Source organism: Solibacillus sp. (assembly GCF_040273735.1).
Lineage (GTDB): Bacteria > Bacillota > Bacilli > Bacillales_A > Planococcaceae > Solibacillus.
In genome coordinates this window covers 1-115,343 of sequence record NZ_JBELZM010000012.1, presented here as the reverse complement: position 1 = coordinate 115,343, position 115,343 = coordinate 1, and the positions used below count along the sequence as shown (strand labels likewise).

Sequence of the window (115,343 nt, the reverse complement as noted above, 5' to 3'; positions counted from 1 at the left end):
CGATTAGGGAAACAAAAGAAGAATCGGGAATAGATGTGGAGATACTCAAATTCTGCGGTATTTTTCAAAATGTAGAGAAATGTATTTGCAATACGCTATTCTTAGCGAAACCAATCGGGGGGAACTTCTCCGGAAAGTTTGGAAGTTGGGTATTTTCCGATTGAAGAGGCTCTTGAAATGGTGACAGCCGGAAACTTTCGACAGAGAATAGAATATTGTTTGGATGCAACGAAACACCCGTTTTTTATAGATTTTTAAATGGGGGAAACTTTAAACGATATGGTTCGCAAAAGGGAGGTTTTTCTATGAAGCAGTTATTCTTTGGATTGGGTATTTCCCTGCTATGTTTAACAGGATGTTCTACAAATGAAAACCACCCTGTATCCATTGGAAGTAAAAGTTCGCAAACGATGGGGCAATACGAATCGATCGCGGCTAATTTAGATGCACCGTGGGCAATTAACAAACTAGGGGACACTATATACATATCAGAGCGAACAGGGCATATTGTAAAAGTTGTGGAAGGAGAAGTGACAAGGCAGGAAGTAAAACTTGAAAAAACTCTTTCCACTGCTTCAGAGGCGGGGCTGCTTGGCTTTGTATTAGCACCGGATTTTGAACTGTCAAATGAGGCATACGCTTATTATACGTACGAAAATGGGAGCGACCAGTTTAACCGGATTGTATTGCTTTTACTTGAAAATAATAGCTGGCTGGAGAAACGCGTAATTCTCGATGAAATCCCTAGTGGTACATATCATCACGGTGGACGTGTAAAAATCGGATCAGATCAAAAGCTTTATGCGACAGCAGGTGATGCATCGAATCCGCAAACTGCACAGGATTTGTCTACACTCGGCGGAAAAATATTGCGCATGAATTTGGACGGGAGCATTCCGGACGACAATCCTTTTTCAAATTCATATGTGTATAGTTACGGACACCGAAACCCGCAAGGTATTACTTGGTCACCGGACGGGACAATGTATGCAAGTGAGCATGGGCAAAGTGCAAATGATGAAATTAATAAAATTGAACCAGGGCAAAATTATGGCTGGCCTTTAATAGAAGGGGAAGAAAAGCAGGAAGGATTCATATCACCTTTATTTACATCAGGTAGTGAAAATACATGGGCCCCTTCAGGTATGGCATTCTACGATAACAAGCTGTATGTTGCGGCACTACGGGGAACAGCAGTGCATGAATTTGATTTTGAGTCAAAAGAGGTAAAGGAAATCGTCAATAATATGGGGAGAATCCGCGATGTATGGATTGAAGAGAATGCATTGTACTGGATAACGAATAATACGGATGGGCGCGGTACACGAGGAGAAAAGGATGATCAGCTGTACAAGCTTGAATTATAGGAGAAGGGAGTGTAAAAGTGAATTAACTTTTGCACCCCTTTTTTGTCGTTGCCGTTATTCGGATTGTTCATCCCAGAATAGTTCATCCAATGTCTTGTTTAATGATCTGCATATTGCGATACAGACACTTAATGTCGGATTATACTTGCCAAGCTCGATGAGTCCGATTGTTTGACGTGTAACCCCAACTTTCTTTGCAAGTTCGTCCTGCGATAGATCATGTTCAATTCGAGCCATTTTTAAGCGAATATTTTTCATCGGTTTCGCCCCGCATCATCATCATCTTCAAGCATTTTGCTGTTCACTTTTTGGCTTTTATTCAAGGCGCTTTTATAGGCAGCAAATAAAAGCAGTAAATAAAATGGAACGTAAATTATGAGCGAAACAATAAATACTAAAAAGAAATATTCAATTGCCTGAGAAGAACTGTCGGCATATTGGTAAGCACTGTTAATCCCCATGAAAAGTGCAATCGTCAGACCCAAGCCTATACCGATGATCAGCTGTTTTGTGCTATATGAAAACTTACTGTTGGCATCATGAAGTTCAACCTCATCCGAAAATACCCCGAGTTGTGATGAACGGAAACCATAGTATAAACTGGCGCCTATTAAAATGACCAACTCTGTAGCAACAGACTCCATACTTACTCCGGAACGGTAAAATTTAACCCCGATCGAAACGATAACAATGATCATTGTAAGTATATAGATTTCCCGGTAAATTTTATTTTGCATATTGTACACACGCTCATCCACCACTTTTTTGTTCCAAAACCCCATCTTATCCCCTCCAAATTGTTATTGTTAAACCTATTATACATTATATAAAACATAATGCAATTTATATATGTCATTATGTAATTTATTTTATACAAATCAAATAAAAAACCGCGATGCTAATTAAAGCAATCGCGGCATACCTGTTTCTCGGATTATTTAACTAAACCTAATGAGTCGAGCGGATAAAAACGGATAGATGTGGAGCCAAGAATATGTTCTTTTGAGACTAGACCGATGCGTGGATCTCGGCTGTCACTACTTTTACGGCGGTTATCGCCCATAACAAAATAATAGTCATTTGGAATTTCTGAGACACCAACTAAATCTTCCAGCGTGAAATCAGGAGTCAAGTCGCCAGGATCGTTAAGGGCAGATTTGTATTCATCCAGATAGGGCTCGTCGAATTCCTGACCATTTATATATAGTACATCGTCCTTGTATTCGATATGATCACCTGGAAGTCCGATAATCCGTTTAATAAAATATTCGCTTTCTAAACCATCGAACACTATGACATCGAATCGATCAAAATTATGAATCGATTTCCCGATTTTATTGACGATAATTCGGTCCCCGTCTTCATATGTCGGCATCATGGAAGCACCTTTCACGTCAATCGGAGTGAAAATAAACATGCGAATAGCTACAACAAACAAGGCGGTTATGGCGATAACTTTAATCCATTCAAAAAGCTCATTTTTTTCTTTTTTCATTTTCTATAACTCCTTAAAGAACCTGGCATTTCAAGTCAAATTATTTTACAACCCCATGAAGCTTCAAAGCTTCCACAAACACATCGGCAATATTCAACATGGACTGTTCATCCACATCGAATCTTGGGTGGTGATGCGGGTATACTGCATTAATTTCCGGATTGCCGCCACCTGTGAAGAAAAACGTGCCGGGCTTTTCCTGTAAATAGTAGGTGAAATCTTCTGCCCCCATGCGAGGTGGAGCATTCAATACTTGCAAGTCTGGTAAATTTATTGAGACAGCTTCGCGAAGCATAGCTGTTTCAGTCGGATGATTATATACGGCATCATAGCCGCGAGTATAGTTAAATTCAAGCTTAGCACCGTACTGAATTTCAATCGCTTTGCATAAATTGTTTAACTTTTGCTCTACCATATCACGAATCGCCGGATTGAATGTACGAACAGTCCCTGTTAAATGAGCTTTATCAGGAATGACATTACCAACTGTTCCACTTTCAATTTTTCCGACTGTAATAACAGCAGATTCAATCGGGTCAGTATTTCTGCTGACGATTGGCTGAACACCAAATACAAACTGTGCCGCTGCAACGATCGGGTCTATTGTTTCGTGTGGAGATGCGCCATGTCCGCCTTTACCTTGAATAGTGAGTTCAAAAAAGTCTGCAGCCGCCATTGCGTAACCTTCACAAAACAGCACAGTGCCTAATTCGCTCCAAGATGAAACATGGGAACCGTACACATAGTCAACACCGTCCAGGCAACCTGCCTCTACCATTGCCTTTGCACCACCTGGTACGACTTCTTCCGCAAATTGATGGATGAATACGACATTGCCATGAAGTGTGTCACGGTTACCAGCGAGTGATTTTGCCAAACCGAGCAGTGCGGCTGTATGGATATCATGACCACAAGCATGGCTTATTCCATCGACTTTCGATTTGTAAGGTACTTCTTTTTCATCTTGAATCGGAAGTGCGTCAAAATCTGCGCGGAACGCTATTGTCGGTCCATCAAAAGCACCCTCTAAATAACCTACAACCCCATTTCCTCCAACATTTTCTTTCACATCAATCCCATAAGAAAGTAGCTTTTCGGCAACGAGTTTTGGTGTATTGACTTCTTTAAATGAAAGCTCCGGATACATATGCAGATGTCTTCGGATTTCGACCATGTCCTCATAGTTTGCTTGCAGTTTCTCTTTTACGCTCATCTTCTCCACCCCTGAAAATTTATTCGTTATTCAATGCTTCCCATTCTTCTCTAAGTAGTCCCATGCGAATCGAGTCATAATAATGCCCCTCGTAATAGCGAACTTTACGAATTTTTGCTTCTAGCTGCATCCCTAGTTTTTCGCCAACACGAATCATGCGTTCATTGCCTGACCATGTCGTAAAACCAACACGCACTAATGGCATCGTATGAAATAAATGCGCAATCCATAATTTTAATGCCCGTGTTCCAATACCTTTTCCCCACGAATGCCCCTCATGCAGGACTATGCCTATTTCAAGCCACTTAGACGGTTCGTGTTCCCAGTAGTAGGAGATAATTCCGCGAACGACGCCGGATATTTCAATAACCCACATGCTTTTGTTGCCGATCCAATCCTGCATTGTCTGGATAAATTGTTCATAAGGAATCGCTCTATGCGGATAATACGGCGCATCCCATTTTTTCCATTCTGGCTGCTCATCTTTATAAATTAGTTCCCATAAACGTTCCATATCTTGCTCAATTATTGGTCGGATAGTTAATTCCTGATCTGTATACATCGTTTTCCTCTTTTCAAATAATTTTATGTTCATTGGATTGAAAAGAGTGGAAAGATTACTTTTCAATCACTTTTATAAATGTTTTCATTTCTATCAATCCTTTCAATGGCAATTACTATCATTTTATCAGAATATTCCAGTAAAAGCAGAGGGAATTGAACATTTAATAGAAAATTTTGATAAATTTTTTCTGGAAAATTTCAGAAAAAAAACGAAGACATAAAAAAAGATGAGAAAAAGTAAAAAATCACAAAAAATAGTCGAAATTATCTAAAAGAACTACTAAAATTATTAACTAAGAACTATTATTATGGCTTGAAGAATGTAAATTTTTAGAAAATGCACTAGAAAAGAATCACTAAATAGAAGTTGGTGGATAGATGGTGAAAAAAGAAGATACAAATGTACTAAGTTCAATGCAACTAACCGTAGAGGAATTACAAAATATTAAAGTTGCATTAGACGAGTCGTCCATTTTGGCTGTTACAGATCAACGAGGTATTATTACAATGGTAAACGACCGATTTTGTAAAATTTCCAAATATGAACGTTGTGAACTCATTGGTAAAGATCACCGACTTTTAAATTCAGGCTATCATCCCAAAATTTTTTTCAAGGAAATGTGGCGTACGATAGGTTCAGGTAAGACTTGGAATGGAGAAGTATGCAATCGGGCAAAGGATGGTTCAATATATTGGGTACAGACGACGATCGTGCCTTTTTTGAATGAAAAAGGAAAGCCCTATCAGTATATTTCGATTCGTACAGATATTACTGCACAAAAGAAAATTGGGGAAATGATACATATTGCGCACCATGATGATATGACAGGACTGCCAAATCGACGGATGTTGCTTAATGATTTAAAAACGCTGATAGATATTGAGCAACAGCCATTTTCACTTATGTTATTTGATGTGAACCGGTTTAAAAATATTAATGACGGCTTGGGCCATCGCGTTGGGGATATGTTTTTAGTAGAAATTGCGGAGCGGACAAAAAAATTGAAAAGTCCGCTTACGACTTTTTATCGTTTAAGCGGAGATGAATTCATCTGCATATTAAGAGATTCAGCACTCCTCGAAAGTACTGCAGAAGATATACAAGTGCTATTTAAACGCCAATTCGATTTAAATAACTATGCGTTTTATGCATCCATCAGTATCGGAGCGGTAAATTACCCGGAGCATGGTCACTCAGCACAGGACATATTAAAATATGCAGATATTGCGATGTATGAGGCAAAAAAAAGCAATAATAAAGGTTTTGTCATTTATAAAAAACAGCAGCGCTTTTCACATAACCAACTACTGACATTGGAAACAAAGTTACATGATGCCATTAAAAATCAGGCATTTGAACTATATTACCAACCGAAAGTGAATCTACAAACAAATAAAATAGAAGGTATGGAGGCACTGATTCGCTGGTTTGACGATGAACTTGGTTTTGTACCACCGGATCAGTTCATCCCGTTTGCAGAAGATTTTGGACTGATCAGTGACATTAGTGAGTGGGTTATCGCGAAAGCCGGTCGCCAAGTAACAGAATGGAATAAGCAATATAATTTAAATCTTCGTGTGGCTGTTAATATTTCGCCAAGCCATTTGAAGGCGGATAATTTTATCGAGCGTTTAAATCAGATTTTACAGGAGCATGAAATTTCACCAAGTGCACTGGAAATCGAGATAACAGAAATGAGTTTTTTAGATCAAAATTCAGATTTACTCAATACAATCAAGCATTTAAGTGAAATGGATATTACGTTAGCTATTGATGACTTTGGGACAGGCTATTCCTCATTAAGTTACTTAAAGAAATTTCCGGTAGATTTATTGAAAATAGATCGTACGTTCATTCACGAAATGTATAAAAATAGCGCAGATATTGCCATGGTTTCCGCGATGATTTCTCTGGCACGTGCCCTTAATTTAAAAGTAGTGGCGGAAGGCGTCGAGGAGCATGAGGACTTGCACCTTTTACGGGAGTTTGATTGTGAGTTTGTACAGGGCTACTATTACAGCCGTCCATTAACGATTGATGATTTTTCGCAACGTTTAAGTGAAAAGGGGATACTCGTGTAAAGATCCACGCAGATTGATCATTCAATTTGCGTGGACTTTTTTATGATTTGACTGTAATACTTGGATTGATTTCAAGAAGCTTTTTTACAAACAGCTCCCTTTCCTTTGGAGATACAAGAATGACCTGAATATGCGGATCAAATGTTATTTCAATACGATCGATTGACATAGCCGGAGCCGATAGGGGATTTTTCGTTGGACGCAGGCTGCGTATTTGTTTAATTGGGATTCGCTTTTTATAAATACCGCCGTAAACGATGAGTTCTTCCTTTTCGATGACGTATTTTGTACCAAAAAACAGTATGCATAATAAGACAATAATGAATGCCGTAACAAGCAGCAAAACAGCACTTGGCTCGGTAATGACCCCATATATCATTGAGATTGGCACAAAAATAAATATAATAGCCATCCAAATATCGACCTTCGATTTAAAAACCATGAAGAAGCCCCCCTTCTACTTTATAGCTTATAACAAAGAGGCAATATTTAAAAATACAATTAATAGAGGCTTTTGGTTATTTAATTCCATATTTCCGATCCAAAGTCACAAGACGTGCATCGTCATTTGGGCGGTTCATGACTAAATCGGCAATAATTTGAGAGCCAAGCATGCTATAAACCGTGCCGTTACCTCCAAATCCAAGCAGGTAATAGTGATTTGGCTGTTCAGGATGCTGACCGATAAAAGGGAGATGGTCTAATGACTCGCCGAAGGAAGCGCAATATTTATACGGTGCATGAAAGGTTTCGTCCGGCAATAATTCATGAAGTTTATCAAGTAGCACGTTTGCCATTGCTTCCACTTTTGTTTCATGCTTGGCAGGATCAGCTCTCTTTTCGTCTAATCCCCCAATTATAATACGGTGATCCACTGTTTTTCGCATATATAAATATGGGCAAGCAGTTTCCCAAATCAGTGCATTTTCATACCAGCCCTCAAAGCAGGGTTTTTGCTCTGTCACTATTGCATAAGAGCGGTTAATGTCAGCACCCTTCATTTTTCCATAAGGAAGACGATCGTAACCGGTCGTGTATACAATACGGGAAGTTTTAAAGATTCCGTTCATTGTATGCAAAATGATCTCATTACCTTCATCCTCAATAATATTGGCATACGTATTTTCAAATAAGTGCAGCCCTTTAGTGATAAGCTGCTCAGTTAGTGAAACAACGAATTTAAAAGGATTCATCTCCGCATCATTATGTGTATACAAAGCAGCAGACGCTTTAAAAGGCAAGCGCTTTTCTACGACAAGTTCATTCCAAAATTCAGAAGGGAATCCATGCTTTACTAATATTTCACATTCCTTTTCAAGCTTTGACACATCTTTTTTTTCACTGGCAAAGCAGATGCTTGGACGTCGAATAAAATCAGCCTGATCTTTTAAAGGTTGCGCAGCTTTTTCGAGCTGGTCAACTGCTTCATAGCAAAGTTTGTAAAAACGTACAGCATCCTCCTCTCCGATTAAATCACTTAGTTCATGTAGCTGAATATCATTTGAATATTGAAGTAGTCCTGTATTGGCGGAAGTACTGCCGGAGCCGAGCTCGTTCCGTTCTAAAACTGCTACCGTTAAGCCTTCATCAATTAGTGCTTTCGCCGTCAGTATTCCACTCATTCCGGCCCCTACGATAATTGCATCATAATGAGGTTTAATTGGTGGGTTAGAGTGTGGTTCTTTTAAAAGTGTCGTTGGCCAAAATAATAAACCATTGTGTAATTCCATAAATAGTCCCCCTTGTATTATCTAAAGAATATTTCCCGCTCCTTCCCGTTTCTAATCTTAGAATTTTTAATAACTTAATTTCGGGGTAAAGGGGAAAGAATAGAAACTAAGAGGAGGGGTATGATGGATCCTTATATTTTCGGATTTTTCACGATTGCCTATATTGCCATCTTCGTCTGGGGAATGGCAAAACATAAAAAAACTGCATCTGCCATTTTGTTTTTAGTTATTGCCGCCCTGATTTATGATAATGCAATATTAGCGTTAGGCCATGTCATCGGAGAGGGAAATCTTCTCGAAACCCTAAGCTATGGCCGTTTTTGGCTCCATGCAATATTTACACCTACTTTAATACTTTTCTCATTGTTTGTAATGAAAGAGGCAAACCTTCATTTTGCCTTTAAGAATTGGGTTCCTTTTACATTTGGTGCTTTATGGATTGTTGCCATGATTATTGAATATTTTGCGGAGCTGAGTGGGCTGGAACTAGCTCCTGAGGAATCGTATGGTGTACTTAGCTACAGTACAACAGAAGCAGCATCCGGTCCGCCACCAATGATTGTGATTGTCCTTGTCGCCTTATTAATCGCCGCAATCATGCTTGCCTGGAAAAGAAAATGGTGGTGGATGCTCGTTGGTACAGTTGTTATGACAATCGGTAGCGCATTTCCGATTGATATTGGCAGTGACGCGATTACAAATGCCTTTGAGTTAGTGTTAATTGCGACTCTAATGTGGACAGCGATCCACTTTTCGAACGACAGACCTTATAGAAGGTTTTAATGAATAATGGTTGTGCTAAGGAGATAACTTAGCGCAATTATTTTTTGTACACTACCTTGCAATGAATAGTAGTGTTTGTTACACTATTGTATATTAAATAGTAGTGAGGTGGAATAATGAATCCTCAATTTAAAAAAGGCGTGTTGAATTTATGTGTCCTCGCCTTATTGGAAAAGAAAGATATGTATGGATATGAGCTCGTGCAAGCAATTTCTACACAAATCGAAATATCAGAAGGAGCGGTATACCCGCTGTTACGCAGATTAACAAAAGACGGACTTTTTACAACATATTTAATGGAGTCCACAGAAGGCCCGCCGCGTAAATATTATCAAATTACCGAACTAGGGATTGAACAACTACAGAGCTTACGTAATGAATGGGAAAGTTTTATCTCAGGTGTAAATACTTTAATTCAAGGGAGAGAATAAAAATGGACGAACAACAATTTTTAAATTTACTTGATAACCATTTAGCAAGATTACAACAGCAGGAAAGAGATGATATCCGCAGAGACTTTGAAGAATACTTTGAAAATGGCCGTGCAGAAGGAAAAACGACAGAAGAAATTATAAAATCATTTGGAAGTGTTGAAGAGCTTGCAGAAGAACTTCTTGCTTCATATGATGAAGAGGACTTCATGGAAAATATTGCGATTGTGAAAAATGATAAGCCAATCCCGTATCAAAATGTAGAAATTGAGGCTAACGGTGTGAATGTTGTAATTGTTCCAACTGGCGCTGATGAAGCTCTTATTGAAACAAAGGATAAGGATCAAATGACAGAAGCAACCATGCAAATAAAAGATGACACTCTTTTCATCTCTATAAAGCGTCAGGAACAGGTCCGACGTTTTTGGTTTATTACAATAATAGGAACGGTCAATACAATAGATACAGTTGTTTATCTGCCTAAAAAGCAGTATGAAAAGCTTGTGATTCATAATGACAATGGACGGATTAAGGTATCTGAAACAATCGCACAGCAATTTTATCTGAAATCAGATAACGGCCGTATTTTAACAGACAATATTCAAGGGAAAGTTCTTGATGCTCATTCGGCTAACGGACGAGTGGTGCTTACAGAAACCAATATTGAACATGTAAAGGCAAGTTCCAATAATGGCCGGATTATCGCAGAGGATATGATGGGTCAAGAGCTTCAGTTAGAGTCAGATAACGGACGTGTTGAGATTAAGAATGTGTCAGGTAAAATCAATGCACAGTCACGAAATGGCCGAATTGTCGCACAGTTGAAAACTGTCCAATCTCCATTAAATTTTGAATCGGATAATGGCCAAATAATATTGAGTACAGAAGGAAAACTTCAAAATATTGAAATTGATAGTTGGACCGCTTGGGGATCCGTATCTATTTATAATGAAAAAACATCGCATTATTCGCATGGCACTAAAGAAAATACGATACTACTAAAAACAAGTAATGGTAAAATTACGGTTGAGGATCTTTTAGCTCAGTAATCTTTGTAAAAGTTAGAAATTCATCGGCACAATCCGTATAATAAAACTAATGATAGTTGAAATGGAGTCGTTAATGATGAAAACATATAGCTTTAAATTATTTGGTGGCTATAAGGTGATACTAGATAAAACGGATATAACAATTGACTATGCTGGCGAAAAGTTTCTATTTATAAACAAATCAAAACCCCGGATGAAGACTATTTCATACAATGACATATTGAGAGTTGATTACAAGGAAGCCGGTATGACATTCGGTTATGTACGACTTATTACAGCAGAAAATGCCCCATACGTAAGCAGTACGTATGTTGCTCAGCATGATGAAAATGCCTGGATGGTCGAAAAAGATGAGATTAGTTTTTTAAATGAAGTATTGGATATCCTGAAAAAACATTGTAAAGATATACAGTTCGCTCAACTGAAAGCTTAAAATTCAAATACAGCACGTCAAAAGTAAATTGACTTTTGGCGTGTTTTTATATAGCAATAAAAGTGCTGCGAAGTTTTCTTCGGAGCACTTTTCACTCTAATTCATTTGCATTTTTGACCAAAGCTGTTTGTAGTATGAATGGGAATTAATGAGCTCCGCGTGTGTACCTGAGCCTGACAGGTGACCATCTTCAAACAGTAAAATCTGGTCGGCGTTTGTAATTGTAGAAAGGCGATGTGCGATAATGACGGTCGTTCGGTTTTGCATTAATGTCTGTAAAGCGAGCTGGACTTCACGTTCGGATTCATTGTCCAAATTCGATGTCGCTTCATCAAGCAGTAATATTTGAGGATTGCGTAGAATTGCACGGGCAATCGCAATCCGCTGCTTTTGTCCTCCTGACAGTTTAATGCCGCCTTCACCAACTTCTGTTTCAATTCCTTGTTCAAGTCCAATTACAAACTCGTAGGCATAGGCAGCCTTCAATGCTTCAATTACTTGTTCGTCTGTTGCTTCGTGTTGACCATACAAAACATTTTCACGGATTGATCCATTCATAAGGGGCGCGTCCTGCGTCACATACCCAAACAATTTCCGCCATTCATATAAATCATACTGTTCAATATTTGTCTGTCCATATAAAATTTTGCCAGCTGTCACTTCATAAAAGCGTTCGATTAAAGAAAACATCGTCGTTTTCCCGCCGCCGCTACTGCTTACAAATGCCGTTGTTTTACCGGAGGGAATCGTGAAGTTCATCCCTTTTAAAATAGGCTGCTCGGCATATTGAAACTTTACATTTTGAAAAATGATATTTTGTGCCACCGTAGGAGTTGAAAGACCGGATAACTTTTCGGTTGTCTGAGCAATAATCGATTGAATACGTTCTGTTGCACCAAGTGCTTTCTGTAAGGCTGTGAAAAAAGTTGCCATTTGTGTAAAGGGAATGATGATTTGTACAAGATAAATCATAATCGCAACAAGCTCCCCTGAAGAAATTGCTCCTGAAGATACCTGTGAGCCCCCATATCCGAATAAAAGAATTAGCACAATCATCATAATGAGCGTCATAATCGGAGATAAAATAGCGAGGATTTTTGCCTCTTTTAAACCAAATCGGTAAAGCTGCTCAATCCGGTTTTCACCCCGTTCTTTTTCCAATGGTTCGGTTTGCGAAGACTTTACAAGTCGGATATTTGATAATACCCTTCCAAGATGTCCACTGAATGAAGCCAGTTCATCTTGATTGGCTTTAGCAATTTTATGCATTTTCTGTCCAAGCGGCAATGTAACAAAAATCGCAAGCGGTACGGCTATTAACATAAGAAGCGTCATTTTCCAGTCAATCCACAGTAAAATTGCAATCGCACCAATTATAGAAAAAATGCCCGATACAAAGCTTACTAAATGGTCTGTTACAAGTTCTTTTACGACACTTGTATCTTGTGTAATACGGCTCATCGTTTCCCCGGATTCGTGGGCATCAAAGTAAGGGGTTTTTAAATGTAAAATATGCTGCCAAAGTGTATTTCGTAAATTTGCAACAATTCGTTCCCCAAGCATACGCATTAGAAAGTAAGTTAAACCACTAAGCACCGCCTGTATGACTAAAATTAGAGCAACGGCAGTGACCGCTGTCCAAGCAAAACCTGTAGTCGAAAAATCGTTGATCATATTCATCGTAAATAGGGGGACAGCAAGTGAAGCGAGTGTTTCGATAATACTTAACACAAAAACAATGATGACGAGCTTTTTGGGAAATTTGCTTTTTTTAATGAGTTCCCATAATTGCTTTAGCTGAACGTTCATGTAATAACCCCCTCTAATATGTTTAATCGTGCAGCTTGATCCAAGAGCCAATTTTCTTCCTCACTAGAAAGCGGAATCGTAAATAACCAATTATCAAAATCAATATTTGCATGTTTTTCAAATTCCTGCGCTAAACTTTTCGTTAATTCTGACGGGATAATGGAAAATAACTGTTCGATTAGTTGTTTTAGTTTCGCGTCTTCTGGCGGATGCAGGAAAGCCTGTTTAATTCCATGGAGACTTTCAATGTAACGTCGATTAATTTCGATAAAATTCATATCTAAAAAACTGTATATCCTTTCAATGAGCGGCTCCGGAATATACTGTCTTAAATAATCCTTTTGGGCATCCTCTGTCAGCAGACTGTGAATGATGAGCAGTAATGTAGTGGGATCGACAGCTGTATTTTTCTGGTGAATGTGAATGGCTGTATCAATCGTTGCAAGCATTTGTTCCAGCTGTTTTTTCTTTTTTAGTAACTGCAACTTTTGATGTTCCAAAGATTGAAGCAAAGAATCATCTTTTTTAAGCAGCTCTTTAATTTCCTCTAGAGAATAATCAAGATATTTGAAAGTCACGATCTTTTGGACAGTGATGATATTAGCATCATTATAATAGCGCTGTCCGCCTTCAGAAATACGGGCAGGTATTAATAACCCTTTTTCTCCGTAATAACGCAAAGTCCGAATTGTAATGCCGGTCTTTTTAGAAAATTCCCCGATTGAATACATCTTCCTCACTCCTTATATGTAGTATAAAAGCTGACGTAACGTAACATGCAATGAAAACATTTGAAAAATATTAAAATGATGAATTTGCGATAAAAAAATAAAGTATCGATTTCTTTTTTAATACAAAAAAATAATGTGCAAATTTATCGAAAGTTGTCACATTATGTTCCACGTGAAAAAAATTCAACTAAATATGAACCAATTATGTAAGAAGAAATAATAAAAATTTGTAAAAATCAAAAATATTAAAGAAATAGCATAGAAAAAAATTACAATAAATACTATTATTTAGAAAGAAAGGTAAGGGTGTATAGAGATAGATAGGTGAATTTTATATTATGGGAGGTTAGGGAAAAATGAAGAGTAGGAACATAAATAGAATGGGAAAAATTTTACTTCAAATTGGGGTAATATGTTTCCTGTTAGCAGCGGCAACAAATACAGGTTATGCCCAAATGTTTTCGGATGTAAAAAATGATTCTAAATTAAACGAAGAACTTACAGTGTTAAATAATTTGGGTGGAGTGGTACAATTGCCAAATGATAATTTTCGTGCAGATGATCCAATTACACGCTATGAAGTGGCCGAGTTTATCGTACGCACACTGCAAATTGATTTAGAGATGAGTACAATTCCTACATATTTAGACATTCCTGCAGATGATCCGCGAATGCCTGTCATTGCAGCAATAACTGAGCTTGGCATGATGACAGGGTTTGAAGGGAAATTTAATCCGGAAGCAAAATTATCTCGTGCACAGGCGGTAAAGATTTTGGTACCGGCGTTTCAGTTAACCGGACAGGCGGCAACTTCATATACGGATATAGGAAAAAACCATAGTGCCTTACCAGCAATTCAAGCATTAGTAGCAAATAAAATTGTATACCCAGCAAAAAATCAAAAATTCAATCCGAGCGATATGATGACTCGCGGGGATTTTGTTTCATATCTTGCAAGAATTATTGAGCCGTCAATAAGACCTACTGAACCTGAACAGCCTGTATTCAAAAGCTGTGTAAAAGAAACGGCGAAAAAACGTTATGTAGTTGATGTCGCAGTAACAAACTTATGGAATAAACCTAACCAGGCGCGTGCTGTTGATTATCCTTCGACAAAAAATCCGGTAGAAATGCAAAAATGGATCTCATCATTAAGTTTGTCTCAAAAGAAATGGCTTGTTGGACGTACAGATACTCAAGCGTTGTATGGCGATGAAGTATCATTGCTTGAAACAAAAGGAAAATGGCAACGTGTCGCGGCAAAAGATCAATATGTACCATATTTAAAGGCAGGCTATCCTGGATGGGTTCCACAATCTCATGTTGTGGCAACGAACAAAAATTATGATGATTGCGGCATTGCGATTATTACTGCAGATAAAACGAATCTGTTAGAAAAAGACGCAAAAACGAAATTTTTACAAATCAGCTATGCAACTATATTGCCGGTAATTGATGAGACTGCAAAATATTATTATGTAGAGACACCGGGCGATGGGGTTAAACTACTAAAGAAAAGTGCAGCAAAATCGTATGCATCCTATAGCAAAGTTCCAAAACCAACAGCTAATACAATCATTAATGAAGCGAAGCGTTATTTGGGATTACCGTATCTATGGGCAGGGACATCTTCTTGGGGCTATGATTGCTCAGGTATTTTATATGCAGTATTCCGTACACACGGAATCATGATTCCGAGGGACTCATTCTATCAGGCAACAGGCGGTAAAGCTGTTGCGAAGAAAAATTTAAAGCCGGGGGACCTTGTATTCTTTGCATATAATGGCGGCAAGGGGAAAGTGTACCATGTTGGCCTTTATATTGGTGACGGTAAAATGTTACATGCACCACACTATGCTTCAAAAGTAAAAATTGAATCAATGAACAATGGTGTTTACAAAAAGAACTACTCAGGTGCAAGACGTTATTTATAAAAGGGCAAGTACATTAAAATAAAATTTTCCGTTTCTTTTTAACTTACATGACAAAATATTTAGTGTATTGTTAGGAGTAAGTTGGGTATATGTAAGGAATAAAGTAATTTTAAGGAGGCATATTTTATGAATCCGTGGTTAATAGCAGCTCTCGTTATATTGGGAATTGCTGTAGTTCTGTTAATCGTCTGTATTATTGTTGTAATTGGACCAATAAAAAAAGTTGTTACACTGCTATTGGCACATGCTGAAGGAATTAAAAAACAGCTGAATCCTATTCAAACCGAAACAACGAAATTAACAACAACAGTCAATCGTATGATGGCAGATATCGAATATAAAAAAGAATCTGTCCAGTCTGTCATTCAATCTGTCAAACATACAAGCGATGTATTGAACCAAGTGAGCGATGTGTCACACGATGCGACTACGAAGGTTATGAAGAAAGCACACAATGATCCACAACGACAAGCCGAGGTAGAACGTTGGACTAATACCGCAATGGGTATTATTCAGCGAAAAGCATAATCGTAAAAGGGATGTATAGAATTTCTATACATCCCTTTTTTAATTTCAGATTTACAGTATTGAAAATAAAGAAACTGCCAAATAAATATGAACATAATTTTTTATGTAAGCGCTGTTATTCTGTACTAGAACAGAACTTGCTGGTTTATCTTCTATTCTTCTGTTTTTTGTTTAAAACATGAAATTCAGGACTTTCACAAAGTGTTCAAAGATATCAGATAAATTATGAACACATTGTGAAAAGAGGGATTAGAAGGTTTCTTTTTAATTGAAATGGAGTAAAATAGAAAACAGGAAGCGTGTTATATAACAATCTGCAACTGTCACGGGAGAATCGACTATTTATAATACAGTTTTATAAAAAAGGAGAAATGAAACATGTGGGTAGTAACAGTATTTAACAATATAAACGATATTCGTATATTCGAATATACGACGAAAATTGAAGCGACTTCAAAATTAGAAAAATATACAAACGCAATATTATCATATACAAAATAAAAAAAGGAAAGGGAGCGGTAATACATGTGGGTAGTAACAGTGTTCAATAATCCTAATGACATTCGTATGTTCGAATACAAAACTAAAAGCGAGGCGGCTGCATTTTTAGCCAAGTACAAAAATGCTGTTTTGTCGTATACCAACTAGTTAATGGAAGGTCTATGTAGAAAGTGAAAGCTTTCTGCATAGGCTTTTTTATTTGGAAGGAAATATTGAGAGTAGATGGGTCCGTTTTTCTCGTTTATTAGATAGAAGATACGTTAAACGAGAATGGTGTCTATTAGAAAGAGTCTATGTTGCTAGTTATAGGGGGAGCGGAGAATGTTATAAATTTAATAACTATACTTAAATAGATTGAATATACAAAAATAACGTTTTAAAGACATAATTTTGTTTTCAAGTACTTTTTTTATACGTATAAATTCAATCCTTGTTAATATATGACTAGAATATGTGATTTCTAAAGAAGAATTCACTGAAATTGAGTACTAGAAGGTTGACGAAATATTGTTAATATAAGATAATTTTAGATGGTAATAATAATTATTTTATAATAATTATTTCATTGATATTTATATAGGAGGAATTTTAAAATGGCATTAATCGGTAAAGAAATCGCACCATTCGCTGCGAAAGCATTCCAAAAAGGCGAATTCATCGACGTAACTTCAGAAAACTTTAAAGGACAATGGTCAGTAGTATGCTTCTACCCGGCAGACTTCACATTCGTTTGCCCAACTGAATTAGAAGACTTACAAAACGAATATGCTACTTTAAAATCTTTAGGAGTAGAAGTTTACTCAGTATCGACTGATACACACTTCACTCATAAAGCATGGCATGATACTTCTGAAACAATCGGTAAAATCGAGTACATCATGATTGGTGACCCATCTCATACTATTTCTAAGGCGTTTGACGTGTTAAACGAAGAAGATGGTTTAGCAGAGCGCGGTACATTCATCATCGATCCAGACGGTGTTGTACAAGCGTTAGAAATTAATGCTGGCGGTATCGGCCGTGACGCTTCAATTTTAGTGAACAAAATTAAAGCAGCTCAATATGTACGTAACAATCCAGGTGAAGTTTGCCCAGCTAAATGGGAAGAAGGCAGCGAAACGTTAACACCAAGCTTAGATCTAGTAGGTAAAATCTAATCTGAGTAGTAAATAACAAACAAGTAAGCGACAAAAACAACCGTTACGGCTTGGTTTTGTCGCTCTGTTTTTAACTAGATAAAAGAAAGGTAAGCTCTCTATCTTCTGAATTTAATATGAAAGAGGTGAAGGGCTAGCTGTATTTGAGGGAGAATGGCCGCTTATTTTTCGGGAGAGATCGATAAGAGGTATTCATACAGCAGCTTGTACAGTGTTAGATAATCAGATTAAAGCACAATTACAGCAGTATTTATCAATGCTGGAAGGTGATTTATTAATTAAAGTGAGTGTTAATGACGACAAAACATCGCAAGAAATGCTCAATTTAGTTGAAGAGTTGGAAAAGATGTCGCCTCGTATTACGGTACAACACGCTTTACTAGAACGTACACCGAGTTTCAGTATTAATAAAGTAGGCGAAGGGGACTCCGGTATTACATTTGCTGGTTTACCACTTGGTCATGAATTTACATCATTAGTTTTAGCGCTTTTACAAGTTTCAGGTCGTGCACCGAAAATTGATGCAACAGTTGTTAAACGCATTCAAGCAATTAAGCAGCCGTTGAAGTTTGAAACGTACGTAAGTCTAACTTGTCACAACTGTCCGGATGTTGTGCAGGCATTAAACATTATGACGGTTTTAAATCCGAACATCTCGAACACGATGATTGAAGGTGGGGCATTCCAGGCTGAAATTAAAGACCGAGACATTATGGCAGTGCCTACTGTATATTTAAATGGCGAAAACTTCGGTGGCGGTCGTATGGAGTTGGAAGATATTTTAACGAAGTTAGGTGAAGTATCGGACGGCTCAGAATTTGCAGATAAAGAAGTTTTTGATGTATTGGTAGTAGGTGGTGGTCCTGCAGGTTCGGCGGCTGCTATTTATTCAGCACGTAAAGGGATTCGTACGGGTATCGTAGCTGAACGCTTCGGTGGCCAGGTTAACGATACGTTATCAATTGAAAATATTATTGGAACAAAGGCAACAGAGGGTCCTGCATTTGTCTCAAGCCTAGAAGCGCATGTTTTAGACTATGATATCGATGTGATGAAGTCACAGCGTGTAGCGAAAATCGAGAAAAAGGATCTAATTGAAGTGACGTTAGAAAATGGCGCGGTATTAAAAGGTAAAACAGTTATCCTTTCTACAGGGGCTCGTTATCGTCAACTTGAGGTACCTGGTGAGGAAAAATTTAAAAACAAAGGCGTTGCGTATTGTCCACATTGCGACGGCCCGATTTTCAAAGGGAAAGATGTTGCAGTAATCGGTGGCGGTAACTCGGGTGTAGAAGCGGCTATCGACTTAGCGGGTATTGTAAATCATGTAACGTTAATACAACGTAACAGTGAGTTGAAGGCGGATAAAGTGTTGCAAGAGCGCGTTCGCAGTCTAAAAAACGTTACAGTTATTACAAATGCATTAACTACTGAAATTACTGGAACTGATAAAGTAAATGGTTTAACATATAAAGACGTTACGACAGGTGAAGAAAAGCATGTTGAATTACAAGGTGTATTCGTTCAAATTGGTTTATTGCCAAATACAGAGTTCCTTGAAGGGACAGTAGAAATGAATGCGCATGGTGAAATTATTATAGATAAACACGGTGCAACTAATATTCCGGGAATCTTTGCTGCGGGCGATTGCACAGACACAGTGTATAAGCAAATTGTTATTTCAATGGGCTCTGGGGCAACAGCTGCTTTAGGCGCATTTGACTATATGATCCGTAATGTTGATTCACGTGAATTTATAGAAGCATAATTATAAAATCCGTTGTACGTAAAATCGTGCAACGGATTTTTTTAAAAGGTAGGATAAAGGTGATTAGATAAAGATTTTAACTAAAACAGGAGTTGATGTGAATGGTGGAAAGGAAACGGACATTGCGTATTTGTCCAATGGGGCACCGGTATTATAAAAGTACAGATTGCGGAACTTGCCCTAAATGTGAGCAGGCGAGTAAGCCGTCAGAAGGATTCTTATCTCGTTTATCCTCACCTGCGCGTAATGCATTGATAAAGGCCGGCATCACCGAGTTGGAGCATCTTGCTGAATATACGGAAAAGGAAATTTTACTATTGCATGGGATTGGACCTTCTTCATTGCCTATATTAAAACATGCGATGGCCGAAAAAAACGTAGATTTTAAAAGATAAAAAGGTTATTGCTTTAAAGTAAAAGTGTAACCATCTCTATTTTCGGGTAATAGATAAAAGACTATTCGAAAAGGAGGCTTTTATAAATGAAAGACAATAAAATAAAGCATAAAAAGCTCGACAATCCGGATTTATTGAATACCGAAAAGGAAAGCATTTTCGATATAGATGAGGAAATGAAATTTGTGGATCCAATTCCGATGGAAGAATTGAATGACCAAGTAAAAGATGAGAAACATCGTGCGAACACGAAAACTACTTCCGGTAGTGAGCGTAAAAACCAGCCGGATGAAACGAAAGACGCGTAAACTTCAAATAAATAATTATTAATACAATCCATAGATTGACCAATTTGCAAATCAGGCAAAGTGGTCAATTTTTTTTGCATCATAAAAATAATCAGCAAAAAGCTCGCTGTAAATAGAAATACAGCGAACTCGGTATTGAACGTTTCTAGAGATTAGCAGGAGGAAGGATATCATCAATTGTTCTTGCTAATTTTAATGCTTTTAATTGGAACTGTTCATAAAAAAGTTCTGTCCCTGCACCACCAATATAAAAAGAAATATGCTCGTGAACTTGTGCCAATTTTTCGAGTGTGTAAACGGACTGGGCAAATTCATTGTAAGCAATCTCGGTAGATCCTGTTAGCAGTACAATGGCTGGCTTCTTTAAAGCGATAGCAGATTGAATCGCTGTTGGAGCCGGTGAAGGACCGAGCATTAGTGTGCGGTAACCCCGTAGCATACATTGGATAAGCAGTATTTGCATTGGGATTTCATGTCTCTCTCCAGGTAGACAGCTCCCTAATGCGAGTGGTGCATCGTCCGAAACATAAAAATGTCGACGAAGGTGGCTTAAAAAGTCACGCACTGTTTGACTGCTTATTGCTTCTTGGTATTCACCCCATGCTTTTTCGCACCAAAGCTGTCCGACTTCATGAAGGAAGGGAACGACAATATCCCGAATCAGCTTCTCTACACCGAATTTATGGTGAGCCTGTTCAAGCAAATGCAAAATTTCGTGCTCATTTGCTTCGGTGCCAGCTTGAATTAGTGCTTTGTGGAAGAACGATACAGGGTCAGCTTCTGGTACATCTTTATTATTGATATAGTGATCTACCGCTTGTTTGATCGTCATACCGCTATTGATATATTGTTTCAGCTGTATTAACGTTTGAACTTCATCTTCTGAATATACGCGGTAGCCATTGTCTAATCTATCAGGTTGAATGATTTGGTAGCGATCTTCCCATTTTCGGATCAGTTGTTTAGAAAGATTCGTTAAGTTAGATACTTGTTGTATCGAATAAGTTTTCTTAGTCATATTTTACCACCTCCTAAAGAGATCCTTATTAAACTCTATTCAACCGAAAAAGAAAGTACTTGTCAAATGTTTTTCGTGTATTGTACAATGTTTGTATAACTTGGAATAAGGGTATTATTAAATGGCACGATTAACTTGTAATATTTGGAAGTTGAAAAGAAGAAGGAGGCTATGTGATGTCTAAACATCCATTGGAAAAATGGGGAAGTGTAATGGGCGGTAAGAAAACACGTTGGGTCGTTTTGGCTTTATGGATTATGTTTGCAGTTTTATTTGCACTTATCTTCCCACAAATTAATAGTGTTGAAAACTTTGCGGGTGATGAAATCCCTGATACTTATACATCAATTCAAGCAGGAAATATTATGGAGGAAGAATTCTCGTCTGATAGTGGTATACCGCTATTAATTACTTGGTATAACGAATCAGGTCTTACAGAAGAAGATTTGACAAATATTCAAGGGTTATACAAACAACTGGCGGATGAACCATTAGATGGGCAGGAAACAATACCGCCATTCCATGAACTTCCCGTTAGCGCATTGATGGGGTCACTTTCCGAGAACGGTGCAGCACTTGTCACACCGGTTTTCTTCTCAACAGAGAAAAATTCAGATGTTTTAAAAGAAAATTTAGCGATTATTAAAGAACGTACAGAAAGTCAATTTGGCGAAAATCCGTATGATACAAATTTAGAGGATGATGGACTACATGCCCGATTCTCTGGACCAGTTGGTATCTCGATTGATGCGACAGATCTTTTTAAAGCAGCTGACGTACAACTAATGATTGCCACTGTAATTATCATTTTAGTCATCTTATTAGTAATTTATCGTTCGCCAATTTTAGCGATTATCCCCTTAGTAGTAGTAGGAATAGCATATTTAGTTGTAAGTCCTTTACTTGGCGCGATGGCTGAAAATGGATGGATCGATAAAGATGCGCAAGCGGTAGCAATTATGATTGTTTTACTGTTTGGTGCAGGTACGGACTATTGTTTATTTTTAATTACACGCTATCGAGATATATTGTTGACTGAAGATAATAAATTTACGGCATTGGCATCGGCTGTTCGTGAATCAACAGGCGCAATCGTAATGAGTGGCCTAACAGTTGTAATCGGTTTAGCGACATTGGCATTGGCGGATTACGGCGCATTCCAGCGTTTTGCCGTTCCGTTTAGCTTTGGTGTATTAATTACAGGATTTGCTGTAGTTACATTGCTCCCTGCCGTTCTAGGTATTTTAGGCCGTGCAGCATTTTGGCCGTTTGTTCCTCGTACGGAGGAAGCTGAAAAAGCAAATGCAGAAAAGAAAAACAAACCATATAAACAACGTAAACCTAATCACCGTTATATGAGAGCGGTCGGTGAGTTTGTTACTTCTAAACCATGGCTTGTCATTATTGTAGCAGGAGCAGTCTTAATCGGTTTAGCATTCGCTTCTACAAATATTAAATATAATTACGATTTAATATCTTCATTCCCTGAAGATATGCCTTCACGTGAAGGATTTAAAATCATTGAAGAAAACTTTACACCAGGTGAATTGGCGCCGGTTCAGTTATTAGTAGACAGTGAAGGTACTGATCTGGACATTACAGAACAACTGTTAAGGCTTCCATATGTCGGTGTAGTGAAAGAAATGCGTACAGGTGAAACAAATAACAATATTCAACTTTATGAAATCGATTTGGATAAAAATCCATATTCGAATGAAGCAATGGATGATGTTGAGCAAATGAAGGACGATGTTAAGGGAATTCTTGCGGATAGCAATCTGGAAGATGGCCAATTCTGGATAGGGGGCGAAACGAGCTCTCAACTAGATACAAAAGTTGTTCAGTCGGGCGATGAAAACATTATTCAGCCTGTCATGATTATTATTATTTTTATCGTATTATTAGTTTACTTACGTGCTCTAATTACATCAATTCAATTAATGGTAACAGTAGTGATTTCCTTCTTCTCTGCTTTAGGTGCAGGCTGGCTGATCATCCATTACGGTTTAGGACACGAAGCAATGGCAAGTTCGATTCCGCTATATAGTTTCGTATTTATTATCGCATTAGGTAACGACTATAATATTTTCATGATTTCCGATATATGGAAAAACCGCAAGCGTGGTATTGCGCATAAAGAGGCCATTTCAAATGGTATTGCTTCAACAGGTGCAGTTATTACGTCAGCGGGTCTGATTTTAGCAGGTACATTCCTAGTATTAGCGTCATTACCAATCCAGCTATTAGTACAATTCGGTATTGTTACAGCGGTTGGGGTACTGCTTGATACGTTTGTCGTACGTCCACTGCTCGTTCCAGCCCTCATTACTGTATTTGGTAAGTGGTCATACTGGCCAAATAAAAAGCTTAAAGAATAGCAAAAAGCGTACAGCTCCCGAATAAGGGGGCTATACGCTTCTTTTTTATGAAGAAGTTAATGATCCGGATTGCAGGCGATACATAAGTTCATATTTACCGCCAAGTGCGACAAGTTCATCATGGCTGCCTTGTTCAACAATCTCACCACGGTCCAATACTAAAATTTTATCTGCATTTTTAATAGTGGAAAGTCGGTGGGCGATAATAAACGTTGTACGACCTTTTTTCAGTACATCCATTGCATGTTGAATAATTTCCTCTGTTTCTGAGTCGATATTCGATGTCGCCTCATCCAGAATAAGAATAGCCGGATCAAATGCAAGCGCACGCGCAAACGAAATTAACTGGCGCTGACCAGAAGAAAGTGTACTTCCTTTTTCGATTACAGGCTCATCAATTCCTTTTTCAAATTTTGATAAGACACGTTCGCCTCCGACTGCTTCAAGTGCTTTTTCAACGGTTTCTCTTGAAATTCGCTTATCATTGAGGCTAACGTTCGAAGCGATCGTCCCGGTGAACAAATACGGATCCTGCAATACGATTCCCATATGCTCACGAATCGCTTGGCGCGGAAGCTTCGTAATATCTTTCCCGTCAATGATAATACGGCCTTTTTGCGGATCATAAAAGCGGAACAGTAAATTCATAATCGAACTTTTCCCCGAGCCTGTATGGCCGACAAGTGCGATTGTTTCGCCTTCTTTTGCTTCAAAGTGAATATTTTTTAATACATATTCATCATTTTTATAGGCGAATGAGACATGATCAAACACAACATTTCCTTTATAACGTTCAATTCGTTCTGTACTTACAGCTTCCCCTTGCTGATCAAGCAGTTCAAATACACGTGAACCTGCTACAAGTGAACGTTCAAGCTGAGAGAACTGGTTGACTAAGTTTGTAATCGGATTGAACAGGCGTGTAATATAATCAACAAACGCATACAGCGTACCGGCTGATACTGCTTCTGGCATTGTCATTGATTGGGTGCCGAAGTAATAAACGAAAACTGCAAACATTCCAAGACGTAAAATATTTACGAGGTTATGTGATGTCGCGGAGTCCAGCAATAGAAGCTTTCGGTTGTATTTGTAATGTTCATCATTCATCTCGTCGAACTCTTGCTTCATCTGTTCTTCACGGCGGAATGCCTGAATTATCGTCATCCCATTAATCGATTCGTTAATCATTGCGTTAATGTCCGCAATTTTTGTTCGAATAATATGGTTGTACTGGGAAGCGAATTTCCGATATAAAATCATCCAAGTATAAACAATCGGAACAAGCAATAGAGCAAACAGTGCCATTTTCCAATTTAGTATAAATAAAGCTATATATACCCCTGCAATGGTAATAAAGCTGTTCGCAAATTGCGAAAGTACAGTTACATACAGATTGCGGATTGCCTCTGTATCATTTGTGACACGGGCTACAACTTTCCCGGCTGGCAGGTTATCGAAGTATTCAATTGGCAGCTTTTGAATATGTCCGAATACATCTTTCCGTAACTGCTGAATTACGAAGTTTGCACCACGTTGTAAAAAGATGAACATTAAGTAACGGAACACAGCAGTCAGCACAGATAATAAGAAGAAAATCGACAGCAGTATCGCAATCGGTTCTACTTGCAGATTACCTGGTTCCATGTAATGGTCGATAATATATTTTGCGATGAACGGTCCTGCAATATCAGTTGCGACCGCAATTGTTAATAAAGCTAAGCCGATTAAAATCGGTTTTTTAAATTTTAAAGCATACAGGTACAGTCGTTTTGATGTACTCATTGCTCCACCTCCTCAAGCTGCTGGCGGTCAAATTGCTCTTTGTACCAACCACCTAAGCGTAGAAGCTCTTCATGTGTACCTCGTTCAACGATATAACCATCATCCAGCACGATTATTTCATCCGCATGTTGAATACCTGACAGGCGGTGAGTTGAAATGATCGTCGTTTTTCCAGCGCGCTCTATTTGTATATTTTCAATAATTTTTGATTCTGTTTTAGCATCGACAGCAGATAAAGAATCGTCCAAAATTAGAATTTCCGGATCTTTAATCAGTGCACGTGCAATTGATACCCGCTGTTTTTGACCACCAGATAAAGATACTCCTTTTTCACCGACAAGTGTTTCAATGCCAAGCGGTAAATTTGATAAATCTTTTTCAAAGTCTGCCAGTCGAATCGCTTCTTCGATTTCACTGTTCGTAGCATCTTCTTTCCCGAATAAAATGTTTTCACGAATTGTACGGGAGAATAGTACATGGTCCTGTGGCACATAGCCGATCCAGTCCAATATTTGTTCTTTTGTCATTTGTGCCAAGTCCGTATTATTAATGGCGATTTGACCATTGCCTAACGGATATTCACGCAACAGCTGACGAATAAATGTTGTCTTTCCTGAACCTGTTTTCCCGACAATACCGAGTGTTTGCCCTTTTTTAAGGTTCAGTGAGATTTGCTGCAAGTTTTTCACCTGAGATAGAGGATACTGGAATGTAAATTCAGAAAACCCGATAGAATTTGGTACTTGGTGCGACATTGGTGAAGGAGGGTTTTGAACATCCGCTTCATATTCCAATGTATCCTGTACACGGTCAAGTGAAGCACTCCCTTGCTGCATGACATTGATCAGCTCGCCAATCGCAAACATTGGCCAAATTGCCAGACCTAAATATACGTTGAATGAAACGAGCTGACCGACCGTTAGCTCAGAATTTGAGACAAGAACAGCACCATAGCCCAATGCGATTACATAACAAATGCCAGTTCCGATTTTTGTAATTGGCATAAAGAGTCCGTTAATATAAGCGACACGCATGTTTTTTGCAAAAATATTTTCGCTCATTTCAGCGAATCGTTCTTCATCTTTTCCTTCTTGAACGTACGCGCGGATTACGCGAGTTCCAGCAACAGATTCCAACACATTGTCATTCATCTCCCCGAATGCATCCTGTGCTTTCATATAACGTTCATGAACAATTTTCCCTAAATATTGAATGATTAGAGCCATGACAGGAATTGGGAGCATCGCGAAAAATGTCAGCTTCCAGGAAATAAAAAAGCCCATTGCTAAAATGATCAGTGCCATATAGACCGTCGAGTCAATGAGTGTCATAATACCAAAGCCAGCAGTCAATGTTACGGCATTCAAGTCGTTTGTGGCTTTTGCCATTAAGTCACCGGTACGGTTTTTTTCATAAAATGTAGGAGTCATTTTTAAAAATTGGTGCATTAATTTTTTACGTAATATACGGTCCAGTGCAATCGAACCGCCAAACAGCTGGTATTGCCATATGAAGTTTAAAGCATAGCTAACGATGGCAGCGCCTATAACGAAACCTACATACTTCAGCAGCTGCATCTGATCCATATCTCCATTTGTCATGTCATCAATGGCTTCCCCTAAAATCCATGGAGGCAAAACTTCAATAAAGCTCGCCAGCATAAGGAGCACAATCGCAATTGTATATTGCTTACGGTACAGTTTTAAAAACCATTTTAATTTCACAAATACATTAAACATTACGTATACCTTCTTTCTTTATTGTTGATCGTGTTGCTACCCATCATCGTATCGATCCATTTTTAATAGTTTTCGCTGTAAAAAGATAGTCATATAAAGCCCTCCTAAAATTGTTGTTACACTAAAATGCATCGTACATTTTTCGGATATTTAAAAGCCGGCCGATGCAAACAAAAAAGACACCTATTCCGATTTTTCGAAAAGGTGTCAAAACGAAAAGGGCACAGGGAAGTCCACACCTGTGCCTTTTATTTACAAGTACGTGCGAAATTAAAACAAAAGTTCAGGTTAGGGCAATATGAAATTGTCGTTGTTGAAATAGGTAACTTTACAATTGGTGTCATCATATCCCTAAACTCCTTTCCTTGTTTTAATTTATTTAGTGTTCCTTAATAATATTGGAGGTAATTACCGTTGTCAATATTTTTTGAAAACATTTTATTTTCAGTGTTGTAATTTATTGGATTTATTTTGATTAAATAGACTTAGCCGTATTTCGACTATAAAAGTACTTGGAAAAAGCCGCCGGAAGTTTGAAAATTGTTTGTTTATTCTGTATCTTGAAAGTAATACATCAAAAGGAAGGAGCGAGACAACGATGAAGAAATTATTATTAGTAATGCTATTTGCGCTTTTGCTCGCAGCATGCGGGACAAAAGAGACGAGTGATGATGTAAAAAATGTCCCGGGAAATAATTCAGACAATGTGACACAGGGTAGCCCTGGAGTGAAAGAGGAAAAGATTACTTTATATAAATCAGATGAGAATGCTGAAAAAACGGTTCCATTCGATGAAAACTTTGATAGCGGTGAAGAAGAACTTGTACCGTTTATTTTTTCAAAAGTAAATGAACATGATGTAGAACTCTTGGATTATACGATGGAAAACGAAGACAAAAGTTTAGTGCTTAATTTAGGTGATGATATTTATACAATTCAAGGTTCTGCAGGTGCCAACATGTTTGTTGAAACGTTAGCGCGTTCTTATTTTGAGAATTTACCAGAATTGCAGGATATAACGTTTCTTTACAAAGGATCGGATGAACCAATCTTAGATCATATGAATATAGGACTACCATATAAACGACAAGATTTTGATATGTAGAAGGGGGATAGCTGAAGATGAAGCAACTATGGACTAATGGCACAATATATACGATGGAACAAGAAGGGGCGACTGTGCAGGCAGTACTTGTACAAGGTGGTAAAATTGTGGAGACAGGAGCTTTCGACGATTTACTAGTCTATGCAGATGAGGTTATCGACTTGCAGGGCGCAGCTATGTACCCAGGCTTTGTAGATAGTCATCTCCACATGATTGGACACGGTGAAAAGTTGATGCGTCTTGATTTGACAGTAGCGACAAGCGGTGAAGAGCTTCTGCAACTGGTGAAAAATGCGGCAAGCCAACTACAGGTTGGGCAGTGGCTCATTGGGGACGGATGGAATGAAAATCAATTTACAGATGGCCGTATCCCAACGAAAGAGGAATTGGATGCTGTCACTAATAACCCCATATTCCTTAATCGTGTGTGTCACCATGTTGCTTTAGTCAATTCAGCCGCACTCCAATTGGCGGGGGTTACAATAAATACCGAAGATGCGGCAGGCGGAAAGATTGGCCGTCATGAAAATGATGAGCTAAACGGATTGTTGTACGAACAGGCAACGAATCTAGTATCTTCACTATTCAAACAAGAGGGGGAAAGCTATATCGAAAGCTTGGCGCAGTCCTTGCAGCTGGCTATTGAACATATGCAATCCTATGGTTTAACTGGCGGACATACAGAAGAGATGAGTTATTATGGTCACTTTATGAATCCATTAACTGCCTATCATAGCGTAATAGGTGAACGAAAACATTTCCGTGTCAATTTATTGCGCCATCATGCGGTATTTGAGGAAATGATTACGAATCATGCGCCATTTAGTGAGCCATATATCGAGCCTGGTGCGATGAAAATTTTTGCAGATGGTTCATTAGGCGGCTCTACGGCTGCACTATTGGCTCCCTATGCAAATGATGAACATAATAAAGGGATGCTTATTCATACGGATGCTCAAATGGAAGCACTCATTCAATTAGCGCGAAAATATAATGAAGCGGTAGCTATTCATATAATCGGTGATGGCGCAATGGAACAGGTGCTTCAATATCTAGAAAAATATCCTGTAGCTGACGGGAAGCGCGATCGCCTGATCCATTGCTGCGTCGTATCTGAAGAACAGCTTGCTCGAATGAAAAAACTGCAGGTTATATTGGATTTGCAGCCGGCCTTTGTTACATCAGACTATCCATGGGTAACTGAGAAACTTGGTGAAAACCGTGCTGGTCATCATTATGCTTGGAAAACTTTTATAGATGAAGGTTTCATATGTGCTGCAGGTACCGATGCGCCGATTGAAGCAATGAGTCCATTTGAAACGATCTATGCGGCAGTAGAGCGAAAGAAGCCAAAAGATATACATGAAGGTTATAACAGAGAGCAAAAGGTTTCCCGTTTTGAGGCAGTGAAAATGTACACGGTTGGAAGTGCAGAGGCAATTTGTAAAGAAAATGAACGCGGGTATATCCGCAATGGATATGATGCAGATTTTACAGTACTTGATACCGATTTAATGAAATGCAGCTCGGAAGAAATTCTCCAGACAAATGCATTGTTAACTGTCGTTGGAGGAACTATCGTCTATAAAAGAGAATAAGATAGTAAAAGAATCACATATAATAATGTGGTTCTTTTTTCTTTTGAACTATTTAACCTAGTAAACTTATAGTATTTGTATAATGATGGGTTGCTATTATTTCCAATAAAAGTTAATATATTAAAAACAGAAAATTCAGTTATAAAGGGAGGAAGGCAAAATGAAGTTACAAAAAGTATGGGTGATATTATTATTCTCTTTTGTCCTCATAATGGCTGCATGCAGTAATGAAGAGGATACATCTACAGATAGTTCGGCCGATTCTAAAGCCGAAACGGATGCTGGTAAAGATACAACTACAGAGAATGCGGCATCAGAAGGTGGCGAGCTTGTGATTGAAGTCCTTTCAGAAGCAGTTGAATTGGATCCGCACGGCTCAAATGATGTCCCTTCCTCAAATGTACAACGCAATATTTTCGAAACATTAGTTGTACGTAATTTTGATACTGGAGAAATCGAACCTCTATTAGCCGAGTCGTGGGAATATCTCGATGATTTAACACTGCAATTAAAACTTCGCCAAGGGGTAAAGTTCCATGATGGAACAGATTTCAATGCGGAAGCGGTTAAAGTGAATTTAGACCGTCTGCTTGATCCGAATATTGCATCACCTCGTCTTTCTAACTTTGAACCAATTAAAGAAGTAATCGTTGTCGATGACTATACAGTACAAATTAAAACAGAAGAGCCTTATGGACCGTTGCTGTTTGCCTTAACACATCCTGGCGGCAATATGATGAGCCCTGCGGTTATTGAAGAAGATTATAAACGTATGGAAAGTGGGGGTGAAGCACGTGCGTACGGAAATGAAAATCCGATCGGCACTGGCTTCCTGAAGTTAGAAAAATGGACACCAGGTCAGGAAATTCGTCTTGCAAAAAATACAGAATACTGGGGCGAGCAAGTAGCCTATGATTCAGCCGTATTTAAAACAGTACCGGAAAGTGCAACACGGGCAGCTGATTTGGAAGCAGGCTATGCTCACATTATTGACCCTGTACAACCAACAGAAGTACCGCTTGTCGAAGGGTTTGCCCAAGTAGTAAAACAGCCTTCTGTTTCCATTTCATATTTAGGCTTCAATACAGAAAAAGCTCCATTCGATAATCCGAAGGTTCGTCAGGCAATTTCAAAAGCGCTTGACCGCGAAGCTATTTTAAAAGGTGTTTACGATGGCTTTGGTGTGCAGGCATTCGGGCCACTATCACCAATGGTATGGGGATATAACGAAGAAGTGGCGAAGCAGGATACAAATATTGAAGAAGCAAAGAAACTGCTAGAAGAAGCGGGCTTCCCAGATGGATTTAAAACGACAATATGGACAAATGATAACCCGCAACGCCAGCAGATTGCGATTATCCTGCAAGAAACGTTAAAGCAGCTCAACATAGAGGTGGAAATTGAAGTAATGGAATGGGGCGCTTATTTAGAAAGAACATCTAAAGGCGACCATGATATGTTCATGCTTGGATGGGCTCCGTCTACCGGAGATGCGGATGGGGCACTATACCCGCTATTCCACACGTCTGATATCGGTAACAACAACCGTACACGTTATAGCAATAAAGAATTAGATGAGCTATTGGAAGTCGGACGCATTGAAACAGACGAAACGATTCGCATGGATATTTATAAACAGGCACAGGATATTATTATTACTGAAGCACCTGCAGCATTTATCCACCACCAAGCTTATTTAACAGGCTATGCCAATAGCGTTACAGGCTTCTCAATCGATGCTACTGGAATTTATCAGATTCAAAACGTGAAAATTTCACAATGATTTAATAAGTACTGTTCACAAACCAGGCTATTTGGTTTTGTGGACAGTATTTTTGTTTGGAAAATTTATTTATAATAAGGCTGACAATAGTGAAGGGATTGAAAACGATGGAGCCAATCAGAAATATATTACCTCCAATTGTGGATGGAAAAACTAAAGTGCTTATCCTTGGATCGATGCCAGGAAAACAATCACTGGAAAAGCAGCAATACTACGGCAACCGACGGAATCACTTTTGGCCGATTATGGGAAGGCTTCTAGCAAACGAAATTCCGGAAGACTATAACGAAAGAATTGCACTTCTTCGTAAACATCGTATAGGGCTATGGGATTCGATTGAGAGCTGTGAACGTGAAGGAAGCCTGGATGCAACAATAAAAAATGAAGTACCGAATAACTTTTCGGAACTGTTTAAAAAATATCCGCAAATACAGCTTGTCCTATTTAATGGCGGGAAAAGCTTCGATGTTTTTAAAAGACATACCGGACTCGAAGTATTGGACGGACGGGCGTATAAAAAAATGCCATCAACAAGTCCAATTCCAGGGAAGAATATTAAAACCTTTGATGAAAAAGTTGAAATATGGAGCATCGTGCTGGATTATTTATTTTAACGAAAAGTCTTAGCTGTTGATTGATAGCGCAATGCCATCTTATTCGGTATGATAAATACAAACCGTAGTAAAGGGGAATTAATTATGTATCGTGTAGCTGAAGATTTTGTAAAAGATTGGGCGATTTCATCAAAAGGTGCATTGAAAGTAATGGAAGCTGTTCCAAATGACAAAATGCATATCGCCATCGTAGATGAGCACAATTCATTAGGATGGTTATCGTGGCATTTAGTAAGTGTAGCAGGCGCATTCGGCCATTTTGCAGGATTGCAAATTCCGGGTCCAGGTCCTGATATGCCACAGCCAGAAACAATGGCTGAAATTATAGAGAAGTATGAAATGGTGCGCGAAGCGTATAAAAAAGAAGCGGCAGCATTAACAGAAGAACAGCTTTTAGAAGAAGTACCTGCTTTCGGCGGTATGATGAAGCGCGGTGAATTACTTCGCACAGTGATTACACATCAAACACATCATGTTGGTCAAATGACAGTATTACTTCGCCAGGCGGGCTTAGCAGTGCCTCCGGTAATGGGGCCTACAAAAGAAATGCAATAAGAAATAAGCCCCGAACATGTTTCGGGGCTTATTTTAAAAAAAGATGTCCAAGTTTAAGTTGGACATCCGGTATAATTATTTCAAGAAAAAATCATAGCTATTTTTTGCAAGTAATGTAATCGTGACGATGATGAAAAGGACACGCACATAGCCGCTTCCACGCTTAATTGCAAACCGCGAACCGACAATCGCTCCGACAATTTGGGCGGCCCCCATAATCAAGCCATATGTATAATTGATTTGCCCTAAATAGATAAACATTAAAAGCGCTCCAATATTACTCCCGAAATTAAGGAGTTTTGCATTACCAGCTGCCTTTAAAAAATCATAGCCAACCATCAGAAATGCAAATATCAGGAATGACCCAGTACCAGGACCTAAAAACCCATCATAAAAACCAATCAGTGAAATCACTAAGAAAAATAACAGATACTTTGTCTTTGAAAGTGATTTGACCGCTGAAATACTGCCCCAATCTTTTTTGAAAATTGTATAGACAGCTACTGCTGCCAGCATAATCAGCATTAAAGGTTTCAACAAATTTGGATCAAGTAAATGGACAATCCAAGCCCCGATCATCGAGCTAATAAAAACCCATGGAAAATACTTCATGACAGATTTAATATCCAGCTTTCCAGACCGATAAAAGGTAATAGTACTCGTTAAGGAACCCATTGTCCCGGCGAGTTTGTTTGTTGCAACAGCTGCAGAGGGACTTAGCCCTGCAAACATTAATGCAGGCAGTGAAATAAGGCCGCCGCCTCCCACAACCGAATCGATAAATGCTGCTAAAAAACCAAAACAAATTAAAATAATAACTAGTTGTGGGTCTAACTCAAATCCCATAAAAGAACCCTTCTTTCTTCACATAGAGCAATACACTCATGCTATCGAAAATTAGGAGTAGTGTAAATAGTTAAAATTATGATTTAATTATAATAAGGTAATATATCAGTATAATGGAAACGGAGAATACAAATGAAGAATTATCAATTTTTACTGTTTGACCTAGATGATACATTATTGGATTTTAAAGCGGCAGAAAGGTTAGCCTTGCCGAAATTATTTGAAGCACATCAGTTACCATTAACGCCTCAAATCGAAGCTGTTTACCGAGAAATTAATACGGGTTTATGGAGCTCGCTTGAAGAAGGGCTGATTACTCGAGATATTTTAATGGAAAACCGTTTCGGCAAGACATTCGAGCATTTTGGCGTCGAAGTGGATGGCAGGGTATTGGACGCGGAGTACCGTGTTTATTTAGCAGAAAGTAAAGTGTTTGTTGAAGGTGCATTGGAGCTAATTCAAACATTGGCACCTGAATACGAATTGTATATTACATCGAATGGATTGGCGGAGACACAGATAAAACGCCTCCAAGTAACAGGGTTAGCACCTTATTTTAAGCAAGTCTTCGTTTCCGAAAATACAGGCTATCAAAAACCGATGAAGCCATTTTTTGATTATGTGTTTGAACGGATTCCGAATTTCGACCCGAACAAGGCGATGATTATCGGTGATTCCTACAGTGCAGATATTATCGGGGGCGCAAATGCCGGCATCGATACATGCTGGCTTAACCCGTTTAATGCAGTACCAGCAACAATTCAGCCAACTTATGAAATACAAAAGCTGGCTCAACTTTTACCGATTTTAAACAGTAATAAAGCCATTAATCCACAGCCATTAGGAATTTAATAAAGGCATTAGTACTATATAAAATGAAATGCGATGATGCAGGCAAGGAGTGAGCGCAATGACCTTATTTATACTGGTCGTCCTAATTGCGATTATAGGTTACTTTATATTTAAACTATATAGTCATGACAATACAACATTTTACCAATTGACCGGCTATTCGTATTTTGACGTCCTTATGAACAAAAGTGTCCGAACATCCTATCAGATTGTAAAAGAGCTGGAGCATGTTCAAGGTACAAAAAAAATAATGGTGAATCTACAACTTCCTGTACACAATGAAGTTCAAACTATTGACGCTCTTTTACTTCATGAATCAGGAATTTATGTAATGAATGTGAAAGTGAAATCAGGATGGATTAATGGACGGGAACAGAGCTTCGAATGGATTGAGCTATTACATAAAAATCAGAAAAAAGTATTTAATAATCCAATCCATGAAACAAAACGTTTGACCCATATATTAAAAGACAAGCTGCCGGAAGTAGATGGCGAACTTTTTGAAACAATGGTAGTTTTTACGAATGATTGTTCATTCCAGCAGATTGAAATTCATTCTGCCAATGTTGAAGTGCTGAAAATCGCGGAATTAAAGAAATGGGCAACAACAATTGAAGGAAAACGTTTATCAGATACAGAGATTGAAAATTTGTACGCAGTATTAGAAAACTTTATGCATGGGAAAAATACGACATTACGTTCAAAGACTGTCAAAACCGCAAATTAATAAGACAGAAGCAGAGTAGTTTTTCAACTTTGCTTTTTTTATGGGAAAAATATATAAAAAAATCCAAAATTTTATTAACTTTTTGCTCTCTTAATACGTCTAATAAATATAAGAGGAAAGGAGGGTAGTAGAATGGGCAAAAAAATAACAGTGCTCAGCATATTATGTGGAATATTAATAGTTGTCGGATTTCGTCTATGGATTGATATTCCGTCAACTTATGCAAGTAATAAAACGGTCGCGGTGAATGCTACTAATAATAAGCCATCATTCTCCAATGATTATATAAACAAGCCATCCGGCAGCTTAAATAAAATGATGCCGTATTATATGAATGACGGAGGGTTACCGGGCAGAAATTGTACAACATACATAAAGGTTGAAAATATATTGGATAATAAGGAGGCCGATGTTGTACAAGAAAATGACCAACAGCAAAAACCAGCTGAACAACAGGCCAGTCATAAAAGAATTGCACTTACGTTCGATGACGGCCCCCATAAAAATGTGACCGATCAAATTTTAATGACACTGCAAAAGTATGAAGTGAAAGCAACCTTTTTTATGCTTGGTCAAAACGTTGCAAAGTATCCAGATATCGTGAAAAAAGCGGATGATTTTGGTCATGAAATTGCCAATCATACATGGAGCCACAAAAACTTAACGAAGCTAAACGCACAACAAATGCGGGCGGAAATCGACCGGGCAAACGAGGCGATTTGTGATGCGACAGGAAAGACGCCTACGATGTATCGTCCACCGTTTGGGGCATTGGATGATAAAGTACGGGAGTCGATTGATTTAACGCCAGTGCTATGGAATATCGATACACTTGATTGGCAGCATAAAACACCTAAAAAGACATTGGCGAATTTAAAAGCACAAGCAAAGGACAATGGCATTATTTTGATGCATGATATTCACCAGCAATCCGCAGACGCATTAGAGGATGTCATATTGTATTTGAAAGAAGAAGGCTATGAATTTGTGACAACGAGCCAACTATTATAGATTGAAAGTATTTAAAGGGAGTAGTGACCACTATTTCCTTTTTTTATTTGAATGAGTTTATGGTACGATACTAGCGAACACATATGAAGGAGGATCCATAATGGGTCTATTATCAAAACGAGCGTTAAGTATTAAGCAGTTTCAATTCAATAGTCGACTTTTTGCTTGTCCTATTTGTAAACAGGAAATAGAAATAAGTAATGAAGGGAAAATGAGCTGTCTATCGAATCATACATTTGATGTGGCAAAACAAGGCTATGTTTATATGTTAAACCGTCCTGTCCAGTCCATGTATGGAAAAGAATTATTCGAATCTCGCCATACTTTCATTCAAGCAGGAATCTATGATCGGTTACAAGCAGCAATTGCCCGGGAAATCACGGTAGAACGACCGGTTATTTTAGATACAGGTTGTGGCGAGGGATCACATTTACAACGTATTTGCCAACAGCTTGATCGCCCTGTCGGTGTAGGAATCGATATTTCAAAAGAAGGGATAATCGCAGCGGCAAAGTATAATGGCGAGCAGCTATGGTGTGTCGGTGATTTAGCGAATAGTCCATTCAACGAGCAATCTTTTGATGCGATTTTAAATATTTTATCCCCTGCAAATTATGATGAATTTAAGCGGCTATTAAAGCGAGGCGGCAAAGTAATTAAAGTCGTGCCACAGGAAAATTACTTAAAAGAACTGCGTAAACAGGCCTTTGCAGATTCGGAAAAGGAAAGCTATACAAATGTCCAAACTGTAGAGCGTTTTAAAGCAAGTTTTTCAAAAACAGAAGTTAAAAGAATTACGTATACAGTACCGCTTCAAGCACATTTAGTACAAAATCTGCTTGAAATGACACCGATGGGCTGGCATATTGACGATAAAGAAAGTATTCAATTACAGGAAATTACAATTGATGTAGATTTATTAATTGGAATGGAGTGATCGTAGATGAAGAAAATCTTAGTATTAGGCGGGACACGATTTTTTGGCCGTAAATTAGTGGAGCTTTTATTGGAGCAGAAGCAAGAAGTAACAATTGTCACACGCGGAATGTCGGAAAACCCTTTTGGCGATGCAGTGGAGCATATTAAAGTCGATCGTAAAGATACAGCGGCATTTGAGAAAGCATTGGAAAACCGTACTTTTGATATAGTGTATGATAATATTTGCTATTCTCCAAACGAAGCAAAGCAGCTGTGCGATCTGTTTAATGGAAAAATCGGCAAGCTTGTTTTCACATCTACATTAGCTGTATATGATGCAGATGGCAAGCCGCATTCTGAAGAAGATTTCGATCCGACTTCATATGGCATCATCATGGGGGACACACATGAATTTACGTATGGTGAAGGAAAGCGTCTGGCAGAGGCGGTATTTTTTAAATTTGCCGAGTTTCCTGTAGTCGCAGTTCGTTTCCCAATCGTAATGGGAGAAGATGATTATACGCGCCGTTTACATTTCCATATTGAGCGCATAATTAATAAGGAACCGATCGGATTTTTAAACATGGATGCGGAAATGTCCTTTATTCAGGCAACGGAAGCGGCCCAATTCTTACAGTGGGCAGGTAATGATAATGTGGAAGGCCCAATTAACGCGACAGCAAATGGTGTCATTTCTTTAAAAGACCTCATTTCTCTTATTGAAGAAAAGTCAGGCGAACGTGCCAAAATAGCGTTGCTTGGGACAGAGGAAATCCGTTCACCATACGCCATTCCCGCAACATGGTATATGAGAAATGACAAGGCGGAGCAATTAGGATTTCCGTTCAGCCAGCTTGAAGATTGGCTGCCTCCATTAATCGAGCAAATTGCAGGAACTACGGCGAAACAGTAGTCATTGAATGAAGGTATTACTTTCAATTAAAATAAAGTGAGATTAACGATAAGGTAGGAATGAAACGTGTATAAATTTATTGCAAGAGTTGTATATGGAATTTTAGGGGTTAACGGGTCAAAGGCAAAGGTATATGGGAAAGAAAATATACCGAAAGAAGGCGGCTTTGTCGTTGCCTGTACACATAATGGCTATATCGATATTTTGAACCTGGGGATTTCCATGCTGCCAAAAGAAGTACATTTTATGGCTAAGAAGCAACTATTCGATGTGAAAGGATTAGGCTGGCTAATATCGAGATTGAATGCATTCCCGGTGGATCGTGACAATCCGGGACCAAGTGTTATTAAAATCCCTCGTCAGCTTATTAAAGAAGGAAAAGTAGTCGGAATCTTCCCGAGTGGAACGAGAAGTTCTGAAAACTCGGAATTGAAAGCCGGCGCAGTGACGATTGCTCAGCTGGCGAAGACGGAAATTTTGCCGGCTGCTTATATCGGTCCGAAAGATGCGAAAGGTGTTTTCAAACGTCAAAAAGGCTATTTAATTTACGGAAAGCCATTTACGGTTGGCTCAGGAAAAGAAGGCCGTGAACAATCCGTTCAATTTTTGGAAGATGAGCTGAACCGATTAACAGAGCATTTGAAAGAAATGCACCCGGAAGTAAAATAACAGAAGCTGCGCGGAATCTTTCGTGCGGCTTCTTTATTAGGAGTGGAAAATAGAGATGAAGCAAGTACTATTCGTATGTTTGGGCAATATTTGCCGTTCTCCTATGGCAGAAGCTGTTATGCGTGATTTAATCGCTAAACGCGGTTTAACGGATAAAATTACAGTCGACTCAGCCGGCACGAGCAATTACCATATTGGAGAACCCCCGCATAAAAGGACGATGGCGAAATTACAGGAATACGGAATTATGACAACAGGCATGCTTGCAAGACAGTTGCGCACTTCCGATTTAGACAGCTTTGACTACATTGTCTGTATGGATGAAAGCAATGTGAAAAACACGATTGAAATGCTTCGCGCAGAAGCAGATGCAAAGGTATTCCGTTTCCTTGATTTGACGTCACATCAAAAAGATGTTCCGGATCCTTGGTATACAGGGGATTTCCAGGAAACGTACAATCTATGTTTAGAAGGCTGCGAGGCATTGCTGGAAAAAATTGAAGCGGATTTATAAGGAAAAGCGAAGTGGACATAATCCGCTTCGCTTTTTTATTATTCTTTGGCTGTTTAACTAATGTTATTTTCTACTGACTGTTATAAGAAGCACTGTTAAGGGTAATTATATGGCAAAGTATGTAAAGATTCATATGGAGGGAATAGCAATGGATGTGAAGGGAAGACGTAAAAGCAGCAATGTGGAAGATCGTCGAGGGATGAGTGCCGGGAAAATCGGCGGAGGTCTTGGCGGTGTCGGGATAATTATTGCCATTATTTTTACATTGCTCAACGGTGGAGATGCAGGGGATGTTGTTTCGGAAGTATCAAAGAGCATTACGCAAAACGGTGCAACTTCTGAAAACTATGAACCGACCGCTGAAGAAGAGGAACTGGCTGAATTCGTTTCTGTAGTACTTGCGGATACAGAGGATATATGGCAACAATTGTTTGCTGATAATGGGCTGACCTACGAAAACCCGACGCTCGTATTATTTACGGATAGTGTAAGTTCCGGATGCGGGATGCAAAGTGCTGCGGTTGGACCGTTTTACTGTCCGGCAGATTATAAGCTTTATATAGACTTAAGTTTTTATAAAGAATTAAGAAACCGTTTTGAAGCACCGGGTGATTTTGCGATGGCCTATGTAGTCGCACATGAAGTTGGACACCATGTTCAAACATTATTGGGCACTTCCGGACAAGTACATGCGTTGAACGGAAAAGTATCTCAAGCCAAGTACAATGAAGCAGTGAAACGGCTGGAATTACAGGCGGACTACTACTCGGGTGTATGGGCACACCATGTCCAGGACAAGGGCTATTTGGAAGAAGGCGATTTTGAAGAGGCTTTAACTGCAGCAAATGCTATTGGAGACGATACATTGCAGATGGAAGCGCAAGGCTATGTCGTTCCGGAAAGCTTTACACATGGTACAAGCGAACAACGGATGCGCTGGTTCAAAAAAGGCTATAATGCCGGAACACTCCAAGGCGGCGATACATTTAACTTAGAGGCTTCCCAACTATAAACGTGACCTATAGCATAGAAAAAATGCTATAGGTTTTTACATTTTTTTTAGACAGAGTAATTTAAAATCATTTCAAGTTTATGTATAATAAATAAGTTAAATATATTTTTTCGTTTTTAAATAACGTTACTAATAGAGTATGAAAGAGAGTGAACAAAATGGGTCGTAAGTGGAATAACATTAAAGATAAAAAGGCTGGGAAAGACGCAGCAAATAGTCGTATTTATGCTAAATTCGGTCGTGAAATTTATGTAGCAGCAAAATCAGGTGAACCAAACCCGGAATCTAACCGTGCACTAAAAACAGTTTTAGAACGTGCGAAAACTTACTCTGTACCAAAACATATTATTGAAAAAGCAATTGATAAAGCAAAAGGCGGCGGCGATGAGCAATTCGATGAGTTACGCTATGAAGGTTTCGGTGTAGCAGGAACAATGGTAATCGTTGATGCATTAACAAACAACGTAAACCGTACAGCTTCTGAAGTACGTGCAGCATTCGGCAAAAATGGCGGTAACATGGGCGTATCTGGTTCAGCGGCGCATATGTTCCAAAATACAGCTGTATTCGGAATTGAAGGTAAATCAGAGGATGAAATTCTTGAAATTTTAATGGAAGCTGATTTAGATATGCGTGACATTATGGATGAAGAAGGCACAATTATCGTTTATGTTGAGCCTGAACAATTCTATGCTACACAGGAAGCATTTAAGGATGCAGGCATCGAGGAGTTTACTGTAGCAGAATTAACGATGCTGCCAATGACAGATGTTGCTTTAACTGGTGATGATTTAGTGAAATTCGAAAAAATGATTGATGCATTGGAAGATTTGGAAGACGTGCAACGCGTATACCACAATGCTGATTTAGGCGAATAAAAAATGTAAGCCCAAAGATGATTCTTTGGGCTTTTTTTGTGCTTCCAATCTATGCTGGAAACTAATGGGTAAGTGATAGTTCTATTTACTTATTATTCATTAATAATATATAGTATTCATTAAAAGACATTGCTTTTAATTAATCTTTAATTCAAAATAAATTTAACAATTAAATATTATATTAGGAGATTAAATAGGCTATGAAAAGAATGGATAAATTAGGTAGTAGAATCATATTGATGATTGGCATTATTTTCGCCGTTATTTTACTATTAACAGTTATTATGCTTCAATTTAATTCCGCGCGTTCAGTTCAGTCATCAGTGAAAGAACGTACGATAGAAGTAGCTAGTAATATCGTAAATTACATAGATGTACAAAAGTATGAGCAGCTTATTGAAGAACCAGAGGAAAATGCAACATATTGGGAATTACGTGAACAGTTAAATGAATTACGCGAATACAATGGTGTCATGTATGCCTATACCTATTTTGTACCAGAAGAAAATGGGGAAGTCACGTTTTTAGTTGATGGCATGCCGGCAGATGATACTGAAAATGCCGGGAAGCTGGGTGAGGCATCGGGTTCTACAAAGTACGAGCATATTGAGCGTGTTATTGAAGACGGTCAATTTGCATCAGACCTTCTAAGCAGTGATTTTGGTAAATATATTACAGGTATTGTTCCGGTTAAAAATGATGCAGGAGAAACGATTGCCTATTTAGGTGTTGATATTGATGCATCGTATGTTTCTTCGTTAACAGAGAATGTAGCAAAAGAGATTGTCCCAATTATTGCGCTCATTTTCATTATTATTTTTATAGCAGCTTTAATCGGTATTTATACTTATATCCGTCGAGCGTTATCCCCATTACAAACATTGAATAAAGCAGCAGAAAATCTAGCGTCAGGTGATATTGTTGAATCACAGGCTATGTTGGATAAGCTGAATTTTAAAACAAATAATGAAATCACAGCATTCGCAAAAAATTTCCAAAGCTCGCTTGTCGAGTTATCAGCTACTTTCCAAGTATTGAAGGAACGTACAGATGGGCTGGGAGAAGTAGTCGATCTAATCGAAACATCTACAGAACGTGTGAACACATCAAATGAAAAAATGGTGGAAAATATCGCCACGATTTCACACAGCGGGACATTACAGCAAGTAAGCAATAATGAAGTAAATGCTGCGATGAATGAAATGGCAATCGGCATTCAGAAACTGGCCGATACATTTAATGAAATTGCTGAAATTTCTTCCGATATGACGAGCCTTGTAGAAGATGGTGCACAAAGTTCCGGTAAGGTAGTTGACCAGATTCAAGGAGTAGAAAAATCGGTAGAAAATACGGCTGTGCTTGTGAAAGAAATGGGTGAAAACTTCCACTCGATTAAAGAAATGGTGACAGTCATTACGAATATTTCGGATCAGACGAATTTACTGGCGCTTAATGCAGCAATTGAAGCAGCACGTGCCGGAGAAGCCGGAAAAGGATTTGCGGTTGTAGCCGATGAAGTGAAGAAGCTTGCTGAAATGTCCCGTACATCCGCGGAGGAAATTTCGGGTCATCTTCAAAAATTCTCGCATATTACTGACCGCTTGCTAGTTGAGATTGATATGACGACAACAGATGTCAAAGAAGGAACAATGGCAGTTGGCGAAATTGGTCAACGCTTAGATCAAATTTTAAATTCTGTATTGAATGTCAACAATCGAATTCAGGACGATTCAGCAGTTGTTGAGCAAATGTCAGCAGGTGCAGAACAAATTTTAGCTTCGACCGAGGAAATGAGTCGTTTAGTAAATGATACTTCCGACTATGCAAAACATTTGGCTCTTGCTTCTGATGAACAAACACTCGTAGTCGATGATTTAACTAAAGCGGTTGAAGAATTGGATAACCATTCACAACAAGTTGTTTTGGAAATGAATAAGTTTAAAATATAAAGACTGGCATAAGCAGCAGAGACCTTTTCTCGGCTGCTTATTTTTATGTCCATTAACCTAAAATAAAGCTGGATAAATATTCTGAAAATAATTGCAATTTCTGCCATAATCATAAATAATAAAAGAGGGAATTTCGAATTCCGAATGAAATGAACAGATGGGGTGAATGAGTTTGGTAACATTTAAAGACTTTGATTATAAACGTCCGGATTTAGAACAAATGAAAGAACAGACAGCTGCATTATTAGAGGAATTTAAAACTGCAACTACTGTAGATGAACAAAGCGAAGTTATCGAAAAATTAAATGCGATTCGCAACACATTTTCTACAATGGCTAATATCGTCTATGTACGTGCATCAATCGATACAAATGATGAATATTACCAAAAAGAGCGTGACCATTTCGATGAAGTAAGCCCAATGGCAGATGAGCTTGTATTCAATTACTATACGGAACTAGTGAAGTCGCCATTCCGTGCACAACTGGAAGAAAAATGGGGTACGCAACTATTTGCATTAGCTGAAAACTTATTAAAAGGTTTCTCTCCTGCAGTAATCGAGCTTATGCAAAAGGAAAACAGATTAACGTCTGAATACAGCAAGCTCGTTGCTTCTGCTCAGATTGAATTTGACGGCAAAACATTGACGCTGGCACAGCTGGGACCATATGCGGAATCGACAGAACGTGAAGTACGTAAAGCGGCACGTGAAGCGAGTGCGGATTTCTATGCTTCAAACAAAGAAAAGTTCGATCAGATTTATGATGATTTAGTGAAGCTTCGCCATGAAATAGCGACAAAATTAGGCTTCAAAAACTATGTAGAACTTGGCTATGTCAATATGAACCGCGTTGACTACAATGCAGAGATGGTCGCAAAATTCCGCGAACAAGTGCGTGAAAGTATCGTGCCGCTTGCAACAAAACTGTATGAGCGCCAAGCAGAACGCATCGGTGTGGAAGACTTTAAATTCTATGATGAAGGCTTAACATTCTTAACAGGAAATGCCGTACCTCAAGGTGACCCGCAATGGATTATCGATAACGGTAAAAAAATGTACGAAGAACTATCTAAAGAAACAGGTGAGTTCTTCAACTATATGATCGAGCATGACCTCATGGATTTAGTTGCGAAAAAAGGTAAGGAAAGCGGCGGATATTGTACGTTTATCGAAGACTACGAATCACCGTACATCTTCTCGAACTTTAACGGCACATCTGGAGATATTGATGTACTGACACATGAGGCAGGACATGCATTCCAAGTGTATTCAAGCCGAAATATTGGGATTCCGGAATACTTATGGCCGACATATGAGTCAGCTGAAATCCATTCTATGAGTATGGAATTCTTTACATGGCCTTGGATGGAGTTATTCTTCGAGCACCAAACAGATAAGTATAAATTCTCGCATTTAAGCAGCGGGTTACTATTCTTGCCATACGGTGTAGCAGTCGATGAATTCCAGCATGTCGTATATGAAAATCCGCAAATGACACCGGCTGAGCGCAATGCTGCCTGGAAGGAAATCGAGGCGAAGTATTTACCGCATCGTAATTATGACGGTCATGACTATTTAGAATCAGGAGCTTTCTGGCAGCGACAAGGCCATATCTATTCATCTCCATTCTATTATATTGACTACACGTTAGCGCAAATTTGTGCATTCCAGTTCTGGAAACGTTCACGCGAAGACTTTGATGGTGCCTGGAAGGACTATCTGCATTTATGCAGTCTTGGCGGGTCATTTGCCTTCACAAAACTTGTTGAGGAAGCGGGCTTAATCTCGCCATTTGACGACGGCTGCGTGGAATCAGTTGTAGAGACAATCGAAGACTATTTAAATTCAATTGACGATAAAAAGCTATAAAATTTAAGAGGTTTGATTCGCAAATATTATTTTGCGAGTCAAACCTTTTTTATTTTTTGTATTTTATGAAGCTTTATGGCATGCTAAAACGTACATAGTTATAGTGAAAATTAAAAGTAAAAGAAAGTTTGAGAAAGAGAGTGAGCCGATGACTAGAAAACTGTGGTTCCAAGTTGGCGTAGGTATACTTATTACATTATTAATTATCAAATATTTTATTGAAATCCATTCTATTTTTAATCCGATTATCATAATTTTTACGACAATCCTTGTACCGTTATTACTCGGTGGGGTGCTCTATTATATTTCGGAGCCGTTGCAGCGTATATTGGAAAAACGGGGAATGCCGAGATGGGGAAGTTTAATAACGATTGTTCTTATAATTGCGGGTTTATTCGCGAGCTTTCTGATTTTGGTTGGTACTCCAATTGCCAACCAAGTAAACAGACTTGTTGAAAATGCACCGACAATCGCGAAGGATATTGAAGAAGCAGCAGATTTTATTTTAGATAATAAGGAAAATATTCCGATGCTGCCACCGCAAGTAGAAGAATTTATAGGATCTGTTACCAATTCGATACAAGACATTGCTGTCACAAGTAGTAAATACCTTGTTTCTTTCTTAAGCGGGGCAGTAACCGTCACATTAACATTAGTATTAGCGCCATTTTTCTTTATTTTTATGTTGAAAGACCATGAAAAATTCGCTCCCCAAATTTATGGTATATTTTCCGGGGAACGTCGCACATGGGTGAAGAAAACTTTAGAAGACATCGATAACGTATTGAGAAGCTATGTACAAGGACAAGTATTGGTCAGCTTTTTACTCGCAATCATGATGTACATTGGCTATTTAATCATTGGTTTAGAATATTCATTATTACTTGCTTTGTTTGCATTTTTCATGAATATGATTCCATTTATCGGTCCGTGGCTATCCCTTGTACCGGCAGTGATTGTAGCACTTCTTAATAATCCGTTTGACGTTATTTGGGTTGGTGTTGTAACGCTAGTCGCACAGCAAGTAGAGAGTAACTTGATTACACCGAATGTTATGGGGCGATCTTTGGATATTCACCCGTTGACAGTAATTTCGATCGTATTGGCAGCAGGAAATATTGCAGGCTTTATTGGAATTTTAATTGCCATTCCTACGTACTGCGTGATTAAAGTAATCGTCCAAAATATTTATGAAGAACGCAAACAAATTAAAGAGACTGCCAATAAGACGGTATAACCTATTTTGTATTGCTAAATTGCGGGGCATATGTGATAAGCATATGCTTCGCTTTTTAAATTGCGCCGGACACGGTATACTTAATAATTGAAAAGACATTTAAAAGGAGCAGACAATGCTAACATTTGAACAAAAACAAGAAATTATCGAATCATTTCCTCAGTTGACGAAAAAGGAAATTTCATTAAAACGTGTGAATTATCATTTTGAAGGAAGCCTTTACGAAAAATCGATTGTTGTAGAAAAGTTGCATCCAAACGGCAATGGCTTTGTTTTCGTAGGTGACTTACTGAAATATGAAAAAGAAGCGGGCGACAACGGGCTAGTCAACATTCGTGACTACAACGAGGAAGCGTTACGTGAAATAGTGCGCGACTCAATCAACTATTTATCTGAAGAAGAAGAAGAGATTTTACCGATTGTCGAGACATGGACATCGCGTGAAGGAACGAAACTAGAGCTGGAGTTTAATGATCGTTCTTGGAATATTTATCATCAAGGAAATTTAGAGGAATCTTTCGGTACGCGCGAAGACGCTGTCGCTTATTTACGTGAAGAAGGTTTCCGACTTTCAAAATAGAAAAGTGAGGGAATTGAAGAATGACACAACAGAAATCATCGAAAGAAATGTCCGGAAATAAAATGGTCAAAATTATCGTCGGCACAATTTTAGTGGCATCCATTGTTATTGTCATTGTAATTCAAGCATTTTACATGTTGTGGGAACCGAAAGATCCGAAACAAATTGAGTTGAACAAAAGTGAAGAGTCGAGCGATGTAAATTCAGTTATGCTTCCGTTTGAAGAGCAACTGTATTTAGGTTAGGCTGATTGCTTCGATTTCTAAATCCTTTTCGTCGGCATTGCGGCGGAGGGATTTTTTGTTTGGGGTTGTGTGGCGGTGGGCGGTTGATGGTTGTGGTGGTTTTCTAATAAACAGGTGGAATGTTCTAATATATTTTAATATGTTCTAATATAAGTTCGATTTTCTAATATCTTTGCTTAATGTGCTAATAAGTGTTCGAGATTTTCTAATATAGTGGATGGATGTGCTAATATCCTGCCAAGTTGTTCTAATATATGCGCAAGATATTCTAATAAACTCAAAACCGGTCACCCGGAACCCCTTTAATAAAAGGAAAAGCAGCATCACCGTTACCCGTTTCATCCGGTTTTCTAATAAAAGCTACGGAAGTTCTAATATCCCCGACAATTGTTCTAATAACAGAAATAAAAACAGCCGCCCAGCCCATGTCCAACAGGCCGGACGACTATTTATTGATCACTATCTCGTATTCTTCCTAAACGGCAGCCACCAGTTCCAGTCGCCAAACAGCTTCATGAAACTTGGAACGAGCATCAGGCGGATGATTGTTGCGTCAATGGCAATCGCAATCGCAATACCGACCCCGATTTGCTTTACGGGCATAACATCCGTAAATGCAAACGCGCCTGTAATGACAATCATAATAAGCGCTGCCGATGTAATGATTTTACTTGTCGAGACAAGTCCATCGACCGTTGCCTTTGTATTAGTTGCCCCTTTTAAATACTCTTCCTGAATACGGGATATTAAAAATACTTCATAGTCCATACTTAAACCGAACACTAAGCAGAAGGTCAGCACCGGAATAATCAACACAATTGTCGTCGCTTCCAAACCAAAATGCCCATACTGGAAAATGTAGACAAGGATACCGAATGTCGCACCTAAGCCAAGGATGTTCATTAAGATCGCTTTCAGCGGAATTAAAATCGAACGGAACGCAACCATTAAAATAAAGAAGGTAGATACAATGATGATTGAAATGGCAATGAGTACTTTGCCGGCAATCTCATCAAAGATTTCCTGATTGAACTTCGCTTGACCGGACAAAGCGAAATTGACCCCTAAGTCTTTTTCACTCCAGTCGCGCACAAAATCCTGAGCTTCGAATGAAGAGCCTTCTGCATTTAAATAAGCGACCATATACATTTTATCTCCCTGAATAAAGTTTTCCGCCACTTCATCCAGTGCACCAGGTGCTTGCGGGTTGCTGTTTGCCATTTCCCACATTTCAACAGACTCAATATTGGCTACAGTAAACATTGATGTTACACGATCGACAAGAGGGTCATCCAACAGCTGCTGCTGAATATCGAATATTTTCTCGCGTCCTTCTGTCGAATCCCAATCACCGGCATCTTCATTTTCTGCCAGAAGGAATACCGGTGTATTATCGCCAAGCCCAAACTGTTCATCTAGCGTATCAAATGTTTGGCGCGATTCATATGATTCCGGCAATGATTCCGTAGAAGGGATAGTTAACTCGATATCTTTTATCGGCACCATTGCAACACATAACAAAAGGATGGCCACAACAATAATTGTGACAGGTCGTTTCATGACAAAGGCGGCGAATTTCTGCCAACGAGAGGCAGTCGGTTTTATTCGGAAAACACGGCCTTTATTTAAACGGTCACCAAGAAGCATCAATGTTGCCGGTAAAAGTGTAATACCTGTTAATACAGCCAACAACACAACTATTGATCCGCCAAGCGCGATATTCATGAAAATTTCCACATCAATTACGATCATTGCACCAAGACCGATCATGACACAAAGTGCTGAGAAGATAATCGATCGTCCGGCTGTTTGGATGGCAATTTGAACAGACTGCTCAATCGATTGTGTATTGCGTTCTTCACGGTAACGATTAATAAGCAGCAATGCAAAATCAATACTTAAAGCCAACCCAAGCATTGGGACAATATTTAATACGAAAATAGATAAGTTCACACCGTCTCCTAAAAGAGCCAATAGACCAAGTGTAATGACAACCGTGGCACCGCCAACTAAAATCGGCAGTAAAGAAGCTACGATCGTACCGAATGCTAACAATAAAACGATTAAAGCAATCGGAAGACCAATCGTTTCTGCTTTAATTAAATCATTTTGACTTGCGACATTAATATCCTTTGAAATAACTGGTTCACCTGTAATGGAAATGCCGTTGTTTTCGCCGAGCTTTTCACGCAGCTCATCGATAATAGGGAAGTAATCATCCACCGAATTATCAAACTCCAGCATCCCATAGGCATAGCCGTCTTTATTTAACTCTTCGACACCTACAGGAGATGTTATAGTTTGAATTTCTTCAATTGTTTCTAAACTTTCAAGGGTAGACGAAATTTCCTCATCTGTTTTATTTTCGAACAATACAAAAATCGTTTTTGCGGGTAAATTGAATGTATCCGATAGTTCGTTCGTTACATACGAGTGGTCACCATCATAGAAAAACCCATCCCCTTGAAGTTTAGAAGGGAGTTGAAGCGCAAAAAATGCTAGAACAACCAATATTGCACACCATAGTAGAACAATCGGTTTTGCAAATTTTGTAATGAATGCTGCGAACTGTTTCATAAATTACCGCCTTTCTTTTTCCATAAATACAGTGTAATGGATTCGTAGAAAAAAAGAAAAGAGGGAGGTTTGTCCGAAAAAAATTTCGGAAAATACCTGCCCTCTTTATTAGAAGAATAGATTTAATACTGTATAAATAATCGCTGCCATGACAGCAGAAATAGGCATTGTAATAATCCAAGTAGTGACTATTTTACGAGCCATACCCCAGTTTACGCCTTTAACATTTTGAGCTGAACCAACACCCATAATTGCAGAAGAGATAACATGTGTTGTTGATACAGGCAAGTGAATTAACGTTGCACCGAAAATGATGGATGCAGAAGCAATATCCGCAGCTGCACCGTTTACAGGACGGATTTTCATAATTTTGCCGCCAACTGTTTTAATGATTTTATAACCGCCGATTGATGTACCAAGACCCATTGCTAAAGCACAGGCGAAACGTACCCAACCTTGTACATCATCCGTTGTTTGCCAATTTGCAGCAATAAGCGCCATCGTAATAATACCCATTGCCTTTTGAGCATCGTTCGTCCCGTGGGTAAAAGATTGAATGGCAGCAGTGAAGATTTGCATAATACGGAAACCTTTATTTGTTTTATATAGGTTCATATTTTTAAAAATGAATTTCATTAATGTCATCATTAAGTAACCGGCACAAATCGCAATGATTGGTGATGCTAATAAAGCAATGATGATTTTTGTGAATCCGCTATAGTTTAAAACCCCGACTCCAGATGCTGCAATGGCAGCACCTGCAATCGAACCGATCAATGTATGAGAAGAACTCGATGGAATTCCAAAATACCAAGTGACTAGGTTCCAAGTGATTGCCGATAATAGAGCGGCTAAAATAACAACAGAACCGATTAATGGTGCATCTGGTGTAGATAATGAAAATGGATCAACAATATCGGAAGCAATTGCTTTTGCTACTCCAACGAATGTAATGGCACCTAAAAAGTTCATAATGGCTGCCATGATTACCGCTACTCGAGGAGGTAGGGCACGTGTTGAAACGGATGTTGCAATCGCATTTGCAGTATCATGAAAACCATTAATGAAGTCAAATGCAAGAGCGAAAAAGACTACTAGGACGGTAATGATAAGTAGTGTATTCATTAAAAGGACCCCTCATTAATTACGCGTTACGCATAATAATTGTTTCGATTGTGTTAGCAACTGTTTGACAGTAGTCGGCAATTTCTTCTAACTGCTCATAAATATCTTTGAATTTAATTAGACGAATAGGATCTTTTTCGTTTAAAAACAGCTTTTTAATAGAAGAACGTAAAACTTCATCACATTCACGCTCATAATCTTTAATTAAAATTGCGTGCTGGCGCATCCCAACAAGATCTTTTTTATTTAATAGTTCCATCGCTTTAACGATTTCATCAGTTGATTTAGCGATATATGCTAGGAAATCGCGCATCGATTCATCGATTTCTGTTAATGAAAACATTTCGAAATGTGCAATCGTACCTTCTGCGCCATCTAGCACATCATCCATACGAATTGCTAAGGATAAAATATCTTCACGCTCGATAGGCGTCATAAATGATTTATTAAGCATGACGATTAATTCATGAATTAATTTATCACCCGCTGTTTCGTATTGTTTCATACGAATGCTGATTTCCTTTAAGTCTGCAACCGTTTCAATGCGGAAATCATTTGCATAATGGATACCTTCACGCATATTTTCAGCAATTTTCAATAAGGCTGAGAAAAACGGATCTTGCTTCTTTGAACTAAACATGGAATTGCCTCCTGAATATATATAATTAAAATAATTTTAAAAATTAACCTCAATTATCATAACAAAAACTTAAAAAAATCTATACAAATTTTACTCTAACCCTATCAATCTTTACAATTCTGTAACAAAAGAAAATGGTGAATAAGTAATTGAAATTAGTCGAAAGATAGAAAAAATATAACAAAACGAGAAAACTGTTTTGCTATGGGAGTAAATTTCGCAGCTCGTTTTCCAGAAATGGTTTCGCATTTAAAAAGCGCACAAATTCATCATATTTTAATCGCTGCTCACTTGTTGGCTTCTTCCCGGTATAATAAGCACGAATTAAAATATTTTTTGGAGTGTTTTCCATATCGATAAATTCCAATAATTGAGTATCGTAGCCGACAAGTGATAATAGTTCAGCGCGAATTGAATCCGTAGCTAATGCGGCAAAGCGCTCCTTCACTAAACCATGCTGTGTCATGATCGATAATGCAGGAGCCTGCAGCTGACGGTTCAGCTCATGTTGACAGCAAGGAACACTTAAAATAACTTTTGCGCCCCATTTTACTGCACGGGCTAATGCCATATCTGTCGCAACATCACAAGCATGAAGGGTTACAACCATATCTACAGCAGTTTCTTCATTAAAGTCATTAATATCCCCAACTAAAAATTGCAAATCTTCATATTGTAAATCAGCTGCAATCCGGTTACATTCCTCAATCACTTCCTTTTTGAGATCAAGCCCTGTGACATGTATATCAAGACCCTTTTCAATTTTTAAGTAATGATACAAAGCGAATGTTAAATAGGATTTACCTGAACCGAAATCTAGTATGCGAATAGTTTTGTCTTTAGGCAAATGGGCTAAAGAATCATCGATAAACTCAACAAAGCGATTGATTTGTTTAAACTTATCGTATTTCTGTTTCTTTATTTTCCCATCCTCTGACTGCACTCCTAAACGGACTAAAAACGGGTGAATACGGGAATCATCCAATAAATATTGTTTTTTTCGGTTATGGGATAAGTTCACTTGTTTAGTTGTCGCATTTTGATCAGATTTCCAAAGCACTTTATTCTTCTTCGAGAGTTGCACTTGTACTGTCTGCTCCTGAAACTCAGCATGTACTTGTCGGAACTGTTCAAAAAGAGCATCGAGCTTCGCGGCTAAATCTTCAACTGTAATATTTTCATGCTTTAAAATGCGCTCATATTGATACTCCAGCTGGATCATATATTCTCCACGAATTTCTACGGGCTTGAGTTTGACCCGTTTTAAGTCGCTGGATTTTTGACGTGGCTGGCTAATTGTTGCTTGAAGTAGTGTTTTATTAGAAATGAGTGCATGAAGCTGCACTTTCATTTGTTCGAATTCCATAAAAACCGCCTTTTCTTTTTTATCAATTACGCCTCGGCGTAATTGCGTCCAGATTTTTTTGAGCCTACTCAAAAATTCCCTTAAAAAATCTGTGACATCCGCCGGGGCTTTTCTTCATTCATCACTCACCAATGAAAGGTGAGTGATGAATGAAGAGAAATAATGTGTCCCTATAGTATCATAATGCGCTTATATGTTGTCATTGTACAGGCTTTTGAATTGTATGTTACGATGGGGAAAAACTATAGATGGTAGTAAGGAGGCAAAAATTTGAAAGATGTTGAAGTATTAATTGAACGCGGTGTATTAGTTGGCGTCAATTTACAAAAGGATGAGCATTTTGATTACTCAATGGAAGAGTTGGCAAATTTAGCACAAGCTTTAGATGTAGAAGTTGTCGGTATGGTGACGCAAAATCTGGAACGTGTGACACCTTCACATTATGTAGGTACAGGAAAGATTGAAGAAATTAAGGCGTTCTTTGATGAAACAGATGCCAACATTGTTATTTTTAATGATGAACTCTCACCATCACAAATCCGTAATTTAGAACGTGATTTACAATGTAAAGTAATTGACCGTACAATGCTGATTTTAGATATTTTCAGCCGCCGTGCAAAAACACGTGAAGCGCAATTACAAGTAGAGCTCGCTCAATTACAGTATATGCTTCCTCGCCTAGTTGGGCTCCATGCTTCACTGTCCCGTCAAGGGGGAGGAACAGGCGGCGGCTTTAAAAACCGTGGTGCAGGGGAAACAAAACTCGAACTCGACCGTCGTAAAATTGAAGATCAGATTTCAAAAATCAAGAAAGAGCTTGAATCCGTTAAAGAACAGCGTGAAACACAGCGGAAGCAACGCCGTAAAAATGCAGTACCTGTCGTTTCAATTGTAGGTTATACAAATGCAGGAAAGTCCACGATTATGAACCAGTTACTTGCAAAGGCTGGGCAAGACGATACGAAGCAAGTTTTTGAAAAGGATATGTTGTTCGCGACACTTGAAACCTCGGTCCGCAATATTGAACTGGAAGATAATAAATCCTTTTTATTGACTGATACGGTCGGTTTTGTCAGTAAACTGCCGCATCACTTAGTAAAAGCATTCCGATCGACATTGGAAGAAGCTCGAGAATCCGACCTGCTGCTGCATGTTGTCGATGTTTCAAATGAGGAATACCGCTTTATGATGGAAGTAACGAATGAAACATTAAAAGCGATTGATGTTGAAAATATTCCTACTATATATGTATACAATAAGTCTGACTTGGCCGAGGTGGAATATCCGTTAGTTAGCGGGGATAATATTTGGCTTTCTGCGAAAGAAGATGTAGGACTGGAAGAGTTACTTCAGCAAATTAAACAACAAATTTTTGCGAATTATGTTACATGTCAAATGCTTATTCCTTATAATCAGGGTGGAATTGTTTCCTATTTAAATGAGCAGGCAACCGTTATAGCAACGGAATATGAAGAAGAGGGTACATTATTAACGCTTGAACTTAAAGAGGCGGATTATCAGAAGTATGAAATTTATGTGGTAAAGTAATAATGGACATAACAAGCTAAAGTACGAAGTTTCATTGTACTTTAGTTTTTTTATTTTTTATTAAAATTTTATCTATATGAAAAGTCAAAATAATTTCTTTACTGAATTAATTGTTTTATAATACAAAAATCCTGTTGTGCTTATTTATTTTATTTGTCTGAAAATAGAGAAAAAACATAAAATTATAACATTTTGATTATTTGTTGATTTTAATCAACTATTAGGCTAAAGTGTTCAAGTATATTATTTCAAATGTCAGACAACAGACTTCGGAGTTTATTGTCAGAATATTAATTAATCGGGAGGATTTCAAATGTATTCAAAAGAAGAAATCGTGAAGTCCGTTCCTCAAACTGGTTTTGTCGGTCAACCTAAAGGGTTGTTTACACTATTCTTTACAGAGTTTTGGGAACGTTTTTCATATTATGGTATGCGTGCCATTCTACTATTCTATATGTACTATGCAGTTAAAGATGGTGGATTAGGACTAGATCGTACGCAAGCTAACATCATCATGTCGATTTACGGTTCATTAATCTACATGTCAGGTATTATCGGCGGGTGGATTGCTGACCGTATTACTGGTATGCGTAAAGCGATATTCTATGGCGGAATATTAATTATGATTGGTCATATATTATTGGCCTTGCCGCTTGGTGTAACAGCATTATACTTATCGATGTTCTTTATCATCATTGGTACTGGTTTATTAAAGCCAAACGTTTCATCAGTAGTGGGTGACCTGTACGCAGAAAATGATGCACGTCGTGATTCAGGATTCTCTATTTTCTACATGGGTATCAACATGGGTGGTTTCCTGGCACCTTTATTAGTTGGTTTATTCCAAAAAAACTGGGGCTTCCATGCAGGATTCAGTGTTGCTGCAGTAGGTATGTTCATCGGTTTAGTTGTTTACTTAATGTCACAAAAGAGCCTTGGTTTAGCAGGTTCTGTAGCACCAAACCCACTTTCGGATAAAGAGAAGAAAACGACAACTCGTAACTTCACAATTGGTGGTTTAATAATTGTAATTTTAGGTTTTGTAGCTTACCAAACAGGTAATGCAAGCATTGAAAACTTCTCATTATTAATTACTTTCTTAGGTGTAATGATTCCTACATTATTTATTATTTATATGTATCGTAGTCCAAAAACAAATGCAGACGAAAAATCTCGTCTATTAGCATATATCCCGTTATTCATCTGTGCGGTAATGTTCTGGGCAATTGCTGAGCAATCTTCAACAGTTATTGCAACGTTCATTGATACTCGTACAAACTTAAATTTATGGGGCTTTGAAATTCCGGCTGCATGGTTCCAGTCATTTAACCCGTTATTCATCATCGTCCTAGCGCCAATGTTTGCGATTATGTGGACGAAATTAGCGGATCGCGGACCATCAACTCCGAAGAAATTTGCTTTATCTTTATTCTTTGCAGGTATTTCATTCTTCGTAATGATCGCAGCAATCGTTTTAACTCCGGAAGATACGTTAGTAAACCCACTTTGGGTTGTATTCTCAATCTTCCTGTTAGTATTAGGCGAGTTATTGCTTTCACCAGTTGGTTTATCAGCTACTACGAAATTGGCACCAGCTGCGTTCGCAGGACAAACAATGGCGTTATGGTTCCTAGCATCAGCTGCTGCACAAGCAATTAACGCACAGTTAGTTCGAGTTTACGGAATCGTATCTGAAACAACTTACTTCGGTGTATTAGGTGGTCTATCGGTTGTATTAGGTGTTATTATCCTCCTAATTTCGCCACTCATCTCTAAAGCAATGCGCGGTATTAAATAATTATCAAACCTTTATTTACAGAATTTCTGTAAATAAAGGTTTTTTCTTTTGGTCAATAAGGAATAATAAAAGTTAACTACTTAAAAAGGTAGTATGTGGTATATAATGGGATTGGGATGATACTTAAAGAAGCGCTACGAAATCTTTCAGTAAGGAAGTATCGATTCTTCACATTAACTTCTTTCAGCGATTGTCAAAAACTTTTGCCGATAGAGACCCACTTGGGTTAATTTCGCTATAATTGGTCGAAAATAACCGGGGTAACCGATATATGTAGAACATTCCCGATGGTTACACATCTTTTTCAAAAATCATGCAACAAAGCATGGTTGCGGAGAGACACTAAGTAAAGCAAGGCGTTTTTAAGTATGAAGAAAAGTAACTATAGGGGAGGCAGAATTATGTTAGAATCAGTGACGATTAAAGAATTAACGACAATTGAACAAATTGAAGAGGCACGTAAGCTAGAGCATGAAATTTGGGCTGTCGGCAGCATTCCAGTACATCAAACAATTGCGACACTTCGCAATGGCGGGATTGTACTCGGTGCATATTTAAATGATGAAATAATTGGTTTTAACTATAGTTGCCCTGGATATATGGATGAGAATATATACTTATATTCCCATATGATTGGTGTGAAGCGTAATTATCGTGAGCAAGGCGTTGGAGAACTGCTTAAAAATTACTTAAAGGATATCGCAATAGAGCGCGGTTACAGAACTTGCCGCTGGACATTTGATCCACTTGAAGCACGCAGCGGATTTTTAAACTTTTCAAAGTTGCGTAGTTACAGCGATACTTATATAGAAAATTGCTACGGTGAAATGGAAGATCCGTTTAACCGGGTATTGCCTACAGACCGTCTTTGTGTAGAGTGGCAACTGGTTGATAATGATTACTTACGCTGGGATGCGAAAGTGGAAGAATTACTGGATGAAGCAAAACCGGTAGTGGATTGGGAAGAAAATATGGTAGGCCTTCCAACATTGGATCCGGAGCAAAAGTTTGATAAAGAAGAGGCGCTTATTCATGATGCCTATCTGTTACCTATCCCTACGAATTTCCAGAAAATCAAAGTGGAAAGTGTTGCTTTAGCAGAAGATTGGCGCTACAAAACGAGACATATTTTACAGGCAATGTTTGATCAAGATTATAAAATAATTTATTTAAACAAAATAAACGATAATATTAGCCATTACTTACTTGTAAAGCGTTCATTATTTGCTCTCTAATTAACAGTGAATGATGCCGCAGCTAAATATTATTAGGAGCAACAAAGATGAAATTAGTAGAAGTGACAATACATGAACTAGTGATGCGAATGAAAAGTCCGTTTACGACAAGCTTAGGGACTATGCAAGACAAGCGTTTTTTAGTTGTGGAGGCAAAGGATGAAAGTGGTGTAGTCGGCTGGGGTGAGGGGGTTGCATTTGAAGAGCCTTCCTATACAGAAGAAACATTTAAAACTTCATTTCATGTATTGGAGGATTTTTTGATTCCTGCATTACTGGGGAAAGAATTAAAGCATCCGGATGATGTATATGAGCGACTCCGTAAAATTCGACGCAATAACATGGCGAAAGCGTCGATCGAGGGAGCGGTGTGGGACATTTATGCTCAATTGACGAACCAATCATTGGCAACGGCTGTTGGCGGAGTCCAGGAAAAAATTGAAGTAGGAATCAGCATCGGTTTACAGCCTACAGATGAACAGCTGATACAAACAATTCAGCAGTTTTTGAATGAAGGTTATAAGCGAATTAAAGTAAAAATAAAACCGGGAAAAGATATTGAGCTGATTCGAACAATACGGCAAGCATTCCCGGCAATTCCTTTAATGGCAGATGCAAACTCTGCATATACATTGGATGATATCGATCGATTAAAAGAGCTGGATGCATTCAATTTAATGATGATCGAGCAGCCATTAGCCCATGATGACCTCATCGATCATGCCGTATTGCAAAAACAAATAAAGACACCGATTTGTTTAGATGAGAGTATTACTTCTTTAGAGGACACGAGAAAAGCGATTCAACTAGGCAGCTGTCAGGTGATAAATATTAAAATTGCGCGAGTTGGCGGTATTAGTGAGGCGAAACGTATCCATGACTACTGTATGGAACACCATATTCCTGTATGGTGCGGGGGAATGCTGGAAGCGGGTATCGGCCGTGCGCAAAATGTAGCACTGACAAGCCTTGCAAACTTTATAATGCCTGGGGATACAGCTGCTTCTGAACGCTATTGGCATGAAGACATTATTCAACCGGAAGTAACCGTTACAGATGGGTACATTAAAGTTCCAAAAACAAAAGGGCTTGGCTATTATGTAAATCGAGAAGCAATAGATAAGTACAGTGTAAATAAAAAAACATATCTTATGTAAATGAAAGACCACAATTTTAATAATTGTGGTCTTTTTCTATTCAATTATTCTTCCTATTACAATAGATACAGGATGTTGTAAATAAATCGGTGAATCGCTCTAAAAATACATTTTTCAGTCTACTCCTCTTTTATTATAAGTGAATATAAATTGTCTGTTTGATTTTCATTATTAGCAATTATATAATGATGTAGGGAAAGAGATGATTCTCATTTTCATTTAGAATATACGTAATATATATAAATCTAAAATATATAAAGAATAGTGGGAGAATGTAATGAGACTTTGGATGCTCGTAGCAGCTACCATCGTACTGTCCTTTTTATCATTATTTATTGGTGCAATCGATATTAAGCCATCTGATTTATTAGATTGGGAATCAGATAAAATGCAAATTTTCTTAATGAGTCGAGTACCACGATTAATGGCAATTATACTTGCCGGGGCAGGGATGGGTATTTCTGGATTAATTATGCAAAGCTTAAGCCGTAACAAATTCGTATCTCCGACAACGTCTGGTACACTTGATGCGGCAAAGCTAGGTATCGTTGTATCAATGATATTTTTTACAAGTGTAGGATATATGGAGAAAATTCTCTTCAGTTTTACATTTGCACTGATCGGTATGATGATTTTCATGCGTCTCCTTGAAAGTATTAAATTCAAGGACGTTATTTTTGTACCCCTTATCGGGATTATGTATGGAAATATTATTGGTGCCATTTCAACATTTCTTGCGTATGAAGCAGATGTGTTACAAAGTGTAGATACATTCTTTCTAGGAAGTTTTACGCTTGTTGTATCAGGTCGCTATGAATTGCTTTATGTAGCAGTACCTGCAATTTTTCTTGCGTACTTATATGCCAATAAGTTTACAGTGGCTGGGATGGGTGAAGATTTCGCCAAAAATCTCGGCTTAAGCTATCGTACAGTATTAAATCTCGGTTTAGTACTGGTAGCAATTATATCCACTACAGTTGTCTTGACGGTAGGAATTATACCTTTCCTGGGATTAATCGTACCGAACTTGGTTTCATTATATATGGGGGACAATTTACGTAAAACAATTCCGCATACTATTTTCTTAGGCGCAGCATTCCTATTAATGTGTGATATTATAAGTCGTTTAATAGTATACCCGTTTGAAATTCCAGTAAACACAACTGTAGCGGTAATCGGCAGTGCGATCTTCTTAGTAATGTTGTTTAGGGGGAAAGCATATGCGAAAAAATAGTACGAAGCTAATCTTCTTAGCAATTATCGCTCTAGTGTGTATTGCGTTATTTGCTTTTTACAATATTCAAGGCGGATTCAGTTATGCCTTTCCAAAGCGATTAGAGCGAATTGCGGCAATGGTTATAACTGGTACGGCAATTGCCTATGCGACCGTTACATTCCAGACTGTTACACATAACCGTTTACTGACACCTTCTATGATGGGTGTCGATTCGATGTATGAAGTAGTGCAAACGATTATTTTCTTCTTTGCAGGCTCTGCATCAATATTTGTAGTAAGCCGTTATTTAAACTTTGGTTTATCAATTGCGGCGATGGTAATTTTCGCCCTGATTTTATATCGTTTCTTGTTCCGGGCAGATAAACATCCGATTTTCCTGCTTTTACTCGCCGGAATGATTATCGGAACATTGCTCGGCAGTTTTGTAACGTTTTTACAAGTAATAATCGACCCGGTAGAATATGAAAGCTTACAGACACGTTTGTTTGCCAGCTTCATGAATGTGAAAACAGAGCTGCTGCTCATTGCTGTCATTATTTTGGCGGCTTCATTTATCTACGGTTACCGTTTATTGCGTGATTTAGATGTCATGTCACTAGGTCGAGAGAATGCAATAAACTTAGGTGTAAATTATGATAGAATAGTATTAAAAGTATTAATTTTATCTTCAGTTTTAATTGCAACATCTACTGCGCTAGTTGGTCCGATTACATTTTTAGGGTTAATCGTTTCAAACTTAGCCTATCAGTTTTTTGCTACGTACAAGCATTCCGTTTTAATAGTGGGTGCGAGTTTAATTAGTATTATTGCACTTGTCGGTGGGCAGTTCTTAGTACTGCATGTATTCCAGTTAAGTACAACGATCAGTGTTATTATAAACTTTGTCGGTGGACTTTACTTTATTTACCTAATACTGAAGGAAAGTAGGAAAGCAGGATGATTGAAATTAAAGGGCTTTCTAAAAGCTTTGGAAAAAAACCGGTCGTTGAGGATGTCTCATTAACTATACAGCCGAAAGCAATCACTTCATTTATCGGACCGAATGGAGCAGGTAAATCAACATTATTATCAATGGTAAGCAGATTGCTTGATGCAGATACAGGTGAAGTATTTTTAGATCAAAGTGATGTTAAAAAAATGAAGTCCAATGATTTTGCAAAACGTGTCGCTATTTTACGCCAGTCAAATCATTTAAATGTGCGTTTAACAGTCCGTGAGCTTGTATCATTTGGTCGTTATCCATATTCAAAAGGACGTTTGACTCCAGAAGACGAGCAGCATATTGACCGTGCGATTGAATATATGACATTGGGTGAGATGGAACATAAGTTTTTGGATGAACTGTCAGGTGGTCAAAAGCAGCGCGCATTTATCTCAATGGTAATTGCTCAGGATACGGAATATATTTTATTGGACGAGCCATTAAATAACTTGGATATGAAGCACTCTGTTCAGATCATGAAAATTTTACGCAAGCTTGTTGATGAATTGGGCAAAACAGTAGTAATTGTGTTGCATGATATTAACTTTGCTTCAGTGTATTCAGATCGGATTGTCGCGTTAAAAGATGGACGCCTTGTAAAAGATGGTCCAACAAATGAGATTATTAACTCGGAAGCATTACGAGAAGTATATGATATGCATATTCCGGTGCAAGAACAAGATGGATGTCGTATTTGCGTATACTTTAATTCACATAGTTAAATAAAAATGGTAATAAATGCATATGTTTTGCTCGCTTATGCATTTATTTTATGGATTTAAATGAGAATGAATATTAGTTTCAGAATATTCATTGACAACTATAAGCGGTTGATTTACACTAACGTTAGTTAATTGAAAACGATTATCACTCTCGCTTGAGGGCATATTAGGAGGAAAAGTAATAATGAAAAAGTGGAAATTTTTAACGGCAGCAGCATTAACATTAATGTTAGCAGCATGTGGTTCAGACGAAGAAACATCTACAAAAGATGATGCGAACGAACCAGCTAAAACAGAAGAAACAACTTCATCTACAGAAGCTTCAGCTTTCCCAATGACAGTTTCTCCATTATCAGCAGGTAGTGAAACAGAAGATGGTAAGTCTCTTACTTTTGAAGATGTAACATTTGAAGAAATGCCAAAAAATATCGTAGTATTTGACTACGGTTTCTTAGATACACTTGATGCATTAGGTGTTGAAGGTATCGTTGGTATCGCTGCAAACGGCGGTAAAGGTAACTTCCCTGAGCATTTAAAAGAAAAATATTTAACTGATTCAGTTACTGACGTTGGTTCTTTAAAACAAATCGACTTTGAAAAAGTAGCAGCTGCTAATCCGGATGCCATCTTCATCTCAGGTCGTCAAGGTTCTTTCTATGAAGAATTAAAAGAAATTACACCAAACGTAGTATTCATCGGTTCTGATAACTCGAACTATGTTGATGGCGTATTTGAAACAGTTGACTTAGCTGCTGAAATCTTCGGCAAACAAGAAAAAGCTGAAGAATTAAAAGCTGCATTACAAGAAAAAGTTGATGCTGTTAAAGAAAAAGCAGCTGGTTATGAAAATGCATTAGTAGCAATGTACAACGACAAAAAGATCTCTGGTTTTGATAACGGTGAAGATTCTCGTTTCGCATACGTGTACAATGACTTTGGTTTCAAACCATCAACTACTGACATCAAAGCTTCATCACACGGTTCTGACTTCTCTTATGAATCAATTCTTTCTGTAGATCCTGAAGTATTATTAATTATCGACCGTACGGCATCTGATGTAGAAACAATCAAAGCTGATATCGAAAACGATATCATCAAACAAACTCGTGCTTACAAAGAAGGCAAAATCGTTTACCTTGATGGCGTAAACTGGTACTTCTCTTCTAACGGTGTAACAACTGAAGCAGACAAATTAGATGAAATCTTAAATGAATTAAAATAGTATTAAAAATACGGCATGTCTCTCAACTAGAGACATGCCTTTTTTAAAAGAAAGGGGAACTAAAATGTTCGTACAAATTCGCAAATGGATTGTAACTGAAGGCAACTCTGATAAAATTATTGAGCGCTTTAGCAAAAAATTGGGTCAAGGTCCATCAATGCTTGAACAGCGTGAAGGCTTCATTGGCCGTGAACTGCTTTTAAAAAGTGTTCGACGTGGTGAAGAGGAAGTTGTAATGATTATTCGTTGGGAGTCAGAGGATGCATGGAAAGCATGGGAGAAGAGCCCTGAGCATATTGCAGGCCATAAAGCGAAAATCAAAGAGCATGGCGGTAAACCACCAAAGCCGGACTTCGTTATTTCGATGGAACACGGAAATTACACAGTTGTGGAATAAGGGATGTATAAGGGGAAATCTACTTTGCAGAGTTTTTTTGGCAAAGTGGATTTTTATTTTTTATATAATACATATAATAATAGTGTTAGTAACAGTTTGACTGAAGAAAGTAGGTATTTGTTTGAAAAAGAGAGTTTCAGTTTTTGCGCTAATTACATTGGTGATGTTTCTGATTATTGCACTAAATTTCGATACACCAAGCTTCGAGGCATTCGATATAAAAATCCGCTCATTATTATTCGGGAATAGTTTTATTATATTATTTCACAATTTAGGAGAAATAAAGTTTATTATAGTGGCAACCGTTATTATGCTGCTGTATATTGCAATCTTTAAAAAAGATTTTCGCGGTGTGCTCTTTGTGCTACTTACAGTAGGTGTTGGAAATGGTCTGAACCAGCTTTTAAAGCGTATCTTTGCACGACCACGTCCGGAAATTGAAGATCAGCTTTCGTCGTTTAGCTTTCCTTCCGGCCATGCACAAATTAGTGTATTATTCTTTTTAACGCTGGCATATTTGATTTCGATTTGGCTGAAAAACAAGAAGTGGAAATTTACTACATACGGTTTAATGCTAGTCCTTATTTTTTTAATAGGTTTGTCACGTATAGCGGAAGGTCGCCACTATGCAACGGATGTTTTAGCAGGGTGGAGTATCGGGTATACTTGGTTTATCATATGCGTATTATGGTATGAGTCAAAAAAACATAAATAGAAGCAATGGGATTCCTGATGTTTAGGAATCCCTTTTTTAGCAATTGATTTGGTTCCCTGCATAAGATGTTTCCTGATTGAAAAAAGTTGCACATAGGAAACATCGTGCGTATAATATGAGAAAAGATTATAAAGAAGGAGAATTGTATGGATGAGAATGTAATATTAGCGTTAGGATTAACATTATTTGCAGGGCTTGCTACTGGTATTGGCAGCTTGATCGCATTTTTTACAACACGTACGAATAAGAAGTTTCTTTCGGTTGCATTAGGCTTTTCAGCAGGTGTTATGATTTATGTATCACTTGTTGAGATTTTTGTGAAAGCGAAAGACGCTTTAGTAAACGTTCATGGGGAAACAGTAGGGTATTGGTACACCATCATCGGCTTTTTCGGAGGAATGCTTGTAATTGCCTTAATCGACCGCTTTATTCCAAAGGGGAATAATCCGCACGAAGTAAAATCTGTAGAAGATGTTCAAAACGCTCAATTAATCGGTAATGAAGATGTAGAAGCAGACCGCCTCATGAAAATGGGGTTATTTACAGCGCTGGCAATCGCGATTCATAACTTCCCCGAAGGTATTGCGACATTTATGGCGGTATTGCAAGACCCGAATGTCGGAGTAGCGATAGCAATTGCTGTAGCCATTCATAATATCCCGGAAGGTATTGCGGTAGCTATTCCTATCTTTTATGCAACAGGGAAGCGTATGAAGGCATTTAAATGGTCGTTCGCCTCTGGTTTATCAGAGCCGCTCGGTGCATTTATTGCCTACTTAGTACTAATGCAATTTATGACAGATACATTGTTCGGTATTGTTTTTGCTGGTGTTGCAGGTATTATGGTATTTATTTCGATTGATGAGCTGTTGCCGGCTGCTAAAAAATATGATGAAGCCCATTCCTCTATTTACGGATTAATAGCAGGTATGGCAGTTATGGCTATCAGTTTAGTGATGTTAACTTAATTTTAATAACTTCATGAAAAAGCCAGCAGCTCCTACCACGGAGCATGCTGGCTTTTTTAAGTATCGGGAATAAAGCTTCGGTGCCTATTGGCTGAATAGAAGCTTTATTCTTTTTTATCAAGATGCGGCTGTTACATTTTCAGATGCAACAGTAAATGTTGTATTTGGGTATTCATTTTTTTCGATTTCATCAAGCAATGCGACAGCAAAATCAGCATAACTGATATAACTGTTAAATTGCGAGTTTACTAAAATTTTCTCTTCGCCTTTAATGTAATGACCGGTACGTGGTCCATCCGAATCGAACATAGCTGATGGGATGGCAAAGGACCATTGAATTGAAGAGCTTTCCAAATCACGTAGGTTCTGCAATTGAGCCTTTGCTGCGACAGCAAGGTCCTCAGGATAATCTTCAAGATCCATAAGGCGGACTGTTTTTTCACGATTAACAAAAAGGCAGCCTGAACTGCCGATCACGAACAATTTTTTCTCTGTTCCTTCTAGTAAGGAAATTAAATGTTCACCGGCATCAACATGTAAATGTTCTTCCCCTGGCAGCGGAGCAAAAGCATTAATTACAATATCGAAAGGAGCAATTTGTTCCTTTGTTAATTTAAACAGGTCGCTTTCAATAATATTAATATTTTCTTCTTGTACTGTTGCCTTATTTTTTACAATCGCTGTCACATCAAAGTTTCTCATGATGGCTTCTCTTAAAATATGAGTTCCTGCCTTACCTGCAGCCCCAATAACTGCAATTTTCATAAACATTACCCCTTTCTAACAGTAGATTTATTAATATACCCAAATTTAAGGGGAATTATGCATAAAATGCAAAATAGGATAGAAAAAACAAAAAATGTACGTTATTCAATGTGAGAATAACGTACATTAAACACTCTAATGAAGAGTTTAATCTATAAATATATTATTAATAACTTTGACAGTTGAGCCGGATGGTGAAGCGGTTGTCACTACGACTTGATGGTCCGGAAATTGTTGCTGCATTGATTCAACAAATTGTTCGGATAAAGCGAGCGGAATCATTGAGATTAATGTTGGACCGGCACCACTTAAAGCAGTTCCATACGCTCCAGCCTTTTTTGCAGCTTCGCGAATTTCATTATATTCGGGAATGAGGTTTGCACGGAAAGGCTCATGGAAAAGATCTGCTTCCATATAACGTCCAATTCGCTCATAATCCTTTGCAATAAGGGAAGCGGCCAGCATATTCGCATTGGCACTTGCACGCACTGCATAGCTTCTTTTAAACTGCTCCGGTAAAACACCGCGTGATGCTGCTGTTTTGAGTTCGATATTCGGAATAAATACAACGAATGCCGCATCCATCTCCTGAATATGTAGTGTGTCCACAATTCCTGCTTCATCCATTGAAGAGATCGTCAATCCTCCCAATACCGAAGCGGTCGCATTATCAGGATGGCCTTCAATTTGAGATGAAATATTCAGCTTATCCTGTTGCGATAATTTCAAATCCCCTAAAATATCGGCTAATTCAATAGCTCCTACAATTGCTGCCGCACTGCTGCCGATACCACGAGCAAGGGGAAGCTCACTAGTCATCTCGATTTTACATGGAGGCAGGGTCGCATTATATTGCTTTGCTACCTGCTGTGCGATTGTATAAATTAAATGCGTTTCGACTGATGTTTCAGAGGGCACATTGTCACCAATATGCACAAATTCCCACTCATCCTGTAATGTGACATCCAATGTTAGATAGAGCGATAATCCAAGACCAATGGAGTCAAATCCAGGACCTAAATTTGCTGTACTGCCAGGAACTTTGATTTGCCACTTTTTACTCATAGACTAAATACGCCCTCGATATAATTACGGATTTCCTGCTCATCATTTTGAAGTGAGACAAGGTCTACAGTCGAAACATTCATCGCTGTATCAGGATCTTTTAAGCCATTTCCAGTAAAGACTGTAACAACACGGCTGCCTGCAGCGATTTTGCCGGCTTTCACTGACTTAATGACACCAGCTAATGAAGCAGCCGAACCAGGTTCCACAAAGATCCCTTCTTTGTTGGCGATTAGTTTATAAGCATCTAAAATTTCATCATCAGTTACTGAATTAATTAGACCGCCTGACTCATCACGAGCTGTTTCAGCGAACTTCCAGCTTGCTGGATTCCCGATACGAATCGCTGTTGCTACTGTTTCCGGATTTGCAATTGGTGCTCCTTGCACGATTGCAGCAGCACCTTCTGCTTCAAAACCGTACATTTTAGGAAGACCGCTTTGTTTTGCTTCATTATATTCTTTAAAGCCTTTCCAGTAAGCTGTAATATTCCCTGCGTTTCCTACAGGAATACATAAGTAGTCTGGGGCTTGACCAAGTTGATCAACAATTTCAAACGCAGCTGTTTTTTGACCTTCAATACGATATGGATTTACAGAGTTAACAAGTGCGATTGGAGTATTTTCCCCGATTTTGCGCACAATATTTAATGCATCATCAAAGTTGCCGTCAATTTCAATAATTTTCGCACCGTACATGCAAGCTTGTGCCAATTTACCGAGTGCCACTTTGCCTTTAGGAATGACTACGATTGACTGAATGCCGGCACGTGCCGCATATGCTGCGGCTGCTGCAGATGTATTGCCTGTAGAAGCACAAATGACAACTTTAGAGCCCTCTTCAATTGCTTTTGCAACAGCAAATACCATACCACGGTCTTTAAAAGAACCAGTTGGATTAGCGCCTTCAATTTTTCCGTATAACTCAATTCCAAGCTCTTTAGATAAATTTACTAATGGGATTAGTGGTGTATTTCCTTCATTTAGTGATAAAGCAGGTGTATTTTCAGTAACAGGTAGGTACTGTTTATATTCTTCGATAAGACCTTTCCACATAGATAATAAACTCCTTCTGTTCTCGCTAGGTGAACATTTGTTTTTGTATACAAGACATTTTATACCTATGTGTCCCTTATTTCAATAGGAATTGTTAAATTGTCGGAACAATTCGTTAAGTTAAAAAAATGTTGTCACTTTTAAGAAAGAAATGTATGATAGTAATATTGTTAAGTCAAGTGTAAAGACACATGGAAGGTGGAAAAGTAATGTCGGTGGAAACAAATGAACAAAAACCCCTATCACGTAATAAACTTCTACGTATAGCTGGGGTTGGATGGATGTTCGATGCAATGGATGTTGGAATTTTATCTTTTATCATTGCAGCACTTGCGGTTGACTGGGGATTAAATAGTAGTCAAATGGGTTGGATTGCAAGTGTAAACTCGATCGGTATGGCAGTTGGTGCGCTGTTTTTTGGTGTACTTGCAGATAAAGTAGGACGTAAGCAAATTTTTATGTGGACACTAATACTATTCTCAGTTGCGAGTGGTTTATCCGCATTTACAACAACTTTGACCCTTTTTTTAATTTTGCGCTTCTTTGTTGGCATGGGGCTTGGGGGTGAATTACCTGTCGCTTCAACACTTGTATCTGAAAGTGTAAAAGCTGAAGAACGCGGAAGAGTTGTCGTTTTACTTGAAAGTTTTTGGGCCGGAGGCTGGCTTATCGCCGCGCTTATTGCCTATTTCGTTATACCGGCTGAATTTTGGCCGATTGAAGGATGGCGAGTTGCATTATTAATTACGGCAATTCCTGCACTTTATGCAATTTATATAAGAATGAAATTACCGGATTCTCCACAGTTCAGGGTAAAAGAAGAATCGAAAAAACGTTCGGTTATTCAAAACATCGCAACATTATGGGAGAAAAAATATGCACGTTCTACACTGATGCTTTGGATTTTATGGTTTGCAGTTGTATTTTCTTACTACGGCATGTTTTTATGGTTGCCAAGTGTAATGGTAGGGAAGGGATTTGATTTAATATCAAGTTTTAAATATGTATTAATCATGACGTTAGCACAATTACCTGGTTATTTTACAGCTGCTTGGTTCATCGAGAAATTTGGGCGAAAATTTGTATTAGTTACATATTTATTAGGGACTGCAGCAAGTGCCTTTGTATTCGGCGGTGCAGTATCAATCGAAACATTGTTGATTTCCGGTATGTTGCTTTCGTTCTTTAACTTAGGAGCATGGGGTGCCTTATATGCATATACACCTGAGCAATATCCGGCAATTGTACGAGGAACGGGAGCAGGTATGGCGGCAGCAATAGGTCGTGTTGGAGGTATTTTCGGTCCGTTACTAGTTGGGACATTGCTCACAAAAGGCTTAGATATTAGCAATATTTTTGCGATTTTCTGTGTGGCGATCGTCATTGGAGTGTTAGCGGTTATTTTTTTAGGGAAAGAAACAAAGCAAACAGAGTTACTATAGTTGTAAATTATTAGTATTAAAATGTTTTTTATAATAATGAATAGGGACCTGTGCTAATAAAATAGCGCAGGTCCTTTATTAAATTCTCGGACTGTAAAAAAATACCTAATAGATAAATGTACAGAAGAGGTTTTTAATAATAGTTTAATTATAAATTATAAATTTTACAAAAGTATGTCAATTTCCTATTCAAATTTTTATATTCTTTAGTATGCTAAAGTTTTTTCAGAAAACTCGTTGAATTCTATTATTATTCATGATAATGTATTTTTTATTATTAAGAATTTAGCGCACGTAAAGTTACATGAATGAGTGAGATATTATTTTAAAAAAATATAAGAAAGGGAGATGGAGAATTTGACTATTTGCGAAAATATTAAAAAGAAGTATATTCGTCTTTCTAAGGGGCAACGAAAAGTTGCTCAGTTTGTTATGGATAATCCGAATATAGTGGGAACACATACCGCCTCCGAAGTAGGAAGATTAGCAGATGTAAGTGAATCAACTGTAATCAGATTTTGTTATTCAATGGATTTAGCAGGTTTTAGTGAGCTCCAAGATAAACTGAAGGAATACTTAATGGAAAAAGGCGAAGCAACCGAAGTTAAACAAGCGATGCCTGCTAAAAAGATCCGAAATCACATTGGAGCTGACATTGTCAAAAAAGATATCGCCAACATTTCAAAAACATTCAACCAGCTAAAAGAGCAGGATGTTGAAGAAGTTGTGCAATTGTTACATACATCAAAGAAAATCCACTTTTTAGGTTTCAGAGAATCGACACCAGTTGCATTTTGGATGTACAGCAATGTCAATAGGTTACGAGACCATGTTCATTTTATTCCTCATGAGGCAGACAAAATCGCCCAACAACTGGCCTATATGGATGAAGATTCACTGCTTTTCATTATATCACTTGATGAAGAATATGAAGATATGGCGACAACAGTAGAAATTGCAAAAAGAAAGAATGTAAAAATTGTCGCAATCCGTAACAAAGAGCTAACACCTCATGCAGATCCGGCTAACCCCGTACTTATCGTTCCGAATACAAAAGAAGACGGAGTCACTTGTACAATTGCTATTTTCTCTCTTTTACATATATTAGTGGAATCAATGGTAAGCCAAAACCCGCAACAATATGAGCAGTATAGTAAAAAGCCAAAAAGCTCACTCAGTACGCCGAATTTAATAGCAATCAGCTAAAACTGTAAAGGCTAACTCATAGCCATTACAGTTTTCCTTTTTGCTTAGCAATGTTGGCAAATCTTCTGTTTTTCACTTTCTTTACGTTATGTTAAAATTAAAAGCGAAAAGCATTTAATAGGAGGCTCACTCATGAGTAAATCATTAGTTTTCGGACATAAAAATCCAGATACAGATACAATTACTTCAGCGATTGTTTATGCATACTTAAAACAGCAATTAGGTGTAGATGCAGAAGCGGTTCGTCTTGGAGAATTAAATAACGAAACAAAGTATGCACTAGAAAAATTCAACTTTGAAGCACCGCGTCTAATTGCTAACGTAAAAGATGAAGGGGCACAAGCAATTTTAGTAGACCATAATGAGTTTCAGCAATCAGCAGATGGAATCGAAGAAGTACAAATCACGGAAGTAATCGATCATCACCGTATTGCGAACTTTGTAACAGCTGATCCAGTATATTTCCGTGCGGAGCCTGTAGGTTGTACAGCAACAATCTTAAATAAATTATATAAAGAAAATAATGTGGAAATTCCGGCTAACATTGCTGGTTTAATGCTTTCTGCTATTATTTCGGATACATTATTATTCAAATCGCCAACATGCACAGAGCAAGATGTAAAAGCTGGTGAAGAATTGGCAGCAATTGCAAATGTAGATACTGCACAATATGGTTTAGCTATGCTAAAAGCAGGTGCGGACCTTTCTGATAAGTCATTGGAAGATTTATTGTCATTGGATGCAAAAGGCTTTGAATTTGGTGAATATAAAGCGACGGTTGCCCAAGTAAATGCAGTGGATATCGAAGACGTTCTTGGTCGCCAAGAAGAGCTTGAAAACTTGTTGAACAAAAATATTGCAGATAACGGCCTAGATCTATTCTTCTTTGTCGTAACAGATATTTTAAACAATGATTCAACAGCAGTAGCAGCTGGACAAGTTGCCGAAGAAGCAGCGAAAGCGTTCGGTGCAACAATTGTTAATGGTCGCATCAGCTTACCAGGCGTTGTATCACGTAAAAAGCAAATCGTTCCAGTTTTAACTGAAAACTTAAAATAAAAAATAAATCCGGTAACTCATTTAAGAGTTACCGGATTTTTTCATTTTTAACGGATAGACGGCAGGGCCTTCAATAACTTCGCCTTTTGCATTATAGCGTGATCCATGACATGGACAATCCCATGTATCATCTGCAACATTCCATCTTGTTTTACAGCCGAGGTGTGTACACTTAGGCGCATCTGGTCTGTCAATATAGCCTTTTACAAGCTCTTTTCCGATCATCCCGCCCGTTTGCAGCATGAAGTAAAATGTCTTCCCGAAATTCGAACGATTCGGTGAGAATAAAGCGGCTGCCGGGTTTGCGATTCTTTTAATAAGATCTGTAAGCAAAGTTCCTGCAACAAGTGAAGAAGAAAGCCCCCATTTATTGAAGCCAGTTGCAATGTACAAACTGTCATCACTCGGAGATAGCTGGCCGATATAAGGAACTTGGTCTGCAGTCATAACATCCTGTGCGCTCCAGCCGTATTCATATGGCGGAAGCTCAAAATCAGTTGTTAGTTCATGCTGCAATGTTTCATAAAACGGGTCTGTATCACTTGTCGAGCCGGCAGTATGCGATTGTCCACCATAGATAAAGTAAGGCTGATTATCGATAAGCGCCGTTCGGATTGTACGACTTTGAGAATCGACGCTTAAATATTGGCCTTCTAACAGCTGTGAATATTTTGTTGCTGTTAAATAAGACCGTTTGATTTGCAGCTTCATCGAATAAAGCTGACGAATTGATTCTATTGGATAATGGGTACATAAAATCAGCTTTTTATAATGAACGGTACTGTCATTGCTTGTATGAAGGCAATTTTTGGACATTTCCAATTTAGTGACTCGCGTATTTAAATATAGTTGTGCGCCATGTTTTCTTGCTAATTGAACATACGTATCTGTGAACTCGACTGGATTGATCTGACCTTCATTTTTGATACCGAGCGCAAGCTCTACAGGAACCGAAAGTTCGATGTCCTTTGTTGCAACAAAGGGAATACCAATTTTTTTATAGCTTTCCGCCTCGTTTAAAAGCTGCTCCTTTCCTTGAGGAGTAGCTGTATAAACATACGAAGTAGCTCGGGTAAAACTGGTGCTACTTTCGGAAACAGCTTTTTCAATAGCCTGTTTATTCGCCTCGTAGTAAATTTTCCCGTCTTCTTCACTAAGTTTTGAGTAAATGAGGTTATGCTGGACTGTCAATTTTCCTGTAGAATAGCCAGTTGTTCCTTGTGCAAACTGGGGCATTGCTTCGATTAGCACGACACTAAGCCCCTCTTTAGCCAGAGAATATGCTGTATAAATACCGCTAATACCCCCTCCGATTATACATATATCGCAGTTAATCGATTCTTGCAAAGTAGGGGCAGCAAAATCTGAATGTGTTGGAAGCCAGAGAGATTGTTTCAAAATATCACCTTTTTATTTTTTAGCATAGGGTATTTGACCAATATTTATTCAGATGTTGTCACATAATAAAAATTCCTCAGCCATTATGTGGGGGGAGGCTAGTTTCAAACATTGTACTTTTGAATAGTTGCTCGCTACAATACAAGACAAGGAGAGTGATTAGCATGAAAATCGAAGTATGGTCTGACTATGTATGTCCTTTTTGCTATATCGGCAAGAAACAATTAGAAATCGCATTAGATGAACTTGGGTATGGGGATGTGATTGAAGTAGCATATAAAAGCTATTTATTGGATCCTACAACACCAGTTGATACGACAAGCTCTGTATATGAAGAACTGTCACGAAAATACCAGATTTCATTAGATGAAGTTAAGAAAATGACAGCAAATGTTACAGCACGTGCCGAAGAAGTAGGGCTTGAGTACAATTTTGATGAAATGAAAAGTGCAAACACTGTAAAAGCGCACCGTTTAGCAAAATGGGCTGAAACAGAAGGGAAAGAAAAAGAATTTACCGAGCGCGTTTTAAAAGCTTACTTTTTAGAAGGTGAAGCAATCGGACAAACTGAGGTATTACTGACATTAGCAAAAGAAGTCGGACTATCTGCAGAAAAAGCCCGTCAAGTTATCGAGAGCAACGAGTATATGGAGCAGGTTGAGCAAGATATTGCGGTTGCTCAAAATCTTGGAGTACGCGGCGTACCTTTCTTTGTCATTGATAATAAGTATGGCATTTCTGGTGCACAACCACAGGAAGTATTTGAACAAACGATTGAAAAAGCAGCACAGGAAATCGGTTTACGTAAGCCTTTGAAAATGCAAGGCATAGACGGCGCTGCGTGTACCGATGATTCTTGTGATATTTAACAGGGAATTTTACCTGGATTCGCATATTTATATAAAAGCGAAATAGGAATTCAGACTAAAGTATGAGAATAATCTAATTGATTTTTTTAGGTTGTTCTTTTATTATATTAAAGTACCTCGAATTTGAGATACTTTAAAACAAGATAAAAGATTTTAAAAATAAATAATATTGAAAATAGTAGGGAGAAATGAAAGATGACAAACGTATTAGTAGTAAAAGCAAATAACCGCCCGGATGGCGTATCAACAAAAATGTATGAAACATTTATGGCTGAAGTAGCGAACTATGAAGGTTTAAATGTAACAACTTTTGACGTATTTGAGGAAAATATGCCATATTTCGGACAAGAATTATTCAACGCTTTCGGTAAAGCACAAGCAGGCGAAGAATTATCAGCAATCGAAGCAGGTTCTTTAGCTGCTTTTAACAAATCTCGTGAAGCTTTAACAGCTGCAGATGTAGTAGTATTTGCATTCCCATTATGGAACTTAACAATTCCGGCAGCATTACAATCATTCATCGATTACACTTATGGTGCAGGCTATTCATTCAAATATAATGAACAAGGTCAATTAGTAAGCTTAATGACAGACAAAAAATATATCGTATTAAACGCACGTGGCGGTATTTACTCAACACCACAAGCATCTGCATCAGAAATGTCAGTAAACTATATTAATGCAGTAATCGGTGGCGTATATGGTATGGAAAAAATCGATGAAGTTATTATCGAAGGTCATGCTTCAAATCCAGCTGGAGCTGAACAAATTATTGCTGAAGGCTTAGAAAGAGTAAAAGCTGCAGCACAAAATTTGGCAAAAGTAACAGCTTAATTTAATTATTCATATAGTAGAGAAGGGTTGCTCACAAAGTAGTGAGCTCCCTTCTTTTTTTAATCGGGCAAAGGTATTTATTAAGACAAATATTCACTTGGCAGTAAGCTACTTACTTTTCGTAATTAATGAGAAGTGGTAATATATAAGTAGCAGTTAAATAAATTTAGTTTTAGAGTAGTGAATATGAGGTGAAGAAAATGAAAGAATCAGCACTATGTCCGCGTCTATCAAAAGCAATGGAGCTAGTCGGGAAACGCTGGACAGCTTTAATTATTTATCAATTGTTGGAAGGACCTCAACGATTCAATGCGATCGAGGCAGCATTGCCAATTAGTGGACGCTTACTGTCAGAGCGCTTAAAGGAACTCGAAAAAGAAGGTATAGTTGAACGTAAAGTGTATTCAGAAGTACCGGTTCGTGTTGAGTATAATTTAACGGATAAAGGGCGTTCCCTTGAACAAACTGTGAGAGAAATTGAAATATGGGCAAAAACTTGGTTATAAATCATGCTGTTTTACTTGTAAAAAGCGTTATAAAAACAGATACTTAAAAAGTACGTCAGCTTTACGGGAAAGGAAAATGTTTTTTATGACAATTCAACAGTGGGAAAATGATTTATTACAATGGATCCCTTCAACTAATATAAAGAAAAATGAAACATTAAAAAAATATACAATGACAAAACTTGGCGGTAAGGCAGATATTTTAGTGCTGCCGAAAACTGAAGAGCAAGCAGCAGCTGTCGTTAAGTATGCATATGATAATAATGTACCGCTACTGATGCTGGGGAACGGCTCCAATATGGTCGTCCGTGATGGCGGTGTACGTGGAATCGTCCTGCATTTTGCTTTATTGGACGAAATTCGCATTGAAGGTGATACGGTTTATGCGCAAAGTGGTGCTTTGATTAAAGAAGTATCAAAACAAGTTGCAGCTCAAAGCTTAACCGGTTTTGAGTTTGCATGCGGTATTCCAGGTTCAATCGGTGGAGCAATGGCAATGAATGCCGGCGCTTACGGTGGTGAGGTTAAAGATATCGTCACATCTTGTAAAGTATTAACACCGGAAGGCGAGCTTCTTGAGCTGAACAACGAACAACTTGAGCTTTCTTACCGGAAAAGTATCATTGCAAAAAAAGGCTACTTAGTACTGTCTGCTACTTTCCAATTAGCACACGGTGACCAAAAGCAAATCGATGAGAAGATTGCCGATTTAACGTTCCAGCGTGAATCGAAGCAGCCGCTCGAATACCCTTCGGCGGGCAGTGTATTCAAACGTCCACCAGGTTATTTTGCAGGTAAGCTTATTCAGGATAGTGAATTGCAAGGTAAAGGTGTCGGAGGGGCAGAAGTTTCTACAAAGCATGCAGGATTTATCGTCAATAAAAACAATGCTACGGCAAAGGACTATATCGATACAATTCAAATGGTACAGCGTGTTGTAAAAGAGAAGTACGATATCGACTTGGAAATGGAAGTAAAAATCGTCGGTGAAGACTAATCTTGGATGATATAAAATGACTTCAACTCGTGCTAATTTAGCGCGAGTTCTCTTTTTTTTATTGGATAATTAATATGAAATACTTAAAAGGAGTAAGAAAGATGAAATTTATTTCGTGGAATGTGAATGGTATTCGGGCATGTGTAAATAAAGGATTTTTGGATTATTTCAGTGAAATGGATGCGGACTTTTTCTGTATCCAGGAAACGAAATGCCAGGTAGGACAGATTGACCTTCAACTTGAGGGATATTATCAATATTGGCACTCAGCATTAAAAAAAGGATATTCGGGTACAGCTGTATTTACCAAACATGAACCGTTAGCAGTTTACTACGGCATCGAAAGTGAAATTGCGGCAGATGAAGGCCGCATCCTTACATTAGAGTATGAAAACTTTTATTTAGTGAATACGTACACACCGAATGCAAAGAGAGATTTAACTCGTTTGGAAGAGCGGCTGCAATGGGAAGACCGGATGGCACTGTATTTGAAGGAACTTGATGCGAAAAAGCCCGTCATTTATTGTGGAGATTTAAATGTTGCACATAGTGAACTGGATATTAAAAATGTGAAATCCAATATCGGGAACTCCGGATTTACATATGAAGAGCGCGGGAAGATGACAGATTTACTTTCAAGTGGATTTACAGATACGTTTCGTCATTTCCATCCGGACGTAACCGACCATTTTACATGGTGGAGTTATATGGCGAAAGTACGTGAGCGAAATATCGGCTGGCGCATCGACTATTTTATTATCTCTGACCGACTTGTTGAAAAAGTAGAGGAAGCATCGATACATTCAGAAATTTTAGGTAGCGATCATTGTCCTATCGTATTAAAATTAAAAACGGTGTAAGATGAATAGACTAATAGAAATAGAACTTTTACAGCATAAAGCTTTGTAAAAACAGAAAAAAAGAGGTGGAATTTATGGCACAACAGGCGAAAAAGTCAAAAGGGCGCAAAATTATAAACATCGTCATTTGGGCAGTTGGTATTTTAATTATTGTAGGTGGTGCAGCGGTAGCAGGATTGCACTTATACGTAGCAAATTCTAAACCTGTCATTGAAGGTGAGCTTGCGGTATCGATTTTAGATGACGATGTGGAAGTTACGAGAGATGGTGTAGGGGTTCCGCACATTGTGGCCAAGTCTGATGCAGATCTTTACCGTGCACAAGGCTATGTACAGGCACAGGATCGTTTATTCCAAATGGATTTAGCGCGCCGCCAAGCAAGTGGTACTTTAGCTGAAGTGGTAGGGGAATCTGCAGTAAATACTGATAAGTTTTTCCGTACATTCAGTTTACGACATGCTGCAGAGTTATCATGGGATGACTATGATGCACAGTCAAAACAAATTCTTGAATGGTATGCTGAAGGTGTAAATGCTTTTATCGATGAAGTAAAAGATACAAGCAAACTATCATATGAATTCAAACTACTTGGGTATACGCCCGAAGCTTGGACACCGATTGATTCATTGACAATCGGAAAATATATGGCATATGACTTAGGCGGAAACTGGAATCAGCAAGCTTTCCGATCATGGGCAATGCAAAACTATACACAAGAACAAGCTGAAGAATTGTTTGTAGAGTACCCGGAAAACGCTCAATCAATTATTGAGGCCAATTTAAATCTGGAAACCGATATTGCAAGTGCCATTCCAACAGATTATTTACCGTCAGAACATAACGGCAGTAATAACTGGGTTGTAAGTGGTGAGCTTACAAAATCAGGTAAGCCATTACTTGCAGATGATCCACATCTAGGATTAAGCACGCCATCTGTATGGTATCAGATGCATCTGCAATCACCTGAACAAAATGTAAGTGGTGTAATTTTTGCAGGGATCCCTGGAATTATTCTTGGGCATAACGAACAAATTGCATGGGGCGTAACGAATGTGAACCCGGACGTGCAAGATTTATATATTGAAAAGCCAAACCCGGAAAACCCTTATGAATTTGAATATGACGGTGAATGGGAAGAGGCAACTGTACGACAAGAGCCGATCAAAGTTAAAGATGGTGAAACGGTGGACTTTGAAGTTGTGGAAACACGCCATGGTCCAATCATTTCTAACATCATGCTAAAAGATACAAAGATGAAAGAGCAGTTCTCTATGCAATGGACAGCACTGCAATCAACTCAGGAATTAAAAGCAGTATTAGGTTTCAATAAAGCAACAGATTGGGAAGAGTTTGAAGTTGCGCTAGAGGACTTTAAAGCACCGGCACAAAACTTTGTGTTTGCTTCAACTGATGGAACAATTGCATACAAAGCAAATGGTCTAGTACCAATCCGTAAACAAGGTACAGGTTCTTTACCAGTGCCAGGTAACTCGTCGGAATACGGGTGGGAAAGCTATATCCCGTTTGATGAGCTGCCAACAGTTATTAATCCGGAAGAAGGCTTTATTGCAACAGCGAACAATCAAGTTGTGGGAGAGGAGTATCCTTACCATATTTCAAATCTTTGGGCTCAGCCTTATCGTTATGAACGGATCGTAGAGATGATTAAAACACCGATGTATGATGAGGAAACAGGTGAATTATTAAAGCTTTCTGTTGCGGAAATGAAGGGGATGCAAATGGATAAAAAGAATTTGCATGCCGTAGAATTTTTACCAGGCTTGCTTGAAACGATTAAAGCACAAGATAAAGATGCCAAGTACAAGAATGTCATTACACTTCTGGAAGAATGGGAGTATTACGATGACAAAGATCAAGGTGCACCACTTGTGTACCACTTCTTAATTGAAAATATGGAAAAAGCTTTATTCCAAGATGCAATGCCTGATGATGTTTACAAATTAATGCCTGGAAAATCGCAAATCACCGACCAAATGCTGCGTGACGCATATGCAGGTAATCCGGGTGTCTGGATTACAGAAGAAGGCGGACTGGATAAATTCGTTTATACTGCATTCGAGGATGCTGTAACGGAGATCAAAGGTAAATTTGGGACGTCTGTTTCAAAATGGAAATGGGGCAGCTATAATCAGCTGATATTTAAACATCCATTAGCAAGCGCATCGGACTTTTTAGCAGACTATGTCAATCCTGAAAAACTACCGGTTGGCGGTTCAAGTGTTACCGTACAAGCAGCTTCCGAAGATGGCAGCGGAAACGTAAATCACGGTGCATCTTGGCGCTTTGTTGCGGACTTGGATAATTTATCGTCAGCATATCATATTGTCGGTCCAGGACAGAGCGGACATGTGAAATCGAAATGGTATGACAACCAGACTTCAAACTGGGTTTACGGGCGCTATCATAAAACCAAAATCAATGGCAATATCGACCATGGTTACGAATTAATATTAAAAGCCGAATAGTAATAGTGTAAAAATCCTCCCTATTTATAAAGGGAGGATTTTTTTCATTCAAACAATCATTTGAACGTTATATATGCATAAGCTATAATACATTCAAACGAACATTAGAATGAGGTGCGAATAGTGAAGGAAACTTGCGATGTCACTAAGGTAAATGTGAAAACGGTAGAAACGGTAAGAGCGCAAATGCCGGAACTGTCAAAGGTAACAAAATTTCTAAAAGCGCTCGCAGATGAAACACGACTTAAAATTACATTTGCCCTCACAATAGAAGAACGGTTATGCGTTTGTGATGTAGCAGCAATTCTCGGAACGAGTACAGCAACCGCATCCCATCATTTAAGATACTTAAAAGAACATGGGTTGGCAAAATCTGCACGGGAAGGGAAACTGGTGTTTTACTCTTTGGCAGATGATCACGTGTATCAAATTGTAAAGATTGCTTATGAACATTCGAAGGAGTGACCTTATCGTGGAAAAAACCGTACAATACCGTCTGGAAAATCTATCTTGTGCAAACTGCGCGGCAAAATTTGAACGAAATGTAAAAGACATTGATTCCGTAAAAGAAGCCCAATTGAATTTTGGAGCGGCAAAATTAACTGTAACTGGAGATGTGTCCGTTTCCGAACTTGAAGCTGCCGGAGCATTTGACGGCATTAAAGTTTCACCGGCAAAAGAACGGAAAGTAATAGAGAAAATCCCTTTTTATAAACGGAGAGAAAATCAGCTGGCAGGGTTTTCATTACTTTTCGTTTTGATAGGTGTCATATGCAGCTTTGTTTTTAATGAAGGGCAACTTTACGAAAATAGTCTATATGCTATTGCTATCGTTGTTGGGGGTTACCCCATTTTCATAACGGGTATAAAAAATCTACTGCGTTTAGAGTTTGATATGAAAACCTTGATGACGATTGCGATTACCGGAGCCGCGATTATCGGTGAATGGCAGGAAGCAGCAATTGTCGTGTTTCTCTTTGCTGTTAGTGAGGCATTGGAAGCTTACTCAATGAATAAAGCACGGGAGTCAATTACTCAGTTGATTGATCTGACACCGAAAACTGCCGTGATTAAAAGAGTCCATGATACGAATCTTCGTGAAATGGAGCTGGCGACGGAAGATATTCAAGTGGGGGACATACTTATTGTAAAGCCTGGCCAGAAAATTGCTATGGATGGTATTGTCGCCGCAGGAGTTTCCACTGTAAACCAGGCTGCAATCACCGGGGAATCTGTACCAGTAACAAAAAATGTGGGAGATGCCGTCTTCGCAGGTACATTAAATGAAGCAGGTGCTTTAGAAATAGAAGTAACAAAACGTGTGGAAGATACAACTATTGCAAAAATCATTCATTTAGTGGAAGAAGCGCAGGCTGAAAAAGCTCCTTCCCAAAAGTTTGTTGACCGCTTTGCCAAGTATTATACACCTTTCATTATGCTGGTCGCCTTGCTGGTCGCCATCGGGCCGAGTATTGTTACAGGTGATTGGATGCACTGGGTTTATCAAGGGTTAGCTGTTTTAGTGGTCGGATGCCCATGCGCACTTGTTATTTCAACACCTGTAGCCATCGTTACCGCAATCGGTAATGCTGCTCGTAATGGTGTTTTAATTAAAGGTGGCGCCTATTTAGAAGAACTGGGTCGTATTAAAGCAGTAGCATTCGATAAAACAGGTACCCTTACAAAAGGGCAGCCGGAAGTAATGGAAATAATAGTAGAAAATAATGCCGAAGATTCGCGTACATTACTTGCAAAGATAGCAGCAGTAGAAAAAAAGTCGCAGCATCCATTAGCACGCGCAATTTTAGCAAAGGCATTTGAAGAAAAAATTACTGTCCCTACTGTTCAGGAGTTTCAGTCTGTAACAGGAAAAGGAGCTTATGGAACAGTGGAAGGCGAAGTAATTTATGCTGGAAGTGTTCCTTGGATTCAATCACGTGTTGCTGTTTCGCAACAACTGTTGAAAAAAATTGACCAGCTTGCTTCAAATGGTCATTCGGTAATTGTTGCTGCAAATAACGAACGCGTTTTAGGGGTTTTATCGATAGCAGATCAAATTCGTCCTGAAAGTAAAAAGGTAATTCAAAAACTTCATGAAAATTATATTAAACATACTGTTATGCTGACAGGTGATGCACAATTGACCGCACAAAAAATTGCTCAGCAACTTCAAATAGATGACATACGGGCAAATCTTTTACCGCATCATAAATTACAGGCTATGAAAGAATTGCAACAGCAGTATGGATCAGTTGCCATGTTGGGAGACGGGGTTAATGATGCACCGGCATTGGCATCAGCAAATATCGGAATTGCGATGGGCGGTGCAGGCACTGATGCAGCACTCGAAACTGCTCAAATTGTATTTATGGCAGATGATCTTTCAAAACTGCCATATACTATGAAACTTAGCAAAAAAGCATTAAAAATTATTAAGCAAAACATTACCTTTGCGCTCGGTCTGAAATTAGTGGCGATTTTACTCATCATCCCGGGCTGGCTTACATTATGGATTGCAATTTTTGCTGACATGGGAGCAACATTAATAGTTATTTTAAATTCATTACGCTTATTAAAGGTAGAAAAGTAGTATACTGGTATTTATAAAGTGAGTAAAATTATAGAAATATGTCTTTTTAATCGAAAGTAAAAAAGTCACATGTTTTAATCAAAATGATTGAGTTATATTACTTGGCGTTATATGATTGTAGAAGAGAATCTAGTTTAAAAAATGAGGCGAAAGATGGCAATGTCAGGTATTAAATTAATAAATGTAACAGAAGAAATTGTAAAAGGGCTTGTTAGTTTTCTGCTGCATGGCGTTGAATATCAAACATTTTGTCATTGTGAACAATGTGAGATGGATGTGAATGCAATTGTTTTAAATGTATTGCCAGCTCGTTATGTTACATCAAACGAGACTAGAGATGCTGTATTTAAACAAATGAGCACACCGGAAAATCTTGAGGAAATCAATAAACAGATTATCCGTGCACTTCACATTGTAAAACAATATCCTAAGCATCCATAAGCAGTGACTTCAATGTTTTCTTTATGTATATAAGCAGTCATGATCAAGTTTTATAAAAGATAAAATGAAGAGGTTATTCAATTAGGGACATACTAATTGCAATAGCCTTTTTCTTTTAACGCCTTTTAGCGTAGGAAGACCGTTTAAAATTGCCACAATAACGGCAATGGCTGACTAATCCGCTTACTATGTAACCATAGCCGAATATTTTATGAAACTAAGCAAATGTAAATTATGCGTTTACTGTTTTCAGTTAACTTTTTGCGTGAAATTGTAGTAAACTGAAAGAAGCAATTGGAAAGAGAGGGAACAGCTATGCCAACACCTAGCATGGAGGACCACATCGAACAAATTTATCTACTAATTGAACATAAAGGGTATGCACGTGTGTCCGATATTGCGGAAGCTTTATCTGTTCTACCTTCCTCCGTTACAAAAATGGTGCAGAAATTGGATAAAGACGGCTATTTAATATATGAAAAATATAGAGGCTTAACATTAACGCCAAAAGGGCAAAAGTTAGGAAAGAGACTTGTTCAGCGACATGATTTGCTGGAACAATTTTTGCGTTTAATAGGGGTAGATGAAGAACGTATATATGAAGACGTTGAAGGTATTGAACATCACTTGAGCTGGAATTCCATAGATCGCATTGCGGATCTTGTACAGCTTTTAGAAGAAGAGCCTCAAATGACAAAGAAGCTGGAAGAAATGAAATCAAATCATAGTATGTAATGATTGACAAGAAAAAGGAGAATATTATGAATCAATTAATAAAATCAGGACAAGTAGTGGAATTAACGGTATTGGAAGAACAAGGGTCACGTTATATTTTAACAAATGGTGAACTGGAAATTCCTTTAAATGCATCAGATGTAGCAGAAACAATTGCGATCGGCGATGTTTTAAAAGTATTCCTTTATACGGATCGCCGTGGAGACCTTCAGGCAACGACAGCCATTCCGCATATTACAGAAGCGGATTACGGTTGGGCACGCGTGTTGAAAGTAACAAAAGAAGGCGCTTTCTGTGATATTGGTACATCACGCGAAGTATTAGTACGTGCCGAAGACTTACCGGCTATTGAAGAAGTATGGCCGGAATCAGGAGATTATTTGTACATTACATTACGTACAGATCGCAACGGGGATTTATTCGGTCGTTTAATTACAGAAGAAAAAGTTAATGACATGTATGAAGGCGCAGCGGAAGACATGTTCAACAAAAACATTACAGCACGACCATACCGTCTATTACCGGTAGGATCATTTTTATTGGGTGTTGAAAATCCTTATCGTATTTTCGTACACGAATCGGAAATGAAAGCTGAGCCACGTTTAGGACAAGAAGTGCAAGTGCGCATTATTGATGTGAAGGAAGATGGCTCGTTAAACGGCTCATTTTTGCCTCGAAAACATGAACGCTTAGGTGATGATGCTGAAAAAATCTTTGCATATTTGGAAAGTGTCGGCGGAAAAATGCCGTTTGGTGATAAGTCAACACCAGAGGAAATTTCTGAAATGTTCAATATGAGTAAGGGTTCCTTTAAGCGTGCACTAGGTACTCTCATGAAAGCGCGCAAAATTACGCAAAAAGACGGCTGGACAGAAATCGTTTAGATACAACTATAAGTAAAAGGGGAAATGTATATGAAACCTTTTACTTTTTTTATTCGTATTAATTAAAGAATGTATAGTTAATTGGACAACATATACATTCGCAAAGGGGGATTTATAAAATGAAACAAAAATGGATGGCTGTCATTGCAGCATTCGCGTTATTAATTTCTTTTGTTTTACCAATGAGCGCTTCTGCAGCGACTACTGAACAAAAAAATCCAATCAATGAAAAACTCGGTGTACCAATCGTTGTTTATGGAAGTAACTTATCTGCTGATGAAAAAGAAACAGTGAAAATTGCTTTGCGTGTAGATCAGGAAACAGAAGTAGATGAAATTACAATTTCAGGACAGGATTTAGCAAAATATATAAAAGATAGTAACCCAAGTTCACGTATGTTTTCATCTGCGAAAATTACACGTCAAGATGCAGGCAAGGGACTTACAATTAGTATCGTAACACCAGATAATATTACACAAGTAACATCTGAAATGTATGCAAATGCCATGTTAACGGCAGGCATTGAAGATGCGATCGTGGAAATTGCAGCACCAAAACCAGTAACAGGTCACTCGGCATTAGTCGGGATATATAAAGCATATGAAGCAAAAACAGGTGAGACATTAGATATTGAGCGTACAGATGTCGCAAATGACGAATTATCAGTTGCTACATCAATTGCAGAATCGGCAGGAGTTTCAGATGCACAAGTTGCGGAATTATTGACAGAGATTAAGAAAGCAATTGCAGAAAATAAACCGGCAACAAAAGAAGAAGTTCAGCAAATTGTTGAAGAGCAGCTGAACAAACTGCAAATCAATTTAAGTGAGGCAGACCGTCAGCTTTTAGTGGATTTAATGGACCGAATCAGTAATTTGAATATCGATTTCGGTAAATTATCATCACAGCTTTCAGATTTAACGGCAAAGTTTGATGAGAAGTTCGGTGCGATATTAGAGGATGAAGGATTTTGGCAAAGCGTCAAAAATTTCTTTAATAATTTAATCGATACAATTTCATCTTGGTTCAAATAAAATAGTCATTCAATGAAAGCACTCGTAAATCGGGTGCTTTTATTTTTTCAAAAATTCAAATTATGGTATATTGTGAAGTACAGAAGGAGGGAGAAATATGGAATTTATTTATAAAGACAAAGGGAATAACTATGGTGCTCTGGAATATGAATTGAACGGTCAGCGTGTTGCTGAGATTACTTGGGTTTTACGTGACGGTGTCATGAATATGGATCATACGTATGTATCCGATGTGCTGCGCGGTCAAGGGGTAGCCAAAAAGCTTTTAGATGCAGCTGCGGATTACGCCCGAGAAAACAATTACAAAATGAAGGCCATTTGTTCATATGTCGTTTCTTCATTCCAAAAAAGCGATGCGTATGACGATGTAAAAGTATAGTAAAATAAAAAAACACGATTCTCATTTTTTGGAAAATCGTGTTTTATTATGGAGTTATAAATTTCTTTGGATTGATTGTCATGTTTTTTAGAATCCTACAAATAATGAAATTAGAGCTGTAATAACTCCTGAAACACCGAGAAGCGTAAGAATCTCCGTACCTTTATATGTAATTTCTGTGTTTTGGAACATATTGAACACTCCTTTTTATATTAATTATAAATATTTATCCAATTCAGGTATTTTTTAATCCTATAACTGCAAATGTTTTAAAAGAAATTCGCAGGGTATATTAATTTATATGAAATTGAAATTAAATTCCGAATTGGGAGGTAATATTATTATGGCTAAATTAAAAGGTAAAGGCGTTGTAGTTGCGGGGTTATTAGCAGGTGCTGCTTCATTTTTAAGTAAAAAGGAAAACCGGGATAAAGCAATGGATTATTTGAATAAAGCAAAAGGTAAAGTAAATGAAAGCGGTGGAGTTCAAGGCTTGATGCAGAAAGTTCAGGACAAAACGTCTGCTGGTTACAGTAATGAAAATGCGCATCCATCATCAACAGGTGATTTGGATACAAATATGGCAAAATCGGCTTCTGTCGGAAAAGAAGATTACAAAGAAGAATCCCTGGAAGATGTTGCAGTGACAGCTGGAGAGATTGCAGATCATACGTTAGAAGGTAACCAAATGGTCGAGGAAGGCGCTCAAACAACAACTGATTACTACAATCATGAACAGGAAAAACGAGCGTAAGCAAACTGTTGAATTTTATAAAAACAAGGTGGCGGGAAATTAGCCTCCTTTTTTTATGATAAAAAAAGGGTTTGTCCGAAACGATTTATAACGTTTCGGACAAACCCTTTACCATGTATAAAGATTAAGCGTTAGCTGTTTCTTTTTTCATTGTTTTGTTTTTAGCAAGGTTTACGTGCCAAGATAGAGCTTCCTCTAAGATATGAGGAGTGTGCGCGCCGCCAGTTGCTTCGTAAGCGCGGTTATAGTAATCCCATAACTGCTCTTTGAAATCTGGGTGAGCACAGTTTTCGATGATTAATTTTACGCGCTCTTTTGGAGCAAGTCCGCGTAAATCTGCGATACCTTGTTCAGTTACGATTACGTCTACATCGTGCTCAGTGTGGTCTACGTGAGAAACCATTGGTACGATTGAAGAAATCGCGCCGCCTTTTGCATATGATTTCGTTACGAAGATACCAAGACGAGCGTTACGTGCAAAGTCACCAGAACCGCCGATTCCGTTCATCATTTTAGTTCCTGAAACGTGTGTAGAGTTTACGTTACCATAAATATCTAACTCAAGAGCAGTGTTGATTGAGATTAAGCCCAAACGACGGATAAGCTCTGGGTGGTTAGAGATTTCTTGTGGACGTAAGCAAATTTTATCAGCATACTTTTCTAAGTTGCCGTAAACTTTTTTCTGTAATTCTTCTGTAAGTGTAATAGAAGTTGCAGCAGCAAAGCGTACTTTACCAGCATCAATTAAGTTGAATACTGCATCTTGTAATACTTCAGAAGCAACTACCAGGTTTTCGAATTCTGCATCAGCAAAGCCGTCTAATACTGCGTTTGCTACTGAACCTACACCTGATTGTAATGGCATTAATTCATTTGTTAAACGGCCCGCTTTGATTTCAGAACGGAAGAAGTCTAATAAAATGTTTGCCATGTCCTGTGTTTCCTCATCTGGAGGAACGATTAATGAAGGAGCGTCTGGCTCTTCAGAAATAACGATTGCTTTAATTTTAGCTGGATCTACTTTAATACCGATTTCACCGATACGCTGCTCAGCATTTGTCATTGGAATCACGTCACGCTTACCTTGTTCACCTGGAACATAGATATCATGAATACCGATCAATGCTTCCGGATGAGAGATATTTAATTCGATAATAATGTTCTCTGCATATTCAGCGAAGATTGGTGAGTTACCTACAGAGTTTGATGGGATAATTAAGCCATCTTCTGTAATTGCAACTGCTTCTAAAATTAAGTGTTTAATAGGACCGATAATTCCTTGACGTACTAATTCAGCATTATGAGAAAGGTGTGCGTCTACATAAGAAATTTCGCCTTTGTTTACTAAACCGCGCATTACCGCATCCCCTTGGAAAGGACCGCGTTTGTTAATAACACCAGCAGCAGCTAAGTAGTTATCAACTTCTGGACCTAATGAAGCCCCTGTATATACATCAATTTTAAATTTTTCGTTTTTAGCACGCTCTACTAATGCCATTGGTACAACTTTAGCATCACCTGCGCGAGTAAATCCTGACATCCCTACCACTGTGCCATCTTGAATTAAAGCAGCAGCTTCTTCAGCAGATACAACTTTATCTACTAATTGTTTTAAACCTAAACGTTTCTCAACTCGTGGATCCATTAATAAATCCTCCCCTAATAAGTTATTTAATCGTTTGATAAACAGAAAACTTTTGTAATTTTCTGTGTATTTCACCAGGTAGTAAACCGGCATTTATGCTAATATTATCATCAAATTGTCACATTTACTTCACGCGCAACATAAAAGCGCTTAAAAGGTGATTATTAGAGAAATTTAACGTAAAAGAGAGATAAAAACAGATTAGCTATGAAGTTGACTAATAACTTATTTAGCAGAAACGCACAATTAAGGGTGGGAGAATAGGCCAAAAGACCAAGGGGTGGCGGAAATTAAAAAAGCGACTCGTATGTACGAGTCGCTTTTAATAATTCTAGAATCCTAAAGAACGGCGGAAGTAGCTAGCATAGCGTTGGCTTACAGGAATACGTGTGCCGTCTTTCATTATTAATAGGAAAGTCGAGTGTGAATCTGGCTGGATTTCATCAATGTAATCAATATTTACAATATAAGAACGGTGGCAACGGATGAACGAATCTGGAGCTAAAAATAACTCTAAGTCACTTAAGTTCAAGCGGTGATATCCTTCACGATGCATCGTTTTTACAAAAGTTTTACGCAATTGTGTCTCAAGATAAATTACTTGATTGTGTTTAATTGGGTACCAGCAGTCATCAATTTTCACTGTAATATAATTAGTTAAAAACGGAGAAGGTTTTTGAGGGAAGATTGCTGTAATGGCACCTTTTGTTTCACCTTCTTCAATGAGAGGAATACTCATTCCGTAATAAGGAACTCCGAATACGTCAGATTCAATGTATGAATTGATTTTTTGACCATACGCTAAAGCTTTGTATGCAGCTGAACCTTCTTTAATCGGGTCACCTGGTTTGATTTTTAAGTCTACTTTTTTGCTTGGCTGATAATATAAATACTCATTTGTATCTGAAATAGCAATTGATGTATTCTCAGGGAAAAATTCTTTAATGACTTCCATAATTTCTTCTATTTGTCTTGGATCCACTTTATAACACCTCTTTATAAGCATTTTATACAATTATGAACTATTTTACTACATATTTAAAGAAATTGGGTTGGGAAGATTTTTTAAAATGAAAAATATTTTAGGGGGATTTAAAAAGGAAATTTTTTCATGGAAAACATAATAAAAAAATAGCGTGAAAATTACTATGCTAAAAGAGTATGATTAGGTGAAATATGCATTTTTTAAATTCCTTTATTTCTATAATTGGAAGTAACCTAATAATTTTGTCCTAGAATAATTGTTAAAATTAGGTTGAAAGCAAAACTTGTAATATGGTAATATTCACTATAGTTACTAATAAAATGTACTATTGTACCGAAAACAATGCATACTCTAATAGTATAAATATAAATATGAATAAATATTTACTTTGCTTAATAAAAGAAATTCTATTATGGAAATTTCTTATGATTAATATAATGATATCACTTATTATGAAATGCAGACTGGCAGATGTATGGAATATAAACAAGCTGCAGATTTACGACATTTTCTTGTACATTTGTATAAGTCTTGTCTTTCAAATAAGTAATAGAAGGTCATTCTGAAGAAAGATGGGGTAACTTATGCAACTACATCAATATTCAATCTCGGAAACAATTTCAAAACGGTATTTTCAAGAGATTGACAATATCAATCAATATGCTGGTATCGAAGATTTTTTTGTTCTGGAATCTCGATTGATTTTTGAAGTTTATCATTTAGAAGTAGCAAAAGCAAAGAAGACATTACACGAAATTATAGACATATTATCCGCACGCTTCGGAAAACAGGTCATTAAAGTAGTGCGCTCGTATTTTGTTACGTTATCCTCAATTGTTGCGCGTAAGCTTTTAGATAATCAAGTCCCTTCTAAAAAAGCATTTGCCTTCAATTTAGCATGTGCAGATATGATTGAAAACAAGATGAAGGATGCCGAGTTTCTGCAATTTGCAGATGACTTAATCGATTTTTATGTGTACTTTATTGCGGACCGAAAGCAGCCTACGTTCCGTCACCAAACAGTAAACAAAGTTATTATGTACATAAATGATGAGCTGGAAAATGATTTAACAGTTGAAAGTATTGCAGCGAACTTCCATATTAGTACGAGTCATTTATCGCGTATTTTCCGTGAGCATGTAGGTATCACTTTAGTTGAATACTTAAATGTTCGCCGTGTAGAGGAATCCCAATATTATTTACGTCATACGAATAAAAGTATTACGTCAATTTCAGACCAATTCCATTTCTGTAATCAGAGTTATTTCACTAGAATTTTTAAGAAATACACAGGTGTAACACCAAAACATTTCCGTGATGAGCTGCATCATGAGTTTTTCCGATTTGAAATTCCTGAAGTAGAGTACGAAAGTGTTTAATATTTAAAAGCCTAATAGTGCGTATAATACCCCTTTAATGTAGGGCGGATCAATTAATGTAATTTCTTTATTCTTGTTCAGCTGAAAGTTTCAGAAAAAAAAGAATAATATATGAAAACTCTGCATGGTATATATTATTACATGTGGAGTTTTTTATTTTAAAACTAGTTTGCGCCTTTAAGATTCTCAAAATTGCTTTATCAATTAGGCTAGTTTTATACTAAACAAAGATTGAAAAATAGATTGCTTTTAATAAGAACATGCAATCATCATGTAAGGAGAGAAAAATGAAAAAATATGAAAGAGCGATCTCACTCGTTTTAGTTGCAGGAGCTAGTTTAACCGCACTATTTTTCATAGTGAAACAAAATATGGAAGCAGCAATTTTAGCTATGACGATTATGTTTACATTTACGAATTTTTTCCGTTCACGTACCTTTAAAGAAAAGGGTCATGAAAAAGAAGCAAAATGGATGCAGAAAATGTCGATGATTTTTGCAGTTTTATCAATTATTGTTTTGTTTATTATTGTCACAGGATAAAAATAGAAAAAGAAGGCGAAATGGAATGAACAGAAAAACAAACAGAAAAAGTCCGATCGCAATGATTGTATCCATTTCAATTGTTATTTTAATCGCGATCTTAGGGTCTATTTATTATAAATTTGAAGTAGCACAATCTGCTACAGAAGAAAAATCTGTTGAACCAAATGAACTGGAAAATGAAGAGACACAAAATAAAACAAATGAAACGGAAGTACCATCGAAGCCACAAGATGAAAATGCTGATGATCTGGCTTCTTCAGAAAAAAACGGTGAAAATCATTCGGCAAATTCCGGAGAACAGCCAATTAAACAACCTTCTAAAGAAACTCCGCCTGCTACGGAAGAAGTGGAGCTGGAAAATGGATATATTGTTGGTCAAAAATCTGCAACAGAACCTACTTTTGTAAAAGGGGTATTAATTGCGAATAAGAAAAATCCCCTTCCTTCTACCTACAATAAAGGGGAAGATCCTAAAGCGCGTGCCGCTTTTGAAAAGATGGCAAAAGCTGCGATGGAAAATGGAATAGATCTCGTTGCTTTTAGTGGTTTCCGTTCTTACGATTATCAAAAAACACTCTACGATCGCTACGTGAAACGAGACGGAAAGGAAGCGGCAGATCGCTACAGTGCAAGACCAGGGTATTCCGAGCATCAAACTGGACTCGCTTTTGATATTGGGGAAAAGGGTCGTGAAGAGTTGTGGCTGACAAATGAGTTCGGCGACACTGAAGCAGGACAGTGGTTGGCACAAAATGCCCACAAGTACGGGTTCATTTTACGATATCCGAAAGGAAAAGAAGAGATTACAGGGTTCATGCATGAATCATGGCATTTCCGCTATTTGGAAGGCGAACTAGCGACAAAGGTATTTGAAGCAGGCGTGACGTTGGAAGAATACTTAGGAATACAATAAATAAAACTTGAAGCTGAATTATAAACAGAAAAACCAATTTTCTCTGGGGAGGAAATTGGTTTTTTACTGTATGCAAAAAGGTATTTCAATTCAAATCCATTTCCCTATAGTATTGGTGATAATAAACGGGAGATGGATTCTTTGAATTTTACAAAACTGGAGCGATTTTTGTACAGTTCAAATGTGAGCTCTGAACAGTCTAATATATCACTTTCGAATATTTCAGCAAGACGGTGTGCCAATAATCTGTCATAAAGAAGGGCATTTACTTCAAAGTTTAAACTAAAGCTCCGTACATCAATGTTTGCAGTACCTACTGAAGCAATTTCATCATCCACGACAATCATTTTGGCGTGAATAAAGCCTTTCTCATAATGATATACTTTTGCACCTGCCTCAACGAGTGGTCCTACGTATGAATAAGTCGCCCAATAGACAAACATGTGGTCAGGTTTATTTGGAATCATAATCCGCACATCGATTCCGGATAGGGCTGCGATTCGAATAGCGTCAAAGAAAGATTCATCTGGAATGAAATACGGGGACTGTATGTACACGTATTTTTTTGCATTCGCAATTAAATGCAAATAATTGTTTTTAATTACTTCCCATTCTGTATCAGGTCCACTTGAAATAATTTGAAGAGCGGCCGTTCCTTTTTGAGGGATAATCGGAAAATAACGCTCTGCATAACAAATATCATTTTTGGCACTTGCCTGATTCCAGTCCAAAATGAAGCGAGTCTGTAATGGGTGGACAGCACTCCCTTCAATACGTAAGTGTGTATCGCGCCAGTAGCCGAATCGATCCGATAAACTTAAATATTCGTCCCCAACGTTAAAACCTCCGATATAGCCGATACGTCCGTCTATTATGGAAATTTTTCTGTGATTTCTAAAGTTTAAGCGTGGATTGATGAGAGGCAAAATCGAAGGGAAAAATACTTCTACTTCACCGCCGGCTTCGATCAATTCTTTAAAATGCCGCTTCCGAACTCCGCGTGAGCCCATTTCATCAAAGAGTACTCTTACTTTTACACCTTGTTTCGCCTTTTTTATTAAAGCATTTACTATACGTTGCCCCAAATTATCCAGTTTGAAAATATAGTATTGAATATGAATGTGGTTTTTCGCATGAAGAATATCATTTATAAGTGCTTCGAACTTGTCACTGCCATCATCAAATATTTTTACATCGTTATCTTGTGTAAGGACAGCGTTGTTTGTTTTTAAATTCATATAAATAAGGTGGTTATAAATTTTAATATTTTCTGTACGCAGTTCCAGCTCATTATTTTCAATAGCTTCAATCTGATAATTAATCAGTTGTTCAATCCCGATATCTTTTCTGCCATCCCAACGGAATAAGTGTTTTTTTCTCAATTGTCGTCCTAGTAATAAATAGAGGAAAAACCCAACAAACGGTAAGAAAAAAAGAACGAGCAACCATGCCCAAGTCGATGAAGGCTTTTTGCGCTCTAAAAAAATGACAGTCAGGGCAAATAGAATATTTATAAACATAATAAGCGGTACCAAAATGGAACTTTGAATAATAGCGCTCAAAAGATTCACCTACTTTCCTTCTTTCTTATCATTATAGCCTATGGAAGCAAAACAAAAAAAGAAACACTTCAAGCGAGTGCTTCTTACTGTTTTAATATTCCTCAACATGGAAGTAAATATCCGAGAAATCACATTGCGCTAATTTTTTTGAGTTAATGAAGAAGCTGATAATCCCACTATCTCCCCACATAATATTTTGCTCATCGTTTGAAACGATTTGCAGTAATAATGTGTCGTAGTGCTGTAGATAGGGTGACGTTTTTCTGAAATCCTGATGTATAAAATATGGATAGCCGCCAATTTTATGTTCAGCTGCTAAATAACTTTCCAAATATACATCCTGAAATGAACGATCATCCAATGTAATGGGTGCATCCATTATTTCAGGTTTAAAATAATTATTTAAACGGTAATCCATTGCTGACACCGGTTCAAACTGTGTTTTAGGAATGAGCTTCATTTCCTGCTGAATCGGGAAACTGCTGACGTTTACGTCTTCTAAATACGTGAAATCATGAATAAATTCATTATAGTGAACTTGATAAGGTATATATTGGACTTTACAATAACGACATTCCGAATGTAACTTTTCCCTTTCGTAACATTGCTGTGGAATATAAAATTGCAATATACCATCTTGCGGAAATGGATGGTCTAGCTGAATTTCCGCAAAATTAAGCTGTGCCAAAAATAGCATATAGCGATTTTGATTGTCTTTAGGATGTTCCATTTTATTTGTTAGAAAAGGAAGGCCGGCAAATTTACTTTCATGTAAAAATGCAGGTTGTTTCACCGGTTTTAAAATTGCTACTTGTTCAGCTGAATGACTTAAACTCGTATGATAATGGATCAATTCTTTTGGAATATAAATATTTTTTTCTATATGTGACATTTGAAGTTCCTCCTACTGAAGTAACATCTATGTGAAATGGTGGATTGAAAGCCCGTACGGACGAAAATTTGTTTATTCCTAATCGGAATTACTTCACAAAAATGGTCATGATATTTTCAATATTTCCATTTGCTATTTTTGTTAAACATAGTTGGAAATATAGTGCAATTCATTTTAACTACGCGTGAAAAATAAAATTATTAAATAACATGTATTCGAGAAGATTATGTAAATTATTTCAAAAGTAATTATAAAATTTACAAGAAAAAATTTTCTCTGAAATAAATTTATATAGGTTTATTGTTGCTAATAAACGGTTAAGTTTAATTATGTTTTAGTTTTGTCACAAAACAGGAAAGAAAAATAAGTTTATACGTGGTAACATATGAAGTAGTACAAGGTCTGACCTTATTAATTTGAAACTTTTGACACGAAATATCGTTATATATATTAACAAAGGAAAGTTTGAGGTGTAATCAAATGGCGAAAGAGATTGATTTAAAGCGTATTGTTACAAACTTATCAAAATTAGGTGTTACGGCGACAGTTACGAAATCTCGTCTTGAGCTTTTAAAAGTTTTAACACCACCAACACAAACTCCGCAAACGCAAAATTGATGAAAATCAGGTGTGATGAAACCCCGTTTGTCATACGTTATTTTCATATGAAGCAATAGGAAAAGGACCCGCGGTATACGCGGGTCCTTTTTGTTTTATTCATCGTCAGGATCATTTGTTGTAAACATATACGTACGGTAATGATACTTCATACTATAGACTAGACCAATCGCTAAGGCATTCCCCATCATCGAACTACCTCCGTAGCTAATGAAAGGTAACGGAATACCTGTAATCGGCAGAAGCTGTATCGTCATACCGATGTTTTCAAACACATGGAATGTAATCATTGCGATAATCCCTGCACATACATAAGTACAGAACGGATCTTTTAACAATAATGTCATCTTCGTTAAGTGATAGATTAACAGGAAGTACAGACAAATAACAGCACTTGCGCCGATAAAGCCCCATTCTTCGCCGATTACCGCAAAGATAAAGTCTGTATGGTTTTCCGCAACATATACTTCACGCGCCATGAATCCTTTACCGAAAACCTCACCGGAACCAATCGCATTAAGTGAAGTAATTAAATGATAGCCGTCCGAAGTCGCATACTCATAGGGGTTAATCCATGAATAAATACGGGCGAACTGGTATGGTTGGAAACCAAATGTCTTTTCCAGAAAGTCCTGCATATACAGTGCCATCCATAATAACGATCCGCCTACAACTACTGCTCCGCCAAAAAGCGGTAAAATAATTTTCCAAGTCACACCTGCCACAATTACAAGTGCTGCAGTAATGGCAAAAAATACTAGAGCAGAACCTAAATCCGGCTGCAACATAATGAAGCCAAGCGGCACTGCCAACGTTAAACCAATTTTGCCGAGCAGCAATAAATCGGATTTGATCGTTTTAATCTGGTAATTTTCGTTATGCTTACTAATTAAAAAGGCGGAAGCTAAAATATAGAATGTCTTCATAAATTCGGCAGGCTGAATATTACCGATTGGTGTTTTAAACCAGCTCTTTGCTCCGTTTGTTTCGACAGTTAAACCAGTTGATGTAGGAATAACGACAAGGGCAATTAATAGTAAAATTCCGAAACCGTACAATGGCCATGCCATTTTTTTATACTGATCAGGGTCAAAGTACATGACAAAGGCAACAATAAAAGCAAAAATAGCGTAGTTTATTATTTGTTTCGGTATGAAATTTATTCCATATTGACCGGAAGTTTGTGCAGATGCGATTGCAAGCACACTTACTCCTAAAAATATGATGAGGATGGTAGTAAGCGGCCAGTCGAACCGTTTATTAAAATTATAATTGTTTGTATCCATTCGTTTCACCTTAAATTATTAAATTTAACCCGTTAAAGGGCCAGAAGATACCAACAAATTGAAGGTTCTTTATATGGGCACAACATTTCCCGGTAAAAAAATTGAAGATATAGGAAAGTTTTCACGGAAATTGCTGTAATGTTTTAAGCTTTATTTACTTTATCATATTCTTATAAAAATTACTTTAGTAAGACTAATTTAAAAGTTGGACGAAACAGGTGAGAAAATGTTTCAAATTTGAATGAGAAGTCATATAATAATCATATTATTCATATTAAAGGGGCGTGCAAAACGTGGCAAAGAAAATGAAATCTGCTGAAGATTTTATGCATCATTTATATATTCATATGAACGATGTCGAACATTTTGTTATTTATAGTGGTCTTACACTGAAGGAATTTATGGTTTCGGTCGAGCCCGTAAAAAATGTTCTGTTATTAAAGCACGCGTACGACAACGGCTCTTTTAATATGCATACACAATTCGATTTTGTAACAAGTGAAGATATGCGTGATTTTCTAAAAAAGGAAAGCGACTTGAAGAAAGATTTGTGCTGGGTAGATTTTACGACTGAGAAAAACATTAATACGTTAACGCCCCTTGAACAGGCAGAACTACTTTATTTAAGTCATAAGCGTGAACCGCTTGCATCGCCATTTTTCAGCAAATTGCAAAATCGCTATGCTTATTACTCATCTGTAACTGACAAAATGACAAAAGTATATTATCGTTTTATAGGCGATTCTGAAATACTCGTTTCGAATCTATTTAATCGAATGATAAGAGATAAAGAAGGTGTTGGGAGCTTTTGGAGAAGAAAGAGTAAAAACAACTCACCGACAATCGATCCTTCTACATTAAGACAATATAGGCCTTTTGCTAAGGAAGGTGCATTGCTGTCATTATATAAACTAGATAAACCCAATTCCCATTATGCAATCGAAATCCGGGTGCTTAGTGATTATGATTATCCGGATGAAGTTTGGGATGATTTAGATGAAATATTAAAACAAGGCTATGATGAATTAATACAAATTAGTTGACACTCACAGCGAACAGGGCAGTGGGTGTTTTTATCCGATTTCAGCGTTTAGTGTATTCGTGATAAAATTAGGTTAGTGAAAACTGGAGGTCAAGAAAATGAAAAAGAGAATTGGTTTATTATATGGTGGTAAGTCAGCCGAGCATGAAGTATCACTCTCAACTGCAAAGGCAGTAACGCAAGCAATGGATTTTAACGAGTTTGACGTTTTCCCGATTTTTATAACATTGAAGGGTGAATGGCGTGTTGGACCTCAATTAACAGAACCCGCTCAAACGATTGAACAATTGCAATTTACAATGGTATCAGACCAGACTGAAAATAATATTACGCAATTTATTGCAAAACATATGGAAAGTCCATTTGACGTAATCTTCCCTTTACTGCACGGCACGAACGGTGAAGATGGAACAGTACAGGGCTTTTTGGAAGTGCTGAACATTCCTTATGTAGGTAACGGTGTTCTTGGTTCAGCAGCAGGTATGGATAAGGTAGTTATGAAGCAGTTGTTTGAAATGGCAAAATTGCCGCAATTACCTTATGAATATTTCATTCGAAGTGAATGGGAGCGGGAGAAAGAAGCTTGGATCAAAAGATGCGAAAAGTCTTTAGGCTATCCGATGTTTGTTAAACCGGCTAACTTAGGATCGAGTGTAGGAATTAGCAAAGCGACGAATGCAGCGGAACTGGAAAAAGCTGTCCAATTTGCACTGCAATATGACCGCAAAATTGTGATTGAACAAGGCGTAACGGCTCGAGAAATTGAACTTGCTGTGTTAGGGAATGACGCACCTAATGTTTCAGTAGCAGGAGAAATTAAGCCAATGACTGAGTTTTATGATTATGATTCAAAATATAAAGATGGCTCGACAGCATTAATTATTCCAGCACCATTACAAGACGGTGTTTATACAGACTTAGTAGATATGGCGAAAAGAGCGTTTAAAGCGATTGACGGAGCAGGATTAGTGCGTGCAGATTTCTTTGTAACTGAAAACAACGAAATTTTCATCAATGAAGTAAATACAATGCCAGGATTTACACCAGTAAGCATGTATCCTTTATTGTGGCAGCATACGGATGTAACATATCCAAAGCTAATTAAAGAGCTGATTGGTTTTGCGCTTGAACGTTATACAGAAAAACAACAGCTTCAATACAACAGAGATTGAGTGGGATAAAAAGTGAAAAAAAGTTTACAGCAAATTGCATCATGGTTAACGATAGAAAATCAGTCATTTCCTGAAACGGTTGTCACAGGTATTTCCATTGATACACGAACAATTGCAAAAGGGGATTTATTTATTCCTTTCCGTGGAGAAGCCGCAAACGGGCACCGTTTTGTTGAACAGGCATTTGAAAAAGGCGCAGCAGCTTCTTTATGGATGATCGATGAGCCAAATCCTCCGGAAAATTTGCCATTAATTTTTGTGGAAGACCCAGAGCTTGCACTTCAAAAAATGGCAGAGTGTTACCGTAATGAGCATCAAGCGACATTTATCGGGATTACCGGCTCAAACGGAAAAACGTCTTCAAAAGATATTTTGGCGGGAGCTCTTTCTCCATACTTTAAAGTACAAAAAACGATCGGGAACTTTAATAATCAGCTCGGTTTGCCGATTACGATTTTACAGCTTGATGAGGATACAGAAGTTTCCGTATTGGAAATGGGGATGAGCGGTTTCGGTGAAATTGAATTTCTAACGAAGCTTGCACGCCCGCATTATGCCATTATTACAAATATCGGCGAAGCCCATATGCAAGATTTAGGATCACGGGAAGGGATTGCGAAGGCGAAGTTTGAAATTGTAAAAGGATTGTCTGAAGAAGGGATTCTTTTCTATGATGGTGATGAACCGTTACTTCAAAACTTAGTTGCAAAAACACCAAACTTAAAAACACAGGCATTTGGCTTTAGCCAAGCGCAAAGTTTAGCAGCTTCCCAAATAGAAGCGACAGCACAAGGAAGCAGTTTCCATGTAGATGGTGTAATTCAAGGTGATTTCTTCATTTCTGTTTTAGGCGAACACCAAGTGAAGAATACATTAAGTGCAATGCTGGTAAGTAAGGCATTAGGTTTGACTGACGAACAAATCCGTGAAGCATTAAAGAAAGTAGTTTTAACAGATATGCGGATGCAGCTAGTTCCGGTCGGTGATTTATTATTTATTAACGATGCGTACAATGCTGCGCCAACATCGATGCAAGCAGCGATCCAATTTGTCGAGCAAACGACAATCCGCAACGAAAAGTGGCTTGTACTTGGTGATATGCTTGAGCTTGGAAACGATGAAAAGCAGATGCATGAAGGAATTGCCGCGCATATTCATCCTGAAGAAATACGCTATGTTTGCTTGTATGGCCCGCGCATGAAGTGGCTCTATAATAAACTTCAACAAACATTTGATGCTGAGCATTTAGTGTATTCCGAGAATGAGTACGCACCGATTATCGAAAAAATTAAATCTCATGCAACAAACGAGTCCATCCTTTTGGTAAAAGGTTCTCGGGGAATGCAGTTGGAGAAAGTTATCCATTCAATCGAGTTAGCCTAGTGCTAGCTCGTTTTTTTTTTTTTTTTTGCAAAAACTTTTTTCGACTTTAAATGTCGCTTATTATAGATACTAACAGCTTAATGGAAGCAGGTGATTGGATGAAAATCGGCGTTCTATTTTTACATGGATTTTCAGGTGGACCGTATGAAGTAGAGCCTTTTGCACATTATATAGAGCAACGAATAGATTGGGTCGTAAGCATTCCGACGTTCTCCGGTCACGGTGATGCAGAGCATTTGGCGATGAAAGGCTATAAAGCAGAGCATTGGATGATGGAAGCGGAAATCGCATATCGGCAGTTGAAAAAGCAAGTCGATGAAGTCATTGTCGTCGGTTTTTCAATGGGTGGTGTCATTGCGATGTACTTATCTATACGTTACCCAGTAAAAAAGTTGGTACTCTTAAGTGCTGCAGCAAAGTATGTGAGTCCTACGCAGTTAGTAAAAGACGTTCGAACAATTGCCCAAGATATGGTGAACAAAAAGTTAGAAGAAAATGAATTGTTTGCACGGTACAAATTTAAGTTTAAAAATGTCCCGTTAACAGCAACGATTGAATTTATGAAGGTCGTGAAAAAAACGGAGCCTTATATAAAAAACATACAGTGTCCTACCTTTATTGTACAAGGGGAGCTGGATGGAATTGTGCCAAGTGCAACCGCCCAGATTTTATTTGAACAAATTCAGTCGCAACAAAAGCAAATGTATATTTCAGATTGTGGAAAACATCATATTTGTTACAGTGATGATTGTGAGCAATGGTTTGATCAAGTGTATCAATTTTTATTGGAGTAATAAATATCTGACTATTTTGATACAAAGCAATATCATTGCATACCGTTACAACCCATGTTAGACTAATAAAAGCAATGGATACATTTTGTGCGAAGACTCTTCAGACTTATGGGTGAAGAGTGCTTTTTTTTGATAAACGGTTTTATTCTATTTTTTACAAATGCAACAACCAATTAGAAACGGTAGAATTGAACCGCTCGGCAATGACCGGGCTTTCCTTTTCATATAAGAGACTCTGCGATGAAGCAGAGAGAATTTTTAAGTAACGGAAACGTTCCACATACAATGGCTCGAAATTTGCCGCCATTTCATCTGAAAATGTAACCATTTGTCAACTTATACAGGAAAAAGGAGAATGAAGAGTTTGACAAATTTTTCAGAATTAAACATTAGTGAATCGACATTACGCTCTATTAAGCGTATGGGGTTTGAAGAAGCAACACCAATCCAAGAAGGTACAATTACGTTTGCAATGGATGGCCGTGACGTTTTAGGCCAAGCACAAACTGGTACTGGTAAAACAGCTGCATTTGGTATTCCTTTAATCGAGAAAATCGATCCGAAAAATCCGAATATCCAAGCTTTGGTAATTGCTCCGACTCGCGAATTAGCAATCCAAGTTTCAGAAGAACTTTATAAATTAGGTTATGACAAGCGCGTAAAATTATTATCAGTTTACGGTGGTCAAGAAATCGGCCGTCAAATCCGCGCATTAAAAAATAAACCACAAATTATTGTAGGTACACCAGGTCGTATTCAAGACCATATTAACCGTCGTACATTACGTTTAGACGAAGTGCAAACTTTAGTTTTAGACGAAGCGGACGAAATGTTAAACATGGGCTTCATCGATGATATTAATGCAATTTTAGAAAACGTACCATCAGATCGCCAAACATTACTATTCTCAGCGACAATGCCTCCAGCAATCCGCAAAATTGCAGAGACATTCATGAAAGATCCTGAAATCGTAAAAATTAAAGCGAAAGAATTAACAATGGAAAACATTGAACAATTCTTCGTAAAAGCAACAGAGCGTGAAAAATTTGACGCATTATCTCGTCTATTGGATTCACAAAAACCAGAATTAGCAATCATCTTCGGTCGTACGAAACGCCGTGTTGATGAATTAAGCCAAGCTTTAGGTTTACGTGGCTTCTTAGCTGAAGGTATTCACGGCGACTTATCTCAAGCGAAACGAATTTCAGTTTTACGTCAGTTCAAAGAAGGTAAAATTGACATTCTAATCGCAACAGACGTAGCAGCTCGTGGATTGGATATTTCAGGTGTAACGCATGTTTACAACTTTGACATTCCACAAGATCCTGAGTCTTACGTTCACCGTATCGGTCGTACAGGCCGTGCAGGTAAATCTGGTGTTGCAGTAACATTCGTAACACCTCGTGAAATGGGTTATTTACGCATCGTAGAAGAAACTACGAAAAAACGTATGACACCTTTACGTCCACCAACATCTGAAGAAGCATTAGTAGGCTTACAAGAAGATGCAATGCAATCATTGGTGGAATTAGTTCAAAATAATGATTTAGGTACTTACCGTGAGTTAGCTGCTAAGTTATTGGAAAATAACGATGCACTTGACTTAGTGGCAGCAGCACTTAAATCAATCACTAAAGAACCGGATGCTACACCAGTATCTTTATCGGAAGAGCGTCCATTACCAATGCGTCGTGACCGTTCACAAGGTGGCGGAGGCCGCGGCCGTGGCGGTAATGACCGTAACCGTGGTGGTGGCAACCGTGGCGGTGGTGACCGTCGCGGAGGAGATCGCCGTCGCGAAGGTGGCGGAAGCCGTTCTGGTAGCGGAAGCCGTGATGGAGGTCGTCGTGAAGGCGGTGCTCGTCGCGAAGGTTCTCGTGATCGTCGTCCACGTCAACGTCGCGAAGACTAATACTATTTCAACACATCAACGAATTTCTCGTTGGTGTGTTTTTTTGTGGCAAATTTTATATAAATATATTTTCTGGGAAATAAAATTTTTATAAATTATTTAACAAATTTACCAATTAACTATACTATGAGGGTAGGGAATTATTTTTATCAACCGAGCCAGAACAGAATGAAACATTTAAGCTGCTAATACGTATAGCATAATATAGAAAAAGAGGTGTAGGGCTAGTGAGAGAACAACCAATGTTTCAGTTACCCAAAAAAGCGCAAACAGTGTGGCGACTATATGGAATCATTCAAACATTTATTATCGCACTTTTAACAGGCGGCATCGTATTTTTAACAGTTCGATTTGATTGGCCGCAGTGGATTATGTGGATTGCCATCGCGCTCGTATTGTTATCCATTGCATTTTCAGTTATTGTATTCCCGAGCATCCGTTGGGGAATTTGGCGTTATGAAGTTCGAGAACAGGAAATTGAAATACAAAGTGGTCTGTTTGTCGTAAAACGGACATTAATACCGATGGTGCGTGTTCAACATGTTGATACAGAACAGGGACCGATTTTAAAAAAATACATGTTAGCCAATATATCGATTTCTTCGGCGGCAACAGTACATACGATTCCTATGCTGAAAGTTGAAGATGCCGATGAATTGAGGACAAAAATCTCTGAACTTGCAAGGGTGGCGGAAGATGATGTCTAATGAGAAATATAAACTTCATCCTGTTACGGCAGTCATCAATGTTGTAAAGGCATTGAAAGATCTCCTTATTCCGATCATTATCATTGTTGCGGCGAACGGCTTTAATTTTAATTTGGATTATCGAAGCGAAACGTTTTTTAGCGAAATGATTCCACTCCTTATTTTGGTAATTGTCTTATCGGTAACAGTAGTGAGCGGTTTGATTAAATGGTGGACATTTATATATTGGTTTGAAGATAGTGAACTCCGTGTGGAATATGGTTTGTTTATAAAGAAAAAGCGCTATATTCCATTTGATCGTATTCAAAACTTGAATTATAAAGAAGGTATTTTTCACCGTTTGTTCAAGCTTGTACAAGTACAAGTGGAAACGGCGGGAAGTAAAGATGGTAAACCGGAGGCGGAACTAACAGCGGTAACAAAAGCTGCGGCAGACGAAGTGGAAATTCAAATGAAAAAAGCGAAACAAAAACTGCCGATTGAAAGTGAACAAGAGCAAATGGTTGAAGGTGAAGAGCCAGAGCCGGTATCAGTAGTTCTACATAAAATGAAAATACCGGAGCTGTTACTGTTAGCAACGACTTCCAGCGGTGTGGGAGTAGTACTTGCCGGAGTTTTTGCTGTCCTTTCACAATTTGCCGAGTTTATCCCTTTTGATTTGATTTATGATGAGTTGGCATTTTTAGTGGAGTACGGCTTTATCGTTGTCATGATTTTAATCGCGCTTGCGCTAATACTGGCATGGGGAGTTTCTGTCGGCTTGACGTTTTTAAATTATTATAACTTTACGGTCAGCAAGCAGCATGACCGGCTGATCATTACACGAGGATTAATCGAAAAAAAACGAGTGACAATTCCGTTAAACCGGGTGCAGGCAATTAAACTGGCTGAAAATCCTTTCCAACAAATGCTTGGATTAGCATCTGTTGCGGTAGAAAGTGCTGGTGGAGGATTTAGCGGGGAGAATGACAAGAAAATTATTTTATTTCCGTTAATTGCGAAAAAAGAAGTGTTTACCCCATTGGCAGAACTATTTCCTGAGTATGATTTTGAAGTTACCCAACTTATTCAGCCGCCAAAAAAAGCACAGCCTTTTTTCTATCGAATCGATTTTGTATGGCTAGTCCCGTTAATCGGTGCTATTTCTTACTTCTTCTATCCATATGGCTTGTTGTCATTATTGCTCATTGTTCCAATCATTCTACTTGGAAGATGGCAATTTAAGACGACTGGATTTACTGTGAAAGATCAGCAAATTACAATTGTCTCGCGTCTTGTAAGCCGTGTAACATTTTACGCTTTAAAAAAGCGTGTACAAATTACACAAGGCAGTCAAACTTATTTCCAGAAGCGACGGGATATAGGGTCTGTAAAAATTGTAGTGATGTCAGGTATGCTCGGAGCTTCAGCGACAGCGCGTCATATGGAGCAACAGGAAATCGAAAGAGTACTGTCTTGGTATGAACATTAAAAAACAGGATCCGCGAATTTACTTTTCGCGAATCCTGTTTTTACTTTACCCGTCTAATAGGCTGTTTGCGCCAGCGTCCCATATTTTTTGGGTTGAAGTAAACAACCCCTAAAATAAAGCCGGTAACTAAACCGCCTAAATGTGCAGCAATATTAATATTTGGTGTTAAAAATGTCATAATAATACTAATTACTATTAACGGCAAAATTATTTGTCTTAACTGTGGGAATAAATGTCTTGTGTAATAAACAAGGGCCCCGAACGCCCCGAAAATTCCGTACAGTGCTCCACTTGCACCTACGCTAGCATAATAGGCATCCTGTGTTGCGTAAGTAGCAGCAACACCAAAAATTCCAGCTAAAAAGTAAATTGTTAAAAAGCGCATTTTGCCGGCGATTTTTTCAAGTTCCGGACCAAATAAAAATAGGGAGAACATATTAAAAAGCACGTGCATAAAACCTGCATGTAAAAACATGGACGTAATAATACGCCACCATTCACCTGCTGCAATGAGTCCATTGACGCTCATACCGGCATAAAGCAAATCTTCGCCGAAGCCCGGTATTAATGTTAGGACGAAAACAATTAAATTAATTGCTATAATTGACGATACGACCGGATATAACGTAATGTACTGCTTAAAATTTTCTCTACGAATAAACATGTTCCACCTCAATTAAGTCGATACAAAATAAAACGTATTTTTATTCATTATACATTGGATTAATGATTAAAAGAAAGGGAGAGCTATTAAATGATAAAAGGGATTGGTTTAGATTTAGTACAATTGGACCGAATTGAAAAAATGATAGGACGTTCAGCAAAATTTGCTCAACGAATTTTAACGGATAGGGAACTTGCCATTTTTGATACATTATCGGATATGCGCAAAGTGGAATTTTTGGCAGGTCGCTTTGCTGCAAAGGAAGCCTATTCAAAAGCAAATGGCACAGGGATCGGTAAAGGCTGTGAACTTCATCAAATAGAAATTTTAAAAACGGAGCACGGAAAACCTGTATTATACTTCGATGGTGAACTGGTAAACGGGTTTGTTTCCATTACCCATACGAGGACAACAGCAGCTGCCCAAGTAATCTTAATGCAATAATACATACATGCACACCTTGGCTCATATAGTAATTTATCGAAATAGATAATCGAAAGGGTGAATCTTTGAAACTCCGACTGCTAGTAGTTGTCGTTTGTTGTCTCTTTTTGGCGGCGTGTGGAAAAGCTACAAAAGATGAAGTGATTGAGGATGTTAACAAGAAGTGGAATGACGCAAAGGGTTATGAATTAAGTGCTTCGATGGAAGTTCGGACAGGCGCAGAGCCACGTGTTTACGATGTGAAGGTTTGGCACACAAAACCGGATTTTTACCGAGTGGCAGTTAATCCAAAAGGTGAGTCAGAACAGCAGTTAATCGTTCGAAATGAAGAAGGTGTCTTTGTTGTCACGCCATCATTACGTAAAACGCATAAGTTCCAAAGTGAATGGCCGAAACAAAACAGTCAGGCGTATATAATTGGTGCATTGGCTGATGATTTGCTGTCAGATTCAAAAGCGGTAATGACTGAAGATGATGCGAGCTATACTTTTGAAGTTGCGACACGAAATGTAGACCAAACCGCATTACCGGTTCAACAAATTGTAGTTGATAAGAAAACGATGCTTCCGACAAAAGTTAGTGTTATGGATGAATCTTTACAAGAACAAGTTGTAATTACATTTGCAGACATTAAATTAGGTGTGCAGCATACTGCAGAAGAATATGCGGTAGAAAAGTTCTCTGAAAAAGAGGAAAAGAAAGCCGCATCGGCAGAAGTGGTAGACACAGAGTTTAGTGTGTATTACCCTACAATTGACTGGGCGCACACAAAGCTGACAGATGAGTTTGAAGTGCAGGAAGATGGAAACACACGGGTTATTTTGACATTCGAAGGGGAAAAGCCATTTACACTAATGCAGCAGCCAATCCAATCCGATGATACAATCTTACCTGTTTCCGGGGACCCGGCGGATTTAGGGTATACAATAGGTGCTATTACTGATAACTCAATTCAGTGGGACAAAGATGGTATGACCTTCTTTATCGCTTCCACAAAATTAACAAAAGATGAATTGCTGGAAGTAGCTGCAAGTGTGCAGGAAAGTAGTATGAAGTAAAACTTCAATTAGTGGGGGTTCTCTTCCCCCAATTAAGGAGCACAAGCTAAAACCGTCAAGTCCTGTGACAGCGCTTGTGTAAACATCATGTTGGGTCTACCTAATCTGCATTTTACGGTTAGTTGATCTCCAGGCTGTCCTTATCGTCTGCCTAGGTACTGCCGCTACGCTTTCGAAGCCAGATAAATTATTACCCGTTAATACGTGGTAAAATAAATTATAATTATGCCTTTCTAAACTTGTTTTTAAATTGCATTTTATGGTTATATTTAATAAGAGACATCTTGCGCATACTAGCGCAAGATGATTTCTTTCGTATTCAGATTTAAAAACGGTTGACTGAAAATTACATAAATAACAGTAAGTTTAAACTTATAAAAAGAGGGTAAAAATCGAAATGGATACTCCAATTTATTACAGACCAACAAGAGCAGTAATTGATCTGCAAGCAGTCACACATAACATTGCTTCACTAAGAAACTATATAGGACCGAATATCCAAATTATTGCTGTCGTAAAAGCAAATGCATATGGTCATGGAGATGTGGAAGTTGCAAAAACGGCAATCGAGGCCGGTGCAACAATGCTTGCTGTCGCAACACCCGACGAAGCAGTACATATTAGAGAGAATTTTAAGGATATTGATATTTTAGTGTTAGGTGCTTCACCGCATGCTTTTATTCCGTATGCATCAGCAGAAAATATAATCCTTACTGCCTTTTCAACAGAATGGCTGCGAGAAGCACAGCAGTATACACCGCTGCTGAATCAGCTAAGACTTCATGTTAAAGTTGATTCGGGCATGGGACGTATCGGTGTATCTACTAAAGAAGAACTATTGGAATTATATACAATGATTAATTCTTCCGATGACTTTTTGGTCGATGGAATTTTTACGCATTTTGCTACTGCAGATGAAGAAGATTCAATGTACTTTGACAATCAGGCTACCCTATTCAAGGACTTTTTAGGTGCACTGCCACAAAAGCCTCGTCTTGTTCATGTTGCCAATACAGCTACCGCATTAGTAAAAGATCCTTCTTTGCATTATGATGCGGTACGTTTTGGTATTTCCATGTACGGATTGCTGCCTTCAGGTTATGTAGGCACAAAATTGCCTTTTCCGATTAAGCCGGCATTTTCTCTAGAGACAGAACTTGTACATATTAAAAAAATGCAGGCGGGTCAATCGGTAGGCTATGGTGCAACATATACAGCAGAAGAGGACTGCTATATCGGTACAATACCGATTGGCTACGCGGATGGTATGATTCGTAAGCTTTCGGGCCAAGAAGTGCTTGTTGGAGGAAAAAGAGCGAAAATTGTCGGCAGAATTTGTATGGATCAAAGTATGATTTTACTTCCGGAAGCATATAATGTTGGAGAAGAAGTTGTACTGATAGGCTGCCAACAGCAAGAGGAAATCACAATAGATGATTGGGCTCATAAACTCCAAACAATTAATTACGAAGTGCCATGTGTAATAACGGCTAGAGTTCCTAGGGTATATAAATAAATCGATGTAAAATTACTGTAAATAACTTCAAATATACAAACCAAGTATGTCCATATTTATTCCTTTATTGCGAGAATTGTCAGTTTTTTAATTTTCCTGTCTTTTCATTGTAGTCAATCAATGATAGAATGAATGGGAAATGGGATGTTCGGTGGAGGTGCTTGTTTTGTACGCGAAGGAATTAGTAGAAGTAGAAGAAGTAGTAATTGACATACCAAATGAGCTAGTAACGCAATTCGAAAGAACGTTTGGGCGTAATACTGAGAATGGTTATATGATGGCGTATTTGGCGACTCAAAATTATACAAAGCATATGCAACCAAATCAAATACGGGAAGCTTTAATAAAGGGCTATGTGGAAATGTCGCAAATTAATCTGACAATTTGCAGTGAGTGCTTGCATGCAGAGTATGAAGCGGAACATATGGTGGAGCGTCTCGTAAGCGGGGGATGACAATTTGATTGTAAAACGTGGAGACGTTTTTTTTGCTGACCTATCACCGGTGGTAGGTTCAGAACAGGGCGGGACTAGACCCGTTCTTATTATTCAAAATGATATTGGAAATCGCTTTAGTCCAACTGTCATAATAGCTGCAATAACTGCGCAAATTCAAAAAGCAAAGTTGCCTACACATGTTGAAATCGATGCGAAAAAGTATGGTTTTGAGCGTGATTCGGTAATTTTGCTTGAACAATTGCGTACAATTGATAAATCACGATTAACAGATCGTATTACTCAGCTAGATGCAAAACTAATGCAAGAAGTAGATATCGCTCTTAATATTAGTTTAGGACTCGTAAAATTTTAATACATAAAAAGACATCGAAACAATCGTTTCGGTGTTTTTTATTATTATAAATCAAAGTCCCCTATAAATTTTAGGTAAATAGTAAACTGTAATCATGCAACATTGTAATATTTTACTTAAAATTATAATTATAGCAAAAATATGCTTAGAAACTTATATCCAACTAAACTACAAGGATAACATATGGTATAATATAAAAATTAATAATTCAAAAAACTGATACTATACGTTAACTCCATAGAAAGAAAAAGTAGGAAATTGGGGGCACTATGATGAATACGAAATCTACCGTAGAGATTGTAACAGAATGGGATATTGTAGCTGCACGCCAACTTGGACGTAACGAGGCGAAAGCAATTGGCTTTGGCGCGGTAGATCAAGCTCGAATTACGACGGCGATAAGTGAACTGGCTCGAAATATATATTTATATGCCCGTGCCGGGGAAGTGACAATAGAACGTATTAGTAATGAAGAGAAAGTTGGCCTTCGCATAATAGCAGCAGATAAAGGACCGGGAATAACCAATTTGAAAAAAGTGATGGAAGACGGCTATTCAACTTCGGGCGGCCTCGGAGCGGGTTTGCCGGGAGTCAAAAGACTAATGGATACAATGGACATCCAATCCACTGTAGGAAGTGGAACGTCAATAGTTATCGAAAAATGGGTAAAGTAGGATGTGGTAAAATTTGAAAGAGCTGCAAACTCAATATCAAAAAATCTTATCGGATTTTTTGGCAAACCAAACTGAGCGGAATTTGTATATAGGGCAAAACTTTATTCGACAGTTGATTCAAAAAAAAGTAGCTCCCGAAGAGGTCATCAATATCCATAAGTATGCGATTGAACAAATTTATCCAGACTTACCAGAAGATATTTCGCATAGCTATGATTTTTTAATTGAGATTATGGTACACTTTGGTTTAACTTTAAAGGAGCATCAAAGTTTACTCGAACAGCAAGAAGAACTGCGCATGGAGATGAATGTCGCTACAAAGATTCAGAATATGATTCTTAGAACAACAGTACCTATGCTTGATCAGATTGATATTGGGATGCTATCTGTACCAATCCGCAAAATGAATGGTGATTATGTTCACTTCTTAAACAACAATGATTCGGTTGTCAGTGTAGCTGTGACAGATGTTGTTGGAAAAGGTGTGCCAGCAGCCTTGTGTATGTCTATGGTTAAATACGGGCTTGATACACTTGAGTACGCAACGAAAGATCCATCTTACATTTTAGAAGTGTTGAATCGTATTATCGAAAAGAGTGTTGATGATAGTATGTTTGTCTCGATGTTTTACGGGACATACAATATTGAAGAAGGCAAATTTACATATGGGTCGGCCGGGCATGAGCCTGCTATATATTATAATGCTCGCAAAAAAAATTTCTTTGATTTGGAATCGAAAGGTTTACTATTAGGTGTTATGCCGGAAGTGACATACCCGCAGTACGACATTTGTTTGGAAGAAAATGATTTTATCATTATGATTACAGATGGTGTAACGGATTTCCGCAAGCAAGGAGAGCTGGACCCTCGGGATGTGATTAAGAATTTGGCATTAAGCTGTAACCATCTTTCAGCGCAGGAAATGTGTGAGGAAATGTACACCTATTTGAAAAACTTGCCTGATTTTGAATTAGAAGATGATTTTACGGTTGTTATTTTTAAAAAATAAAAAAATTTATGTTTAAACTCCTGAGAAATCGGGAATACTAATTAGGTTTATAGATGGAGGTGTCTAATAATGAATGTTAATGTTCAATTTAGAGAAGATGGAGACGTGTTAAAAGGCTATATCGAGGGTGAAATTGATACGTACACAGCCCCGATTTTACGCGAAGAGTTAGAGACAGTTCAAATTGTGGAAGGCCGAAAAATTGAATTGGATTTATCAAAAGTAAATTATATGGACAGTACAGGTTTAGGAATATTTGTAGCATTTTATAAGAAAGTTACGAAGGAAAATGCATCATTAAAATTAGTGAATTTATCAAATCGTTTAGTAAGGTTGTTTGAAATTACAGGATTAAGTGAATTAATGAGTATCGAGATTGATGAGGAATTGGAGTTGAAATGATGAGAGCATTTGACTATATTGAAATTCGAGTGCCTGCCAAATCGCAATATGTAAGTGTTATACGGCTAACAATTTCAGGATTAGCGATGCGTGTTGGGTTTACTTATGATGAAATTGAAGACTTAAAAATAGCTACAAGCGAAGCGGTGACGAATGTTGTTCACCATGCTTATAAAGCAAACGAGGAAGGCGAAGTTGTAATCGGCTGTGCATTATTTGAGGACAAGATTGAGATAATGGTCGCAGATTACGGTGTAAGCTTTAACTTTGAAGAGATCAAATCAAAAGTTGGTCCATATCATGAAAATGAAAACGTAGCATTATTACGTGAAGGTGGATTAGGGATTTATTTAATGGAAACTTTAATGGATGAAGTGAAATTAAATAACGAAGGTGGCGTCACTGTTTTCATGACAAAGTATGTCTCGAGAGAGCAGGTGAAAGGGAATGTCGAAAGAATCACTACCTAAAAATACATCAAAAGAAGAAGTGCTAAATTGGATTGCAGAATATCAGGCAAGCGGCTGTGAAGATTCACAAACAAATCTTGTGCTCCATTATCAGCAATTAGTCGAGTCGATTGCACGCAAATATTCACATGGTAAATCTTATTATGATGATATTGTACAAGTAGGGATGCTTGGATTATTAGGTGCGATCCGACGATTTGACCCTTCTTTTGGCAGAAGCTTTGAGGCATTTGCTGTTCCGACAATTGTTGGAGAAATAAAGCGCTTTTTACGTGATAAAACTTGGGACGTGCATGTTCCGAGACGTATTAAAGAATTAGGACCTAGAATCAAGGCGGCTGTCGAAGCATTAACGACATCGCTACAACGCTCCCCATCCATTACCGAAATTGCAACGTATTTAGAGGTCCAGGATGAGGACGTACTGGAAGCGATGGAGATGGGTCGAAGCTATCAGGCACTTTCGATGGACCATTCAATCGAATCAGATTCCGATGGCAGTACGGTAACGTTATTTGATGTAGTCGGTCGAGAAGATACAGGCTATGAAGTGACAAACCGCCGCATGATTGTAGCAGATGCGATGAATGTATTGAATGAACGCGAGCGGCAAATTATCCAATTAACTTATTTGGAACAGCTTAGTCAAAAGGAAGCCGGAGAAAGACTTGGTATATCCCAAATGCACGTTTCGCGAATTCAACGTAAAGCAATTAAAAAATTACAAGACGCCATTACAGCAAGTGGCGGCGTCTCATTATAAAGTTTAAGAGTCTACTAGCATAAATTAGTAGGCTCTTTTTTCATGCATAAATTCAAAGCTTTTTTGGGAAACAATGCAAATGGAATGGTACACTAAAAGGAAGTTCGAAATTTAAAGGAGTGGCATGATGGATCAACAAAAAATGTTACAAATAATCGCGAAAGATGCGAAAGTAGAGCCAAAGCAAGCACAAGCGGTTATTGGGTTACTGGAAGAAGGAAACACAGTACCTTTTATCGCACGTTACCGAAAAGAAATGACAGGATCACTTGATGAAGTTCAAATAAAGGCAGTGGAAGACCGCTACCATTACATACAACAGCTCGAAACACGAAAGGAAGAAGTGCTGCGTTTAATCGATGAGCAAGGTAAATTAACGGAAGAACTACAAACAGCTATCCAAGCATCCACGGTTCTTCAACGCATAGAAGATTTGTACCGACCATATAAACAAAAGCGCCGTACAAAAGCAACGATTGCCAAAGAACGGGGTTTGGAGCCGTTAGCTGAAGAACTGTTAAAGTTTAAAAAGCGTACGTTGGAAGAAATGGCTGCGCCTTATATAAATGAAGAACAAGGTGTTACTGGAATTGAAGAAGCATTGGCTGGCGCTCGAGATATTCTAGCAGAGCGATTTGCCGATGAAGCTGCAATTCGTGAAAAGCTCCGTACCCTATCTTGGCGTGAAGGGAAGCTTGTAACAACGGTAAAAAATGCGGAAAAAGATGAAAAACAAGTATTTGAAATGTATTACACATATGAAGAACCTGTTCACCGAATTGCACCCCACAGAATACTCGCGGTAAACCGCGGAGAAAAAGAAGAAGTGATACGTGCAACAATTGAAGTTCCAATCGATAAAGCGACAACACAAATGGAAAATCATTTTATTCCTAGAAATTTTGTAGGCCCTTCTGTAAATGAAGTAAAGTTGGCAGTTTCGGATAGCTATAAACGGTTAATTAAACCATCTATTGAAAATGAGCTTCGAGCAGAACTTTCATTAAAAGCAGAAACACAAGCGATTCATATTTTTTCGGAAAATCTCCGCAACTTATTATTACAGCCACCAATGCGCGGTAAAATGGTTCTTGGTGTAGACCCTGCATACAGAACAGGCTGCAAATTAGCGGTAGTCGATGAAACGGGCAAGATGATTGAAGTGGGCGTTATATATCCCCACACTACGTCGGATCCTTCCAAAGCGAAAGGAACAGTGAAGGCATTATTAAAGAAATATCCGATTAGTATTATTGCAATTGGAAACGGGACTGCCTCCCGGGAAACAGAGCAGTTTATTGCGGAACTGCTGAAAGAAGTAGACGGCAACATTGCATATGTTATTGTCAACGAGGCAGGGGCCTCCGTATATTCCGCTTCAGAAGTGGCGCGAGCGGAATTTCCGGATTTACAGGTGGAACAACGAAGTGCTGTATCGATTGCCCGTCGTTTACAAGACCCTTTATCTGAGCTTGTGAAAATTGATCCGAAAGCAGTCGGTGTAGGGCAGTATCAGCATGATGTTTCGCAAAAGCAGCTCGCGGAATCACTGACGTTTATTGTAGAAACAGCGGTAAACCAAGTTGGGGTAGATGTAAATACAGCTTCGGCCTCTCTTTTGCAATATGTATCTGGACTTTCCAAAACAGTTGCGGAAAATATTGTGACGATGCGTAGTGAAAACGGCCAATTTACATCACGTGCACAACTGAAAAAAATCCCTCGATTAGGTGCTAAAACTTACGAGCAGGCGGTCGGCTTCTTGCGTATTGCAGATGCTAAAAATCCGTTAGATGCTACAGGTATCCATCCGGAAAGCTATAAATTAGCTGAAGCCGTATTGGAGGCAGCAGGTTTAACGAAAAAGGATGTCGGAACGGCGAAAGCCGAAGAAGCGATCAGCAAGTTAAATTTAACAACACTAGGTGAGTCATTAGAAGTAGGGGAAGTTACGTTGAAAGATATTGTTGATACATTAATGAAACCTACCCGTGATCCTCGTGATGCTTTCCCGCAACCGTTATTAAAAACAGATGTTCTTCAAATGGATGATTTGCAAGTTGGAATGGAACTGCAAGGGACAGTTCGAAATGTCGTTGATTTTGGTGCGTTTGTCGATATCGGAGTGAAGCAGGATGGACTTGTTCATATATCAAAACTGCAAAAAGGACGTGTTAAACATCCACTAGATGTTGTTTCACTGGGGGATATTGTGACGGTTTGGGTAGAAAAAGTAGAAGCAAATAAAGGTCGCATTTCTTTAACGATGTTAACTCCTGAAAATCAACATAGCGTGTAAAGAGCATGATTTTCAATTATAATAAAAAGCGCATAGCTAATATGCGCTTTTATTAATTTAAGGGGGTTGGCATATGACGGACGAGCAGGCACAAAAATTAGTGGAACAGTTATCAAATGACTTTTTTGATCGACCGTTTATTCATAAAGCTTATTTTAATAGTCGCTTGAAAACGACGGGCGGTCGGTATATGTTAAACAGCCACAATATCGAACTTAATAAAAAGCTATATGATCATTTCGGCATAGAAGAGTTAAAGGGTATTATTTTACATGAACTTTGCCATTATCATCTTCATATTTTAGGGATGGGTTACAGGCATGGTGATGCAGATTTCCGGAATTTATTGAAAAAAGTAGGCGCACCACGGTTCTGTTCTACATTGGAACAGCCTAAAGAAAAGCCGAAGCAAAAGACAATACATATATATAGCTGTACGAATTGTAGACAAATATATAAAAGAAAAAGAAAAATGGATGTTAAAAAATATTGCTGCAGTGTGTGCAAAGGGAAAATCAAATTTCTTCACAGTGAAAATTATTTTAGAAATGATGTTTAAAATTAAGTAAATAATGGAATACAGTATTTATGTTGTTTTTTAGAGACGATGATTTTTGCCCTATATAAAGGAAGAGATTTTTTCTTTAAATTTTTTCAGGAAAAGTGTTGACGAAACGGAAATCGCTCTCTATAATAGTAAAAGTCGACAAGATGATGTCGCAACAAAGTAATTATTCCGAAGTAGCTCAGTTGGTAGAGCATCCGGCTGTTAACCGGCAGGTCGCAGGTTCGAGTCCTGCCTTCGGA

112 protein-coding genes, 1 tRNA gene and 1 pseudogene (1 of these 114 running past the window's edge) are annotated in these 115,343 nt (G+C 38.1%); 87 read left to right on the top strand and 27 right to left on the bottom strand.

Annotated elements, in window-relative coordinates; genetic code table 11:
* A pseudogene (locus ABS917_RS12925) lies at positions 1–258 on the top strand (NUDIX hydrolase) (it extends 169 nt beyond the left edge of the window).
* Between the two features lie 47 nt (positions 259–305).
* Positions 306–1,367, top strand: a complete 1,062-nt coding sequence (locus tag ABS917_RS12920) for a PQQ-dependent sugar dehydrogenase (protein ID WP_350479359.1) — start codon at positions 306–308, stop codon at positions 1,365–1,367.
* Between the two features lie 54 nt (positions 1,368–1,421).
* Here ABS917_RS12920 and ABS917_RS12915 read toward each other — a convergent pair whose 3' ends face one another.
* The 5 genes from ABS917_RS12915 to ABS917_RS12895 form a co-directional block, all read right to left on the bottom strand.
* A complete protein-coding gene (locus tag ABS917_RS12915) occupies positions 1,422–1,625 on the bottom strand; it encodes a helix-turn-helix transcriptional regulator (RefSeq protein ID WP_350479358.1) in 204 nt (67 codons plus the stop codon).
* Positions 1,622–2,149 (bottom strand): DUF6773 family protein, encoded by a 528-nt coding sequence (locus tag ABS917_RS12910; RefSeq protein WP_350479357.1) that lies wholly within the window; start codon positions 2,147–2,149, stop codon positions 1,622–1,624. The genes ABS917_RS12915 and ABS917_RS12910 overlap by 4 nt, the downstream gene beginning before the upstream one ends.
* A gap of 152 nt (positions 2,150–2,301) precedes the next feature.
* Positions 2,302–2,862 carry a signal peptidase I gene (gene lepB / locus ABS917_RS12905; RefSeq protein WP_350479356.1) on the bottom strand — a complete coding sequence of 187 codons (561 nt, stop codon included), beginning with the start codon at positions 2,860–2,862 and terminating at the stop codon, positions 2,302–2,304.
* 40 nt (positions 2,863–2,902) lie between these two features.
* Positions 2,903–4,075: a M20 metallopeptidase family protein gene (locus ABS917_RS12900; protein WP_350479355.1), complete on the bottom strand. Its 1,173-nt coding sequence runs from the start codon at positions 4,073–4,075 to the stop codon at positions 2,903–2,905.
* 19 nt (positions 4,076–4,094) lie between these two features.
* A complete protein-coding gene (locus ABS917_RS12895) occupies positions 4,095–4,637 on the bottom strand; it encodes a GNAT family N-acetyltransferase (RefSeq protein WP_350479354.1) in 543 nt (180 codons plus the stop codon).
* Positions 4,638–5,017: 380 nt separating this feature from the next.
* Here ABS917_RS12895 and ABS917_RS12890 point away from each other — a divergent pair, with 380 nt between their 5' ends.
* Entirely contained in the window at positions 5,018–6,721 is a 1,704-nt protein-coding gene (locus ABS917_RS12890; protein WP_350479353.1) for a sensor domain-containing protein, read from the top strand.
* Between the two features lie 40 nt (positions 6,722–6,761).
* Here ABS917_RS12890 and ABS917_RS12885 read toward each other — a convergent pair whose 3' ends face one another.
* Positions 6,762–7,163 (bottom strand): PH domain-containing protein, encoded by a 402-nt coding sequence (locus ABS917_RS12885; protein WP_350479352.1) that lies wholly within the window; start codon positions 7,161–7,163, stop codon positions 6,762–6,764.
* 76 nt (positions 7,164–7,239) lie between these two features.
* The gene (locus tag ABS917_RS12880) at positions 7,240–8,451 is read right to left on the bottom strand and encodes an NAD(P)/FAD-dependent oxidoreductase (protein ID WP_350479351.1); all 1,212 of its coding nucleotides are present in this window, start codon (positions 8,449–8,451) and stop codon (positions 7,240–7,242) included.
* Positions 8,452–8,574: 123 nt separating this feature from the next.
* Between ABS917_RS12880 and ABS917_RS12875 the strand changes: the two genes are divergently transcribed.
* The 4 genes from ABS917_RS12875 to ABS917_RS12860 all read left to right on the top strand — a co-directional run bounded on the left by ABS917_RS12875 (position 8,575) and on the right by ABS917_RS12860 (position 11,147).
* A complete protein-coding gene (locus tag ABS917_RS12875; protein WP_350479350.1) occupies positions 8,575–9,234 on the top strand; it encodes a phospholipid phosphatase in 660 nt (219 codons plus the stop codon).
* Positions 9,235–9,350: 116 nt separating this feature from the next.
* Positions 9,351–9,665, top strand: a complete 315-nt coding sequence (locus ABS917_RS12870; protein WP_350479349.1) for a PadR family transcriptional regulator — start codon at positions 9,351–9,353, stop codon at positions 9,663–9,665.
* 2 nt (positions 9,666–9,667) lie between these two features.
* A complete protein-coding gene (locus ABS917_RS12865) occupies positions 9,668–10,714 on the top strand; it encodes a DUF4097 family beta strand repeat-containing protein (RefSeq protein WP_350479348.1) in 1,047 nt (348 codons plus the stop codon).
* Positions 10,715–10,790: 76 nt separating this feature from the next.
* Positions 10,791–11,147 carry an N-6 DNA methylase family protein gene (locus ABS917_RS12860; protein WP_350479347.1) on the top strand — a complete coding sequence of 119 codons (357 nt, stop codon included), beginning with the start codon at positions 10,791–10,793 and terminating at the stop codon, positions 11,145–11,147.
* Between the two features lie 96 nt (positions 11,148–11,243).
* On the opposite strand, the gene ABS917_RS12855 is transcribed toward ABS917_RS12860, so the two are convergent.
* Both ABS917_RS12855 and ABS917_RS12850 read right to left on the bottom strand, forming a co-directional pair.
* Positions 11,244–12,956: an ABC transporter ATP-binding protein gene (locus tag ABS917_RS12855; RefSeq protein ID WP_350479346.1), complete on the bottom strand. Its 1,713-nt coding sequence runs from the start codon at positions 12,954–12,956 to the stop codon at positions 11,244–11,246.
* Complete coding sequence (locus ABS917_RS12850) at positions 12,953–13,687, bottom strand: MerR family transcriptional regulator (RefSeq protein ID WP_350479345.1); 735 nt, start codon at positions 13,685–13,687, stop codon at positions 12,953–12,955. The genes ABS917_RS12855 and ABS917_RS12850 overlap by 4 nt, the downstream gene beginning before the upstream one ends.
* Before the next feature lie 380 nt (positions 13,688–14,067).
* On the opposite strand from ABS917_RS12850, the gene ABS917_RS12845 reads away from it, so the two are divergent.
* The 8 genes from ABS917_RS12845 (at position 14,068) to ABS917_RS12810 (ending at position 20,278) form a co-directional block, all read left to right on the top strand.
* Complete coding sequence (locus ABS917_RS12845; RefSeq protein WP_350479344.1) at positions 14,068–15,621, top strand: NlpC/P60 family protein; 1,554 nt, start codon at positions 14,068–14,070, stop codon at positions 15,619–15,621.
* Positions 15,622–15,747: 126 nt separating this feature from the next.
* Complete coding sequence (locus tag ABS917_RS12840) at positions 15,748–16,149, top strand: DUF948 domain-containing protein (protein ID WP_350479343.1); 402 nt, start codon at positions 15,748–15,750, stop codon at positions 16,147–16,149.
* A 378-nt stretch (positions 16,150–16,527) separates the two neighbouring features.
* Positions 16,528–16,650, top strand: a complete 123-nt coding sequence (locus tag ABS917_RS12835; protein WP_350479342.1) for a hypothetical protein — start codon at positions 16,528–16,530, stop codon at positions 16,648–16,650.
* Positions 16,651–16,674: 24 nt separating this feature from the next.
* Positions 16,675–16,797, top strand: a complete 123-nt coding sequence (locus ABS917_RS12830) for a hypothetical protein (RefSeq protein WP_350479341.1) — start codon at positions 16,675–16,677, stop codon at positions 16,795–16,797.
* A 446-nt stretch (positions 16,798–17,243) separates the two neighbouring features.
* Entirely contained in the window at positions 17,244–17,807 is a 564-nt protein-coding gene (gene ahpC, locus ABS917_RS12825; protein WP_350479340.1) for an alkyl hydroperoxide reductase subunit C, read from the top strand.
* Between the two features lie 211 nt (positions 17,808–18,018).
* Positions 18,019–19,575: an alkyl hydroperoxide reductase subunit F gene (gene ahpF, locus ABS917_RS12820; RefSeq protein ID WP_350479339.1), complete on the top strand. Its 1,557-nt coding sequence runs from the start codon at positions 18,019–18,021 to the stop codon at positions 19,573–19,575.
* A 101-nt stretch (positions 19,576–19,676) separates the two neighbouring features.
* Positions 19,677–19,970 carry a helix-hairpin-helix domain-containing protein gene (locus ABS917_RS12815; RefSeq protein WP_350479338.1) on the top strand — a complete coding sequence of 98 codons (294 nt, stop codon included), beginning with the start codon at positions 19,677–19,679 and terminating at the stop codon, positions 19,968–19,970.
* Positions 19,971–20,056: 86 nt separating this feature from the next.
* Positions 20,057–20,278 carry a hypothetical protein gene (locus ABS917_RS12810; protein ID WP_350479337.1) on the top strand — a complete coding sequence of 74 codons (222 nt, stop codon included), beginning with the start codon at positions 20,057–20,059 and terminating at the stop codon, positions 20,276–20,278.
* Positions 20,279–20,423: 145 nt separating this feature from the next.
* On the opposite strand, the gene ABS917_RS12805 is transcribed toward ABS917_RS12810, so the two are convergent.
* On the bottom strand, positions 20,424–21,296 hold the full coding sequence (locus tag ABS917_RS12805; protein WP_350479336.1) for a MerR family transcriptional regulator: 873 nt from the start codon (positions 21,294–21,296) through the stop codon (positions 20,424–20,426).
* A 176-nt stretch (positions 21,297–21,472) separates the two neighbouring features.
* Here ABS917_RS12805 and ABS917_RS12800 point away from each other — a divergent pair, with 176 nt between their 5' ends.
* Positions 21,473–23,674 (top strand): MMPL family transporter, encoded by a 2,202-nt coding sequence (locus ABS917_RS12800; protein ID WP_350479335.1) that lies wholly within the window; start codon positions 21,473–21,475, stop codon positions 23,672–23,674.
* Positions 23,675–23,719: 45 nt separating this feature from the next.
* Here the strand turns inward: ABS917_RS12800 and ABS917_RS12795 are convergent, their stop codons facing one another.
* Both ABS917_RS12795 and ABS917_RS12790 read right to left on the bottom strand, forming a co-directional pair.
* A complete protein-coding gene (locus tag ABS917_RS12795) occupies positions 23,720–25,459 on the bottom strand; it encodes an ABC transporter ATP-binding protein (protein WP_350479334.1) in 1,740 nt (579 codons plus the stop codon).
* The gene (locus ABS917_RS12790; RefSeq protein WP_350479333.1) at positions 25,456–27,198 is read right to left on the bottom strand and encodes an ABC transporter ATP-binding protein; all 1,743 of its coding nucleotides are present in this window, start codon (positions 27,196–27,198) and stop codon (positions 25,456–25,458) included. The genes ABS917_RS12795 and ABS917_RS12790 overlap by 4 nt, the downstream gene beginning before the upstream one ends.
* A gap of 598 nt (positions 27,199–27,796) precedes the next feature.
* Between ABS917_RS12790 and ABS917_RS12785 the strand changes: the two genes are divergently transcribed.
* The 5 genes from ABS917_RS12785 (at position 27,797) to ABS917_RS12765 (ending at position 32,853) form a co-directional block, all read left to right on the top strand.
* Entirely contained in the window at positions 27,797–28,303 is a 507-nt protein-coding gene (locus ABS917_RS12785) for a fructose-2,6-bisphosphatase (protein ID WP_350479332.1), read from the top strand.
* 17 nt (positions 28,304–28,320) lie between these two features.
* The gene (locus ABS917_RS12780) at positions 28,321–29,901 is read left to right on the top strand and encodes an amidohydrolase (RefSeq protein ID WP_350479331.1); all 1,581 of its coding nucleotides are present in this window, start codon (positions 28,321–28,323) and stop codon (positions 29,899–29,901) included.
* A gap of 160 nt (positions 29,902–30,061) precedes the next feature.
* The gene (locus ABS917_RS12775; RefSeq protein WP_350479330.1) at positions 30,062–31,684 is read left to right on the top strand and encodes a glutathione ABC transporter substrate-binding protein; all 1,623 of its coding nucleotides are present in this window, start codon (positions 30,062–30,064) and stop codon (positions 31,682–31,684) included.
* A gap of 107 nt (positions 31,685–31,791) precedes the next feature.
* On the top strand, positions 31,792–32,298 hold the full coding sequence (locus ABS917_RS12770) for a DNA-deoxyinosine glycosylase (protein WP_350479329.1): 507 nt from the start codon (positions 31,792–31,794) through the stop codon (positions 32,296–32,298).
* Positions 32,299–32,382: 84 nt separating this feature from the next.
* On the top strand, positions 32,383–32,853 hold the full coding sequence (locus tag ABS917_RS12765) for a DinB family protein (protein WP_350479328.1): 471 nt from the start codon (positions 32,383–32,385) through the stop codon (positions 32,851–32,853).
* A 75-nt stretch (positions 32,854–32,928) separates the two neighbouring features.
* Here ABS917_RS12765 and ABS917_RS12760 read toward each other — a convergent pair whose 3' ends face one another.
* A complete protein-coding gene (locus tag ABS917_RS12760; protein ID WP_350479327.1) occupies positions 32,929–33,699 on the bottom strand; it encodes a TSUP family transporter in 771 nt (256 codons plus the stop codon).
* A gap of 132 nt (positions 33,700–33,831) precedes the next feature.
* Here ABS917_RS12760 and ABS917_RS12755 point away from each other — a divergent pair, with 132 nt between their 5' ends.
* The 14 genes from ABS917_RS12755 to ABS917_RS12690 all read left to right on the top strand — a co-directional run bounded on the left by ABS917_RS12755 (position 33,832) and on the right by ABS917_RS12690 (position 47,074).
* The gene (locus ABS917_RS12755; RefSeq protein WP_350479326.1) at positions 33,832–34,551 is read left to right on the top strand and encodes a YjjG family noncanonical pyrimidine nucleotidase; all 720 of its coding nucleotides are present in this window, start codon (positions 33,832–33,834) and stop codon (positions 34,549–34,551) included.
* Between the two features lie 58 nt (positions 34,552–34,609).
* The gene (locus ABS917_RS12750; protein WP_350479325.1) at positions 34,610–35,278 is read left to right on the top strand and encodes a nuclease-related domain-containing protein; all 669 of its coding nucleotides are present in this window, start codon (positions 34,610–34,612) and stop codon (positions 35,276–35,278) included.
* Positions 35,279–35,410: 132 nt separating this feature from the next.
* Positions 35,411–36,289: a polysaccharide deacetylase family protein gene (locus ABS917_RS12745; protein ID WP_350479324.1), complete on the top strand. Its 879-nt coding sequence runs from the start codon at positions 35,411–35,413 to the stop codon at positions 36,287–36,289.
* Between the two features lie 100 nt (positions 36,290–36,389).
* The gene (locus ABS917_RS12740; RefSeq protein WP_350479323.1) at positions 36,390–37,226 is read left to right on the top strand and encodes a putative RNA methyltransferase; all 837 of its coding nucleotides are present in this window, start codon (positions 36,390–36,392) and stop codon (positions 37,224–37,226) included.
* A gap of 6 nt (positions 37,227–37,232) precedes the next feature.
* Complete coding sequence (locus ABS917_RS12735) at positions 37,233–38,120, top strand: NAD-dependent epimerase/dehydratase family protein (RefSeq protein WP_350479322.1); 888 nt, start codon at positions 37,233–37,235, stop codon at positions 38,118–38,120.
* A 66-nt stretch (positions 38,121–38,186) separates the two neighbouring features.
* Entirely contained in the window at positions 38,187–38,789 is a 603-nt protein-coding gene (locus ABS917_RS12730) for a lysophospholipid acyltransferase family protein (protein ID WP_350479321.1), read from the top strand.
* A gap of 55 nt (positions 38,790–38,844) precedes the next feature.
* Positions 38,845–39,303 carry a low molecular weight protein-tyrosine-phosphatase gene (locus ABS917_RS12725; protein ID WP_350479320.1) on the top strand — a complete coding sequence of 153 codons (459 nt, stop codon included), beginning with the start codon at positions 38,845–38,847 and terminating at the stop codon, positions 39,301–39,303.
* Between the two features lie 148 nt (positions 39,304–39,451).
* Entirely contained in the window at positions 39,452–40,315 is an 864-nt protein-coding gene (gene ypfJ / locus ABS917_RS12720; RefSeq protein ID WP_350479388.1) for a KPN_02809 family neutral zinc metallopeptidase, read from the top strand.
* A 158-nt stretch (positions 40,316–40,473) separates the two neighbouring features.
* Entirely contained in the window at positions 40,474–41,193 is a 720-nt protein-coding gene (locus ABS917_RS12715; RefSeq protein ID WP_350479319.1) for a YebC/PmpR family DNA-binding transcriptional regulator, read from the top strand.
* Between the two features lie 200 nt (positions 41,194–41,393).
* A complete protein-coding gene (locus ABS917_RS12710) occupies positions 41,394–43,142 on the top strand; it encodes a methyl-accepting chemotaxis protein (RefSeq protein WP_350479318.1) in 1,749 nt (582 codons plus the stop codon).
* Between the two features lie 166 nt (positions 43,143–43,308).
* A complete protein-coding gene (locus tag ABS917_RS12705) occupies positions 43,309–45,012 on the top strand; it encodes a M3 family oligoendopeptidase (protein ID WP_483316065.1) in 1,704 nt (567 codons plus the stop codon).
* Between the two features lie 148 nt (positions 45,013–45,160).
* Positions 45,161–46,249, top strand: a complete 1,089-nt coding sequence (locus ABS917_RS12700) for an AI-2E family transporter (RefSeq protein WP_350479316.1) — start codon at positions 45,161–45,163, stop codon at positions 46,247–46,249.
* A 115-nt stretch (positions 46,250–46,364) separates the two neighbouring features.
* Positions 46,365–46,829, top strand: a complete 465-nt coding sequence (locus ABS917_RS12695) for a hypothetical protein (RefSeq protein ID WP_350479315.1) — start codon at positions 46,365–46,367, stop codon at positions 46,827–46,829.
* A 20-nt stretch (positions 46,830–46,849) separates the two neighbouring features.
* Positions 46,850–47,074 (top strand): hypothetical protein, encoded by a 225-nt coding sequence (locus tag ABS917_RS12690; RefSeq protein WP_350479314.1) that lies wholly within the window; start codon positions 46,850–46,852, stop codon positions 47,072–47,074.
* Between the two features lie 459 nt (positions 47,075–47,533).
* Here the strand turns inward: ABS917_RS12690 and ABS917_RS12685 are convergent, their stop codons facing one another.
* The 4 genes from ABS917_RS12685 to ABS917_RS12670 form a co-directional block, all read right to left on the bottom strand.
* Positions 47,534–49,651, bottom strand: a complete 2,118-nt coding sequence (locus ABS917_RS12685) for an MMPL family transporter (protein WP_350479313.1) — start codon at positions 49,649–49,651, stop codon at positions 47,534–47,536.
* Between the two features lie 108 nt (positions 49,652–49,759).
* Positions 49,760–50,776, bottom strand: a complete 1,017-nt coding sequence (locus ABS917_RS12680) for an inorganic phosphate transporter (RefSeq protein WP_350479312.1) — start codon at positions 50,774–50,776, stop codon at positions 49,760–49,762.
* Between the two features lie 19 nt (positions 50,777–50,795).
* Positions 50,796–51,416 (bottom strand): DUF47 domain-containing protein, encoded by a 621-nt coding sequence (locus ABS917_RS12675; RefSeq protein WP_008405849.1) that lies wholly within the window; start codon positions 51,414–51,416, stop codon positions 50,796–50,798.
* A gap of 202 nt (positions 51,417–51,618) precedes the next feature.
* Complete coding sequence (locus ABS917_RS12670) at positions 51,619–52,782, bottom strand: class I SAM-dependent methyltransferase (protein WP_350479311.1); 1,164 nt, start codon at positions 52,780–52,782, stop codon at positions 51,619–51,621.
* Between the two features lie 270 nt (positions 52,783–53,052).
* On the opposite strand from ABS917_RS12670, the gene hflX reads away from it, so the two are divergent.
* The 11 genes from hflX to zupT all read left to right on the top strand — a co-directional run bounded on the left by hflX (position 53,053) and on the right by zupT (position 64,763).
* Positions 53,053–54,330, top strand: a complete 1,278-nt coding sequence (gene hflX / locus ABS917_RS12665; RefSeq protein ID WP_350479310.1) for a GTPase HflX — start codon at positions 53,053–53,055, stop codon at positions 54,328–54,330.
* 313 nt (positions 54,331–54,643) lie between these two features.
* Complete coding sequence (locus tag ABS917_RS12660) at positions 54,644–56,128, top strand: peptide MFS transporter (RefSeq protein ID WP_350479309.1); 1,485 nt, start codon at positions 54,644–54,646, stop codon at positions 56,126–56,128.
* Between the two features lie 401 nt (positions 56,129–56,529).
* Positions 56,530–57,363 (top strand): GNAT family N-acetyltransferase, encoded by an 834-nt coding sequence (locus ABS917_RS12655; protein WP_350479308.1) that lies wholly within the window; start codon positions 56,530–56,532, stop codon positions 57,361–57,363.
* Positions 57,364–57,410: 47 nt separating this feature from the next.
* On the top strand, positions 57,411–58,520 hold the full coding sequence (gene menC / locus ABS917_RS12650; RefSeq protein WP_350479307.1) for an o-succinylbenzoate synthase: 1,110 nt from the start codon (positions 57,411–57,413) through the stop codon (positions 58,518–58,520).
* A 277-nt stretch (positions 58,521–58,797) separates the two neighbouring features.
* A complete protein-coding gene (locus ABS917_RS12645; protein ID WP_350479306.1) occupies positions 58,798–59,754 on the top strand; it encodes an ABC transporter permease in 957 nt (318 codons plus the stop codon).
* The gene (locus ABS917_RS12640; protein ID WP_350479305.1) at positions 59,741–60,697 is read left to right on the top strand and encodes an iron chelate uptake ABC transporter family permease subunit; all 957 of its coding nucleotides are present in this window, start codon (positions 59,741–59,743) and stop codon (positions 60,695–60,697) included. The genes ABS917_RS12645 and ABS917_RS12640 overlap by 14 nt, the downstream gene beginning before the upstream one ends.
* Positions 60,694–61,461 carry an iron ABC transporter ATP-binding protein gene (locus ABS917_RS12635; RefSeq protein ID WP_008405841.1) on the top strand — a complete coding sequence of 256 codons (768 nt, stop codon included), beginning with the start codon at positions 60,694–60,696 and terminating at the stop codon, positions 61,459–61,461. The genes ABS917_RS12640 and ABS917_RS12635 overlap by 4 nt, the downstream gene beginning before the upstream one ends.
* A gap of 184 nt (positions 61,462–61,645) precedes the next feature.
* Entirely contained in the window at positions 61,646–62,683 is a 1,038-nt protein-coding gene (locus ABS917_RS12630; RefSeq protein ID WP_350479304.1) for a siderophore ABC transporter substrate-binding protein, read from the top strand.
* 64 nt (positions 62,684–62,747) lie between these two features.
* Positions 62,748–63,080, top strand: a complete 333-nt coding sequence (locus tag ABS917_RS12625; RefSeq protein ID WP_350479303.1) for an antibiotic biosynthesis monooxygenase family protein — start codon at positions 62,748–62,750, stop codon at positions 63,078–63,080.
* A 121-nt stretch (positions 63,081–63,201) separates the two neighbouring features.
* Positions 63,202–63,795 carry a phosphatase PAP2 family protein gene (locus ABS917_RS12620; protein WP_350479302.1) on the top strand — a complete coding sequence of 198 codons (594 nt, stop codon included), beginning with the start codon at positions 63,202–63,204 and terminating at the stop codon, positions 63,793–63,795.
* Positions 63,796–63,941: 146 nt separating this feature from the next.
* Positions 63,942–64,763 carry a zinc transporter ZupT gene (gene zupT / locus ABS917_RS12615; RefSeq protein WP_350479301.1) on the top strand — a complete coding sequence of 274 codons (822 nt, stop codon included), beginning with the start codon at positions 63,942–63,944 and terminating at the stop codon, positions 64,761–64,763.
* A gap of 117 nt (positions 64,764–64,880) precedes the next feature.
* Here the strand turns inward: zupT and ABS917_RS12610 are convergent, their stop codons facing one another.
* From ABS917_RS12610 to thrC, 3 genes are all read right to left on the bottom strand, one after another.
* Positions 64,881–65,528 carry an NAD(P)-dependent oxidoreductase gene (locus tag ABS917_RS12610; protein ID WP_350479300.1) on the bottom strand — a complete coding sequence of 216 codons (648 nt, stop codon included), beginning with the start codon at positions 65,526–65,528 and terminating at the stop codon, positions 64,881–64,883.
* Positions 65,529–65,675: 147 nt separating this feature from the next.
* Positions 65,676–66,593, bottom strand: coding sequence for a homoserine kinase (gene thrB / locus ABS917_RS12605; RefSeq protein ID WP_350479299.1), 918 nt, complete (start codon positions 66,591–66,593; stop codon positions 65,676–65,678).
* Entirely contained in the window at positions 66,590–67,648 is a 1,059-nt protein-coding gene (gene thrC, locus ABS917_RS12600; RefSeq protein WP_350479298.1) for a threonine synthase, read from the bottom strand. Before thrC ends, thrB begins: the two co-directional genes overlap by 4 nt.
* A gap of 209 nt (positions 67,649–67,857) precedes the next feature.
* Between thrC and ABS917_RS12595 the strand changes: the two genes are divergently transcribed.
* The 3 genes from ABS917_RS12595 (at position 67,858) to ABS917_RS12585 (ending at position 71,355) form a co-directional block, all read left to right on the top strand.
* Entirely contained in the window at positions 67,858–69,090 is a 1,233-nt protein-coding gene (locus ABS917_RS12595) for an MFS transporter (RefSeq protein WP_350479297.1), read from the top strand.
* A gap of 357 nt (positions 69,091–69,447) precedes the next feature.
* The gene (locus tag ABS917_RS12590) at positions 69,448–70,296 is read left to right on the top strand and encodes a MurR/RpiR family transcriptional regulator (protein ID WP_350479296.1); all 849 of its coding nucleotides are present in this window, start codon (positions 69,448–69,450) and stop codon (positions 70,294–70,296) included.
* A 132-nt stretch (positions 70,297–70,428) separates the two neighbouring features.
* On the top strand, positions 70,429–71,355 hold the full coding sequence (locus ABS917_RS12585; RefSeq protein WP_350479295.1) for a manganese-dependent inorganic pyrophosphatase: 927 nt from the start codon (positions 70,429–70,431) through the stop codon (positions 71,353–71,355).
* Between the two features lie 21 nt (positions 71,356–71,376).
* Here the strand turns inward: ABS917_RS12585 and ABS917_RS12580 are convergent, their stop codons facing one another.
* Positions 71,377–72,753 carry an FAD-dependent oxidoreductase gene (locus ABS917_RS12580; protein ID WP_350479294.1) on the bottom strand — a complete coding sequence of 459 codons (1,377 nt, stop codon included), beginning with the start codon at positions 72,751–72,753 and terminating at the stop codon, positions 71,377–71,379.
* A gap of 164 nt (positions 72,754–72,917) precedes the next feature.
* On the opposite strand from ABS917_RS12580, the gene ABS917_RS12575 reads away from it, so the two are divergent.
* The 14 genes from ABS917_RS12575 (at position 72,918) to ABS917_RS12510 (ending at position 86,122) form a co-directional block, all read left to right on the top strand.
* The gene (locus ABS917_RS12575) at positions 72,918–73,622 is read left to right on the top strand and encodes a DsbA family oxidoreductase (protein ID WP_350479293.1); all 705 of its coding nucleotides are present in this window, start codon (positions 72,918–72,920) and stop codon (positions 73,620–73,622) included.
* A gap of 195 nt (positions 73,623–73,817) precedes the next feature.
* A complete protein-coding gene (locus ABS917_RS12570; RefSeq protein ID WP_350479292.1) occupies positions 73,818–74,456 on the top strand; it encodes an FMN-dependent NADH-azoreductase in 639 nt (212 codons plus the stop codon).
* Between the two features lie 200 nt (positions 74,457–74,656).
* Positions 74,657–74,962 (top strand): winged helix-turn-helix transcriptional regulator, encoded by a 306-nt coding sequence (locus ABS917_RS12565; protein ID WP_079523324.1) that lies wholly within the window; start codon positions 74,657–74,659, stop codon positions 74,960–74,962.
* Between the two features lie 85 nt (positions 74,963–75,047).
* Entirely contained in the window at positions 75,048–75,959 is a 912-nt protein-coding gene (gene murB / locus ABS917_RS12560; RefSeq protein ID WP_350479291.1) for a UDP-N-acetylmuramate dehydrogenase, read from the top strand.
* Between the two features lie 101 nt (positions 75,960–76,060).
* The gene (locus ABS917_RS12555) at positions 76,061–76,819 is read left to right on the top strand and encodes an exodeoxyribonuclease III (RefSeq protein WP_350479290.1); all 759 of its coding nucleotides are present in this window, start codon (positions 76,061–76,063) and stop codon (positions 76,817–76,819) included.
* Positions 76,820–76,893: 74 nt separating this feature from the next.
* On the top strand, positions 76,894–79,305 hold the full coding sequence (locus ABS917_RS12550; protein WP_350479289.1) for a penicillin acylase family protein: 2,412 nt from the start codon (positions 76,894–76,896) through the stop codon (positions 79,303–79,305).
* Positions 79,306–79,425: 120 nt separating this feature from the next.
* Positions 79,426–79,770, top strand: coding sequence for an ArsR/SmtB family transcription factor (locus ABS917_RS12545; RefSeq protein ID WP_350479387.1), 345 nt, complete (start codon positions 79,426–79,428; stop codon positions 79,768–79,770).
* A complete protein-coding gene (locus ABS917_RS12540; protein ID WP_350479288.1) occupies positions 79,751–81,895 on the top strand; it encodes a heavy metal translocating P-type ATPase in 2,145 nt (714 codons plus the stop codon). The genes ABS917_RS12545 and ABS917_RS12540 overlap by 20 nt, the downstream gene beginning before the upstream one ends.
* 159 nt (positions 81,896–82,054) lie before the next feature.
* Positions 82,055–82,336 (top strand): late competence development ComFB family protein, encoded by a 282-nt coding sequence (locus ABS917_RS12535; protein WP_350479386.1) that lies wholly within the window; start codon positions 82,055–82,057, stop codon positions 82,334–82,336.
* A gap of 315 nt (positions 82,337–82,651) precedes the next feature.
* Entirely contained in the window at positions 82,652–83,071 is a 420-nt protein-coding gene (mntR, locus tag ABS917_RS12530) for a transcriptional regulator MntR (RefSeq protein WP_079523318.1), read from the top strand.
* 26 nt (positions 83,072–83,097) lie between these two features.
* Positions 83,098–83,955 carry a CvfB family protein gene (locus ABS917_RS12525; RefSeq protein WP_350479287.1) on the top strand — a complete coding sequence of 286 codons (858 nt, stop codon included), beginning with the start codon at positions 83,098–83,100 and terminating at the stop codon, positions 83,953–83,955.
* Positions 83,956–84,074: 119 nt separating this feature from the next.
* On the top strand, positions 84,075–84,989 hold the full coding sequence (locus tag ABS917_RS12520) for a DUF1002 domain-containing protein (RefSeq protein WP_350479286.1): 915 nt from the start codon (positions 84,075–84,077) through the stop codon (positions 84,987–84,989).
* A 97-nt stretch (positions 84,990–85,086) separates the two neighbouring features.
* Positions 85,087–85,368 carry a GNAT family N-acetyltransferase gene (locus ABS917_RS12515; RefSeq protein WP_350479285.1) on the top strand — a complete coding sequence of 94 codons (282 nt, stop codon included), beginning with the start codon at positions 85,087–85,089 and terminating at the stop codon, positions 85,366–85,368.
* Between the two features lie 343 nt (positions 85,369–85,711).
* Positions 85,712–86,122 carry a 3-oxoacyl-ACP reductase gene (locus ABS917_RS12510; RefSeq protein ID WP_350479284.1) on the top strand — a complete coding sequence of 137 codons (411 nt, stop codon included), beginning with the start codon at positions 85,712–85,714 and terminating at the stop codon, positions 86,120–86,122.
* 124 nt (positions 86,123–86,246) lie between these two features.
* Here ABS917_RS12510 and ABS917_RS12505 read toward each other — a convergent pair whose 3' ends face one another.
* On the bottom strand, positions 86,247–87,767 hold the full coding sequence (locus ABS917_RS12505) for a succinyl-CoA:acetate CoA-transferase ScpC (protein ID WP_350479283.1): 1,521 nt from the start codon (positions 87,765–87,767) through the stop codon (positions 86,247–86,249).
* Between the two features lie 331 nt (positions 87,768–88,098).
* On the bottom strand, positions 88,099–88,749 hold the full coding sequence (locus ABS917_RS12500) for a LytTR family DNA-binding domain-containing protein (RefSeq protein ID WP_350479282.1): 651 nt from the start codon (positions 88,747–88,749) through the stop codon (positions 88,099–88,101).
* Between the two features lie 587 nt (positions 88,750–89,336).
* On the opposite strand from ABS917_RS12500, the gene ABS917_RS12495 reads away from it, so the two are divergent.
* The 3 genes from ABS917_RS12495 to ABS917_RS12485 all read left to right on the top strand — a co-directional run bounded on the left by ABS917_RS12495 (position 89,337) and on the right by ABS917_RS12485 (position 91,589).
* Positions 89,337–90,131: a helix-turn-helix transcriptional regulator gene (locus ABS917_RS12495; protein WP_339174067.1), complete on the top strand. Its 795-nt coding sequence runs from the start codon at positions 89,337–89,339 to the stop codon at positions 90,129–90,131.
* Between the two features lie 287 nt (positions 90,132–90,418).
* Positions 90,419–90,673 carry a hypothetical protein gene (locus ABS917_RS12490; protein WP_079523311.1) on the top strand — a complete coding sequence of 85 codons (255 nt, stop codon included), beginning with the start codon at positions 90,419–90,421 and terminating at the stop codon, positions 90,671–90,673.
* A 25-nt stretch (positions 90,674–90,698) separates the two neighbouring features.
* On the top strand, positions 90,699–91,589 hold the full coding sequence (locus ABS917_RS12485; RefSeq protein WP_350479281.1) for a M15 family metallopeptidase: 891 nt from the start codon (positions 90,699–90,701) through the stop codon (positions 91,587–91,589).
* A 104-nt stretch (positions 91,590–91,693) separates the two neighbouring features.
* On the opposite strand, the gene cls is transcribed toward ABS917_RS12485, so the two are convergent.
* Positions 91,694–93,160, bottom strand: coding sequence for a cardiolipin synthase (gene cls, locus ABS917_RS12480; protein ID WP_350479280.1), 1,467 nt, complete (start codon positions 93,158–93,160; stop codon positions 91,694–91,696).
* Between the two features lie 82 nt (positions 93,161–93,242).
* A complete protein-coding gene (locus tag ABS917_RS12475) occupies positions 93,243–94,043 on the bottom strand; it encodes a YwqG family protein (protein WP_350479279.1) in 801 nt (266 codons plus the stop codon).
* A gap of 480 nt (positions 94,044–94,523) precedes the next feature.
* Here ABS917_RS12475 and ABS917_RS12470 point away from each other — a divergent pair, with 480 nt between their 5' ends.
* Positions 94,524–94,661 carry an Lmo0850 family protein gene (locus ABS917_RS12470; protein WP_176141992.1) on the top strand — a complete coding sequence of 46 codons (138 nt, stop codon included), beginning with the start codon at positions 94,524–94,526 and terminating at the stop codon, positions 94,659–94,661.
* 95 nt (positions 94,662–94,756) lie between these two features.
* Here the strand turns inward: ABS917_RS12470 and ABS917_RS12465 are convergent, their stop codons facing one another.
* Positions 94,757–95,947 (bottom strand): FtsW/RodA/SpoVE family cell cycle protein, encoded by a 1,191-nt coding sequence (locus tag ABS917_RS12465; RefSeq protein WP_350479278.1) that lies wholly within the window; start codon positions 95,945–95,947, stop codon positions 94,757–94,759.
* 293 nt (positions 95,948–96,240) lie between these two features.
* On the opposite strand from ABS917_RS12465, the gene ABS917_RS12460 reads away from it, so the two are divergent.
* The 7 genes from ABS917_RS12460 to ABS917_RS12430 all read left to right on the top strand — a co-directional run bounded on the left by ABS917_RS12460 (position 96,241) and on the right by ABS917_RS12430 (position 104,428).
* On the top strand, positions 96,241–96,990 hold the full coding sequence (locus ABS917_RS12460) for a hypothetical protein (RefSeq protein WP_350479277.1): 750 nt from the start codon (positions 96,241–96,243) through the stop codon (positions 96,988–96,990).
* A gap of 97 nt (positions 96,991–97,087) precedes the next feature.
* Positions 97,088–98,161, top strand: coding sequence for a D-alanine--D-alanine ligase (locus ABS917_RS12455; protein WP_350479276.1), 1,074 nt, complete (start codon positions 97,088–97,090; stop codon positions 98,159–98,161).
* A 12-nt stretch (positions 98,162–98,173) separates the two neighbouring features.
* On the top strand, positions 98,174–99,544 hold the full coding sequence (locus ABS917_RS12450; protein WP_350479275.1) for a UDP-N-acetylmuramoyl-tripeptide--D-alanyl-D-alanine ligase: 1,371 nt from the start codon (positions 98,174–98,176) through the stop codon (positions 99,542–99,544).
* A gap of 98 nt (positions 99,545–99,642) precedes the next feature.
* Positions 99,643–100,338, top strand: a complete 696-nt coding sequence (locus ABS917_RS12445; RefSeq protein WP_350479274.1) for an alpha/beta hydrolase — start codon at positions 99,643–99,645, stop codon at positions 100,336–100,338.
* 364 nt (positions 100,339–100,702) lie between these two features.
* Positions 100,703–102,250, top strand: a complete 1,548-nt coding sequence (cshA, locus tag ABS917_RS12440) for a degradosome RNA helicase CshA (protein WP_350479273.1) — start codon at positions 100,703–100,705, stop codon at positions 102,248–102,250.
* A 227-nt stretch (positions 102,251–102,477) separates the two neighbouring features.
* Positions 102,478–102,957: a PH domain-containing protein gene (locus ABS917_RS12435; protein ID WP_350479272.1), complete on the top strand. Its 480-nt coding sequence runs from the start codon at positions 102,478–102,480 to the stop codon at positions 102,955–102,957.
* Positions 102,950–104,428 carry a PH domain-containing protein gene (locus ABS917_RS12430; protein WP_350479271.1) on the top strand — a complete coding sequence of 493 codons (1,479 nt, stop codon included), beginning with the start codon at positions 102,950–102,952 and terminating at the stop codon, positions 104,426–104,428. The genes ABS917_RS12435 and ABS917_RS12430 overlap by 8 nt, the downstream gene beginning before the upstream one ends.
* 40 nt (positions 104,429–104,468) lie before the next feature.
* Here ABS917_RS12430 and ABS917_RS12425 read toward each other — a convergent pair whose 3' ends face one another.
* Positions 104,469–105,092, bottom strand: a complete 624-nt coding sequence (locus ABS917_RS12425) for a rhomboid family intramembrane serine protease (protein ID WP_079523299.1) — start codon at positions 105,090–105,092, stop codon at positions 104,469–104,471.
* Positions 105,093–105,182: 90 nt separating this feature from the next.
* On the opposite strand from ABS917_RS12425, the gene acpS reads away from it, so the two are divergent.
* The 13 genes from acpS to ABS917_RS12360 all read left to right on the top strand — a co-directional run bounded on the left by acpS (position 105,183) and on the right by ABS917_RS12360 (position 115,343).
* Positions 105,183–105,536: a holo-ACP synthase gene (acpS, locus tag ABS917_RS12420; RefSeq protein ID WP_350479270.1), complete on the top strand. Its 354-nt coding sequence runs from the start codon at positions 105,183–105,185 to the stop codon at positions 105,534–105,536.
* Positions 105,537–105,601: 65 nt separating this feature from the next.
* Entirely contained in the window at positions 105,602–106,594 is a 993-nt protein-coding gene (locus tag ABS917_RS12415) for a LolA family protein (RefSeq protein WP_350479269.1), read from the top strand.
* Between the two features lie 397 nt (positions 106,595–106,991).
* Complete coding sequence (gene alr / locus ABS917_RS12410) at positions 106,992–108,110, top strand: alanine racemase (protein ID WP_350479268.1); 1,119 nt, start codon at positions 106,992–106,994, stop codon at positions 108,108–108,110.
* Between the two features lie 166 nt (positions 108,111–108,276).
* Positions 108,277–108,564 carry a hypothetical protein gene (locus ABS917_RS12405; protein ID WP_008405780.1) on the top strand — a complete coding sequence of 96 codons (288 nt, stop codon included), beginning with the start codon at positions 108,277–108,279 and terminating at the stop codon, positions 108,562–108,564.
* A 4-nt stretch (positions 108,565–108,568) separates the two neighbouring features.
* Positions 108,569–108,919, top strand: a complete 351-nt coding sequence (locus tag ABS917_RS12400; protein ID WP_008405778.1) for a type II toxin-antitoxin system PemK/MazF family toxin — start codon at positions 108,569–108,571, stop codon at positions 108,917–108,919.
* Between the two features lie 272 nt (positions 108,920–109,191).
* Positions 109,192–109,593, top strand: a complete 402-nt coding sequence (locus tag ABS917_RS12395; protein ID WP_350479267.1) for an anti-sigma regulatory factor — start codon at positions 109,192–109,194, stop codon at positions 109,591–109,593.
* Between the two features lie 13 nt (positions 109,594–109,606).
* Complete coding sequence (locus ABS917_RS12390) at positions 109,607–110,602, top strand: PP2C family protein-serine/threonine phosphatase (protein ID WP_350479266.1); 996 nt, start codon at positions 109,607–109,609, stop codon at positions 110,600–110,602.
* A 69-nt stretch (positions 110,603–110,671) separates the two neighbouring features.
* Positions 110,672–111,004, top strand: a complete 333-nt coding sequence (locus ABS917_RS12385) for an STAS domain-containing protein (protein WP_339174019.1) — start codon at positions 110,672–110,674, stop codon at positions 111,002–111,004.
* On the top strand, positions 111,004–111,474 hold the full coding sequence (rsbW, locus tag ABS917_RS12380; RefSeq protein ID WP_014822539.1) for an anti-sigma B factor RsbW: 471 nt from the start codon (positions 111,004–111,006) through the stop codon (positions 111,472–111,474). The genes ABS917_RS12385 and rsbW overlap by 1 nt, the downstream gene beginning before the upstream one ends.
* Positions 111,452–112,237 (top strand): RNA polymerase sigma factor SigB, encoded by a 786-nt coding sequence (sigB, locus tag ABS917_RS12375; protein ID WP_079523292.1) that lies wholly within the window; start codon positions 111,452–111,454, stop codon positions 112,235–112,237. Before rsbW ends, sigB begins: the two co-directional genes overlap by 23 nt.
* Before the next feature lie 127 nt (positions 112,238–112,364).
* Positions 112,365–114,536, top strand: coding sequence for a Tex family protein (locus ABS917_RS12370; protein WP_350479265.1), 2,172 nt, complete (start codon positions 112,365–112,367; stop codon positions 114,534–114,536).
* A 73-nt stretch (positions 114,537–114,609) separates the two neighbouring features.
* Entirely contained in the window at positions 114,610–115,095 is a 486-nt protein-coding gene (locus ABS917_RS12365; RefSeq protein ID WP_350479264.1) for a SprT family protein, read from the top strand.
* A 176-nt stretch (positions 115,096–115,271) separates the two neighbouring features.
* Positions 115,272–115,343, top strand: a tRNA-Asn gene (locus tag ABS917_RS12360).

Coding starts and splice junctions, on each gene's coding strand:
- ABS917_RS12900 (WP_350479355.1), bottom strand. CDS start 4,075: ATGAGCGTAAAAGAGAAACTGCAAGCAAACTATGAGGACATGGTCGAA.
- ABS917_RS12670 (WP_350479311.1), bottom strand. CDS start 52,782: ATGGAATTCGAACAAATGAAAGTGCAGCTTCATGCACTCATTTCTAAT.
- ABS917_RS12860 (WP_350479347.1), top strand. CDS start 10,791: ATGAAAACATATAGCTTTAAATTATTTGGTGGCTATAAGGTGATACTA.
- ABS917_RS12475 (WP_350479279.1), bottom strand. CDS start 94,043: ATGTCACATATAGAAAAAAATATTTATATTCCAAAAGAATTGATCCAT.
- ABS917_RS12920 (WP_350479359.1), top strand. CDS start 306: ATGAAGCAGTTATTCTTTGGATTGGGTATTTCCCTGCTATGTTTAACA.
- ahpC (WP_350479340.1), top strand. CDS start 17,244: ATGGCATTAATCGGTAAAGAAATCGCACCATTCGCTGCGAAAGCATTC.
- ABS917_RS12840 (WP_350479343.1), top strand. CDS start 15,748: ATGAATCCGTGGTTAATAGCAGCTCTCGTTATATTGGGAATTGCTGTA.
- ABS917_RS12740 (WP_350479323.1), top strand. CDS start 36,390: ATGGGTCTATTATCAAAACGAGCGTTAAGTATTAAGCAGTTTCAATTC.
- alr (WP_350479268.1), top strand. CDS start 106,992: ATGGATACTCCAATTTATTACAGACCAACAAGAGCAGTAATTGATCTG.
- ABS917_RS12465 (WP_350479278.1), bottom strand. CDS start 95,947: ATGGATACAAACAATTATAATTTTAATAAACGGTTCGACTGGCCGCTT.
- ABS917_RS12915 (WP_350479358.1), bottom strand. CDS start 1,625: ATGAAAAATATTCGCTTAAAAATGGCTCGAATTGAACATGATCTATCG.
- menC (WP_350479307.1), top strand. CDS start 57,411: ATGAAATTAGTAGAAGTGACAATACATGAACTAGTGATGCGAATGAAA.
- ABS917_RS12805 (WP_350479336.1), bottom strand. CDS start 21,296: ATGACTAAGAAAACTTATTCGATACAACAAGTATCTAACTTAACGAAT.
- ABS917_RS12875 (WP_350479350.1), top strand. CDS start 8,575: ATGGATCCTTATATTTTCGGATTTTTCACGATTGCCTATATTGCCATC.
- ABS917_RS12785 (WP_350479332.1), top strand. CDS start 27,797: ATGAAGAAATTATTATTAGTAATGCTATTTGCGCTTTTGCTCGCAGCA.
- ypfJ (WP_350479388.1), top strand. CDS start 39,452: ATGGATGTGAAGGGAAGACGTAAAAGCAGCAATGTGGAAGATCGTCGA.
- ABS917_RS12815 (WP_350479338.1), top strand. CDS start 19,677: ATGGTGGAAAGGAAACGGACATTGCGTATTTGTCCAATGGGGCACCGG.
- ABS917_RS12855 (WP_350479346.1), bottom strand. CDS start 12,956: ATGAACGTTCAGCTAAAGCAATTATGGGAACTCATTAAAAAAAGCAAA.
- ABS917_RS12770 (WP_350479329.1), top strand. CDS start 31,792: ATGGAGCCAATCAGAAATATATTACCTCCAATTGTGGATGGAAAAACT.
- ABS917_RS12690 (WP_350479314.1), top strand. CDS start 46,850: ATGACACAACAGAAATCATCGAAAGAAATGTCCGGAAATAAAATGGTC.
- ABS917_RS12890 (WP_350479353.1), top strand. CDS start 5,018: ATGGTGAAAAAAGAAGATACAAATGTACTAAGTTCAATGCAACTAACC.
- ABS917_RS12845 (WP_350479344.1), top strand. CDS start 14,068: ATGGGAAAAATTTTACTTCAAATTGGGGTAATATGTTTCCTGTTAGCA.
- ABS917_RS12370 (WP_350479265.1), top strand. CDS start 112,365: ATGGATCAACAAAAAATGTTACAAATAATCGCGAAAGATGCGAAAGTA.
- ABS917_RS12625 (WP_350479303.1), top strand. CDS start 62,748: ATGTTCGTACAAATTCGCAAATGGATTGTAACTGAAGGCAACTCTGAT.
- ABS917_RS12565 (WP_079523324.1), top strand. CDS start 74,657: ATGAAAGAATCAGCACTATGTCCGCGTCTATCAAAAGCAATGGAGCTA.
- ABS917_RS12485 (WP_350479281.1), top strand. CDS start 90,699: ATGAACAGAAAAACAAACAGAAAAAGTCCGATCGCAATGATTGTATCC.
- ABS917_RS12640 (WP_350479305.1), top strand. CDS start 59,741: ATGCGAAAAAATAGTACGAAGCTAATCTTCTTAGCAATTATCGCTCTA.
- ABS917_RS12735 (WP_350479322.1), top strand. CDS start 37,233: ATGAAGAAAATCTTAGTATTAGGCGGGACACGATTTTTTGGCCGTAAA.
- ABS917_RS12910 (WP_350479357.1), bottom strand. CDS start 2,149: ATGGGGTTTTGGAACAAAAAAGTGGTGGATGAGCGTGTGTACAATATG.
- mntR (WP_079523318.1), top strand. CDS start 82,652: ATGCCAACACCTAGCATGGAGGACCACATCGAACAAATTTATCTACTA.
- ABS917_RS12365 (WP_350479264.1), top strand. CDS start 114,610: ATGACGGACGAGCAGGCACAAAAATTAGTGGAACAGTTATCAAATGAC.
- ABS917_RS12395 (WP_350479267.1), top strand. CDS start 109,192: ATGAATACGAAATCTACCGTAGAGATTGTAACAGAATGGGATATTGTA.
- ABS917_RS12550 (WP_350479289.1), top strand. CDS start 76,894: ATGGCACAACAGGCGAAAAAGTCAAAAGGGCGCAAAATTATAAACATC.
- ABS917_RS12610 (WP_350479300.1), bottom strand. CDS start 65,528: ATGAAAATTGCAGTTATTGGGGCTGCAGGTAAGGCAGGAACTCATATT.
- ABS917_RS12830 (WP_350479341.1), top strand. CDS start 16,675: ATGTGGGTAGTAACAGTGTTCAATAATCCTAATGACATTCGTATGTTC.
- ABS917_RS12700 (WP_350479316.1), top strand. CDS start 45,161: ATGACTAGAAAACTGTGGTTCCAAGTTGGCGTAGGTATACTTATTACA.
- acpS (WP_350479270.1), top strand. CDS start 105,183: ATGATAAAAGGGATTGGTTTAGATTTAGTACAATTGGACCGAATTGAA.
- thrC (WP_350479298.1), bottom strand. CDS start 67,648: ATGTGGAAAGGTCTTATCGAAGAATATAAACAGTACCTACCTGTTACT.
- ABS917_RS12745 (WP_350479324.1), top strand. CDS start 35,411: ATGGGCAAAAAAATAACAGTGCTCAGCATATTATGTGGAATATTAATA.
- ABS917_RS12710 (WP_350479318.1), top strand. CDS start 41,394: ATGAAAAGAATGGATAAATTAGGTAGTAGAATCATATTGATGATTGGC.
- ABS917_RS12595 (WP_350479297.1), top strand. CDS start 67,858: ATGTCGGTGGAAACAAATGAACAAAAACCCCTATCACGTAATAAACTT.
- ABS917_RS12675 (WP_008405849.1), bottom strand. CDS start 51,416: ATGTTTAGTTCAAAGAAGCAAGATCCGTTTTTCTCAGCCTTATTGAAA.
- murB (WP_350479291.1), top strand. CDS start 75,048: ATGACAATTCAACAGTGGGAAAATGATTTATTACAATGGATCCCTTCA.
- ABS917_RS12765 (WP_350479328.1), top strand. CDS start 32,383: ATGTATCGTGTAGCTGAAGATTTTGTAAAAGATTGGGCGATTTCATCA.
- ABS917_RS12540 (WP_350479288.1), top strand. CDS start 79,751: ATGAACATTCGAAGGAGTGACCTTATCGTGGAAAAAACCGTACAATAC.
- ABS917_RS12870 (WP_350479349.1), top strand. CDS start 9,351: ATGAATCCTCAATTTAAAAAAGGCGTGTTGAATTTATGTGTCCTCGCC.
- ABS917_RS12645 (WP_350479306.1), top strand. CDS start 58,798: ATGAGACTTTGGATGCTCGTAGCAGCTACCATCGTACTGTCCTTTTTA.
- ABS917_RS12885 (WP_350479352.1), bottom strand. CDS start 7,163: ATGGTTTTTAAATCGAAGGTCGATATTTGGATGGCTATTATATTTATT.
- ABS917_RS12510 (WP_350479284.1), top strand. CDS start 85,712: ATGGCTAAATTAAAAGGTAAAGGCGTTGTAGTTGCGGGGTTATTAGCA.
- ABS917_RS12715 (WP_350479319.1), top strand. CDS start 40,474: ATGGGTCGTAAGTGGAATAACATTAAAGATAAAAAGGCTGGGAAAGAC.
- ABS917_RS12630 (WP_350479304.1), top strand. CDS start 61,646: ATGAAAAAGTGGAAATTTTTAACGGCAGCAGCATTAACATTAATGTTA.
- ABS917_RS12725 (WP_350479320.1), top strand. CDS start 38,845: ATGAAGCAAGTACTATTCGTATGTTTGGGCAATATTTGCCGTTCTCCT.
- ABS917_RS12895 (WP_350479354.1), bottom strand. CDS start 4,637: ATGTATACAGATCAGGAATTAACTATCCGACCAATAATTGAGCAAGAT.
- ABS917_RS12655 (WP_350479308.1), top strand. CDS start 56,530: ATGTTAGAATCAGTGACGATTAAAGAATTAACGACAATTGAACAAATT.
- ABS917_RS12865 (WP_350479348.1), top strand. CDS start 9,668: ATGGACGAACAACAATTTTTAAATTTACTTGATAACCATTTAGCAAGA.
- ABS917_RS12660 (WP_350479309.1), top strand. CDS start 54,644: ATGTATTCAAAAGAAGAAATCGTGAAGTCCGTTCCTCAAACTGGTTTT.
- ABS917_RS12570 (WP_350479292.1), top strand. CDS start 73,818: ATGACAAACGTATTAGTAGTAAAAGCAAATAACCGCCCGGATGGCGTA.
- ABS917_RS12775 (WP_350479330.1), top strand. CDS start 30,062: ATGAAGTTACAAAAAGTATGGGTGATATTATTATTCTCTTTTGTCCTC.
- ABS917_RS12520 (WP_350479286.1), top strand. CDS start 84,075: ATGAAACAAAAATGGATGGCTGTCATTGCAGCATTCGCGTTATTAATT.
- ABS917_RS12880 (WP_350479351.1), bottom strand. CDS start 8,451: ATGGAATTACACAATGGTTTATTATTTTGGCCAACGACACTTTTAAAA.
- ABS917_RS12835 (WP_350479342.1), top strand. CDS start 16,528: ATGTGGGTAGTAACAGTATTTAACAATATAAACGATATTCGTATATTC.
- ABS917_RS12680 (WP_350479312.1), bottom strand. CDS start 50,776: ATGAATACACTACTTATCATTACCGTCCTAGTAGTCTTTTTCGCTCTT.
- ABS917_RS12515 (WP_350479285.1), top strand. CDS start 85,087: ATGGAATTTATTTATAAAGACAAAGGGAATAACTATGGTGCTCTGGAA.
- sigB (WP_079523292.1), top strand. CDS start 111,452: ATGTCGAAAGAATCACTACCTAAAAATACATCAAAAGAAGAAGTGCTA.
- ABS917_RS12555 (WP_350479290.1), top strand. CDS start 76,061: ATGAAATTTATTTCGTGGAATGTGAATGGTATTCGGGCATGTGTAAAT.
- ABS917_RS12695 (WP_350479315.1), top strand. CDS start 46,365: ATGCTAACATTTGAACAAAAACAAGAAATTATCGAATCATTTCCTCAG.
- thrB (WP_350479299.1), bottom strand. CDS start 66,593: ATGAGTAAAAAGTGGCAAATCAAAGTTCCTGGCAGTACAGCAAATTTA.
- ABS917_RS12850 (WP_350479345.1), bottom strand. CDS start 13,687: ATGTATTCAATCGGGGAATTTTCTAAAAAGACCGGCATTACAATTCGG.
- ABS917_RS12425 (WP_079523299.1), bottom strand. CDS start 105,092: ATGTTTATTCGTAGAGAAAATTTTAAGCAGTACATTACGTTATATCCG.
- ABS917_RS12385 (WP_339174019.1), top strand. CDS start 110,672: ATGAATGTTAATGTTCAATTTAGAGAAGATGGAGACGTGTTAAAAGGC.
- ABS917_RS12750 (WP_350479325.1), top strand. CDS start 34,610: ATGACCTTATTTATACTGGTCGTCCTAATTGCGATTATAGGTTACTTT.
- ABS917_RS12635 (WP_008405841.1), top strand. CDS start 60,694: ATGATTGAAATTAAAGGGCTTTCTAAAAGCTTTGGAAAAAAACCGGTC.
- rsbW (WP_014822539.1), top strand. CDS start 111,004: ATGAGAGCATTTGACTATATTGAAATTCGAGTGCCTGCCAAATCGCAA.
- ABS917_RS12760 (WP_350479327.1), bottom strand. CDS start 33,699: ATGGGATTTGAGTTAGACCCACAACTAGTTATTATTTTAATTTGTTTT.
- ABS917_RS12780 (WP_350479331.1), top strand. CDS start 28,321: ATGAAGCAACTATGGACTAATGGCACAATATATACGATGGAACAAGAA.
- ABS917_RS12585 (WP_350479295.1), top strand. CDS start 70,429: ATGAGTAAATCATTAGTTTTCGGACATAAAAATCCAGATACAGATACA.
- ABS917_RS12430 (WP_350479271.1), top strand. CDS start 102,950: ATGTCTAATGAGAAATATAAACTTCATCCTGTTACGGCAGTCATCAAT.
- ABS917_RS12800 (WP_350479335.1), top strand. CDS start 21,473: ATGTCTAAACATCCATTGGAAAAATGGGGAAGTGTAATGGGCGGTAAG.
- ABS917_RS12505 (WP_350479283.1), bottom strand. CDS start 87,767: ATGGATCCACGAGTTGAGAAACGTTTAGGTTTAAAACAATTAGTAGAT.
- ABS917_RS12495 (WP_339174067.1), top strand. CDS start 89,337: ATGCAACTACATCAATATTCAATCTCGGAAACAATTTCAAAACGGTAT.
- ABS917_RS12790 (WP_350479333.1), bottom strand. CDS start 27,198: ATGTTTAATGTATTTGTGAAATTAAAATGGTTTTTAAAACTGTACCGT.
- ABS917_RS12525 (WP_350479287.1), top strand. CDS start 83,098: ATGAATCAATTAATAAAATCAGGACAAGTAGTGGAATTAACGGTATTG.
- ABS917_RS12455 (WP_350479276.1), top strand. CDS start 97,088: ATGAAAAAGAGAATTGGTTTATTATATGGTGGTAAGTCAGCCGAGCAT.
- ABS917_RS12795 (WP_350479334.1), bottom strand. CDS start 25,459: ATGAGTACATCAAAACGACTGTACCTGTATGCTTTAAAATTTAAAAAA.
- ABS917_RS12705 (WP_483316065.1), top strand. CDS start 43,309: ATGAGTTTGGTAACATTTAAAGACTTTGATTATAAACGTCCGGATTTA.
- ABS917_RS12575 (WP_350479293.1), top strand. CDS start 72,918: ATGAAAATCGAAGTATGGTCTGACTATGTATGTCCTTTTTGCTATATC.
- ABS917_RS12810 (WP_350479337.1), top strand. CDS start 20,057: ATGAAAGACAATAAAATAAAGCATAAAAAGCTCGACAATCCGGATTTA.
- zupT (WP_350479301.1), top strand. CDS start 63,942: ATGGATGAGAATGTAATATTAGCGTTAGGATTAACATTATTTGCAGGG.
- ABS917_RS12685 (WP_350479313.1), bottom strand. CDS start 49,651: ATGAAACAGTTCGCAGCATTCATTACAAAATTTGCAAAACCGATTGTT.
- ABS917_RS12445 (WP_350479274.1), top strand. CDS start 99,643: ATGAAAATCGGCGTTCTATTTTTACATGGATTTTCAGGTGGACCGTAT.
- ABS917_RS12470 (WP_176141992.1), top strand. CDS start 94,524: ATGGCGAAAGAGATTGATTTAAAGCGTATTGTTACAAACTTATCAAAA.
- lepB (WP_350479356.1), bottom strand. CDS start 2,862: ATGAAAAAAGAAAAAAATGAGCTTTTTGAATGGATTAAAGTTATCGCC.
- ABS917_RS12490 (WP_079523311.1), top strand. CDS start 90,419: ATGAAAAAATATGAAAGAGCGATCTCACTCGTTTTAGTTGCAGGAGCT.
- ABS917_RS12755 (WP_350479326.1), top strand. CDS start 33,832: ATGAAGAATTATCAATTTTTACTGTTTGACCTAGATGATACATTATTG.
- ABS917_RS12535 (WP_350479386.1), top strand. CDS start 82,055: ATGTCAGGTATTAAATTAATAAATGTAACAGAAGAAATTGTAAAAGGG.